Origin of the sequence: Allobacillus halotolerans (assembly GCF_018967645.1) — a bacterium.
Lineage (GTDB): Bacteria > Bacillota > Bacilli > Bacillales > Alkalibacillaceae > Allobacillus > Allobacillus halotolerans.
The window spans coordinates 316-115,658 of the sequence record NZ_JAHLZF010000003.1 but is presented as its reverse complement, the minus strand read 5'-3'; the positions used below and the strand labels follow the sequence as shown (position 1 = coordinate 115,658).

Below are 115,343 nucleotides of genomic sequence, written 5' to 3'. Positions count from 1 at the left end.
AATTTGGATATGAATCGGTTCAATCACTGTATTTTTCGGAATAAGTGGATGAATGGCATTGCCAATCACATCCTTCGTCAAGAGACAACCGGGTATCAGTTGGTCTGGGTGAACTTTCACGCGGATTCACCTCACATTATTTTTCTTCGCCTGAGTGGTCATCATCTTCTTCGACAACTTCCTCAATTTCATCAACAAGCTGTTCTTCTTTTTCTTCTACTGCTTCATCAATTTCTTCTTCCAATTCGTCTTCTACATCTTCTTTCTCTACCAAGGCAACCGTAGCTACGGATTCTTCCTCACCTAAGCGGATCAAACGGACACCTTGTGTATTCCGACTCGTTTGGGAAATTGTTTCCGAGCCCATACGAATGAGTACACCTGTTTCAGTAATGATCATCAAATCTTCTTCGCCAAATACAGGTTTAACGGCTGAAACATGACCGTTTCGATCGCTCAATCTACAAGTGAGTATTCCTCTACCGCCTCGGTTTTGTAGGCGATATTCATCTTCAGGGGTTCGTTTACCGAAACCTTTGGATGTAACGGTCAGTACTTCACTACCTTGATGTAAAATTTCCATTGATACAACTTCATCGTCTTCTCTTAATGTGATTCCTTTCACACCTGTTGCTGTACGGCCCATTGTTCGAACATCGGTTTCGTGGAAACGAATCGCCAATCCGTTTTTCGTTCCGATGATGATATCTTGCTCACCGTCCGTTAATCGTACAGAGATTAATTCATCGTCTTCACGTAAATTAATCGCACGTAGACCGCCTCGACGGATGTTTTTGTATTGATTCAACATTGTCCGTTTAGACAACCCATTTTTCGTTGTAAAGAATAGGGAAGACGCTTCATCATACTCTTGTACCGGAATGACGGCATTGATCCATTCATCTTGTTCAACTTCAAGCACGTTAACAAGAGGAAGTCCTTTGGCTGTCCGACTGAATTCAGGAATTTCATATCCTTTCGCCCGGTATACTTTTCCTTTATTCGTAAAGAACAGCAACGTATCATGTGTGGAAGTAGATAATAAATGCTCCACAAAGTCATCCTCATTCGTGCCCATGCCTTGAATACCGCGTCCGCCACGATTTTGTGAGCGATACGTCGTAAGCGGTAGACGTTTGATATAACCATGGTGGGTGAGTGTAATGACGATTGTCTCTTCAGGAATCAAATCTTCATCCTCGATAAAGTCTGTTCCACCGATAACGATTTCTGTGCGACGTTCGTCGTTAAACTGTTCTTTAATCGCTGTCAGCTCTTCACGGATAATTTCCAAAACTTTTTCATCGTCCGCTAAAATAGCTTTCAATTCTGCGATCAATTCCATGATCTCATTGTATTCATTTTCAATCTTCTCACGCTCAAGGCCGGTTAAACGCTGCAGGCGCATATCCAATATTGCTTGAGCTTGTTTTTCGGATAAGCCGTATTGTTCCATTAATCCTTCTCTGGCGATATCCGCTGTTTGAGATTTCCGGATTAATTCGATGACGGCATCCAGATGGTCCAATGCTACTCGGAGACCTTCTAAAATATGAGCACGTGCTTGCGCTTTATCCAATTCATACTGTGTACGACGTGTAATGATTTCACGCTGGTGTTCCAAATAGTACTCAAGTGTTTGTTTCAGATTCAATACTTTTGGTTCCCCGTTCACAAGAGAGAGCATGTTGATTCCAAAGGTTGTTTGCATAGCGGTTTGCTTGTAAAGATTATTCAATACGACATTGGCATTTGCATCGCGACGTAATTCCATCACAATACGCATACCGTCACGGTCCGACTCATCACGTAAATCGGTAATCCCTTCAAGCTTTTTATCACGAACTAGCTCAGCAATTTTTTCAATCAGTCTTGCTTTGTTCACTTGGAAAGGAATCTCACTGACGATAATTCTCGGCTTGCCGTTAACTTCATCAATATCAGCTTTTGAGCGAATCGTTATTGAACCTTTTCCTGTTTGAAACGCTTGTCGGATTCCGCTTCGACCTAGAATTTCTCCACCTGTTGGAAAGTCTGGTCCATAGATATGGTTCTCCATCAATTCCTCAATGGTGATCTCTGGGTTTCTACTGACTGCCAATACAGCATCGATGACTTCACCTAGCTGGTGAGGCGGGATGTTTGTTGCCATTCCTACTGCGATACCGGATGCTCCATTCACAAGCAGGTTAGGGAAACGAGCTGGCAATACGACTGGCTCTCGTTCAGCGCCATCATAGTTGTCCACATAATCGATGGTATTTTTATTGATATCTCTTAGCAGTTCCATCGAAATTTTGGACATTTTAGCTTCCGTATAACGCATTGCTGCAGCAGCATCGCCATCGACTGAACCAAAGTTACCGTGTCCATTGACCAACGTGTAACGATAGTTAAAGTCTTGGGCCATACGTACCATTGCATCATAAACGGCAGAATCTCCGTGTGGATGGTACTTACCGATCACCTCACCGACGATCCGGGCAGATTTTTTATATGATTTATCTGCATGCATTCCTAAATCGTGCATGGCATATAAAATTCTTCTATGTACAGGTTTTAAACCATCCCGGACATCAGGCAATGCACGTGAGACGATTACACTCATCGCATAATCCAAAAAAGACGTTCTCATCTCTTGACTTAAATTAATTTCTTGAACTCTTGGACGTTCTTGATCCAACGATAACTCCTCCTTGAATGAGTCAAAAGCCAGTCCGAATAAAAGCTTAATCATAATTACATGACCTCGTGTTCGATCATTGAGAGGGAGATCAAGCTCGTAACGCTAGGTGGGTCAATTCATCACTGCCACAAACCTATAGTCACACAGAAATCTCCTTTTGAAAGCTTTTATTCAAACGGCTTTAATCACTCGTTAAATATCCAAATTCTTAACGTATTGAGCATTTTTCTCGATAAAATCTCTTCGTGGTTCAACATGGTCACCCATCAACACATCAAATACTTCATCCGCTTCCATAGCGTCTTCCAATGTGACTTGCAGCATTGTCCGTGTTTCAGGATTCATTGTCGTTTCCCATAGCTGACTAGGATTCATCTCACCTAGACCTTTATACCGTTGTAGACCTGGTTTTGGGCTTTGTGGAAGTTCATCCAATACTTCTTCCATTTCTTTATCTGTATACGTATAATAAACCTTCTTGCCTTGCTGGATTTTATATAACGGTGGCTGGGCAATATAAACATAGCCATGTTCGACTAACGGTCGCATGTAACGATAGAAAAATGTCAGTAATAATGTTCGAATATGTGCACCATCAACGTCCGCATCTGTCATGATGACGACTTTATGATACCTTGCAAGCGAAATATCAAATTCTTCGCCAATGCCTGTCCCTAATGCTGTGATCATCATTCGAATCTCATTGTTGGAGAGGATCTTATCTAACCGCGCTTTTTCTACGTTGATAATCTTTCCTCGTAACGGCAAAATAGCTTGGAAGTGTCGGTCGCGTCCTTGCTTCGCTGAACCACCTGCTGAGTCACCCTCAACAATATACAGCTCACCCTTACTCGGATCTTTCGATGAACAGTCCGCCAATTTCCCTGGTAAACTTGAAACTTCCAAGGCGTTTTTACGGCGAGTGACTTCACGAGCTTTCTTTGCAGCAATACGTGCACGGGATGCCATCAAACCTTTTTCAACAATTTGTTTGGCAACTCTCGGGTTTTCAAACAAAAACTGTGTGAATTTCTCTGAGAAAGCAGAATTGGTAATCTGGCTGACTTCACTGTTTCCAAGTTTTGTCTTCGTTTGTCCTTCAAATTGCGGGTCAGAATGCTTAATCGAAACGATGGCTGTTAACCCTTCTCGGACATCTTCACCAATAAGGTTTGGATCACTTTCTTTATATAAATTATTTTTACGGGCATAATCATTGATCACACGGGTAAGTGCTGTTTTGAAGCCTTGCTCGTGTGTTCCGCCTTCCATGGTATGGATATTGTTCGCAAAGGAGTAAATATTGCTGTTGAAACCATCGTTGTATTGAATGGCAAATTCAACGACGACATTGTCAATCTCATTTTCTCCATAGATAGGCTCATGAAGAGCTTCACGAGTCCGATTTAAATACTCTACGTACTCTCGGATTCCACCTTCGTAATAGAACGAATCTTTTTCTTCATCTGTTCGTTTGTCTTCAATGGAAATCCGCAACTTTTTATTTAAGTAAGCAAGTTCTCTTGTCCGGTTGACTAATGAATCATAAGAGAATTCAAGTGTTTCAAAGATTTCACTGTCTGGTTTGAAGTGAATTTTTGTACCGGTAAGGTCCGTCTCACCAATGACAGACAACTCACTTTGAGGAACACCTCGTTTATAGTCTTGGTAATATAGCTTCCCATCACGATGGACGTAAACTTCCAATGATTCAGACAGAGCGTTAACAACAGAAGCACCTACGCCATGAAGGCCGCCTGAAACTTTATACGTATCGCTATCAAATTTACCGCCTGCGTGAAGTACGGTTAAAATAACTTCTACGGCCGGCTTTCCGACTTTTTCTTGTATATCGACGGGAATACCTCGGCCATTGTCAGTGACGGAAATACTGTTATCTTTTTCAATCGTAATTTCAATATGATCACAATAGCCTGCTAACGCTTCATCGATACTGTTATCGACGATTTCCCACACGAGATGATGCAATCCTCTTTCACTTGTTGAACCGATATACATACCAGGTCTTTTGCGGACGGCTTCCAACCCTTCCAATACCTGAATCTGACTAGCTCCATAATCATTTGGTTTGTTGATTTGATCTTCCATCGACATTATCTCACCTTCATTTTCTATAATTGCTGCTACCTGACTTAATCCGAATCTTCCATTACGTCATCAACACTATCCAAGAAGTCTGCTATTTGAGCTCGCTTAGAGAGCGTCGAAACAGATAGTGAACTGAAATAGATATGATCGACGGTAATGACAATTGATTTTGCTTCTTCATAAGCCGAATCGGTGACATTATTTTCTTTACGCTGGTTATAAATCATTTCTTCAATAATCGTTGATGAGTTGAAGAGGCTGTAATCGACCATTGCAACCACTTCTTCGGTACGGATGACGTTATCATCTCCAATATGAACAAACATAAATAAATTCCCCTCTCAAACTGTCGATCTACTTACCGATCCAGTCCATTGTTCTCGACTAGCTTTCCTTCATGGATTGTAAAAATTTCTGCTTCGCGAATCGTTTCATGGGCAATTCCATCAATATTCGTTGTCGTAACAAATGTCTGGACCTTCCCTTGAATCGCATTGAGTAAGTGGGATTGTCGGTAATCATCCAATTCGCTTAGTACATCATCCAGCAACAGGACTGGATAATCACCAACCTCTTGATAAATCAACTCAATCTCAGCAAGCTTTAACGATAGAGCAGTGGTACGTTGTTGGCCTTGAGAACCAAAGTGTTGGACATTCCGATCATTTACCGTAAAAACCAAATCATCCCGATGTGGTCCGATTAACGTCGTACCACGCTCAATTTCACTTTCTTCTTTACGATTGAATTCCGTTAGATATGTATCTCTCATTTTCTCCATATCCATAGATTCTGATACATCTACCTTCGATAAGTAATCTATTTTAAGATTCTCTTGATCTCTACTAATTTGAAGATGAATCGGCACAGCCCATTCTCGTAATTTTTTCAAGAAACGAAACCGTCGAAATAAGATGGCGGCTCCATGTTCCGCCAATTGCTCTGTATAAATTTGCAGCATCGTCGTATCTTTCGTCCGCCTTCGTTGCAAATCTTTTAATAAAGCATTTCGTTGTTTTAATATTTTTTGATATTGATTTAAGTGATAAATATAAACAGGTTCAATTTGGCCGATTTCCATATCAATGAAACGACGTCTTTCTTGGGGGCTGCCCTTAACAAGATTCAAATCCTCCGGTGCAAACATGACAATATTCAAAGAACCGATATAATCACTCAATCGTTTTTGTTCGATATGGTTGAACTTCGCTTTTTTTCCTTTTGATGAGAATATGACCTCAAGGGGAAGGGAGCGATTCTTCTTAAAAACCCTTCCCTTTATTTTACCATACTCCGCGTCCCATTGGATTAATTCTTTATCCCTTGGCGTTCGATGTGATTTTGTGAATCCAAGAACATAAATGGCTTCCATTAAATTTGTTTTGCCTTGAGCATTTTCACCTAAAATTACATTCACTTTATGGTCGAAGTGAATCGTTAATCGATCGTAATTTCGGTAATTGACTAGAGATAATTCCTCAATGTACATGGTTGAAGCTCCTCGAATTATTCGCTGGACTTGGTGACTTCAAACGATCCAACGCCTTGTATTTCAACCAGGTCACCGGGCTTTAATTTTCTTCCACGGCGCTGATCTTGTTCATCATTGATGTAAACGGCAAATTCCGTTAAAAATAATTTAACCATCCCACCAGATTCAACGATATTGGCCAATTTCAGGAACTGCCCCAATGTAATCTGTTCGGTCGTTATTTCAATTGGTTCAGCCATTGTTTTCACTTCCTTTATTCTGCTACATGCCTATCCCTATATTTTACTAAAAATAAGGTGGAAAAGGAAATTAATCGTACTGTTTTAATTTCCTGATCTCACATCAGTAATTTGATTCGATGTGCAATTTATATTCTCGAGCTACTTTTTCTTCGGATAAAATTGGCTCGATATAAAAACCAGCCAAGAAAAAAGTCTTTCCCAGGCTGGTCGTAATTATTTTTTGCATTGGCTCTATTAAATCTTATTAATGTTATAGAACTGAGTCGTTGAATTGTGAGAAGCGAAGGTGGCGACTCCTGCGGGAAAAGCACGAGCCTCGAGACCCCGCAGGCCATGCTTTTAGGCCGAGGAGGCTCGAGCCGTGCCCGCGGAAAGCGACCACCGATAGCGAATCTCAATATTAACAACGGATTTTAACAGAGATTTGCATTAATACGTTCTAACCGGCGTGATCAATTGCAAGATGGATTCCTCTTCATTTTGTGGGCGAAGGATGAATGGTCGCATCGCTCCTGTAAATGCAATCTCAATTTCTTCAGAGTCAATGGCTCGAAGTGCATCAATCATATACTTTGCATTGAAGGAAATTTTTAAATCTTCTCCTTCAATACTCATCGTATCAACTTTTTCTTCAGCTGTTCCGATCTCCGGTGAATGACTAGTGATTTGCAGTTGATTTGGCATGGTTGCCAACTTCACGATGTTATTCCGATTATCTTGCGCCAACAAGCTTGCACGGTCGATGGTTTGCATTAATTCACGTGATTTTATAGATACCGTCGTTTTGCTTTGCTCAGGGATCAGACGAGACGTTTCTGGGTAGTTTCCATCCAACAGACGAGAGTGGAAGTTAACATTCGCTGTCTTAAATAGAATTTGATTGTCTGAAACACTGACAAAGACTTTTTCTTGGTGATCATCAAGAATCTTATTCAGTTCAGAAAGGCTTTTTCCAGGAACTACGATATTTCTGAAAGAAACGCTTTCTGCATCACTGTTCAAATTAATTTTTCTGGAAGCTAATCGGTGACTATCCGTAGCGACCAATTCAAACACACCATCTTCTAAGATGAAATGCACACCTGTCAAAATAGGTCGTGTTTCTTGAGTCGATACAGCAAAGTTTGTCTGACGGATTAAATTTTTAAGAACGTCTGCTTGGATCTCGAACTGATTGTCTGTGGTCAATATTGCAGGCTGCGGATATTCTTCTGCATCCTGGCCATTCAGTTTAAATTCTGCTGCAGCTGAACGAATCGTAACGTTCAGTTCATCATCTGATTCGATCTCCACTTGGTCACCAGGTAGTTTACGGACGATTTCTGATACAAATTTCGCTTGTAGAATAACGGTACCCGGTTGAACGTCATGAATGTTGATCATTCCGTCTTCTTCGCGAGGAATGGTAGATTCAATTGTAATATCTGAATCACTACCCGTTAATTTTACAAAGTTCTGCTGTGCTTCTAATTTAATACCTGACAAAATCGCAATGGTTGGTCTGGAAGAGATGGCTTTCATGACATGTTGGATACTGTTCATAAGTTGGTTTCGTTCAATAATTAATTTCATAGGAACCTCCTGAGAATGATTTGTCATATTTATTTGTTATAAGAATAAAACAGTAATCATAGTACTAGGGCTTGTGGATTTGTGGATAAGTCAGTGGATACCTTGAAAACGTTAGTTATCCACATGTGCATAACGTGTAAACAAACGTGCAGAGATATTCACACTGTTCACAAGTCAATTTAGGCTTCAGATTTTATGATTTCTGTTAATTCATCAATTTCTTTCTGTAATTGAATATCATCAGCTAACATTTTTGCTATTTTTTCATGCGCATGGATGACGGTCGTATGATCTCGTCCTCCAAACTCTTCACCTATCTTTGGTAATGAAAAATCAGTCATCTCCCTAGATAAATACATAGCGATCTGACGTGGGAACGCTACTGACTTTGTTCGTTTTTTTGCAGCAAAATCCTCGATCGGTACATTGAAACGGCTACCGATAATTTGCTGGATTCCTTTGATCGTAATTTTCTTCGGACGGGAACTAGGAATAATATCTTTGAGTGCATTAGCAGCCAACGAAGCATCGATATCTTCATTCACAAGAGAAGAATAGGCAACGACGCGTATTAACGCACCTTCCAATTCTCTGATGTTTGTATCGATTTGATTCGCTATGTAAAGCATTACTTCATTTGGAATCTCCAATCCATCTGCCTTTGCTTTTTTCCGTAGAATCGCAATCCTTGTCTCTAAATCAGGTGGAGTAATATCTGTAATCAATCCCCATTCGAAACGTGAGCGAAGCCGGTCTTCCAATGTCGGAATTTCTTTCGGTGGTCGATCACTGGAAATGATAATTTGCTTATTTTCCTCATGTAACGCATTAAATGTATGGAAAAATTCCTCTTGTGTTTGTTCTTTTCCTGCCAAGAACTGAATATCATCAATTAATAGAATATCAACGCTTCGGTATTTATTTCTAAAGTCAATTGTCTTATTGTCCCGAATGGAATTAATGAATTCATTCGTAAACTTTTCGCTGGATAGATAGACAACTTTGGCATCTGGATTATGCTCTCTTACATAGTGGCCGATTGCGTGCATTAAGTGTGTTTTACCTAGTCCAACACCACCGTATATGAATAGTGGATTGTATGCCTTGGCTGGTGCTTCAGCTACGGCAAGAGAGGCCGCATGGGCGAAACGGTTCCCTGATCCTATGACAAAAGTTTCAAATGTATATTTGGAATTCAGCATTGTTCTGTCATTCATTTCCGCTGTTTTTTTCGGGAATTTTTTTATTGGTTGTTTATTGTAATCATCCATGTTGTTTCGATTTGGAATAACGAATTTAGGTTCCAAATGAGAGCCTGATACTTGTTTAAATGATTCGGAGATCAAACCGGCATAACTGCTTTCCAACCAGTCGCGTGCAAATTCATTTGGAGCAGCGATCACGAGTTTATCGCCCTCAACAGATTTTGCCTCTGTCGATTTCAACCACGTATCAAAGCTAGGTTTACTCACTTTATTTTCAATTTCAGTTAACGTTTCTTTCCATAATGCCTGTAAATTATCCAAAATTAAGCATCCTTTCATCAATCGGTGGTTCAATTTACCTGTGGATGGATGATTCATTTAACAACGTGGGAAAATGACATCTATCGACAAAATCCACAGCTCTGTAGATATCTTTTCTAACAAGCTGTGGTTAACTATCCACATATTATTCACATACTGTGGAAAACTCATATGGTTGTATTTATTTATTCACAGTTAAAACAATATAATCATATCAAACTCACCTTGATATTTCAATGTAAAATCAACTTATCCACATAGTTCATAGCTGTGTTTAAAAAAATTGTCCACAACTGTTGAATTTGTGGGTAATTTGTCGAATGAGGTTGTGAATAAAAAAATGAAAAAGATAGTTGTTCTACTCACATGTGGATAACTTGATAACGGGGTGCAAAAAGGGATTGTGGATAAAAACAGATTGAAAATGATTGATTCCGTCAAATCGTTTTAAAATTGGCTTAGATAATCGGTTCTGCTAAGAATTCGTTTTGATTTTTAATTGAAATGGATCTGAGTAGTTGAATTGTGGATCGTATTGGTGGCGATTCAGTGGCCAGGAAATAAGGGAACTTTCATTCAAACCGAACACGTCCTGTGGATAAAAGCGTGCCGTCGACAAATGATGCGGAGTCGCTGATAAATGGGGTGAAGCGGCTGATAAATTGCGCGAAGCCGTCGAAAAACTGCGAGAAGCCGTCGAAAAATCATGTGGAGCCGCTGATAAACTGCGCAAAGCCATCGAAAAACCATGCGGAGCCGTCGAAAAACCGCGAGAAGCCATCGAAAAACCATGCGAAGCCGTCGAAAAAATCGAACGCAGCCGCTAATAGGTCGTGGAAAAAACCGATAGTTGATCACCTCCACCAGACGTTAACAAAGCCAAATGATTAAAAATCGGGTAATCAATCATTCGAAAAATGACCATATCCATTGCTTCCAGATGGATATCCGATTAAAATGTAAAGTGAATTTCTTTACTGATCGGAATGTGGATCATAAAATTACCGAATTTAAATGTAGTTCGGCTGTTTTACTATTGACATATGGGGCACAAATTTTATATACTAATTTGGACTGTTTTTAAATGGTAGAGGTTTGATTTCCTTTTAGGAGGTGTAGATAAATGAAAAGAACATACCAACCAAAAAAGAGAAAGCACAGTAAGGTGCACGGATTCCGAGCTAGAATGAAGACGAAAAACGGACGTAAAGTTCTAGCACGCCGTCGTAAAAAAGGAAGAAAAGTACTTTCTGCTTAGACCACTGGAAGATCCACTCAGTGGTCTTTTTTCTAGCAGATAATTCGTATATAAAAAAGAAATTTTGATCAACGCAATAAACGGATGAGTTTATTCGAACATCGAGAGAGATTGGATGATCCTTTTGAAGAAAAAATACCGTGTCAAAAAAAATGAGGAGTTCCAACAAATTTTCAAACAGGGTGAATCATTCGCCAATAAACAGCTTGTCATTTATTATGTACCAAAAAAGGATCAACACCATTTTCGTGTAGGGATTTCGGTAGGAAAAAAACTTGGGAATGCTGTTATGCGTAATCAAATTAAACGATATATACGCGAAAGTTTGCGACAGTTGGAATCGCATATTCAACCAGATGTTGATATCATTATCATTGCCAGAAAGCCAACGACATCTATGAAGGTTGATGAGATCAAAAACAGCTTAAAGCATGTTTTGAAACGAACAAGCTTGTATCGTCAATAAATATTTCACATTTTTTATGGTAAACCTCTTATATATAATGGTAGAATGTATAAAGAATTTCCGCGTTAGCAATGTTAGGAGGAAAACAGGTGTATAAACGATTGTTCGTAGTTGGAGCAATGATTGCAATTGCTCTATTCCTTAGTGGTTGTACACAGATCGATCAACCAATTACCGAAGACAGTGAAGGATTTTGGAATTCATTCTTTGTCTATCCATTATCTTTTTTGATTACTTACATAGCTGAGGATATTTTCAATCACGGCTTTGGTTTGGCAATCATTATTGTAACACTTTTGTTGCGTACATTAATTTTGCCACTAAATATCAAACAGTTGAAGTCTTCTCAAGCGATGCAAATGATCCAGCCTGAGCTACAGGCTTTAAGAGAAAAGTACTCGTCAAAAGATCAGCAAACACAGCAGAAATTACAGCAAGAAACGATGGCACTATTCCAGCGTCATGGGGTCAACCCACTTGCAGGGTGTCTGCCGATTATTGTACAGATGCCGATTTTAATTGCTTTCTATCATGCCATTGTGCGTACAGAAGCAATTGAAAATTATACGTTCTTATGGTTTTCACTTGGGGAGCCAAGTATCATCATGGCAGTAATCACATTCACGACAACATTTATTCAACAGAAATTGATGATGGCAGGTTCACCAGCTGCTGCTAACCCACAAATGCAGGTTATGTTATACTTAATGCCAGTGATGATCGGTGCGTTTGCATTGTTCTTCCCATCAGCCCTTGCGTTATACTGGGTAGTAGGTAACCTCTTTATGATTGCTCAAACATTGTTAGTTCGTCGTCCGATGATGAAACAATTAGAAAAAGACAATGGAGGATCTAAAAAGTGAGAGAAATAACTGCTAGTGGTCGTACGATTGAAGAAGCAAAAGAAAATGCTCTTAGTCAACTTGCCTTAGATGAAAGTCAAGTGAAGGTCGATGTGATTGATGAAGGAAAAAAAGGACTTCTCGGAGTCTTTGGTTCGAAGCGTGCTTATGTAAAAGTAACTGAGATGAAAAGCGCCGTGGATGAAGGGAAACAATTTTTAGTCGATATATCAAGAGATATGAATGTTTCTGTCGATGTTCAAGTGAAGGAAGATCAACATGGGGTTGTGTATGACCTCGTTGGTGAAAAACTGGGGTTGCTAATCGGTAAGCGAGGACAAACAATCAATGCGTTGCAATATTTAACCCATCTTGTTGTCAATAAAAACAAGGATGAGTATGTAACCGTTGTTGTTGATGCAGAGAATTACCGAGCACGAAGAAAAGAGACACTTGAAGATTTGGCAAATAAGCTTGCAAATAAAGCGATGAAGCTAAACAAAGAAGTTCGATTGGAACCAATGCCTTCTTTTGAACGAAAAATCATTCATACAGCATTGCAAGACCACAGCAAAGTTTCTACTTACTCAGACGGAAGAGATCCGAACCGATACGTTGTGATCAAGCCTGAATAACCAGGCGTGAAATAAAGGATATCAAAAAACGACCGATGTAAGGCTTAACTGCTTTATATCGGTTTTTTAATTGGCTTTAGACGTACATAAAGCTTACTTCTTACCAATATGAGGTAAGCTGTATATCTTTCTTTTTATCCCTATTTATGTTAATGTTTTTAGTTGAGAATTTGCTCATCGAAAGGAGTGAGGTTCATGGAGCAAGACACAATTACAGCAATTTCAACACCGATTGGCGAAGGTGCCATTGCGATTGTCCGAATTAGTGGGGAGGAATCGTTTGCCATCGCCAATCGAATTTTTCCAACGAAAGATTTGACGAAAGTAGATTCCCATACGATCCATTATGGGAGTTTGATCGATCCAAAAACAGATGAAAAGGTCGAAGAAGTGATGGTTTCAGTGATGAAAGCTCCTCGAACCTTCACTCGTGAAGATATAATCGAAATTAACTGTCACGGCGGAATGGTTTCAGTCAATCGCGTGCTTCAGTTAATTTTAAGGGAAGGCGCACGGTTGGCTGAACCAGGAGAGTTTACAAAACGTGCATTCCTGAATGGTCGTATTGATTTATCTCAAGCAGAAGCTGTCATGGATTTAATCCGTTCCAAGACAGATAAAGCAATGTCGCAAGCATTAAATCAAATGGATGGTCGATTATCTAACTTAATTCGTTCTTTGCGACAGCAGTTGATCGAAACGGTTGCTCACGTCGAAGTGAATATTGACTATCCGGAATATGATGATGTGGAAGAAATGACACATCAGATGCTTGTTGAACGGGCAACAGCTGTGAAAGAAGAGGTTCAGCGGTTGTTGATGACGGCTAAGCAAGGGAAAATCTTACGAGAAGGAATTGCTACGGCGATTATCGGCAAGCCGAACGTCGGTAAATCGTCTTTACTAAATATATTGGCTCAAGAAAATAAAGCAATCGTTACTGATATTCCAGGTACGACTCGTGACGTCGTTGAGGAATACGTGAATGTGCGTGGTGTTCCACTGCGGTTGATCGATACAGCAGGGATTCGGGAAACTGAAGATATTGTGGAAAGAATCGGTGTTGAACGCTCTCGAAAGGCTCTTAAAGATGCAGATTTGATTCTACTTGTACTAAATGGGAACGAACCATTCACCAAAGAAGATGCAGCACTCTTTGAAGCAGCAAGAGAACATGACATCATTGCTGTCATCAACAAGACAGACCTGGAGCAACAAATCGACTTGGATGAAGTGAAAGCCATAGCAGGTGATGTGCCGATCATTTCGACCTCATTGGTAGAAGAACAAGGAATTGATCAATTAGAGTCGGCAATTGCGGAGACATTTTTTGAAGGCGAATTGGATTCTGGCGACTTGACCTATGTATCCAATGTACGCCACATCCAGTTGCTTGAGCAATCGGAACAAGCATTAGATGATGCACTTCAAGCGGTAGACGACGGTATGCCGCTGGACTTAGTTCAAATAGATATCACACGAACATGGGAGCTTCTTGGCGAAATCATTGGTGATAATATTCATGAATCACTAATCGATCAGTTATTCTCCCAATTCTGTTTAGGAAAATAAAAAAAAGGAGGTCTTTACGTATGTACGATGCAGGACATTATGATGTAATTGTCATCGGCGCAGGACATGCGGGTGTGGAAGCGGGACTCGCTTCAGCGAAACGAGGCGCGAAAACATTGATGTTGACATTGAACCTGGATTTAATCGCCTTTATGCCGTGTAATCCATCCCTCGGTGGTCCCGCTAAAGGTGTCGTTGTTCGGGAAATTGACGCGCTCGGCGGTGCGATGGCAAAAGTGATTGATAAAACGCATATTCAAATGCGACTGTTGAATACGAGTAAAGGACCTGCTGTTCGAGCATTACGTGCGCAAGCAGACAAAGTCCTTTACCAACAAGAAATGAAGCACGTTATTGAAAATCAAGAAAACCTAACCTTAAGACAAGGGATGGTCGATCGACTACTGATCGAAGACAACCAAGTAAAAGGTGTCGTTACAGAAACGAAAGCCTGCTATTACGCAGACCAGGTAATTGTTACGACAGGTACGTTTATGAGAGGTAAGGTATTGATCGGCGATATTGAGTATGAAAGCGGACCAAACAATCAACGTCCGACGATTAAGCTTTCCAAGCAGTTAGAAGAACTTGGAATCGATCTTGTTCGCTTTAAAACAGGAACACCACCACGAGTAAACAGTCATACAATCGATTATTCAAAAACAGAAATTCAACCAGGAGATGAAGAGCCACGCGCCTTCTCTTATGAAACGACAGAATTCATTACCGACCAAATACCTTGCTGGCTGACATATACAGGAGAAGTGACCCATGAGATCATCATGGATAACCTAACAAAATCAGCGATGTACTCAGGAGCGGAAAGAGGAACAGGTCCACGTTATTGTCCTTCCGTAGAAGACAAAATTGTCCGTTTCTCTGATAAACCACGCCACCAAATCTTTTTGGAACCTGAAGGGCGAAATACAGAAGAAGTGTATGTACAAGGATTATCGACTTCTCTTCCTGAAGACGTTCAAAAGAAATTACTGGAAACAATTCCTGGCCTTGAGAAAGCAGAAATGATGCGTGCTGGTTACGCGATTGAATACGATGCTGTCGTACCGACTCAATTGTGGCCTACGTTAGAATTGAAAACAGTGAATGGATTGTTTACTGCAGGCCAAATCAATGGCACATCTGGATATGAAGAAGCTGCAGCCCAAGGAATAATGGCAGGAATTAACGCAGCTGGGAAAGCTTTGAATAAAGAGTCGTTGATTTTAGATCGATCTCAAGCGTATATCGGTGTCTTGATTGATGATTTAGTGACAAAAGGTACCGATGAACCATACCGTTTGTTAACTTCAAGAGCAGAATATCGTCTATTGCTTCGTCATGACAATGCTGATCTACGTTTGACTGATATTGGTTACGAGTACGGATTAATCCCAGAAGAACGTTATGAACGCTTCACTCATAAGAAGCAACAGATTCAGGATGAAATCAAACGAATTGAAAAAATTATTATTAAACCGGATGAAGCCATTCAACAAGTGATTGAAGAACAAAATGGTACGCCACTTAAAGAAGCAGTTCGAGCGACGGATTTATTACGTCGTCCCGAAATGAAATATGAACTGTTGAAACCATTTGTTCCACGTGAAACAAACTTGCCAGCTGAAGTAGAAGAGCAAGTTGAGATTCAAGTGAAATATGAAGGATATATTAAGAAATCCAATCAACAAGTCGAGAAAATGAGAAAGATGGACAACAAATATATTCCTGAGCATATTGATTATGACGATATTTCCGGTATAGCTTCAGAAGCTAGAGAGAAACTGAAACAAGTTCGACCATTGTCAGTTGGACAAGCATCACGAATTTCTGGAGTGAATCCTTCTGATATATCGATCTTACTCGTCTATATTGAACAGGGCGTTCGTTCAAAAGTATCCAATGAATAGAGGGTTAAGTAATGGATGAATCGTTATTTCAAGCAAACTTAATTGAACATGGCATTGAACTGAGTGAGCATCAGCTCGCTCAGTTCAAATTGTATTATGAGCTATTGGTCGAATGGAATGAAAAAATGAATTTAACGGCAATTACGGACCAAGAAGAGGTTTATTTAAAACACTTCTTCGATTCATTGACTGCTTCTTTTCATTTCGATTTCTCACAACCATTAACGGTTTGCGATGTAGGTGCCGGAGCGGGCTTTCCTTCGATTCCTTTAAAAATCGTATACCCGCATCTGCAAATGACCATTGTTGATTCGTTAAAAAAACGTGTCACCTTCTTAAATCATTTAGCGGATGAACTAAACCTTACGGAAATTGCATTTTATCATGATCGTGCTGAAAACTTCGGTAAAAATAAGAAATTCAGAGAGAGTTTCGATGCCGTGCTTTCGCGTGCAGTTGCGAGAAGCTCCGTCTTAAGTGAGTTATGCCTTCCGTTAGTAAAGGTTGGAGGCGACTTAATCATGATGAAAGGCGCAAACTTCCAAGAAGAGAAGAAGGCAAGCGAAGCGGCAGTAGAAGTACTTGGAGGAGACTGGCGCAACATTCATGAATTTCTTTTACCGATAGAAAATAGCGAGAGAAACATTGCGATCATCCATAAGAAACGAAAGACGCCAGCTAAATATCCTCGTAAAGCAGGGCTTCCAAATAAGGAACCAATCGAGTGAAGCACAATTTAAACCTTCTCCAGATAAGTAAATTGTGGTAAGATAGCAGTAAAGGTAGATTTGAAATGTTTCACGTGAAACATAGATTATTTTATAATTAAAATTGACCACTAGATTGTTACACAATTTTTTATGATGTTGTCAAAAGCTCGTCGATTGACGAGTTTTATTTACATAATAGAGTTCGTATTCTTGATAAGGAAGGTGCCATAAAAATGGGTACAATTAGTAAGTTGTTCGGTAAAAATGCTTCCAATTCCGACAAGGATGTTTCATCAGAGGTAAGTAATGAAGTTGTGCAAATTGAAGTGGATAAAATAAGCCCCAATCAATATCAGCCTCGTTCGATTTTTGATGAAGAAAAAATTAATGAACTCGCACAAACGATTCACACACATGGAATGATTCAACCAATCGTTATCCGTAAAATAGAAGAAGAAGAACGATATGAATTAATTGCCGGTGAGAGAAGGTGGCGAGCAGTTCAATCGTTAGAGTGGGAAACAATCCCAGCAATCGTCAAAAATATGACGGATACAGAAACAGCATCCGTTGCATTGATTGAAAACCTTCAACGAGAAGAGCTGACAGTCATTGAAGAAGCGATTGCTTATGAACAATTGCTATCGCAGCACGGATTGACACAAGAAGCGCTAGCTCAACGTCTTGGTAAAAGTCAATCAACCATTGCCAATAAGCTTCGGTTGTTGAAGCTGCCAAGCGTTGTTCAACAAGCCATATTAAATAAAGAGATTACAGAAAGACATGCACGAGCATTAATTTCATTAAAAGACGAGTCACTTCAAGAAGAAGTTTTAGGCTTGGTTATTGAAAATCACCTCAATGTGAAGCAAACGGAAGAACAAATCGATGCGTTACTCCATCCAGAAGATCCATCTGAAGAGAAACCAAAGCAAAAACCGAAAATGAAAGGCGTCAGTAGAGATCTTCGCATTGCTTTAAATACAATTCGTCAATCATTGAGCATGGTCTCCGATTCAGGATTAAACGTGGAATCAGAGGAATCTGAAGAGGAAGATCACTATAAAATTACGATAAAAATCCCGAAAAACAAGTAATTAGATTCATCACCTTCTTTAAGCCTGTCTTTATGAATAAGATGGGCTTTTTTTATTCTTTTTTTCGTAAACACTCTATTAAACTATATATTTAACTAACATAACGGGTTCGTTCATGATAAAATATAATTTATAGCTATCAAATTGTTCATTATAATAGTAAATTGTGAAAGAAGTAGGCAGGTGACATAGATGGGAAAAGTAATTGCCATTGCAAACCAAAAAGGCGGCGTTGGCAAAACAACTACAGCAGTTAATTTGAGTGCATGTTTAGCTGATATGGGGAATAAAGTCCTTCTCATTGATATCGATCCACAAGGGAATGCCACAAGTGGGATTGGAATCAATAAAGGAGAAACATCTACATGTATTTATGATGTATTAATTGAAGAAGAAAATATCAATCATGCACTCATGCCTTCGAACATACCTAATCTTGATGCAGTACCAGCAACGATTCAATTGGCTGGTTCAGAAATAGAATTGGTTCCTACCATTTCTAGAGAGTTAAGATTACGAAAAGCGATAGAAGAAACACGTGACAACTATGATTATATTATTATCGATTGCCCTCCATCGCTTGGATTGTTAACGTTGAATGCTTTGACAGCAGCTGATAGCGTGCTTATACCAGTTCAATGTGAATATTATGCACTTGAGGGATTAAGTCAATTGCTGAACACAATTCGATTGGTCCAGAAAAGATTGAATCATAATTTAGCAATTGAAGGTGTTTTACTGACAATGCTGGATGCAAGAACAAATCTTGGTATTCAAGTCATTGAAGAAGTGAAAAAGTACTTTCAAGAGAAAGTATTTCAATCGATTATTCCTAGAAACGTTCGCTTAGGTGAAGCACCAAGTCACGGGGAACCTATTATTAAATACGATCCTCGCTCAAGAGGTGCTGAAGTGTATAGTGATTTAGCGAAGGAAGTGATGGCAAATGGCCAGAGGGTTGGGTAAAGGTGTGAATGCTTTATTTCAGGATGTTAATTTTGATGAAGAGACGGTACGAGAAGTAGCGATCAATGAAATTCGGGCAAACCCTTATCAACCACGTAAGGTTTTCGAGGCTGATGCAATTGAGGAATTGAAGGACTCCATCTTACAATATGGCGTTTTACAGCCCATCATTGTTCGTCAATCCATCAAAGGATATGAAATCGTCGTAGGCGAGCGTAGATTCCGTGCATCAAAGGAAGCCGGTCTTGAGACCATACCAGCTGTCATTCGTGATTTAGATGACCAAGACATGATGGAATTGGCATTACTTGAAAACTTGCAAAGAGAAGACCTTAATCCGATGGAAGAAGCTGAAGCTTACGACCGATTGATTAATGAGCTGAATATAACACATGATGAATTGGCAAAACGACTTGGGAAAAGTCGTCCACACATCGCAAATATGATTCGTCTGCTTTCCTTGCCGACAAAAGTACGTGCGATGATTAACAGTAAAGAGCTCACGATGGGCCACGGACGGGCATTATTAGCATTGAAAAAAGAAGAAGAAATACTAATGGTTGCAGATAAGATTCGTAAAGAAGGATTGAATGTTAGACAAGTGGAGCAATTAATTACCCGCTTGAATGAAAACAATCAAAAACCAAAAAAGAGACCAGAGAAAAAAGATATCTTCATTGCTTCAAAGGAAACAGAATTAAGAGATCTTTTCGGTACGTCTGTTACCATTCAACAAGGTAAAAGAAAAGGCAAAATCGAAATTGAGTATTTCAGTAAAGAAGATCTTGAGAGAATACTTGATTTGATGAATCAAGGAAAATAATATGCACCAGTGATAAAAGAATGAATAGTAAAGAAATGTCTAACCGGTTGAAATGGCGTTCTCATGGGCGACTTTCATTTCATCTAGGAAGACATTTCTTTTTCTATTGTTTCACGTGAAACAAAAGGGAGTAGGTGGTTGATATAGAATTAGTCGGTGTTATTGTTAATGGATTAGGAATTGCATTAGGAACAGTATTCGGTCTGTTTTTTAATAAAATAAATGAAAGAATTAAAGAAACCATCATGGCGGGAATCGGTCTGACGGTAATCGCGTTGGGGTTTACGATGGGACTGGAATCGGACAGAACCATTGTTATACTCCTTAGTCTGCTATTTGGTGCAGTAATCGGTGAAGGAATTGACTTAGATGAAAAATTGAACAGAGTAGGTGCACACTTAGAAGTGCGTTTTAAAAAAGAGGGTAAAGAGTCCAATATAGCAGAAGGATTTGTGACAGCATCGCTAATCTTTTGCGTCGGAGCACTTGCGGTGATCGGTCCTTTGGATAGTGGGATCCATGGCAACCATGAGATACTTTATACCAAGTCCATACTGGATGGATTTACTGCATTAGTACTTACGACAACATTAGGTTTCGGCGTCATTTTCTCATTGATTCCTGTAGTCATTTACGAAGGTGTCATTGCATTATTTGCTACTCAAATCGATCAGTTTTTCCCCGAGTCTTTCTTTAATTTATTTATTGAAGATATGACTGCAACAGGTGGGTTATTGATTGTTGCTATTGGATTGAATTTATTGAATGTCACTCGAATCCGTGTCGCTAACTTACTTCCGAGTTTAGTAATTGTCGGATTTGTACTGTTTATTTACCTTCAGGTTCCAAATTGGTTTTCGTAATTATAGCTCTTATCATATAAAAAGAGTTGTCGGGGTCTTTTGAAAGACTTTGGACAACTCTTTTTTACGGGATTTTATGCTGTAAAAACCATTTGTTATCCGTTTAAACGCTTTTAGTCATCCGACCATCAAAGATTAATCAATCCCATTAACCGATAATCTTGTATCTGCATATTGGATTGCTTTTGTAATGATTTGAGCCATGCTCATTACATCACTGAGTCGCGTACATTGCAACACCGTATATTCCAAAAATCCACCGACATTGACATAACCTTTAATGTAGAGGTTTCCGATCGAAGAAATTTTCTTCTTCACTGCAGCTCCTGGTTGGAGGGATCCCAGTCCAATATCCATTGTTTTTACCTTTCTGATAGAACCTAATGCAGCGTCAACTGCGATGATATAAGGGTTATGAAAGGTTTCTTCAACTTGCTGAATCGTTTCAGGAAGGTTCTTGGCATGTACGGGTTCATCCAGTGTTCCGAACACATGAATATTTTTGATTAGGGATTCTTTCAAAAACGAACCAACGAGTGGGCCAAGGCTATCACCCGTTGAACGATCGGTACCAATACATAATAGAATGATTGGTTGGTCAGTCGGCAAATGATTCGTTAAAAACCGAGATAGCTTTAAACTAACGAATGAATCATTCATATGATAAGTAGATTTTTTCAATATCATTGATTTAGACATAGTTTTTACTCCTTGTACATATTTCTATTAGTATACGGATTTTACGATTCATTTATACGTTGGAGGCCGACTATGATTAATGGATTCAAATGGATTGGTTTAATAATTGCAACGATGGTAGGTGCTGGTTATGCTTCTGGCAGAGAAATTTGGGAGTTCTTTGGTCTTGGTAGCAGTCTGGCCATTGTTTTATTTACGATTATGTTTATCATTAGTTGTCATGTAATCTTGGAAGTAAGCTATTTAAAAAAATCAGAGCACTATATGCCGGTATTGGAGCAATTTTTAGGTGTCAAATCTGCAAAAGTTTATGATTTATTAGTTATGATTTATTTATTCACGACACTCTTTGTCATGATTGCCGGCAGTGGTGCTACAGTCACGATATTTGAATGGTCAAATGTTGTTGGTATTCTATTAATGGTTCTTTTGCTACTTGTCATTATTCCCAGAGGGATGGACGGCGTACTATCCATTAATCGATTTTTATTGCCGTTACTCATTGTAGGACTGTTTCTCGTACTGATGATTTTCGTTTTTCAAGAACGTGTTTCCTTTTTTTATGGCATTAGCGATCAATCAAATTGGGTACAAGCCATCCCATTTACCTCACTCAATGTGTTACCGTTAATTGCAGTATTAAGTGCAGTTGGAAAAGAAATAAAAAGTAAAAAAGAAATTTATGTTGCTAGTATTGGCAGCGGACTAATTCTAGGATCAATCTCTATGGTTTATAATATGAGTTTGATCTCCGTCGCCGAACAACTTTATTTCTATGAAATACCGTTGTTTGCCATTTTGAATGGTTATCCGTTTGAAATATTTCTGTTGATGGCTGTTTTATTATGGTTTGCCATCTATACAACAGCGTTGACGAGTTTATTTGGAATCATTTCTCGACTTAAAGAATTCTTTAAACAACACTCAACAGGTAGAGTCGGTCTATATGTTTTACTAATTGCACTACCGTTTTCGTTCTTCTCATTTTCTCATCTAATTAGTTACTTATATCCTCTTTATGGAGTGTTGAATTTATATGTCCTTGGTGCGATTCTATTGTTTCCTATCATTAAACGAGCAGCAGCCTATAAAATTTGATAAAATAAACATAGATTGTGCACGTTAAGTGCTTATCTGTTTCCCAGAATAATCTTGAGGTAAACATTTGGCAATGGATATAGAAAGGAAGATGCTCAGATGGCAGATAAGGATTTTGGATTACATGACATCGTCGAAATGAAGAAACAGCACCCATGTGGGACGAATGAATGGAAAATTGTCCGGATGGGCATGGATATCCGTATCAAGTGTCAAGGCTGTGATCACAGTGTCATGATTCCAAGAAAACAGTTTGAAAAGAAGTTGAAAAAGGTGCTCGTTAAATCTGAAGAATAATTGTTTCACGTGAAACAAAAACGAATTTTCTTGAATTAAATGTCTTATTTCAACATCTTGCATACCAAACAAGGGCTATAGTGCTCTTGTTTTTTTATTTTCAGTTACTTGTGTTTTTATCGTTGAATCACTATAATTGTTATGACTAATCTTGAACGTAGGATTCGGTAGTAGATCAATTGAAGGAGTGGACGTCACAATGTCTTTAACAGCAGGAATTGTCGGCTTGCCGAACGTTGGTAAATCGACATTATTTAATGCCATCACACAAGCAGGAGCTTTATCAGCAAACTATCCATTCGCAACCATCGATCCGAATGTGGGAATTGTGGAGGTTCCAGACGATCGTTTGAATAAATTGACTGAATTGGTAAAACCGAAAAAAACGATACCAACAGCATTTGAATTTACAGACATCGCTGGAATTGTTAAGGGTGCCAGCAAAGGAGAAGGACTAGGTAACCAATTTTTATCACACATCCGGCAAGTGGATGCGATTTGTCAGGTCGTTCGTTGTTTTGACGATGAAAATGTAACGCATGTATCTGGAAAAGTCGATCCAATCGAAGACATCGAGACGATCAATTTGGAATTGATTCTTGCAGATTTGGAAACCGTCATGAAACGCTATGACAAAGTGGAGAAAATGGCGAAACAAAAAGATAAAGAATCAATGTTTGAATTTGAAGTGTTAAAGAAACTTCGCGAAGCATTTGAAAATGAAACACCGGCTAGAGCGGTTGAGTTTACAAAAGAACAACAGAAATATGTAAAACAGCTTCATTTACTGACCGTGAAACCAATGTTATACGCAGCAAACGTCGGGGAAGACGAGCTGTTGGATATTGAGCAAAATGAGCATGTCCAGCGCGTAAAAGAATTCGCCGCTGCTGAAGATGCAGAAGTGATTGTCATCTGTGCGAAAGTTGAAGCAGAAATCGCCGAGTTAGAAGGCGAAGAGAAAACTGAATTTTTACAAGAACTGGGTATTGAGGAATCAGGATTAGATCAATTAATCAAAGCTTCTTATAATATGTTAGGCTTAGCAACTTATTTTACGGCAGGAGAACAAGAAGTACGTGCATGGACATTCCGTACCGGTATGACAGCTCCGGAAGCTGCTGGAATTATCCACACAGACTTTCAGAGAGGTTTTATCCGTGCAGAAATCGTTTCTTATGAAGATTTGGCGGATGCTGGGTCCATGGCTGTTGCGAAAGAAAGAGGACAAGTACGTCTAGAGGGTAAAGAATATATCGTCCAAGATGGTGACGTCATTCATTTCCGTTTTAATGTGTAAATCCAATGATTTTTGGTTGTTTCGATGAGATTTGTTTGGTATAATACGTTGATGTGAGTAATTAATCTAATCAAATTACTCCTTGCTCTATTCAATATGCAATAGAGCCGCTAAGTCCAAAAGGAGGTGCAGACGGATGAATAAATACGAAATCATGTACATCATCCGCCCAGATCTAGAAGAAGAAGCACGTAAAGAAGTTGTCGAATACTTCAACAAAGTGCTTACTGACAATGGCGCGGAACTTGAAAACGTTGACGAAATGGGTATGAAACGTTTAGCTTATGAAATCAACGACCATCGTGAAGGTTACTATGTTTTGTTGAATTTCCAAGCTGAACCAGAAGCTATTAACGAATTTGATCGTTTAGCGAAGTTCTCAGACAACATTATTCGTCATATGGCTATTCGTGAAGATGACCAATAAGGAGTGTTGTATGTGTTGAATCGAGTCGTTTTAGTAGGAAGACTTACACGTGACCCAGACTTGCGTTATACCCCAAACGGTGTAGCAGTAGCAAACTTCAATATTGCCGTAAACAGACCGTTTTCGAATCAGCAAGGAGAGCGTGAAGCGGACTTTATTAATTGTGTCGCTTGGCGTAGACAGGCTGAAAACTTAGCAAACTACATGAAAAAAGGTAGTATGATCGGTGTCGATGGTCGAATCCAAACGCGTAATTTTGAAGGACAAGACGGGAAGCGTGTATATATAACAGAAGTTATGGCTGAGAGCATTCAGTTCCTTGAAACAAAAGGAAGCTCCGGTCAAAGTGGGCAAGGTTCAACCATGGCAAACTCATCGAATAACAATCAAAACTTTCAGAGACAGACACAAGAACAGTCTGCTCCGAAAAGTAATAATCCATTTGAAAGAGAAGGCGAACCAGTCGACCTTTCAGATGACGATTTACCATTTTAATGAGGAGGGATTTGCATGGCACGTCGTGGACGTAAGCGTAGAAAGGTGTGTTATTTCAAAGCGAATGGAATTACACACATCGACTATAAAGATGTTGACTTGCTAAGACGTTTCGTTTCCGAACGCGGTAAAATTTTACCTCGTCGTGTAACAGGAACATCTGCAAAATATCAGCGTAAATTGACTAAAGCAATTAAGCGCGCTAGACAAATGGCATTACTACCATTTGTAAGTGGCGAATAATAAAGAAGCGACTTATCTATCGAAAAGGTAAGTCGCTTTTTTCATCTTCTTGAACTTGAGAGGGAACGTGTGACTTTGCCAAGCTTGGATATGGGTCTTTGTTGGAAATATATGAGCCAAGCGAGACACATATGATCCCATTGTCAGAAGATATGCTCCCGAATGACTTTTTTATGCTCCCAAACAGAGATTATATGTTCCCTAAATCAATAAATATGATCCTTTGATGTGAATTGGAGACCGAGTCGGGTAGAAAAGATTCGGAATTCATCTATTGAATTAGTTACCAAGCATGAAGTCTTTCAATGCAATGGATTCCCTGCTAAAATAATGGAAGTAGGTGTTTGTTTTATTCTTGGTGATTATGAAGTCATCAAGCGTTAATAAAAGAGGTGTAGAAGCGTTTATGAATCAATCGGATATATTTAAAGATGGGGCCGTTAATGGCCTTGTATTTTTATTACTTATGCTAATTTCGATTTTCTTTCCTATTGTTAATTTGGTGGCAGTCTTCTTGTTGCCGGTACCATTCGTCTTAATGACGAAAAAGCATGGGTGGAAAGCAGGAGTCGTTCTGTTTGTGATTATCGGCGTCATCTGTGGGCTGTTACTAACCTATATATCTGTTCCACTTGTTCTATTGGTAGCTATCGGGGGCATTGTCATTGGAGCTTCCATAAGAGCAGGAAGCGGTCCTTATGAAACATGGGCGGCAGGAGCAGCAGGTTTTGCTGTTGGATTTGGCTTATTGTTTTTAGTGACGCAGTTTGTTTTCCAAATCAATTGGATGGACACGATCCACCAGGGAATAGAAGATTCTTTCTCAACTTCTGAGAATTTCATGCGTACAATGGAAGTTGACTTAGATGAAGAAACGTTAGAATTAGCAAAGGAACAAGCAAAAAGTCTCGTTTATCTCATCCCAACCTTTATGATGGTTATCTCCATCGTGTTTGCTTTGATTGCACAATGGGTGAGTTATCGATGGATCAATCGGACAGAAAAAACATCTTACCGGTTTCCAAAGCTTCGTTACTTAAGTTTTCCAACATCGTTAATTTGGTATTACTTAATTGCCATTATTTTGACCTGGATTTACACCGATCCAAGTGACATGCTATATTTAGCCGGTGTGAATTTATATTCCATGATCGGTTTGTTATTGGTCGTTCAGGGAATTTCATTTATTGTATTTTATGTCCATCATAAAAAATGGCCAAAATTCGTTCCGTTTGCGGTCGTTGCTGGTTTAGTATTATTTCCATTTTTACTCCTGTATCCTTTACGGATTTTAGGTATAATTGACTTAGGTTTCCAGTTACGCAGTCGCTTATCGAATAACGGAAACCAATAAATAGAGTCTGATGTCAGTCCATTAGGAGATGACGTTATCATGAAAGATATCAAGAAACTGATTATTAATAAATACCTTTGGTCCTTATACATCTTAGCTACAGCGTTAGCTATTGTGACCATTTTTTATGAATGGTTTATTGGAATTGCGTTAACAGCAGTTCTCATCATTATTATCATTCTATCCTTGCGTGCAGAAGACCGGCTCAGAAGACGGACGGAACAATATGTTTCGACGTTGTCTTACCGAGTGAAAAAGGTCGGTGAGGAAGCATTATTGGAAATGCCAGTGGGCATTATTTTATATAGTGAAGATCGGGAAATTGAATGGGCAAATCCGTATTTAAATGACTTCATTGATAAGGATCAATCCATTATTGGTCAATCGCTGTCACATGTGTCCGAAACACTATTATCGATGGCAAACAGTGAAATGGATGAAGAGTGGGTTGCGATTCATGACCGGAAATTCCATTTAATTCACAAAAGAGATCACCGATTGATCTATCTATTCGATCGTACAGAACAAATTGAGATTGAGAAAAAGCATCAAGACGAAGAAACTGTCTTGGCGATTATATACTTGGATAACTACGATGAACTGACACAGGCAATGGATGATACGCTGAAGAGTCAGTTGAACTCACAAGTGACGTCATTGCTGAATAATTGGTCGAAAAACCATGGAATCTTTTTAAAGCGGACTTCTTCCGACCGTTTCCTTGCAGTCATGAACCAAGAAATTTTATCACAACTCGAAAAGACGAAGTTTGAAATTTTGGATGAGGTACGTGAATTGATCTCTGATCAAAATGTGAGCTTGACTTTAAGTATTGGAGTCGGAAAAAACACGGAAAGTTTACCTGAACTCGGCACCTTGGCACAATCGAGTTTAGACCTTGCTCTCGGGCGAGGCGGTGACCAAGTTGCAGTGAAGGATGAATCTGGAAAAGTAAAATTCTTCGGTGGAAAAACGAATCCAATGGAGAAGCGTACACGCGTTCGGGCGCGAGTTATTTCCCATGCATTACGTGAATTGGTGAAAGCAAGTGACCAAGTTCTCGTTATGGGGCATCAAATGCCAGATATGGATTCAATCGGCTCGTGTATTGGGATTTTAAAGCTGGCTCAACAGAATGATAAAAATGGTTATGTCGTGTTCGACCCTGATGGGAATAATACGGGTGTGAATCGATTAATGGACCGAATCAATCAAGACGAAGAACTCTCTAGATGGTTCATTACGCCGGAAGATTCTCTGGAAATGTTGACGAAGGATACACTCGTCATTGTCGTAGATACGCATAAACCATCCATGGTCATGGAAGAGAAATTGTTGAACCGGACGGATCATGTCGTTGTCATCGACCACCACCGTCGTGCACAGGAATTTATCGAGGACCCGACATTGGTTTACATGGAACCATACGCCTCTTCTACGGCTGAATTGGTGACTGAGTTACTTCAATACCAGGACGGTCCATTAAAGTTCAATGTACTGGAAGCTTCTTCACTACTTTCTGGGATCATTGTCGATACAAAATCATTTGCATTACGTACAGGTTCAAGAACATTTGATGCAGCTTCCTATTTAAGATCAAAAGGGGCAGATACCGTATTTGTCCAAGAGCTGTTGAAAGAAGATATCGACGTGTATATCAGGCGTAGTGAGCTGATTAAAAATGCTGAGATTTATAAACAAGGGATTGCCATCTCTCGTGCTGAAGAAGGCGAACCATATAGTGCAGTCATCATTGCTCAAGCAGCAGACACCTTACTGACCATGACAGATGTGCGTGCGGCTTTCGTCGTGTCAGAGCGTTCGGATGGAAAAGTCGGGGTCAGCGCCCGGTCACTTGGTGAAGTGAATGTGCAAGTGATCATGGAAAGTATGAACGGGGGTGGTCACTTGACGAACGCTGCTACTCAATTAGAAGATACAACCATTGAACAAGTGGTTGAGCAACTTCAAGGGATCATCGATGAATATTTAGGGGAGGATGAGAACGAATGAAAGTAATTTTCACAAAAGACGTTAAAGGTAAAGGAAAAAAAGGCGAAGTAAAGGACGTAGCAATCGGATATGCGAATAACTATTTATTGAAAAATAACCTAGCAGTTGAAGCGACACCCGGTAATCTCAAACAGTTGGAAGCGCAAAAAGAGAAACAGAAAGAGAAAGCCAAACAAGAGTTAGAAGAAGCAAAGAAATTAAAAGAAACGGTTGAGAACCTTACCGTTGAGCTATCAGCTAAATCAGGTGATTCAGGCCGCTTATTCGGATCGATTACGAGTAAGCAAATTGCTGAAGAATTGAAAAAGACACATCAAATCAAAGTAGATAAACGGAAGATCGAATTGGACGATCCAATTCGTTCACTTGGTTTTACGAATGTACCGGTGAAACTGCACCAAGATGTGACAGCAACACTTCGAGTGCATGTCGTTGAACAATAACATCATCCAGATGGAAAAGGGGGGAACGAAGTGTCAGACATCTCACAAGACCGAACATTGCCTCATAATATCGAAGCGGAACAAGCTGTACTAGGTGCTATTTTTCTTGTTCCGGATATGATTGTGACAGCAACTGAAATATTAGAGCCAGAGGACTTCTACCGTGTAAGTCATCAACGTATTTTTTCAATGATGATTCGTCTGACCGATAAAGGAGAACCCATCGATCTGGTAACCATAACGACCGAACTAGACGATTTGAAAATGTTGGATGAAGTCGGCGGTGTATCGTATTTAACGGATATCGCTAATTCAGTTCCGACAGCTGCCAATATCGAATACTATGCGCGCATTGTTGAAGAGAAATCAACCTTACGGAAAATTATTCATGCAGCAACCGATATCGTCACCAAGACATATGATGAAGGTGATGAAGTAACCGATTTGCTTGATCACGCTGAGAAAACGATTCTAGATATCTCTCAAAATAAATCATCCGGTCGTTTTCAAAATATCCAGGACGTTTTGGTTGGCGTTTATGATAATATCGAACAGCTGCATAATATGGATGAAGAAGTCACCGGTATCGCCACTGGATTCCGCGATTTAGATTATATTACATCGGGTTTTCAGAAGAACGATCTAATCATTGTCGCTGCACGTCCTTCCGTAGGTAAGACGGCATTCGCATTGAACATCGCACAAAACGTTGCAGTGAACTCAGATGAGAACGTCGCGATCTTCAGTTTGGAGATGGGAGCTGACCAGCTTGTCATGCGTATGCTTTGTGCAGAAGGAAATATCGATGCTCAACGCTTACGTACAGGTAAACTGCAAGAGGAAGATTGGAGAAAGCTAACGATGGCGATGGGTAGCTTATCCAACGCAGGAATCTATATTGATGACACACCAGGTATTAAAGTGAACGAGATTCGCTCCAAGTGCCGTCGTTTAAAACAAGAGAGTGGTCTTGGAATGGTTCTCATTGATTACCTGCAATTAATTCAAGGAAACGCAAATAGCCGGGAAAGCAGGCAACAAGAAGTTTCCGAAATTTCTCGTCAACTAAAAGCATTGGCACGGGAATTGGAAGTGCCTGTCATCGCTCTGTCTCAGCTTTCTCGTGGAGTTGAACAGCGACAAGACAAGCGCCCGATTATGTCTGACATCCGTGAATCCGGAAGTATTGAGCAGGATGCGGATATCGTTGGTTTCTTATATAGGGACGATTATTACGATCAAGAATCAGAAAAAGAAAATATTATCGAAATCATTATCGCGAAGCAAAGAAATGGTCCTGTTGGAACCGTGGAGCTCGCATTTGTGAAAGAATACAACAAATTCGTCGATCTCGATCGCAGGTATTCTGAAGCGGAAATACCACCTGCATAAGTTTTTGAACGAAAATAAATGAACCGCCGGTTATACGGCGGTTTTTTTGATAGTATTATATTATGGTTAATAGATAGAATAATCCGAACAAAAGGGAGGTTGTAAGGTGTCAGATTACACATTAAACTATGAAGCTGCGAAAGATGAAAAACTTCCATCGGTATCTCTCGATCTGAATGAATCAATTACGACAGCAATATACAGCGACACGGATCTGCAAGCAGAGTTAATTGAAGCGATTCTTCGCGAGGGGAAGATGAGCGTTTTCGATCGACAGGAAGGACTTTACGACCGTTTAACCGTAGCTGATAACACTAAATTTTTCCATAAGTGGTTTGGGTGTTCAATGACTTTTCCCGAGATTCTTGTAATGTTTGGCTTACAAACATGTGCTGACAAACCGTTGAGTAAATGTACACCATCGGAACTCGCTCGTGTTTATTATGCAAAATATTTTATGATGGATCATTATCCTGTGGTCTTTCATGAGCCAATCCAAGGTGTCGATTTACATACAATGAATACATTCATGAATATGCTGCAAAAATTGAAAGAGAACAAAACACCAGTGCTCATCCTAGTTTCCAACCTCGAACATGCGCTACTTCTTAGTGATCTGACGTATAAACTAAAAGAAAATGGTCTGCAAGAAATCGAAGTTGCTCAAGAGCAATTGAGTGAAACTACTACCGAAACTGAACAAAATTCAGCTACATTAACGACATCCAAATTATATAAAGTTCCGGCTAAAGTAGAAGACAAAATTATTTTATTCGACCCAACGGAAATCGATTATATTGAAAGTCAGGATGGGAAGGCACAGATTGTTGTAAACCATGAATCTTTTTCATTAGATTCGACGTTAGCTGAAATCGAGAAAAAAATTGAACCATACGGATTTTATCGGTGCCACCGATCTTATATCGTCAACTTGCAAAAAGTACGAGAAATCATAACATGGTCAAAAAATACATACTCACTTCGTATCGATAATAAACCGAAGTCTACCATTCCGTTATCTCGCACAAAAATACAGCATATTCAGGATACATTCGATCTGAAATAGGTACCGTTCATCCCTTTTGGACGGTGTGAACCTCTTTTGGGAATCCAATTCAGTAAGTGAAAGGTACGATTTACGTTTCGTTTGGTACATCTCACCGTGGAACTACTGCATTCATAACGGATGCCATGTACGATATGAGTAGATCGCCAAAGGAGGGGTTCAATTGGAAAACGCAATTCAAGTTTCTGGTCTAAGAAAGGCATTTGACCAACAAGTTGCCATTGAAGACGTAAGTTTCCATGTAAAAAAAGGGGAAATATTCGGTTTGTTGGGACCGAGTGGATCGGGTAAAACAACAACAATTAAAATTTTAACGGGAGAGCTCGAACAAACAACCGGTGATGTCTGTGTACTAGATACAGATGCATCGTCGTTTGACTCAACTCAATTCAAGTCAAAAATCGGGATTTTATCAGATAACAGTGCACTCTATGAACGTTTAACGGTATACGATAATCTGAAATTATTTTGTAAATTATACGGAGCACCATTAGAGCGAATTGATGTCATTTTAGATGATGTAAACTTGAAAAATGACCGCAATAAAGTCGTATCTAAACTATCAAAAGGAATGAAGCAGCGAATATTGCTTGCGAAAGCTTTAGTTCATCAACCAGACCTTGTGTTTTTAGATGAGCCGACATCCGCGTTGGATCCTGGGAATGTCATACACATTCATCGGGGCCTACAAAAGTTGAACGAAGCGGGTACGACAATTTTTCTAACGACGCACGATATGGAAGAAGCAACAAAGTTATGTGATCGTGTAGCCTTCTTGGATAACGGCACAATACAAGAGTTAGGAAATCCAGATGAACTTAGATTTAAATATTCATCACATGATTTTCATATCGAAACAACTACGAATGAAAAGTTCGTCTTAGGAAATGATTCAAAAAATGCTGATCAAATTAGAGATTTAATTGCCGCTGGAAAGGTTAAATCCATACAATCAGATAAACCGACACTCGGAGATGTATTTTTAAAGCTTACCGGAAAGGAGCTCGTCTAATGAATACACAACGGATTGGTGCTATTTTTGAAAAGGATCTGAAGGAATTTAGAAAGAACATGATGTTATTGATGATGCCGGTCATTCCGATTTTTCTTGCCTTTATGTACAGTCGGATGGGTGAAGGGGAGCTACCTATTTTTTTACTATATCTCATTGTCGGGGCAACCTATTCTGCCGTAACGACGAGTGGGATGATGACGATGATGGCTGAAGAAAATGAAAAGAAAACATTACGTGGACTCATCCAGTCACCTGCTTCTCTCGCTGATATTCTCATTGGAAAGAGCTTAGTCGTCGGGCTATTCACCTTAGTTTCGTTAATTATATCTTTGGCTATTTTAGGCAATGACACATTTTTAGCCGTTCAACCGATTATTGGACTAATTCTTTTGTTTCTTTTCTTCCTGCTATTGGGGATTGGCATAGGATTGTTTACGAAGTCAGTAGCCAACACTTCAGCATATATTATGCCGGTTATGTTTTTATTTGGTTTTACACCAATGATCGAATTTTTGAATCTGGGAGAAGATAGTATTGCCATCAAGATTGCCGATTACTTTCCGATTATGCAGATGATTGATATGCATGAAACGAATTCATGGACGGCAATCGGTATCGTTGCCATATGGGTAATCGCTGCTGCCATATTTACATTCATCTGTTTGAAAAAAGTTAGTACAGATAATTAATTTTTTATATGAAAGTCCCTAAAGAAGAATCGTGCTGAATACTGCGATTTTCTTTAGGGGCTTTTTTTAATTATATTATCGCTTTCATAGGTTAAGATATTTTTAGTTACCACTCATGTTTGATAATTATTTTTCTTCGACAAAATTCGTTATTTCCCAGGAAATATATTTTTTAAGGGAAAGTTAACTCATGACAAAAAGTGGCAAAAAGCGTACATTTAAATGATTTTACATAACAATATTCGTATTATCATTGTTTTAATTGATAAATACTGCTAGAATAATCAATGGTTGTTTAATATCTTAACTTTAGGAGGTTGTCTATATGGCAACGACTGTTGTAGTAGGTACTCAATGGGGAGACGAAGGAAAAGGAAAAATTACTGACTTTCTTGCGCAGCAATCTGATGTGGTTGCTCGATTCCAAGGAGGCGACAATGCTGGCCATACCATTCAATTTGCAGGCCAAACATATAAACTACACTTAATTCCTTCAGGGATTTTTAACGATGATAAGATTTGTATTTTAGGAAACGGCATGGTGATTAATCCAAAATCATTACTAAAAGAAATGGATTATGTTAAAAGCCACGGTGCCGACCTTTCACATTTGAAAATTAGTAACCGAGCGCATGTCATATTGCCTTATCATATGGAACTGGATCGCTTGCAAGAAGAGAGCAAAGGTATCGATAAACAAATCGGAACGACGAAAAAAGGAATCGGTCCTGCTTATGCGGATAAAGTTAACCGTATCGGAATCCGTATGGCTGAATTGATTGATCCTGAAACGTTAAAAGAAAAATTAGAAGATATTGTTCAAGAAAAAAATCATTGGATGAAGCATTTTGGTGGAGAGCCGTTAGATATTGATGCGATTTATGAAGAATATAAAGCGTACGGCGAAACGCTTGCTCCTTATGTAACAGACACTTCTATTGTTTTAGAAGAAGAAGTGGAGAAGGGGAATAAAATCTTATTTGAAGGTGCTCAAGGTGTCATGCTAGACATCGATCATGGTACGTACCCGTATGTTACCTCTTCCAGCACGTCAGCTGCAGGGGTTGCAACAGGTAGCGGTATCGGACCGAACATGATTGAAAACGTCATCGGTGTTTCAAAAGCTTACACGACACGCGTAGGAGACGGTCCATTCCCAACAGAACTAAGCGGAGATATCGCTCACCAAATTCGTGAAGTCGGTCGTGAGTACGGTACGACAACAGGACGTCCACGTAGAGTCGGCTGGTTTGATGCTGTCGTTGTTAACCATTCACGAAGAACAAGTGGGATGACGGGGATTTCATTAAATTGCCTTGACGTACTAACAGGTCTCGACACATTGAAGATTTGTGTGGGTTACGACTATGAAGGGGAAAGAATCAACTATTACCCAGCAAACTTACGCCAGCTTGAGAAATGCCAACCCGTTTATGAAGAGCTACCAGGTTGGAAGGAAGATATTACAAACGTGACTTCTTTCGAAGAACTTCCACAAAACGCACAAACATATCTTAAGCGAATTGAACAATTGACGAAAACGAAAGTAGCTATTTTCTCTGTTGGTCCAGATCGTGAACAGACAATTATTAGAGAGACGATTATTTAAAAAGAGCCTGGGAAAAAATCTTTAAAGTTGACTCAGATACGAACAATCTAATTTAGTGTGCCGGAAATACCCGCTTCGGAAATATACTGCGCTTTTCGCGGGCAGCTGTTGAGCCTCCTCGTGCTTCGCACTGCGGGGTCTCACCTAGGCTTTTGCTCCCGCAGAAGTCTCCGTATATTTCCTACGCTAAATTAGATTGTCATTCGTGTTTCTGGGTTTATAACTTAGATTTGTTCCAGCCTCTTGCTTTCTAAATAGAACAATTAATTTTTCGTAACAGCATCTGCTTCCCGGACATTAACAAAGAGATTGATCAAGAAGAGGATTAATCCTAGACCGAACAACCCAGCACCAGTAAAGGTCAGCAAATGAGCTGTTTCTAACATGTTTGGTACTTGAACTAAAAACGTACTTAAAAGGAAAAGTGGCAATCCAATCTGATGCAACCAAAAATGAATCTTGCCTAAACGGTTATTGCCTGCATTTGGGAAAACTGAATAGATCACCCCAATTAAACCCGTTGTTGCCCAACCTGCTAAATTCACGTGGGCATGAGCACTTGCCCAATTTAACGCCAGTGTAGAAGACATGAAAATACCTACCGAGATACCAAAAATTAAATATAGTGCGGCTATACGAATCCACCATGGTCCCATACGAAACCTCCTCATTAAACTATTAATGTAAATTGTACTTTGATTATATGTTGTTGGTTGAATAAAATTGCTTCTATTTAAAAAATTACGTCTAATTAACAACACACTTCCAATTCACAAATTTATGTGCTATGATAAACGCTGTCCGATTCATTAAATATAAATGACGGCTTGGTAGCTCAGTCGGTAGAGCAAAGGACTGAAAATCCTTGTGTCGGCGGTTCGATTCCGTCCCAAGCCATCCCAAAAAGTGACTTCAATTCGTTGAAGTCACTTTTTTGTTTGTTGATGTACAACTAGATTGCGTCTCGACGCCCGAATAAGTTCGTAACGCACTCGGGATGTCATCGATAGCGCGTCTCGATACGTAAACGAGCACGCCATCCACTCAAACTGTCATCGAGAACCCATCCAAACATCCAAAAGAACTTCATAACATCTCATTTCGTCAAATAATTTTTATTTCAACAGGAAAACCATCTTAAAGGTAATTACCAAACGATTTTATTAATGAAGATACCAATGAAATCTCACACATTGAATAGGTAACGATGTAGACGTAATCATGCTCACGACTAAATTACCATATTTTTGTAGGAATGATACAAGTTCGTTACAAATCGATTAAAAGGGTTTATTTTCAAGTAGGACTTATGGTAGATTTGTTATCGTGAGAAATAGATTGCTACCTAACTAGAAAATAGAGAGAGAGAACACAAACTGCTTTTTTATATGGAGGATGTAGATTTTGGGGAATATATTCGATAATTTAAAAAAATTCACAAGGAACGTATCAAACCAAATCATAAATATAAAACGAACCAGTAAGCTTGCTGTCGGTATGACAGTAGCTGTTGCCGGTACGACTACAGGTGTAGCTTTGGCTGCGTCGAATACGAATGCCGAAAGCTTAGGCTTGGATGAAATCTATCATGTTTATTATGGAGAAGATCATATTGGTTCTGTCGAAGATCCAGATGAAATCGATCAATATATAGAAGAAAAGAAAAATGAAGCACAAGCACGTCATAATGACATTGAACTCGTAACGAGTGAAGAGATCAATTATGTCCGTGAACTTGTATTTAATTCAGATGTCGAATCTGAAAAAGTCGTTACGAATTTGGAAGAAAACTTGGCGTTCGCAACGCAAGCGGTTGAGTTGTTAGTCAACGACCAATCCATCGGTTATGTGAAAAACATCGACATGGCCAACAAAGCGTTGAACGGTGTGATCAATGAATCATTGCCTAAAGAACTACAATCTGATTTGTTTACCTTTGTCAAACAAGAAGAAGACGAATTGATCTTACCAAAGCCAATCTTAAAAGATATGAACAAGGAAGAGTTAGAACAATCGGAGCAAGAAGAGGGAACGGTTATCCTTCCTGAGACAGTTTCCGTAGAAAATGACTCAGCGAAAATTGATGTCAGTTTTACAGAGAACGTCGTTGTCACAAAAGAACGCGTCAACCCGACGAAATTATTAGAGGTTGAGCAATTAACGAAATTGATTGAACGAGGAATTTCCATTGCAAAAGAAAAACCAGTCGAAGATGAAAGTGACATCGAAACGATTGCGAAATCAAACAATCTATCAACCGATGAGTTCATTGATTTGAATCCTGGTTTAGATGACGTCGAAATCATCCAAGCAGGTGAGACGGTCAAGGTTAAACAAGAGAAGAAATTTATCGATGTCGTTTATACTGCAGAAAAGACAGAAGAAAAATCAATCGATTATGATACGATTACAAAAAACTCGAATGAGATCTACCAAGGAAATGAGAAAGTTAAACAACAAGGCGAAAAAGGCAAGAAGGTCCTTACGTATAAAGTGACAACGAAAAACGGAAAAGTCATCAATGAAGAAAAAGTGAATGAAGAAGTTGTTAAAGAACCGAAAGACAAAATCATCTTAAAAGGCACAAAGCGAGTTTCCAACCGTGGTTCTGGGCAGCTCGGATGGCCAGCTGTTGGTGGACATATTACAAGTAAGATGGGTTCACGTTGGGGTTCTTACCATAAAGGAATTGACATTGCTGGTGTAGGTAACCGCACGATTAAATCAGCAGACAACGGAACGGTTGTACAGGCTAGCTGGGACGGTGCGTACGGAAACCGTGTCGTCATTAACCATAATAACGGATTCAAGACAACTTATTCTCATCTTAGCAGTATGAGCGTTAGTCCTGGACAAACGGTTAAAAAAGGACAATCCATTGGCCAAATGGGAACGACAGGAAGATCAACCGGCGTACATTTACATTTTGAAGTATACCGAAATGGTGGACTCGTCAACCCACTTAGTTACGTTGGCCGCTAATAAAAGTGAATGGATTTACATGTAAAGTAGTTCAGTTTAGAAGTACAAAGTTATATTTTGTACGCTAATTGAACTACTTTTTTCATATCGATTAGATATTCAGGATTACGACGTCTGATTGAGGGAAGATGTAGAGATAATGCTACTAATATTAATCGGTCAGACCTCATTTTTAGCAAATGAATGAACCGTCAATAATGAATGGTAACTTGTTAGATGATTGTAAAGATGATTCTGTCAATTCTATGAAGAACACTTCTATAATAAGACTTTTCATGCAATGTACGTTAAAATGTAAACAAGTAAATATGAATAGAACAACTAGGTAGCGAATAAAAAAACGAAACGAACCGCACCTCAGATTCTCAACAATGAAAGAAATGAAAGAGGATGGTGTAAAAGCAATGAAAACAAAAATTTTAGTAGTCGATGATGAAAAACCAATTGCAGATATACTTGAATTCAACTTAGATAAAGAAGGTTATGATGTATTCGTCGCTTATGACGGAAATGAAGCAATCGATCTTGTTCGAACGGAAGAACCCGACCTGGTGCTTCTTGATATCATGCTTCCGGAGAAAGATGGAATGGAAGTGTGCCGTGAAATTCGAAAGGACTACCAGATGCCGATCATTATGCTGACGGCGAAGGATTCCGAGATCGATAAAGTATTAGGTCTGGAGCTCGGAGCGGATGACTACGTCACAAAGCCATTCAGTAACCGCGAATTGATTGCGCGAGTGAAAGCGAATTTACGCCGCTCAACAAGCGAAGATAATGGCACAAGCTCTGGCTTGTCCAATATTAAAATTGGTGGCCTTGAAATCAACCGGGAAAACTACTCTGTCACGAGAAACGGTGAACCAGTCGATCTGACACATCGTGAGTTTGAATTGCTACTCTATTTAGCGAAACATATCGAACAGGTAATGACGCGTGAACACTTGTTGGAAACCGTTTGGGGCTATGATTACTTTGGAGATGTCCGAACGGTCGATGTCACTGTCCGACGTCTCCGTGAAAAAATCGAAGAAAATCCAAGTAACCCTAACTGGATTGTGACAAGAAGAGGAGTAGGTTATTACTTGAGAAACCCTGAGCAGGAGTAGATTAGATGAGTAAAGTTTGGGGATTTTTCAAATCAATCCGCCTAAAATTTATTTTAATATATATTTTATTAATCTTAATTGCGATACAGATCATTGGAGCTTACTTCGCAAGGCAGTTGGAAACACAGCTACTCGAAAACTTTACGGAATCCGTGAATGACCGGGTGCAGTTACTGACATTTAACCTTGAACAAGCCTTTGCAGAGGAACGGACGGAGAATGACACGTCGCTTTCCAGTGATATTCGTACAATTATCTATGACTTTGATTCCTTTGATTCCGACGATTTTACGGAAGTTCGTGTCGTGGACAATAATAGCCGTGTGCTTGGAACGACAGCACAATTCGATCGCTCGAATGTCGGTAAACGGACGACCGAGCTGCGGATTCTGCGCGCTTTGTCTGCAGGGAATCTGGAAGAGAACATTTTATTTAACCGGGAAACGGGTCACAGAACTCTGGTGATTTCGAAGCCGATTAAATCGAACACGAACTCGGAGATCGTCGGCGCCCTCTACCTTCAAGCCTCCATTGAAGGTGTATATGATCAAATGGAAGATATTAACCGGATTTTCGCCAATGGAACGATACTAGCGATTACGGTTTCTGCCTTGCTTGGAATTTTGGTGGCACAGACAATCACGAGGCCGATCTCAGAGATGAAAAGACAAGCGCAGGTCATGGCAACCGGAAACTTCTCGCAAAAGGTTAATGTTTACGGAACGGATGAAATCGGTCAGCTTGCTGTCACGTTCAATGACTTGAATGATAAATTAAGACTTTCCTATGCCGCAACCGAAGGCGAACGAAAGAAGCTCTCGTCCGTCTTGCGGAATATGACCGATGGGGTTATCGCGACCGACAAAAAAGGCGATGTCACCTTATTGAACGAACCCGCGATGAAGTTGATGCGAAAAGACTACAGCGAATTGCATGGCAAACCTTTACTGACTGTATTAGGCATGGACGAGCATTATTCCGACCTCTTTGAAATCAAAGACGAAAACAGTCTGATCATTGATTTCTCTGAAGGAGAACAAGATTTATTGTTAAAAGCGAACTTCTCGGTCATTGAAGATGAAAAGGGTGAAATGAACGGTTTCTTAACCGTCTTAAGTGATGTGACGGAACAAGAGAAAATTGAACGGGAGCGGCGAGAGTTTGTCGCAAACGTTTCGCATGAGCTTCGTACACCACTGACGACAATGCGTAGCTACCTTGAAGCATTGAGTGATGAGTCAACATTGAAAAACGAAGAAATCGCACCGAAGTTTCTGAATGTCACACAAAATGAAACCGAGCGAATGATTCGTCTCGTCAATGACTTGCTGCAATTATCAAAAATGGATAATAAGGATTACCATATTCACAAAAAACGGGTAGAATTCATCGAGTTCATTAATGCGATTGTCGACCGATTCGAACTGAATTTAAAAGAAGAATTGGATTTAAAACGCGTCCTGCCGAACAAGCGGCTTGAGGTTTGGATCGATACCGATAAATTAACACAAGTCATTGATAATATTATTTCCAATGCCATTAAGTATTCACCGGAAGGCGGCACGATTAAAGTCGAAGTGCTTCAGGAGAAAAACCAAGTCATCACGAAAATCTCTGACCAAGGTATGGGAATTCCACAGGAAAACTTGGAGCAAATTTTCGATCGTTTCTACCGTGTCGATCGAGCGAGAACGAGAAAATTAGGTGGTACAGGACTTGGTCTGGCCATTTCAAGAGAACTACTGGAAGCACATGATGGGCAAATTTGGGCATCAAGTGTCGAAGGAAAAGGAACGACTATTCATTTTAGTTTGCCGTTAATGAGAAAGAAACGGGGGCGGCAATCATGATTGAAAATATTAAATCAGGAATCTTATTCATTCTGGTTGTATCAAGCTTATTGCTGACACTAGCATTATGGAACTATCAGCCGGCATACGAGGAACTTGGTGAACCAACTTACTTGGATGAAACGCGATTAGTAGAAGGCGATACAAGACAAATCGATGACGTTGTTTATCCGAAGCAAATCCTTTTTCATAATTTCCATGAACATAGCCAGCTTCCGGATTACAAAGGAATGGAGCAATTATTCGAAGAAATCAAAGAGTGGCCATTTACTGAGGTTGAACCTTTTGTGAGTGATGACGTATCGATTTGGTCAAAAAATATGGAAGTCGTTTTTCCTGAGGAAATTCCGCTTGCGTATATCGTTCAGTTAATGAATGTCAATCAAACGGACAATCTCTGGAACCAAACGTTCAACCAGGTTTATTTCCAGCTCTCTCAAAACAATAATGAAGTTGTCCGAGTGACGTTTGCATCTGACGAATATGACGGTTATTTAAATGCGGAGATCCAATCGACATCCGTTTATAATGAAATTAATCAGCTCATTGATAACGAGAACAATGTTTCACTAGGTTCGTATGACATTAACGAAGAGACGACACTCTATCTACCTGTTGAACGTCTCGATGTGCCGGGCTATACGATCTTGACGGAAGAAATTTATGATATCCAACCGTTGATCAATAATCTATTCAGCAATCCGACAACGGTGCGAAGACAGGTGCCAAGTGGAAACTCCAATGAGGAGAGCTATTATACAGATGGTTCACGGGCATTGACCATTAAGCGTGTACTCCAAAATGAAAAAGCGATGGAATTCATAAATCCATTTTCGACAAACGCACCCGAGATGACACGCTATGACATTATGAATCGTAGTATCGGATTTACCAATGACCATTCTGGATGGACGGATACATTCTATTTGGACTCATTAAATGAACATAGTAACGAAATCGCTTTTCGGATGTATTATGAAGGCATGCCGTTATTTGACACAGAAGGATATACGATGATTCAACAAACGTGGCGAGATAACCGCATCTATCAGTTTGAGCGACCATTATTCTATACAAGTACAAATTTTCAAAGTGAAGAACAGGAATCTGTCCGTTCCGGTCTATCCGTTTATCAATTTTTCCAGCAGCACTCCGATCAGTTCTTACCAGAATCCATTTCTGATATGCGGATCGGGTATGAAGTAAACACAATAAGCGATGCATCCAATGCGATGTATTTAAAACCGAGTTGGCATATTAAATATAACGGCAGATGGCAACCGATGAGCTACTTTGAAAACATGTTACAGACAAGGGGTGATGAATAATGAAATGGGGTTCTGTCAAAACGTTATTCATCATCGCCTTCATGATCCTGAATTTCTTTTTGGCTCAGCAACTATTGGAGAAAATAGATGAGACCAATATCGAGACACTGTCACAGACCACCTTTGAGGACGGACTGGCTGCAGAGGACATTACGATCGGTGAACTACCTGAAAGCGGAAAGAAAGCATCGTATGTATCGGCAGAGCGCTATTTGTTGACAGAGGAAGACAAGAAGTCACTTGAGGAGTCGTTAACGAACCAAAATATTGCCATCATCAATAATCAGACAATCATCAGTGAATTCATCGAGCCGGTTTCAGTCGGATTGGATAATGATGAAAGCACAGTGATGGAAACGTTAGCTGAGTTTGTGATTTATGATGATGTGTATGAGCTTTGGAAGTATGATGAAGAAGAAAATGTGTTATTATTTTTTCAGAAGCAAAACGATCGAACCGTTTTATTCAATAAAGCAGGCGTCTTATACGTCAAGCTGAACGAAAATCAAGAAGCGGTTTCTTACTATCAGACCTTGTTGAATGAAGTGAGGGTACAAGGAGATGAACAGACAGTCGTCGATCCAATGAACGCTGTCGAATCCGTTTTTAACTCCAATGAAGTTTTGCGTCCTGAAGATCATATTTCAGACATGAAGCTCGCTTATCATTCTCTCCTAGCGCTTAAAGGCGAAGAACAGGTCTTTACACCGACATGGGTGATTGAAATCAATGATGGCGAGCGTTATGCCTTTGTGAATGCGATGGAAGGACAAACCATTCCAACAGATGAAGAAGTGTATATGGAAGAGATCGAAACAACATTGGAACAACAACTAGAAACACACATACGGAGTGATGAGGAAGAATGAGTTTACATTTTAGTGTACTGGCGTCCGGAAGTACGGGGAATGCTTTTTATATAGGAACCGATCAAACCAAGTTATTGGTCGATGCGGGTTTAAGTGGAAAGAAATTGACGAGCAGCTTGGAAGAAGTCGGTGTTGACCCAACAGAGTTAGATGGAATTCTTGTCACCCATGAGCACAGTGATCACATCAAAGGGCTCGGTATTGCTGCAAGAAAATACGACTTGCCGATTTATGCGAATGAAAAAACATGGAAAGCGATGGAAAACTCCATTGGTAAAATAACACTCGATCAAAAGTTCGACTTTCCAATCCATTCCGTCCGGCAAATTGGTGACCTTGATATCGAAAGCTATGGTGTGTCCCATGATGCGATCGATCCGATGTTCTTCGTCTTTCGTCACGAAGACAACAAAGTGGCGATGATTACCGATACAGGCTATGTATCGGAACGCATGAAAAAAACAATTGAAAATTCAGATGCATTTTTGTTTGAAGCGAACCACGATGTGGGAATGCTACAAATGGGACGGTATCCGTGGAACGTAAAACGACGGATACTAAGCGATCTTGGTCACGTTTCGAATGAAGACGCAGCGATTGCCATGTGTGATGTCATCGGAAATCGTACGAAGCGGATTTATTTAGGACATTTGAGCCAAGATAACAATATGGTTGATTTGGCCCGGATGAGTGTAGAAGAAGTACTGACAAGTCACGGCCATCGGATTGGCGAAGACTTACTATTGAAAGATACCAGTCCGACCAAGCCAACACCAATCGATTATATCGAAAAAGAGGTGAAGACAGATGGGGTATTATAACTCGCATGTAGACAATAAGCAGCGCAAAAAAAGTGTCATCATGCCCACCGCGATCGGGATTATTATCGGTGTTTTGATCGCCTGGCTGGTGCTTGCTGAATTCTCACCACTGGGTGGAAATGACGCCGCAAGCTCTGGTGATGACTCCGAAAACACAAGTGAAGAACAAAATTCAGAAGAAAATAACAGTACAAACGAAAACAGCGAAGGCAAAACCGTCAACGTCGATGTGACATCACAAGTGACCGAAGTTGTAGGTAATGTTCAAAACACAGTCGTAGGTGTCGTCAATATCCAAAATCAAAACATATTCGGCAACCAACGGACGCAAGGCGGTACAGGGTCTGGTGTCATCTACAAAAAAGAAGGTGACCATGCCTATATCGTGACGAACCACCACGTCATCCAAGGTGCCAGTAATGTAGAAATCGTCTTGAACAACGAGGAACAAATCGAAGCGGAACTACTTGGAAGCGACATGTATACAGACCTAGCGGTATTACGTGTTCCGGCAGGAGAAGTACCAAATGCAATCGAATTCGGAAGCTCTGAAAGCCTACAAGTTGGAGAGCCCGTCATTGCCATCGGGAACCCACTCGGTCTGCAATTTGCAGGCTCCGTCACTCAAGGAATCATTAGTGGGAAAGAACGACTCATCCCGGTTGATTTTGACCAAAACGGTGTTGTCGATTGGCAAGCAGAAGCCATTCAAACCGATGCAGCCATCAACCCAGGGAACTCCGGTGGTGCACTCGTCAATTTAGATGGCCAATTAGTCGGAATCAACTCCATGAAAATCTCCAATCCGAACGTAGAAGGATTAGGCTTTGCCATTCCAATTGATCATGCAATCCCGATTATCGAACAATTAGAAGAGGACGGTGCAGTCACTCGTGCCTTCTTAGGAATTTCACCATATTCCTTAAGTGACATTGCGACATATCACTGGCAGAACACACTGAACCTACCGAAAGATGTAGAAGCAGGTGTCGTTGTGGCAAATGTGGATAATGGCACACCAGCAGCACAAGCAGGTCTTGAGCAATATGATGTCATCGTCGAATTCGATGGTGAACCGATCAATAACTCATTAGATTTACGCAAATATCTATACAACGAGACTGAAGCGGGCGAACAAATCGAAATTACTTTCTACCGCGACGGAGAAAAACAGACAACCAAAGCAACACTGACAGCACAAGAGTTTTAATGAAATAGCAGAAGTCCCTGTTGAGGAATAGGTCCTCACAGGGACTTTTTTTCTATAGAAAGACAAACAACGAACGGTGAAAAAGCAATCAATGTTCCGCTTTGAAGCTTATGCACAAAATTGCTCCACTTATCCACAAAGTGTGCATAAGAAAATAAACGATGTGCATATATTGAGCTCATTTTTGTGAAACTAACTAAATAACGTACGAACATATGTTAATATGTTGATAAACCTGTGGATAACTCGACTATTCCACAGACTTATTCAGATAATCACAACCTTATGCACGAGTATCCACAAATCGTTGTGAATAAGTGTGAATAACTAAACTGTCGCCATATACCCAAATCCACATGTGAATAAACCACCAGCTTGAAACGGTGGGAAAATAGGTGATTGTTCGGATTATCAACAAGTTGTAAAATGATAGCAGGATATAGAACACTTTAAGTTATACACATGCCAAAAATAATTTATTAGGTGATTAAAAAATGAAAATAACGATTGTTTCTGTCGGAAAGTTAAAAGAAAAATACTTAAAGCAAGGCATTCAAGAATTCCTGAAGCGGCTGAGCAGCTATGCCAAAGTGGAAATCATTGAAGTCGCTGATGAAAAAGCCCCGGAAAACTTAAGTGAAGCCGAAGAAAAGCAAGTGAAAGATAAAGAAGGAGAGCGGATCTTACAAGCGATTTCACCAGATACATATGTCATTACATTAGAAATTGAAGGAAAGATGCTCTCATCTGAGCAACTCGCAAAGAAAATGGACGAGCTTGCTACGTATGGAAAGAGTAAAGTAGCTTTTGTGATTGGTGGATCATTAGGGATTAGTGAAGCGGTCCAGCAACGAAGTGATTTCGCCATCTCCTTTTCAAAAATGACGTTTCCACACCAGTTAATGCGGTTGGTGTTGTTGGAGCAGGTTTATCGTGGGTTTCGGATTAATCGGGGGGAGCCGTATCATAAGTGATAATAAAGCGGGAATTTAAACTTTAGTAATTGTAACTAGCAGTGAAATATGTTAAAATATATATGCCCTGCTCCGCTCAATCGAGAGATTGAGAAATCAAGACGGTCTACGGACGGACTGAGGGCTAAAAGTCTTTGAACACATGGAAGGGGTGGTGCCTATAATGGGAACTATTGGTGAAATAGCAACTGTTATTGGTTTTGTTAGCCTTATTGTTGTAAAGGTTTTAACTGTCTTTACTACCTCTCAATTGTGCGGGGTAAGGATTAATTAGATATTGTGAAAATTATTGGAGTTTTTAATGTCTATTAATAGAAAAGGTTTTTTTCAAAAGAAAGTAAAAAAACAGAAATATAATAAATTTTTTAGCTATAACAATAAAATAAGAACCGACAGGGAATTTATCTATAAAAACTTCGAAAAAAGTAATTCTTATAATACAAGATTTACTCGCTCGGCTTTTAAATATACTAATTTTTACAAGGTGATAATGAAATATTGTGGATTCAATGGTGCCCTTTTTATTGGTTCTGAATTTAAAAATGCTAACCTAAAAGGAAGCCGTTTTAAAAGTGCGAAATTTAAAGATGTTATATTCTTAAATACCAAACTGGATAAAACTGACTTTACAAGAGCTACTTTTGAAAATGTATTTTTTGTTAACACAAGTTTAAAGTCAGCAAGAGGTATTAATGCAGATACAGTGGGATTAACTTTATTAAATTCGTTGCCTACTCTTGAACTAAGTAATGAGCTAGAAGATTCTATTTTAAAAGCTTTGAATAATGAAAAAATAAAGAATTCTCAAACTTTGATGTTTAATAAGAAAAAACGTTATAACACTCTAAACATTATGAAGCTATTGAACATATTTACTGAAGAGGAAATAATACTAGGCTTAGATATTGCTACAAGAAAAGTTTATAAAAATTTTTATACGTTAAGCTATTTAGTTTCATTTTTAAAAAGGGAATTCCAGACAAAAAATGGATCTAATGAAATTAATACTAAGTATGTAGATAATATATGAAGAGTCACCCTCGATGGGTGGCTTTTTTTGGTTTGCACGGCATGGGTGAATTCTAATGGGTGAAAGTCCCGAATGCGACCTGGTAGCGATAGGCACATAATCAAGGGCAAGGGTATCCACGGTGACGTGGAATCTGAAGTAATGTAACCGTCAAGTAGAAATGTACATTTTCTGCTCATTAATTTTGAACACTTTTCTCTTGAAACAAAGATTGCCTATATTAAACGATGACTGGACCCATTTAAATGAACAACCTCTGAGCGATGGAGGAGGCGATCTAGGATCGCCGTTGTTATTCCTTGGTCACCAAGTAGCTCTCCCCATTCATCAGGTCCTTTATTGGAGGTTAATATGATTGAGCTCCGTTCGTATAGGTGATTGAATAAATGAAAGAATAAGTTTGCCTCATTCTGATCCATTGCCATATACATAAGATCATCAATAATAATCAAATCGGCTTCTCGAATACGCCTCAATTTGAGTTGTGATTTCCGTAGGTAATCTTCCGATTTCAAAATGGAAGTCAAATCGCCCATTGTAATGAATGAAAGACGCTGTCCCTTATGAATAGCGTCTAAACCTAACCCAATAATGTTTCTTACCGCCCCCAGGTGGGCCCAAGAATATTAGATTAAAAGCCTCATTGCATTCCCATTTCAAAAAAACATCAATGAATTCGACATTAAAGAACTGCCATCTCTAAGTGAAAGGCAACTCAAGCAACTGAAGGATTTAAACTGGCTAAAAAGTTCTCGTACAAAAGTGCGAACTGTGTTGTCACCTACATTCCTAAAAGAACATCGTTCTTCTAACCAATCCTGGATTTGAGAAGCAGAAAGATCTGGATGTTCTTTCAGCCAAGCAAGAATATGTTCTCGGTAGGGATCTAACTTTCTTTTTCTTGTCTTCAGAATCTCTATCCAATCAAACACCTCATGTAAATCTTTTTCAAGATACTCATAAACAGTTGTCCTCGATAAATTACACTTTCTTGCAATTGCAGCTACCTTGAAACCCTGCTTCTTCAGTTGATGTACCTCTAAGATCATTTCTAATTTCAACACCTTCATATCCCCCAAACTACTAACTATTTTTCATACTTTTTTAGTTTAGCTGAGTTCGGGTTTATTTGATAGAAAGTGTTCATTTTTATCGAGCAGAAACTGTTCAATTTAGTTTAGCAGTTACAAGGAATTGAGGAATTGTTCAGCTACTGTAGTTATTTGTTTTTATGGATTCAATCTTTGTTGTAATAAAAAAGTTGTATGAAATTTATTTCCTTCTTTAAGAGAAGATAAATAAACAACTTTTCTTGGGTGCTATTAAATTACTGAGGGAGTTCCCTTTTCAATCAATCGAAAGACAAATACAACATTTGTGAAGGAAGAGGAAACGTTTAATATTATTGAATCATAGACGAGGTTACTGTATTGGATAGACTTATTTTGATTTCTAGCTTTAATTGTATCAATAAGTGTAGTCAAATGATAACAAAATAGATTATTGGTATAATAGAATAGTGATATTTCATATGCAAATCTTGTAAATCAATTAGGAATGATTCACTCTTAAAATAACATTGGAGGGTTAATAAATGTCTTCAGAGCTAAAAAAGGTTTTTAATATTTATTATATAAATTTTTCGAAGGTGTATGAAATATCTATGATGATAAATAATGTCATTCTATCATCTATCCAAAGGGAAAACAGTTCCTCCTCTGAGAATACAAATTCAGTTTCGGCAAATTCCTCTATTTCAACCGCATTAGACAATTTAGCATCGATTAAGAGTTATATGGGTACACAGCTAACAGAAAAACAGACAAACTCCTCAAAAATGGTAGAATCTCTTGATGTAAAAACAACAAAGTCCATATTACTAAAACAGATTGATAAAAGAAGCAAAGTAATAGAGGATTTTACTGCATGTTCTGAGGGGGATTTGGTTAAGGTTGATAATGTTAAATTGCGGATATTGAATGAAGAGAATTTAAGAGAACTGAAAATATTCAGAAGCAATGCATTAAAAGATTTTCGGGTAGAAGGTGTAGATGTAAATAACTTAATAACTTCCATGCTAAAAGACTATTCATACTTACTATATGGACAAATGCCAAATTCCTCAGAAATGATAGTAATTAAAATACCTATGGAATTAGAAAATGAATTTGAAAGTAATTATAATATTGATGATATCACTATCGGAAGAGTCTCTATTATTGGAGTCTATAAAGGAATTGTTGAAGAAGAAAAGATCAACACAAATACATTTAACTACTTATATGATATAGGACTCAAACAACAGTCGCAGAAAGATGATCGGCAAGAAGAAAAGGTAATTTCAAGTGCGTATCAAGATAAACCAAATCAGCCTGGACAAAGTAATCAGAATAGAAGTTTTGTTTTTATTGATGTTATTGCTATTATACAGAATGTAAACTTTAGTGAAGAGAAAGAAGAACAAGCACGAAGAAATCCATGGTATAAAAAAATACTAAATTGGTTCAAAAAAAAAGGTGAATAATTTATGCAGAGGTTTACTTTATATACCTATAAGAATAGAGATGAATTTGAATCTTTTTATAAAAAAAAAGAAGATGATGGATATATTATAAATCCATTTATTTTTCAAGAAACAAGGGATTTACTTGAAGAAAATCCTGATTCTATTATAGATGTATCAAATTTAGTTGAATATTTAATTATACATACTGCTGATTTAATGCCAGCTATAAATAATTTTATTCCTGCGAATGAGAAAACACAGTTTATCATAAAGGAATCTTTATCAGAAAAGGCAATGGATATCTTTTATCTGTTATTTAAAGAGAAAGTACCTTTATACCCAATCCGAACCGATGAAGAACAAGAAATTTTTGATTTGATGACAAAGACTGTTCCCTTCAAAAGAATTCATTTATATTCCTACAAAAATTCACATGAATTAGAAAATTTAATTCAATACTTAAACGACAAGGAAATACCTCTGGTTAGTTTTAGTCAAATCAATGATATTCTCTTAAAGGAGATTAAGAAAAGCGAAAAAGATGAAAAACATATTTTCGTTGATATAACATCTCTTGTTTCTGCAATAAAAGACAATTCAAACCTTATATATTATGCAGAGAAAATAATGATTGAAAATCCTAACTTCAAGGTGATTACTCAGATTGATCAAGTAAAAGAAACTTTAGAAGTTTTTAGATTAGTTTTTGATAATGTACACCCTATTGAAGATTTAATTCCAATAGAGACTGATGAAGAAGAAATGTTAGAAGATAAAACAGTGAAAATTGTTGATTTAAATAAAGATAAAGTTAATAAGTTGATAGAAGGGATTTCAAATAATCTTTTTGGACATAAAAAATTTAAAGATCAATTGCCTAATTCTATCAGAAACTTTATTTTGTTAAATCGAATTAAGGAGAAGAAAGTCTTATCTATTTTTCTATTAGGAGACACAGGATTGGGGAAATCAGAATTTGCTTCCATGTTAAAGAATCAATTAAAACCAAACACTTCACTGGTAAAAATTAACTTTGGTAATTATAGTAGTCAAGATGCATTAAACAGTCTCATTGGTAGTCCAAGAGGTTATATAGGATCAGAAGAGGGTGAACTAAGTAGTAAAATAATAAAGAGCAGGGCTGGTGTAATACTATGCGATGAATTTGAAAAGGCAAATAAACAAATATTTAACTTTTTTCTTGAACTACTTGAAGATGGAGTATTTACCGACTCCTTATCAAGAGAACATGACGTTGACGGCTACATTATAATATTCACATCAAATTTAGATAAAACTCAGTTTTATAAGGAAATCCCAGCAGAATTACAATCACGCTTAGATTTAGTATGTGAGTTTAGTCCATTATCCGATATTGAGAAGAAAGAATTTGTTGATTTTTTTGTAGATAACTTTGTAGATAAAGTTAAAAAAGCTGAGGAATCATTAGCTATAGATTTATCCCCTCAGTTCATTGAAAAAGTTAAAAATACAGACGTTAGAGATGTTGGTAATATTCGTGACATTAAACGAGTTTTGATAAGTAAAATTATAAAAGGATACTAAAGATTTTTAACTGTTTTCTACAGTCCAACATGCCTCAGCGAGAGATGCTATCAGTTTAAAAAGACAACAATCATTGTATGGATGTATTTGGTTTGATAAAAGTTAAAAGTTGATGAAGATTAATTAATTGATGGAGAAAAAATTGCCCCATCATGATGCAGGGAGTCAGATTAATCAAAATACATGAAAAGGTTTTTTGATCTTAGAGTATGCTCTTTTTAAATGTAAAAAGTTGAATTATACTTCAGTAGATAACTACCTATTCAAAATATTGTAATTAAGTCACAAAAATATTTTGTGATAATAATTAGGGTTAATACTAAAAGAGGAGGAAAAAAATGCAATACTATATAAAAAGGAAGAAACTACTAAACAATGAATTTAGTTTTGATTTAGATGATCTAAGACGCTATTTTTTTCAAACCTATAAATATTTTGATAACAGAGAGCTTTTTGATGTAGCATTTAAAGGTGTGTGGGGAGTTGAAAGTTTCAGTAATAATCAATATCAAGTTTATCCACCTTCAATGGCTCCAACGCCAGAGGTCTTTTTTATAAATCAATTAGAAAGTGACAATATTTACCCTATACATAAGAATTATATTTATTATAGTGAAGAAGAGTTGTTTACTTTAATAGAGATCTTATATAAGCATATTGGCTTTTATGACTTTGGTAATGACAAATTTGAAAAAAGGGAACATCAAGAAGAGTTTACAACGCTAATTAATAATTTATTGAAACGGTATAAAAATGGGTACTATTTGGATGAAAAGCTGGGTTTTATAATGGAACAATCCAATGAAGCAGTGAATGCCTTGTTGCAAACGGATGTCCCCAAAACGATAAATGAAGGTGTTATGGAACAATTACAAACTTCAGTCAAGATGTTTTATAGATTTAACTCGAATGAAGAGTCTAAAAAGAAAGCTATAAATATTTTAGCTGATATATTAGAACCTCTTAGGGAGAATCTAAAGGAATTATTAAATAATGAATACGAGGTAAATAAAAATTCACATGATAAATTAATTTTCGAGGTAGTGAATCAATTTAATATACGTCATAATAACCAGAAGCAAATTACGGGGTATAGTAGAGAAATATGGTATGACTGGATGATGCAGTATTATACCAGTGTAATTATTACTTATTATAGGTTAATAGAAAACAAGGGTTATATAAGGGGAAGTTAATATGAAACTGTATTTTGAAGATTGGCTGGAAAAACAAAACATTGATTCAGAATCATTGAGTCTATTTAAAGAATCTATAGTTTGCTATAAAGCAGGAGCGTATAGGGCGTCAATATTGACTTCATTTATGGGATTTTTGTCTGTAGTAAGATGGAAAATATTAAATTCTTCAAAGCCAGACAATATTCATGAGAGAGAATGGGAAAGAATAGCTTCCAATTTAAGAAATGATGATAGATGGGATACCGAAACTTTAGAATGTATTAAGAGAACAGATGCAAGAAAAGTAATTTTCTCAATATCAGATGATTTGCGAAGGCAAGTTTCTTACTGGAAAGACAGAAGAAATGATTCTGCTCATTCAAAAAGAAATAAAATAGACTATGCTCATGTTGAAACTTTATGGTTGTTTATCTCTTCTAATATGGGGAAATTTGCTGTAAATGGGAATATGGATTCGATTTTATTAAAGATCAAAAGGCATTATGATATTGCATATAATTCTATAGGTAAACCTACTGATCAATTGATAAGTGAAATAATGCATGGTATTGAAGAAAGTGAAATTGAAACATTTTGTAGTAGGTTACACCAGTTATTTTTAGAAGAAGATAGGCATTATTGCAATGACTTTATCATTATTATTAGCAGTGATGATGATGAATCAACATTTCTACAATTTTGGAATGATCTTATACATATTAATGAAACATGGGAACGATCTGTATTTAACTATATGAAAACGAACGAATATTTATTTGATGGCTTTATTAACGTTTATCCACATAAGGTAGGTCTCTTATATAGTGATTCCGAGTTTATACGAAATTTATGGTATGAGAGAATACCAAGTTATATAAATTGCTATTCGGTCTTATCAGAACTTTTTAGACATAATCTTATTGAAAAATCAGAGCATAAGGAAGTTTTCCAAAGAGTGATTAATCCCAAGTATGATAATCTTACAGAAAAGGATATTAGGTTCTTTGATCAATTTGGATTTTCAAAGGTCTTTGAAAAAAGCGTTTTTACTGAGCGTCTAATTGATGACTTTGGATGGGGGAACGCTAACTATAGGTTAGTAATAACATATATTAAAGAAAAAGGACTTAACGAATTAATAGTTTCGACCTTAAACAGTGTTTTTGATAAATACAAGTATTTCCCTAATACAGCACAAGTTAATCTTCACAGTTTTTTTAATGAAAACCAGGAATACAAAAATAAGTATATCGAAATTTCCACAGAAATAGGTGTTACACCTACAGACTTATTAATAAGCGATTAGAAATAGTAGTTAAGGCGAGGTAAATAATTCTCGCCTTTTTTATATATGCTACCTTTAAATTGATACGGGGAACCGTATCACAAATAGTGGTAAAACAGAGAGTGGAGGTTATGATTAATAAGGAGTGGTTAAGCAAAACTATGTGATGTAGGAACTTTATTAATAATTAATAGAGGTAAAGACAGGATTACGAATAGTAAACGCATTACTTCCACCCTCTAATGTATTGATTACCGCTTCCTTTAAGATATTTTTATATCTATCCTCAATTTCGTGGCGTTTTGCAGGAATTTGTGCCGCTTTTAAATAACTTGATTGCCAAACTGGATATTGTTGGTTTTCAAGAACTCCATTATCTTGTGTTACATGTGCTGCATACCAAAAGCCATCAAATTCTTCAATCTTTTTTGCTATCTGATTAAAACTTAATTTACTAGGTGATATTCCGTCATTTTCGTCAGTTAAATCAAGCGAGCCAAGATAACTTTCTAATTGTATATCACTTGTTCTTTACCAAAAAGGCATACAATATGTATTCTTTCTGAAGTTGAAATTTCAAATCCCGGAAATACAACTATTCCCCTCTCTTGTAGGTATTCCCTAAGTGATCGTGAAGTTTGAACATCACCGTGGTTCGACTAGCCCTACAACTTTAATACCTGTTTTCAAACAGTTTTCGAATATTGCATGGTTGTACTTTGCTTCCTCAAATTGATGTTCTTCCCCTCTATATTTTATGTAGTCGTAAGGATTTACCTGTAGTGCACACTTGTAGAACTCAGCGTATTGATTTGCCATAATCCCCTCCTCGTTTAAGGCAATTATAGCAAAAATCATAGGGGACAGTGATTACGATCATAAGAATGTAGCACTTCTGCCTTATGTTTCTAAATATCTCCCTTCTTTTTAAAGCCTATATATTTGTGAGATTCCATTCCTATAATAGGTGCATATGTAACTCTGGGAATGCTCTCTAAAATGTTGAGTATTTGGTCTATTCTTATTACTTCAATTGAGTGAGGATTACTCAAGATTAGGTATTCAATTTTTTCTTTAAATGTATATATCCACTCTAATAATTTCTTATCTGCACTTATTCTATATGACTTGAAAATTTCTGCTGGCTCATTTTCTCTGCTAATTGCAGTGTGAATATTAATATCTATATAATCTAGTAGAAAAATACCATGTTTAGATGAAGACATTTTTTTCTCATAACTTTTTATATGTTTTAGCCAATTTTTCTTTATTGAATTTACAATATTAAGATGTGTGTGTTGTTCAAATGGGCGAGAAAATGAATTACTTACTAGCGTATCTTCTTCACTATTATCAAGATTACTAAAAAAAGCAGTTTCACTCTTCCTTTTTAAAATCAAAGATTCTTGTTTTTGTTTTGCCCCTTTTCTTCCCTCTGATGATGAAGTAACTGCAAAATGTTCTATAAAGCCATCTTCAAATATAAAATCTGGAAATTCATTACTATTCTGATTAGGCTTAGCAGCCTTTAACCATTTTTGTAATTCAATATGCTGTTGATTTGACATACCAAAACAATCTTTCTTATTTATGTTGTTTATTACTAAATCCAAGCATCTTTGCTCTATGTTATCTTGGTATTCTTGATTCTTACTCATTCTGCACATCCTTTCTATCTTCGTCACGAATTACTAATTTGTTATTTTGTAAACAGTAACTTTATTATCTATACAATGACTCTTAACATTGAGGAATTTAAAAGTCTAGATAATATAGATTTTTTTTAAAGAGAGACATAAAGGAAGATAATGTATCTCTTAGAACCATCTAGTAGGATCTATATTTTTGGTGTTATCGTCACTGATATTTTGCAAACCACTTCTAAGGTAATTATCTAAGGTTAGAAAAGAATTCCCTAATTGATTTAACTCTAGACATAATCTATAAGATGCCACTTCTCCGGAATGTGTAGTATATGGTCTTATTTTAGGCCTATTACTATTCCACTCTTGATACTCTCCAAATACGATATAATCTCCCGCTTCTTTATCCCATACTGCATTTTCAGAAAGGAATTCCGCTTCATCATATTCCTCATAAAAGGCTTCATCTACTGTTATGTGTGCCCATGGAAATAAATTAGGAAATACATCTTCATAACTCTGGAACGGAAAAGATACCATTGGCCATTCTAGGACTGTTTTCTCTTCTTCTGTCCGACTATCAATAATTTTCACAAATATTGACCCTCTACCAGATGTTTTATTAATCCACTCATCTGATTCAATAATCACTTTGTTTCCCTCTCGTAGTTCATCCATCCATCTTCGAGCAAGAACTAATTGATTTAGCCGCCTCCCATATTCGGTTGTATTTTCTGCAATTTCTTTCAATGTACTAACGGCTGCTCTAGTAATTACTTGAATGCTAGGAATAACAACCTTCCAATTTGAGTCAGATGTGAATTGAACGTTATCTTCGCTTATTTTTTCCCAATAACAAATTTCTTTTTCTAAATCGCATAGTATCAATAGAACGGGTAATGAATGATTGCTCCAGTAATGATAATGTTCAATCTTTCCCCTAAAAACATAACCGGAGTTTGATTCTTCATTCAAATAACTATTTCCAGCCTTTATTTGTACAGCAATTAATCTACCTGTTACATATTCATCATCAACAACCTCTATATGTCCATCAATTCCGTAATCTTGTGTAGGCTGTTCTCTGAATATCCAACCCAATTCATCCATGACTTTCTTTTCTACAAGATTAACCCCTTTACTCCCCTTGTTATGATCAAACTTTGGTAAATTCACAACAATACACTCCAAATCTCCAATTTCTTATTATTCTCACATTATATCACTCCTAATTATAAGGAAGACAGTATAAAAAAGTTTATTTACCGATTTAAAAATGATATAATTTAAATAGTAAAATTATAGTGATGCGTTGATGCCTTATTTGGGGTGATAAAATGACTTTAGAGGTTAGAACTAAAGAGATATTAGAAAAGTTTAATTTAACGAGGCAAACCCTATATAACTGGATTAAGTTTGGTGAAATCTCTGAACCGGATAAAGATTGGAGAGGCTGGAGAATGTGGACGGAACAACATATAGAAGAAATTGATTCTAATATAAAAAGAAAAGAAGAACAATTGTCTCTTCCAGTGGAGATTAATCAAAGGCTACAAATAAAGAACAGGCGATATTTGGGAAGCAAATATAAACTTTTAGAATTTATTTGGAAGGTAGTCGAACAAAATTGTGAGGATATTAAATCTGTTGCAGATATCTTTGGAGGAACTGGTGTAGTTGCAGATAGGTTTAATAGAGCGGGGAAAGAAATTATTGTAAATGATATTTTGTATTCTAATTACTTAGCATATTTAACTTGGTTTAGTTCTGAAAGTATTGACCAAGACAAAATAGAAAAGTTAATATCCATGTTTAATAACTCAGAACCACAAGAAGAAAACTATGTATCTAAAAACTTTGGAGGAACTTACTTCAGTGAATATAATGCAATGAAAATTGGTTATATAAGAGAACAAATTGAAATGCTATCTGAGGAAATAAATTATCGTGAAAAGGCTATTCTTATAACCTCATTGCTTTATGCTATGGATAAAGTGGCAAATACGGTTGGTCATTACGATGCTTATCGGAGGAAGTTAGATTCTTTGAGAGAGATTAAACTTTTAGTACCAGATGTAAATGACAAACTAAATAGAGAGAATCGCGTGTTTAATATGGACGCTAATGAGTTGGTCAGAGAAATTAGTGCGGATTTAGTATATATTGATACCCCTTATAATTCACGACAATATGGAGATGCATACCATTTATTGGAGAATATCGCAGAATGGCAAGAACCGGAAGTATCTGGAGTGGCTAAAAAAATGATTAATCGCTCCCATATTAAAAGCGATTATTGTACTATGAAGGCTACTAAGGCATTTGAAGACCTAATTACCAATATTAATGGTAAATATATTCTAGTATCTTATAACAACATGGCACAAAAGGGTGTTGGGCGTTCGAATGCTAAAATATCCGCTGAAGAAATTATTGAGATACTTGAAACAAGAGGTAAGGTAAAAACATTCGATACTGATTTCCAAGTCTACACTACTGGAAAGACAAAAATTGAAGATCATAAGGAAATACTTTATCTTTGTGAAATAAGTAGGTGATAAAAGTGTTACAAACTGAAATGAAGTATTTTAAGTCATGTTTAAATTATACAGGTGGTAAGCATAAATTATTGAATCAAATAGTTCCTCTATTTCCGAACAAAATAAATAATTTTGTTGATTTGTTTTGTGGAGGAGCAAATGTTGCAATAAATGTTAATGCAAAAGGGAAAATGATTGGAATTGATAAGCAAAGGGAAGTATTAAGATTATTCCATACCCTTAAAAACACAGAGAAGGAAGATATATTCAACAGTATCTTTGGTATTATCTCAAAATATGATTTAACGGATACTGAAAAATATGGTTACAATTCTTACAATTGTGAGTCAGGAAAGGGACTTGCAGAATTTAATAAAAACAGATTTTTGAGGTTAAGAGAGGATTACAATAATCGTTTAAAAGATGATGTATATCATGACCTTGTATTTTACCTGTTGACGGTTTACGGATTTAATAATCAAATAAGATTTAATAAAAAGGGCCATTACAATATACCTGTTGGCAAGAGGGATTTTAATCAAAGAATTCAATCAAACTTAAGTAATTTTATTGATGTAATTAAAAATAAAGATATCGAATTTAAGTTAGGCGATTTTCGTGAAATTGATATTGAACTTACTCAAGGAGATTTCTTATACGCAGATCCACCTTACCTAATTTCAACGGCAACCTATAATGAGCAAAATGGTTGGACTGATACGGAAGAACATGAACTGCTAGCATTATTGGATGATTTAGATGTAAAAGGTGTGAAATTTGCCTTGTCGAATGTGCTTGAACATAAAGGAAGAGAAAACAATATTCTAAAAAAATGGGCAAGTAAATATGAAATAAATTACTTAGATTATAACTACAGAAACTCAAATTACCAAATTAAAGAAAAAACCAAAAAAACATCAGAAGTTTTAATAACAAATTATAGTATTAATAGATTACCTTCCTTATGATATTAAGGGAGTTTTTTTGCATATTTTTACTGGAAACTGTTTAACAAATAGGAAATATGGATTATGATGGTAATAGGGTGTTAGATTCTGTAAAGGAAGATGATATATGTTGTACACAATCGACAGGGTTCAGTTTGCTCATACAAATCAAAAGTATTATTTCTTTGAGTTTATGGAAGTAACCGATATCAATATGCTGACTATAGATAATCAGTTACCTACCCAGCAACAATTTTGGGAAAGACTGTTTAACATGATTAGTGAAGTAGAACAGAAAAAGGTAAATTTTCTATTGAGTTTTCAACACGCAATAAGGGTTTTTATCTTTTATCAAAGAGATTTAAATAAATACATAAGAATTGAATTAGACCCATTTGTTAGCAAAACGATTGGAGCCATTCTTAATTTTAGTCAATTACAACAATGGTTTAGAGGATTAAATAATATTGATGGTCAAAGTAATTCAAAGGGCTTAGGTGCGGCTAGAGATGCTAACATTGATAGTTACGTAAATGGATTATTAAAATCTCTGTATAATAACGATCAATTTCAAGATGATAACGGCCTTATACTAACTAAGGATTTACTTAATGGTGACAGTACCAAAGGTTTTGATTTGGATTTGTTTCAGTTTGTACCATCAACAAATGAATATATAGTATATGAATTTTTAAAAAGGGAAAATCAATATATTAACAATATTAAGGCCCATCCGATGAGGTATTCTTGGACTAATAGATGGAATGATAATAAACAAAAGTATATTTCCCTTTGGAATATAAGTCAGCATCTTGGAGGCAGACTTATTTTGGTTAATTACAGTGATAACTTAAATGAAAAAGTCTCTTTAATAGAAGTAAAAGGTTTAGATATAAATAAGGGTATTACTGCTGAGACAAAATACTGCATGAGTAGACATGTATTCCTTGGTTGGTTACATGATATGAATCATTATAGTTCGAAAAATAATGATTATTTTTCAGACTTTAAAAAAGCAGAGTATGATGAAAGTTTTTTCGATAATTTCAGTGAAAATAAGAAACAAAAATATGGCGCTGAGTTTTCTAACATATTTATCTAAAGGGGAGAAATATATGCCGGGCACATGGAGTATTAGTACCACAGTAAGAAACCCAGAACGAATTATATTATTTCTAAGGGTTCTTTCAAGATTTGAAGGGGAAACTTTTGACCCAGATACACAAGCACTGTTCTTTAAGGAATTAATAAAAACAAAACTATATCTGCCTAACGGAATTTCGGATTACTATAAACAAAAATATGAAGATCCAGAAGAGTTTTCTGTGGCCGAAGTTAAAGATATATTAAGTCAAGTATTCTATGAAAACAAGAGTTTTAATAATAATCAAGAAATGGCCTATGCAATGAGAGGTAGAACAGCAGTTAGCAACATCACAAAAATGGGTTTAGCAATTGCTAAAGAATCTATGGGCACAGTGAAGATAACTGAATTAGGGAAAAAGTTCTTAGATGGTGAAATAGATTTAGTGAATGTGTTTTTTAGGTACTTTATGAAATGGCAACTACCAAATCCAATTGATAAAGGATATAAGAATTTTAATATTGTTCCTTTTACTGCAGTCATGCATGTTATAAATAAAGTTAATATAGAGTGGAGAAATCTTGGTAATAATCCGGTCGGTGTATCAAAAGAGGAGTTTTCATTATTTTTAACGACTTTAATTGATTATAGAGATATAAGTGATCGAGTATCTCAAATTATTGAGTTTAGAAAAGAAAAAAGGTCCCGAGATAGAAATGAAGCGCAACGGTATGTTGAAAGAAGGTTCGAAGAAACTGCTATCGAAGTCTTTAAGCTGAATCCAAATGAACAGAAAAAAGTAGAAACCAAGGTCAATAACCTACATGATTACGGAGATTCAGCTATAAGATATTTTAGACAAACAAAGTTATTTTATTATAGAGGTAATGGGAGGTATGTAGATTTAGCTCCCACTCGAACAGTAGAAATTAAAAGAATTCTTGAGAACTTTGATGGACGGGCATTAAGTTTTAAGAGTGCTGAAGATTATTTAACTTACATGGCCAATATCGATGAACCTGCCCTTCCGTGGGAAAACTTAGAGGATTTAAAATCAGTTTATAACAATTTATTAGTTCAGGCAAGGCTCCTACAAAACGATATTAAAAATCAATATCGAAATCAAGCCCTTCATGATTTTGAATTGTCTAAAGTTGAAATGAGTAGTATAAATGATTATAACCAAGAAATAACAAAGTTAAGAGGTATTATTAAAACTCTTAATAATGACTTAGCAATTTTAAAAGAACGTAATTTAGAAAATATTGATTTATATATTGAAAAGTTAACAGAATTGGCCACAAGAAAACGAAAAATTAGTGGACAAGACCCGTTAAACTTAGAATATTATACTACTTTATCTTTAATGGCCATAGATGATGCGAAAGAAATTTCACCTAACTATTCAGTAGGAGATGACAACCTTCCATTGTTTACTGCTGCCGGTAATAATCCAGATATAGAGTGTAGGTATTCCTCATTCGGTATGATTTGTGAAGTTACCCTTCTTAGAGGAAGAGATCAGTGGTTTAATGAGGGACAACCAATTATGAGGCATCTAAGGGAGTTTGAGAATAGAGATCAAAATAAATCCTTGGATAACTACTGCTTATTTTTAGCCCCAAATATTCACCGGGATACATTAAATACATTTTGGATGAGTGTGAAATTGGGATATGAAGGAAGAATTCAAAAGATTGTTCCACTAACAATACAACAATACGTAAATGTATTGAAAAAAGTTAAAGAATTGAATACAAAGGGTATAAGGATAAATCATAAAGACTTACAAAGTCTCTTATCCAATATTTATAACAAAAGTAACGCGGCAGGAAATGATTCAACAGCATGGTTATCAAGTATCGAAGAAGTGATTGAGCAATGGAGTTCATCCTTATCAGCCTAATAAAATTATTTATATCCAAAAAGAGCAGATGATAATTTCTACTCTTTTTGGATACTTAAATAAGACTGAGAAGAATAATTATGGTAAGGTACTATTTTAAATTAAGACGCTTTAAGAAAAAGTCGGTATTAAAAAACATATTTGGTATTTTATCCACTCAAGTTGACATTACAAAAGATTGAGAATCATTATCTAACACTTTTGAATTTATTCTTTTAGAGATAGGGGAAAATTAGAAAAGGTAGAATGCGCAAGGATTAAAAACATCTCTGGAATACACTTTTAATTTAAAGCTGTTTCTACATACACTATAGGCAAATTTGCAGATCCACTTTTTGGGGTTGGCATGTAGTTCGGTCAATACATAGTGAATTAACAAAAGTTCAAAAAATCAATGACTACTTGGACATAATTTTTAAAAGTTCTTCAGAGTTAACACTGAAGGACCTATTTTTAACATTTGTAATTTCCTTTATTTCCTTCAACGCACATACTAATTTTTTAAATTCATCGTTCTGAATAGATTTACAGTGTGCTATATTGTTTCGAATGGATATAGTATTTCTTAATAGAAGAATGCAATCTTCTCGAAATATTTGTTTTAAACAAGGGTAGGACGATAAAAGAGAGATAAGTTCATGATAATAAAAAGAACTGAGTGGTTTCTGATACGGTCGATAACCCATAGAAACAGGTGCTTTAATTAACCAGCCAGGTCCATATTCTTCTGTCATTACTTCGTGAATTAGAATACGTAATGAAATCTCTATTTTGTATAATTCTCCATAAGCTTCCTTCATAAAATCGATCTGTTCCATATTCATTACCTCATAAAAGTTTGTATAGAGTTTATAATGAATTGTTTTCATTTAAAATATTGAATATTTTAAAAACCTAAATTAGTTGGTTCTTAGTTTATTTGGTCTTTTATGACAAATATGTATTACTCTCTTGTGTGATAACTGAATATTTATATTATATCATAACTATACCGTTTCAAACTTCATGCTCAAGAGAATTTTTAAAATTAAACTTAAAATTAGAATCGTAACACTTAATTTGAATCAATAGGGTAGATGTTTCCTCAATTTCAATAACATCAAAACCTCCCTTCATAACGAATCTCCCCATCTTCATCATATAGAATACCGACCTCGTAACTCCTTACGCCATAGAAGAAGCGGGGGTTCTTTTTCTGGGTTCCTTCAAATTTCAAGTCCCCATTCTTAAAATACTCTTTTCCCCACCCGACATACTGCATGTCTTCAAGCTGTCCTTCATAACGAAGTATTCCAGAATAATAATACATTTTCCCATATCCATGTGGCTTATCATCTTTGAACTCACCTTCATACCACAACGTGCCGTCTTGCCAATACGCTTTACCATATCCGTTCTTATAGCCATCTTTCCATTCTCCGTTGTATTTTAATACGCCGTTATCGTAGTATTCTTGGTGAATCCCTTCTTTCCTTGCTTCAAAATCAATTAGCTTCAAGCCATTTTTAAATTCACCTTCGTAAGTCATCTTACCAAGGTCATTAAATAGTTTGCCGTACCCTTCATACAAACCTTGATGCCAATCGCCTTCATAAATCTTTATTCCATTACGTCGATAAAGGGTTCCAAAACCATGCATGATGTCCTGGTGAAAGTAACCTTCGTAACGTAAGGGCTGATTCTCCGGATCATTAACATTCTCCGGGTAGTATAGTTTGCCGTACCCATGCATTTTTTGATCCATTGCTTCTCCTTCGTAAAGCTTGGTTTCGAGTAAGGGTTCATACCACACTACTTTTTCAATCACAGCCATTCCTCCTTAAGTTTGTAGTAAAAATCTAATTCCTGATAGCAATCTTCACAATAATAATAGCCATCAGGCACCCGGTAGGTATTTTCATCACTACTAATCATTTGATTACAGTCAGGGCAATTGATTTCATTGACAATTGAAACTTCGGACTCTAACTCCTCAATAGCAGTTAAATCATCATGCCAATTCAATCGTTGCATCGGATCATTCGTTATCCATTTATTTTTATTTTCTTTATCGCGGTATTTGCGGTGTTTATGGATGAAGTCTCGCAACACTTCAGGTCTTTTTCTTCTCCGCATGATTGAGTCACTGACCACAATTGCAAAGCGTTCATTAGTCTCGGGAAGTTTTTGTTTACATTGTTCCGTTAATTTCTCTAATTTTTCCGCATCGCTCTTTAATATCGTGATCATTCGATTCATTTCTCTTGCGACAGGGCCATCGTCTCCACCGTTCCATAAAACATCTGAATAATCATCGTTGTAAAGAACGTTATGAATATCTCTCACAATGATCATTAGATCCAAATGTGTCTTAAAGTTTTTTGGAAAAGATCCGTTCAAAAAATAAGAATATCTTTCTTTCAATTTTTCAAAATCCCAAAATAAGAACACATAATCATCTGCATAACTATCGTAATGAGAAACTGCCTCGTGATCATCAAAGCAATTCGTATCACAATATTGGTGATGATCGATGTCAATGAGGTAGATAACATCTAATGGAGTGAAACAATAAGTGCAATATCCCCACTTCGGTTTTGTGATCCACGTTTTTTCTTCATAGGAAAGCCACCCTTCACCTCTAATGCTACGTAACAAACGACCGATATACGATTTCATTTTTCGTTTTCCAACCGTTTTTTCAATGGCCCGGAAAAGTGATCGATCGTACTCCTTTAATGCCTGTAAAAACTCAATACTTTTACTTTCTCGATTCTTTTTGAAGTGTTTTTTACAAAAGTCTTTAAAATCGATGAACACATATTTTTCAATTAACATCTGATCCCCTCCTGCTACCAACATACATACGCCTTTTATATTTTTCTACGGCCCAATTCAACAAGAACATTAGTTCTGTTGTTGTTAAGATAATCAACATATAAATGGTGTAATAGAACGAGACCGATTGAGTGACCCAAAAAGCTATCGCAGAATTGTATCAAATTTTAACTCAAGATATTACACTCCATGTGGAAAATCGCCAAAAGTTAGAAAATTCCCACATATCCGTGATATACTATATTAGAATAGGTATATAGCAATAAAAAGGGGGATAAGTACATTGGAGAATATCGGAAATAAGATTCAGTATCAAATTTATTCAACGATGCAAAACCCGGATCCTGACAGATTTCCAGTCATACTTGAGGAGTGGGAAGAACTAGCCCGTAAGAAATTAGCAGATGGTCCTTATTATTATATTGCGGGTGGGGCAGGAAGCGAAAAGACAATGCAGGCAAATTTGAAAGCGTTTACAAATCGAGAAGTTATTCCACGCATGCTAAGAAATGTGGATCAACGTGATCTATCGGTTGACCTTTTTGGTCAGAAGTATCCGTTCCCTATTTTACAAGCACCAATCGGCGTTCAATCGATCATTCATGAAGAAGGGGAAATTGGCTCGGCACTGGCATCCGCTGAAATGGGTGTTCCCTATATCGCAAGTTCAGCCTCTAGTGTGCCGATGGAAAAGATCGCAGAGGCGATGGGAGATGCTCCACGTTGGTTTCAACTATACTGGAGTAGAGACCCTGAGATTGCGGCAAGTTTCCTAAAACGCGCCGAAAATTCTGGATACTCTGCTATTGTGGTGACATTGGACACACCAATGATGGCGTGGCGAGAGTATGATTTAAAAAATGTATACTTACCATTCTTAGCAGGTGAGGGAGTAGGAAATTACTTCACCGATCCGGCTTTTCTGTCTAAGTTAGAAAAATCACCACAAGAGGATCCTCAAGCTGCCGTTATGCATTGGACGAAAGTATTTGGTAATACAAGCTTAACGTGGGATGATATCGACTTTTTGCGTGAACATACAAATCTACCAATCATTCTAAAAGGTATTTTACATGAAAGTGATGCTAAGCTTGCTGTAGAGAAGGGTGTCGATGGCATCATTGTGTCCAACCATGGTGGACGCCAGGTGGATGGTGCGGTCGGAGCACTGGATGCACTTCCTAAGGTAGTAGAAGCTGTGGGAGATAAAGTACCGGTATTAATGGATAGTGGAATCCGGCGCGGGTCGGACATTATAAAAGCAATGGCACTCGGAGCAAAAGCAGTACTTGTCGGAAGGCCATTGATGTATGGTTTAGCGGTTGCTGGTCAAAAAGGCGTAAAAGAAGTCATGCAAAATATGCTTGCTGATTTGGATATTACGTTAGGATTGACAGGTCAAAGTTCGGTAAGTCAGTTGGATCCTTCGTTACTGAGGGAAATGGAGTAGGCAATTGTGGGAGAAGCAGCTTTGTTGGCTGCTTCTTCATTTTAAAAACACGTGATTATGAGTTGGGGAGAACCGTTATATGAAGACAATCCTAAAAATCATTGAAATTACTCTAATTGCAATATTTACTACTGCATTGTTTTTAGATTTCTTTCCGCAACCTAATTTGCCGGACTGGTCCTCCCAAGTATTTTGGTTTGCATTAATATTGCTAATTATCGCAGGGTTTCTAAGTAAAATTGTAGATACAGATGAAAGCTCAAATAAATTTGGTAGGTTCCTAATTTTTTATACGATATCGCTAATTATTATTTTCTCAATAGCTGGAGGGGAGTCACAAGCCGGGATTTCATTAACTGAACCGTATATTTGGATTGTTATTGTTCTAGGTTTTTTTATTGACAATAGAGGAGTTAAAAAACATAAAAATTAAAAAAAGCGAGTGCTCACTATATTTCAGCACCCGCTTCAATCAGTAGCAAACTTTGACTATCGTCTGTTAACTCATAGCTGTATTACCGCATCCATGAGACTTTCCATTCTTTGTTCCTGCTATGGTAAATGCATTTTTTCACGGCTTTAAGATAAGCAACCACGTTTTCAACATTGTAACTGAGTTCGTGAGTTTCCTGATCAATTAAACTTAATCCTTTCATTTAATCAATCACCTATACGAACGGAGCTCAATCATATTAACGTCGAATAAAGGACCTGATGAATGGGGAGAGCTGCTTGGTGACCAAGGAATAACAACGGCGATCCTAGATCGCCTCCTCCATCGCTCAGAGGTTGTTCATTTAAATGGGGCCAGTCATCGAATTAAATATAGGCAACCTTTGTTTCAAGAGAAAAGTGTTCAAAATTAATGAGCAGAAAATGTTCATTTCTACTTGACGGTTACACAACTTCGCATTGTTCAAAATACCTCTAACGACTTTGATAAATTTATTGAAAATAATAATCTGAAGAAATAATTGTATGATCACTTCCGCGTATGTTTCTACTACGAATCAAAATAGAAGCGTACCTACTTTCTCGGTACACTTCTAAATAAATGAGATTTTCTTATTAAAATGCCGGTACAGCTGATTCTCCTTCACGTCCCGTTAGAAACTCTCTTACCTCTTCACTTGTCATTGCTTCCCTTAACTTTTGAATTAATTCAGAATCCGCATTATCTTCGCGGGCTACTAATGTAATCGCAAATTTGTTATCTTCTTTTTCTGTGATAAGTGCATCATCAGCTGGTGTTAAATCTAAATGGCTCGCATGTGTTGGGTTCATAATAACTCCATCCACATCTTCATATAAACGTGATAACGAAGCAATTTCTGTTTGTTCAAAACTGAAGTTGTGTGATTCATCGATAATATCATCTAATCCATATTGCTCTCCGTCAATCTCATTTAGCTCAATCAAACCATGGGATGCTAATAAGCGTAAAGAACGATCCACATTAGATGGGTCATTGGCAATACCAATTGTTATGTCATCTGGTAATTCATCAATACTTTCATATCCATCTGCATAAAGGCCGAAGTTAGCAAAATAAATCGGTTGAACGTCAACTAAGTTACCATCGGCATTTTCATTAAATTGTTGCATGAATGGTACATGTTGTGAAAAGTTTGCATCGATCTCTTTGTTTTTTAGTGCTTCATTTGGCTGTATGTAATCGCCCATCTCAACAACTTCTACCTCAATACCATCTTCGGCGAGAAGTTCTTTTGCAATTTCTACAACATCTGTCATTGGTGACTCAACAGCTGCAACTCTTAATGTTTGTACGTCATTTTCTTCATTTGCATTATTATCTGTTTGATCATCGCCACTACATGCAACTAGAAATGTTACGAGAGCGATCATAATTACTAATAGTGATTTTTTCATAGATTGTTCCCTTCTTTCTACCTTTTATCTATTTTTCTTGCTAAGGTTATCCCTGAATATTGGATAATTTGTACAAATATCACGATAATGATAATGATATAAACCATTAAATCTGTTCGATATTGTAAATAACCATATCGAATGGCAAAGTCCCCAATTCCGCCACCACCGACAACCCCCATAATCGTTGAATAGGAAATAAAACTAATTGTGGATGTCGTCATACTTAAAACGAGGGCAGAACGTGATTCAACATATAAAAACTTAAAAATAATATCTTTAACGGATGCTCCCATCGAGACAGCTGCTTGAATCACCCCCTTTGGTACATCGAGTAGGGATTGCTCCACAAGTCGTGAGTAGTGTGCAATGGCAATCACCATCATAGGAAGTGTTGCGGCAGCTGTACCTATTGCAGTTCCCATAACAAATCGCGTAAATGGGATCATAAAAATTACGAGTAGTAAAAATGGGAATGAACGAATAATGTTCACGAGTAAATTTAAAGATGAAAAAACGAGTCTGTTCTCTAGTAATTGTCCCTTACGACATAGAAATAAAAATGTTCCAATGGGTAGTCCAACTAACAATGCCGCTAATACTGAAAAACCTACCATAATAGATGATTCGACAATCGACTCCCAAATCTCAGATTGATACTCCACTAATACTTCAGGAAGGATTGGAATCACCTCCTGACTTCAGCTGTTCGACAAATGTTGCTGCCCCTTTCTTACTTTTATTTACACCTGTCGGCTCTATTTCTACTACCTCATAAATTTGACCATCTTCCATCACTGTTACTCGCTCAGAGAGGCTTCTAATGACTTCCATCTCATGACTCACAATGATGATGGTTACGTTAAGTTGCTGATTAATTTGCTTTAGTACCTCAAGTATTTCCATTGTCGTTGTTGGATCAAGTGATGATGTTGGCTCGTCACATAACAAAACGCTAGGATTATTAACAATGGCACGTGCAATAGCGACACGCTGTTTTTGTCCCCCACTAAGTTGTCTAGGATACTTATCTTTATAGGCTTCAAGACCGACGAAACGCAAGCTCTCCATCACGCGTTCTGTTCGGTTCTTTTTTGCTATTTTGGCAATTTCTAATGGCACAGCGACATTATCAAAAACCGTTTTGTTGCCGACTAAATGAAATCCTTGAAAAATCATGCCTAACGACTGGCGTATATTTCGAATCTCTTTGCCTTTTAAATGATTGATTTTTTTATTGTTAATAATGACATCGCCCTCATCAGGTTTTTCAAGTAAATTCATCATACGCAATAATGTAGATTTTCCTGCGCCACTCGAGCCAATAATACCGTGGATTTCCCCAGGTTTAATGTTTAATGATATGGATTGAATCGCTTTAAACGCGCCGTATCGTTTGGTAACATTCTGTAAACTAATCATAGAAGCCTCCAATCTTGCAGTCATGTGAAAAGTTCGATCGGTATATTACAATCTCTTTCAAGTTGTTATATATTTAAATTCTATAATGAGTGTAATAGTTACTACATGTCTAATCAATGGTTAAGCTTCTGTTATAGTAAATGTAGGATTAGAACGGGCAACTGTGCACTTTGGTTTAGCCAGTACACGACTCGGCCGCGGAATGAAATTACTTCATCCTCTAGCCCCAATTCACTGATTTAGGATTACGCTTAATTCCGTCATTTAAATTTCTTCAATTATATATATAATCATTCTAAGTAAATAAAAAAACCAAGCCGGCAAGTAGAAGCCGAACGTTCTTCTACTTACACAGTTTAGATTACACTATCTCGTGGTCTCTGGTCTCTTTTCTAATTACGATGAGCTTACACTTTATCTGTATGCGACGGACTATTCGCTGAAATAGAAACGGTCATGACGGTATGACTAGATCCACCTTCAACCGTCGCATTAAATACCTTTTCCAAGCCATTGAATACTTGGATTGCTTCACCTTCTAGGCGCGTTGCTACAGGGGCAGAAGAAACAGTAACAAACGTTTTCATTGCTTCGATTTGTTGAAAAATAAGGTCCATGTAATCTCCGCCACCTAAAGGGTAGAGGGAGAACTTCGCTGCAACGTACTGTTTTGTATCTTCTACTTTTTCTTTGTTCAGCGGGATTTCATCAACCTCAAGGTTAGTGTTTTCACCGGGATCTCCTGGGCATCCACACATATAAGTTGCTTGGAATGCAACATGTTTCCCGGTCTTTGCCGCATGTATAAATAACGCTTTTGTTACGTCGAAAACATGAGTGGACATCCCGCGTACACTGGTTGAAACATCATCTGTTTCCAACCAGACGTTTGATGTATCGACTTCATCTAACGCGCCGAGAATGATGTCCTTAAAATCATCACTCATCGGGTGAATGGAAAAACTCGCGCTAACGGTTTGATTACTACAAGATTGATTTTGCATCATCATTCCTCCTCATTGATCTGTTTAATATTGAATGACATCCATAATCTTTCTTTTCCACTGAAGAAATTCTTCTGAAAGCAATAATTCTTCATCTCGTGGTCTCTTGAATGGGACTTCAATGACTTCTTTAATTTCTGCAGGGTTGACGGATAGGATAATAATTTTATCCGACAGAAATAATGCCTCGTCAATATTATGGGTAATAAAGAGAATCGATTGTTCGTCATCCTCCCAAATGGATAAAAGCCACTTTTGCATATCGGTTCTTGTAAACTCATCAAGAGCCGAGAACGGTTCATCGAGCAGCATCAATGATTGTGGACTTAACAAAGCACGGATGAAAGCGACCCGCTGTTTCATGCCACCGGATAACTCATGAGGATACGCATGAATCACATCACCGAGTCCTGCTCTTTCTAACATGGCTTCAGCTCGTTCGTAATCTTTCTTTCCTTGTAGTTCCTGCCCGACTAACACATTTTCGATAATCGTTCTCCATGGAAACAAGGAAGCTTGCTGTGGCATATAACTAATGAATCCGCGTTTATTGGTTATATTTTCTCCACTTAAATAGATCTCACCAGCATCTGGCTCAAGAAGGCCTCCAATCAGACTAAACATCGTACTTTTTCCACTTCCAGAGGGACCGATTACTGAAACAAACTCTCCATTCGCTACATGAAGTGAAATTTCCTGTAGAACTTGTTTATTTCCAAATGACTTACTCACATGACGTAATTCCAACATCTAATTGTTTTCCCCCTTCTGCTGCCAGCGAATGAAAAACTTCTCCAATAATAGAATCAGTCCATAAAAGGCTAAGCTGATGATCATTGCAACGATAATGGCTACAAATACGCGTGATGTTCGATACGAAGAAGCGGCAAGTGTCATAAATACCCCAATTCCTTTTTGTGCACCTAGCCATTCGGATACGACAGCTGCCATGACGCTGTATGTTCCTGCGATTTTTAATCCTGAAAAAATCGACGGAATGGCATGTGGCAATTCCAATTTCCAGAATAACTGAGCTTTATTCGCACCCATCATTTTCATATAGTGGACCAACTCCCGGTTTGTTTGCGTAAACCCACCTAAGGCGGAAACGGCAATCGGAAAGAAACAGGCTAGCGTTATGATAATTAACTTAGGTAACGCATTGAATCCGAACCAGATTACTAGTAACGGGGCCAGAACGATAATCGGCATGTTCTGAGAAATAATAATAAAAGGAAAAAACGTTTCTCGAACTCTCGGCATGAGATGTAATATCGTCGCCACCCCTAAACCGACTGTCGTCCCGATGAGAAAGCCTGAAACAGATAAGGTTACGGTTGATTGTAGATGCGGTAAAAATGTCGGAATAACACTTCGAGCTTCCATCACAATATCGGAAGGGGCAGGGAGTAGCCATTCCTCAATGGAAAAAAGTCGTGTCGCTACTTCCCATAGCCCGATAAATAATAAGATGGCAAGGAATGGTCTCCAAATTTTTTTCAGGACACTTGTATTCATTCGTATTTCTCCACGAGTTCGTCCATTGTAATCCCTTCTGGCCGGTAAGCAATTTTAACTTGGGAGATGACGCTTGGAACACCTAACGCTGACATTTTTTCATTCATTTTCTTCACGATTTGTAGTAGCTCCGACAGTTCGCCTTCCATCGTTGTTTCCAGTGGATGTACGCTGTATTTCACATTTGCAGCCTCGATTACAGCAATTGCTTCGTCTACATATGAATATAAATCTTGATCATCGACCTTAGGAATTATTTGAATACTTAGCAATGCATTTGCCATAAAACCACTCCTATTTTTCTGTAATCAATGAACCTACTTCTCTGGCAAAAACTCATTCGTAAATGCTTGGTCAATTTCTACTGCTTCATCGATAATGTCGTTTTCTAATAGAAAGTCGGCAAATTTCTGCCATCTTTCTTTTTCTTGGATACCAAATTGTTCGGCATCATCTTTGTACCGAGGTGATAGCCATTCCTGACTGCGTTTCACCAGTTCAGGGTCAAGATCAGGTACTTCATCAATTAATATTTGTGCAGCTTCTTCAGGTTGCTCGATTGCAAACTCATACCCTTTCACAGCTGCATGTGTAAAAGCTTCTACCAATTCTGGGTCATCAGAAATCATTTCTTCATTTGTAGCAAGGATCGGTGTGTAAAAATCAAGTTTATCGGAAAAGTCAGCAAGATAAACCATATTTAAATCTACACCTCTTAGTTCTGCTTCAATTCCAGTCCAACCATAATAGACAAGGGAAAAGTCGACATCTCGTTCAACAGCAACAAAAAAGTCAGAGTCCCCCGTTGTAATGAAATCAACTTCTTCTACATCGGCATTATCATTTTTCATGATTGTTGTCATCATCGCTCTCTCAAGGTCAGAACCGTATGCTCCAAACTTTTTCCCTTCAAAATCTTTTGGCGAAGTAATCCCTTTTTCTACAGGGGAAGCATAACCGGCTGTATTATGCTGCATCACTGCTGTAATGGAGACGAGTGGAAGACCTTCCGAGCGCGCCTGTGTAAGGCCTTCTTGGTAACTAACCCCAAAGTCCGCTTTCCCGGCGGCTAGCAGCTGATTCACGCCAACTTCGCCAGGTAGTAAAATTTCAACATCTAGGCCTTGTTCTTCGAAATAGCCCTTTTCTTTTGCGACATAAATTCCTGTGTGGTTCGTATTCGGTGTCCAATCGAGTGCGAATTTTACAGGTGTTAGGTCAGCATTGCCTTCTTCGTCACTTCCATTACTTTCATCGTTTTGGCCACAAGCTGCTAAAAAAGCGATTCCTACAAACAAAATGATGCTCATCCATTTTTTCACGTAAATACCCCCATTTGTTTTCGTTATATGAGAAGGGTCCCTTTTAGAATAATCAGCATGCTCACACAAAATAAAAAGTGCGCTAAAGGGTGGTCCTTTAGCGCACAGGAATATATCTCATTTATGTGTAAATGATTCTAATGAAATGTTCCCTCCGCTGGTACCAACCAGATCAGGTTCAAAGGGTTAGTATTTCAAGAATACAATCTCAGCTAGCATCACTAGCTCCCCTACATATAACGTATGAAGTTTTTAAATTGCGTTACAATCCACAGTATGCCATAGGTAGAATGCGCTTGCAAATAAATATTTTGAAGAGAGGGAATTCGGGGAAATAATGACTTAGATTACTAGAGTTCTGAATCTGGGGCGTGAACGCCATGACGGTAATAATTTTTGTTTCAGAGATAAGTGAAGTAGACGAATGAATTCAGGAAGAAGCAATACATAAGCGGCTATCATCAGATGATAGCCGCTACTTATATTCTATAACAACGGTACAATTAGTCCTGCAATCAACAAAATGAGTGCTCCGCCAAGACGAGAGGCAATTTGAGCGAAAGGCATTAATTCCATTCGTTTGGAAGCTGATAGCACAGCGACATCGCCTGTTCCTCCCATATTAGCCATACATAAACCTGCAGTTATAGATGCTTCGATTGGATGGAAACCGACTAGTTTACCGAGTATACCAGCTCCAAGGGCTGCTCCAAACACCACGCTAAATACAAGTAAGATGTATTCTAGAGTTAAGGCATTAATCACAGCATTCAAGTCAGTATAAGCGACTCCAATACCAATTAGGAGTGCAAGTGTCCAGTTTTTTGCAACAAACTGATACCATTGGTTTGCCCCGGACTCGATAATCGGTGGTAACCAACCAGCGAGCTTGAATACGGCAACTGAAATGATCATTAGTGCATATGGGTGAAGTGGAATGAAGTTACCAAGCATTTGACCGATGATATAAAACGTTAAAGCTGCTAAGACTCCAATTCCCATTTCTCCAATGTTATACGTTATCTTTTTATTCTCTACATCAAATCCAGCCATTAATTGTCCGTTTCCTGTTAATGAAGGGAATTTATTACCTAACATATTTAATAATCCAGCGAAAATAATAGCTATGACGTTTCCTAGTGCTAATGCAGGCACCAATATCGAGATATAATAAGAAGGGTCATTACCCAAGATTTCTGAGTAAACCTGGGACATAGGGATTGCACCTGCTCCCATACCTCCACCCATGATAGGCATTGCAATTACTAAGATTGCATCTTTAAAACCGAAACCAATTACTAATCCAACAAATCCTGCTAAAATTATGGACCCTGCTACGGCTGCAAGAAGAGGTAGGGCAAACTTTACACCAGCATTTTTCAATGTTTCAGAGTTCATTCCTAGTATACTTCCTGTTATTAGTGCAGCGATATAAAAGTTTAGAAAGCCTCCTGATTTCATAAAGTCAGTAATAAGTGTAACCGTCTGATCAGGGATCAGATTAGCATATACCATAAAAGCGGAACCGAAAATTGCTAGGATTGCACCGCCACCTAGATAGCTCCTTAAGATTGGAGTATGATCACCAATCCAGCCAAACAACTCACCTAATACCATCATGATGAGTAAACCACCTATAATTCCTGTAGGTAAATTATCAGTATACATAGCCACTAATGCCAAAGCAGTTATAACTGCAAACCATACAATGGGAATGTTAAAAATACTTACTCGACTTCTAGTTGGATTTGTGTTCATTTTAAATTGATCATTTTTCTGAGCTGGTTGCGCCATATTTTATCCCCCTAGTTTTTTGATTTAATTAGTTCATATTCATTAAGAATCCTCTCAGCTTTCTCAATAATCGGCTTATCTATCATCTTTCCATCTAATTGAAAGGCCCCTTTTTCTTTAAGAGCCTGGGATACCAATTGTTGTGCAAATTCAAATTCTTCTTTTGAAGGAGAAAACACAGCGTTAGCACCTTTAATTTGGGATGGGTGGATTAATAATTTTCCTGCAAAACCTAACGCTTTAACATATATACAATTTTCAATGAACCCATCATTGTCTTTGAAGTTCGTATAAACAGTATCAATTGGCTGTTTTATATTTGCACAACGAGAAGCAATAACCATTTTTGATCGTGCATATAGTAATTCCATTTCTCCGTCTGTAATTTGAGCGCCGATATCGGTGGTAAAATCAACACCACCGAAAGCTAACATCATAACCCGTTGGTGACTAGATGCAATTTCTATAGAGTTATGCACTCCTAGAGCACTCTCAATCAGAGGAATAATCGATAATTTTGATTGTCTACTTCCTTGATTTTCAATTGTTTCAAGATGTTCTGCAAGCTCTTCAATATTACGTCTTGATGAGGACTTTGGAAGCATTACACCTTGTAATGACACCGCATTGCTTATTTCCAGGATTAATTGCATGTCTACTTGGAATTCACTTGTTTCTATACTGTTGACGCGAATAAATACAGGTTTTTCCCAGTCGCCAATATATTTCCTAATCAAATCTCTCCCGATATGCTTCTCATCAACTCTAACTGCATCTTCTAAGTCTATAATTATTAAATCCGCCTGTAATTCATTTATTTTCCTGAGCATCTTTTCTTTATCTGCCGGTACAAATAACAAAGATCTATTTAACATAATTAATCAGCCCTTTTTATATAACTTGAGAGTCTTTTAATTGTTTTATTGTATCTTGATCCATACCTAGTTCTGTTAATATTTGATTTGTGTGCTCACCTATTTCTGGAATAGGAGATACTTTGATGTCTTCTTTACTATTTGCGGCTGGTGGGAGGAGTGATTTAATCCTTCCTACTGGTGTCTCAACATCTATCCATCTCTTTCTTTCACGAAGTTGAGTATGGTTAGCAAATTGCTTAATGTTTTTTAATTGAGCATTAGCAATTTTATTTTCTTCTAGTTCATTCATAACTTCATGCAGACTTTTAGTGCTTAAAACATCTTCTATTTCACGTTGCAAACTTTCTTTGTTCTCAACTCTTTTCGAATTGTTACAATAACGAGAATCTACAGCCAGGTCAGGGTTATGTAAAATATTTTCACAGAAATTTACCCATTCTCTTTCATTTTGGATGGCAAAGAAAATAGTCTCTTCCCCAGCGGTTTGAAAAGGCCCATAAGGATAAATAGTTGCATGATGAGAGCCTGTACGTTTTGGTTCCTTATCTCCATAAAGCGAGTAATACATTGGGAATCCCATCCACTCACCTAATGCTTCTAACATGGATATATCCAGTACTTCTCCTTTACCGGTTCTAGCTCTCTTGATAATGCTACTTAAGATACCACTATATGCATACATGCCAGCTGCAATATCTGCTACTGAAATTCCTGCTTTAGAAGGTGTTTCTTCAGTTCCCGTGATCGATAAGAAACCAGCCTCACATTGAATGAGCAAATCATAGGCTTTCTTGTTGACGTAAGAGCCATTAGAACCATAGCCAGAAATATTACAAATAATTAACTTGTCATTAATTTTATGAAGTTCTTCATTACTAAAACCTAAACGATTCATCGCCCCTGGAGCTAGGTTTTGAAGCACTACGTCTGCGTCTTTTAGTAAATCTTTAAATATTGATTTACCTGAATCCGCTTTCATATTTAATGTAAGAGATTCTTTGGATCTATTAATCCACACAAAGTGACTAGACATTCCTTTTACAGTTTGATCATAGTTTCTCGCGAAATCACCAGTTTCAGGTCTTTCAATCTTTATAACACGAGCCCCTAAATCAGCGAGTTGCCTGGAGGCAAATGGCGCTGCAACGGCTTGTTCTAATGAAATGATTTTTATACCTTCTAAGGGTAACATTTTAATCCTCCAATTGAATTTTGTATAATGTATTTTGTATCCAAATAATAAAATAATTATATTTGTTAATTTTTAAATTGTCAAAGAGTTATAATGAATATATCAATACAAAATGAGGAAGATAATTATGAAAAAAATAAAAAAGTTATCAACGACGGATCAAGTTCTTCATTCTCTAAGAAGCTCGGTTTATAATGGGAAATTACAGAAGGGACAAGAGATTACGCAAGAAGGTATTGCGAATTTATTAGGAGTTTCGCGAATGCCAGTTAGGGAAGCTTTTCAAGTATTAGACAGAGAAGGGCTTATCAATATTCAGAGTAATCGCAGAGTTGTAGTAATTGGCTTGAGAAAAGAAGATATTGAAGTTCACTATGAAATTCGTGCATTCCTAGAAGGGATGGCTGCAGAACGAGCTTGTGATTCCCCAGAACATTTTGATGAACTTCAACAAATTCATAATAGAATTAAACATTCTGAAGGTAATAGTTATGTAGAATTAAATGAAGCCTTTCATTCGTTTATATGGAAAGCTTCGAAGAGTGCACGGCTATTTTCATTACTCTCAGATTTATGGAATGGATTACAGCCACAATTCCCGGATTTTGTGGATTTCCAAGTGGAAAAATCAATTAAAGAACATGAACAAATTGTACAGGCAATTATAAACCAAAATAAACAAGCCGCTCGCGAACATGCTCAAAATCACGTATTGAGAACAAAAGAAGATTTCTTATCTAATATTAATTCAAATCCGCAAAATTAAATAAAAGAAACTAGAATATATTAATAATATTGCTTTTAGCTACACTAAATCTAAAGCTCATTTCTTTCCCTGCAAAAATAAAAGAGACCGTTCTCAACAAGAGCGGTCTCTTTCCTATTTCATGATTATTTTTACGCCTTAACTGCCCCTGCATCTGGGGCATGAACGCCATGAACATAATAATCTTTATATTCTGGTTCCAACGGTTCATTACCGAGGATAATATCAGCTGCTTTTTCAGCTAACATCAATACTGGAGCGTGGATATTTCCGTTCGTTGTGCGTGGCATGGCGGATGCGTCCACGACACGGATATTTTCTAACCCATGCACTTTCATTGTTTCTGGGTCTACTACTGCCATCGGGTCAGAAGCAGGGCCCATTTTAGCTGTGCATGATGGGTGGAGTGCTGTTTCTCCGTCTTTCTTAACCCACTCGATAATTTCTTCATCTGTTTGGACAGAAGGCCCTGGAGAAATTTCACCAGAACTATATCCTTGTATCGCTGGCTGAGAAAGAATGTCTCGTGCAACACGGATGGCTTCGACCCATTCGCGACGATCTTCTTCGGTAGATAAATAATTACAGACGATGCTTGGATACTCAAATGGATCATTGGAACGAATCTTCAATCTTCCTCTTGAGTTGGAATACATCGGTCCAACGTGAACTTGGAAACCGTGCTTTGTATCTGCTTTTTGTCCATCATACCGTACAGCTAGCGGCAAGAAGTGGAACATTAAGTTCGGATAGTCAACTTCATCATTCGAACGGACAAATCCGCCACCTTCGAAATGGTTGGATGCTGCTGGTCCGGTACGACCAAGTAACCATTGCAAGCCAATCCAAGGCATTTTCAGTTTGTTTAAGCTCGGTTGCATGGAAACGGGCTCAGGAGTAGCGTGCTGAATATATACTTCTAAGTGATCTTCCAGATTTTCTCCAACCCCTGGCAAGTGATGAATCGGTTCAACGCCAACGGAACGCAAATGTTCGGCATCTCCTACACCAGCCAACTGTAATAACTGCGGCGTATTGAATGCACCGCCAGAAAGAATGACTTCTCCTGCGTTGACGTGATGGATTTTTCCATTCTTTTTGTATGTTAATCCTTCTGCTTTCTTACCGTTGAAATTAATGCTTGTCACAAAAGCACGTGTCTCAATTGTAAGGTTTTTGCGATGCATCACTGGGCGTAAATAAGCACGTGACGCCGATACACGTCTACCGTTATGCACTTGGCTGTCGAACGGTCCAAAGCCTTCTTGGCGAAATCCATTGACGTCAGGTGTTCTTGCATAACCCGCTTGAACGCCAGCTTCAAAGAATGCTTGGAATAACGGATTAGTTGCAGGGCCACGTTTTAATTTGATCGGACCATCAAGCCCGCGGTATTCATCGGAAGAATCGGCTCCAAAAGCTTTTTCTAACCGTTTGAAGTACGGAAGGACATGGGCAAAATCCCATTTTTCCATCCCTGGTTCTGAAGCCCACTTCTCATAGTCTAATGGGTTACCTCGTTGATAGATCATCCCGTTGATTGAACTTGATCCACCAAGTACTTTCCCCCTAGCATGAGCGACACGGCGCCCGTCCATATACGGCTCAGGGTCTGTTGAATAGATCCAGTCATAAAAGCGATTGCCGGATGGGAACATTAACGCGGCAGGCATTTGAATAAATAAATCCCAAAAGTAATCACTTCGTCCTGCTTCTAAAATAAGAACACTGTTATTTTTATCTGCGCTGAGGCGGTTACCGAGTACAGAACCTGCACTCCCACCGCCGACAATTACGTAATCATATGTTTGTGTCATGTCATTTACCCCCTTGAAGATTGTTTTATAGAATCTAAAAACTTATCCTCATTGATATTTTATTTAGTTTGTTTTATTTATTAAATAAAAATTTAACAAAATGTGCAAAAGGAAGGCACCATGAGCAATCATGGTACAGCTACCTTTTTAAGAATCTATCAGTACGCCATCGACTTCTTACTTAAACCATTTAATCGGTTTCGGTTGTTTATTGCGGAAAATGTGTTTTAACTCTGTATATTCTTCCATGCCTTCACGTCCAAGTTCACGGCCAATACCTGATTGTTTATAACCGCCCCAAGGTGCTTGCGCAAAGTAAGGGTGGAAGTCATTGATCCAAACTGTTCCCATGCGTAAACGGGCAGCAACAAATTCTGCTTTACTCAAGTCTTGTGTCCAAACGGCACCAGCCAATCCGTAAATCGTATCGTTAGCAAGTTGGACGGCTTCCTCTTTCGTTTGGAATGTTTCGACGGTGAGTACTGGGCCGAACACTTCTTCTTGAACAATGCGCATGTCGCTTGTGCAGTTTGTGAAAATTGTAGGTAAATAGAAAAAACCGTCTTCTAACTCAGGGTCTTCTGGACGTTTACCTCCAACGACGAGTTTGGCACCTTCGTTTTTACCGATTTCTACATAGCTTTCCACTTTTTCGCGGTGTTCAGCTGAAATCATTGGTCCACTTTGTGTGTCTTCATCGAAACCGTTTCCTAATTTAATTCGTTTCGTTCGTTCAACTAACTCTTCTACGAATTCATCATGGATGCTTTCCTCTACTAACAGACGCGCTCCCGCAGAGCACACTTGACCTGCGTGAAAAAATACAGCGTTTAATGCTTGGTCAACAGCTGTTTCAAAGTCAGCATCGGCAAAAACGATGTTCGGATTTTTACCGCCAAGCTCGAAAGCAATTTTTTTCATATTGTCACTCGCTGCTTGCATAATCGTTTTTCCTGTTTCGATGCCACCGGTGAATGAAATTAAGTCGACATCATGGTTGGAAGCTAATTCAGCGCCTACAGATTTTCCGGCTCCGAGTACTAAGTTCGCAACACCTTTTGGTACACCAGCTTCTTCCATGAGTTCAAAAACTTTCACAGTCGTTAATGGTGTAATCTCACTCGGTTTCATGACTAGCGTGTTGCCTGAAGCCAAAGCAGGTGCGAGTTTCCATGCGGCTTGAAGCAGTGGGTAGTTCCATGGTGTAATCTGACCACAGACACCGACAGGTTCACGAACGACTTTACTTTCACTATTCGGGATTGGAGAAGCAATGACTTCGCCACCATCTTTATCAGCGAGACCTGCGAAATAAAAGAATACATTCGCAATGTCGGCCATATCTTCGCGACTTTCTTGAACGGTTTTACCCGTATCTAATGTTTCGAGTTCTGCCAGTTCTTCTAAGTCTCGCTCGATCAATGAACCAATTTTATTGACGATTGCACCACGCTCACTTGCAGGCATTGTACTCCAACTGCCTTCATCAAATGCTACGCGTGCGGCTTGAATCGCTGTTTTTGCATCTTCAGCATTTCCTTCTACTGCTGTAGCGATTACTTCTTGGTTAAAAGGATTAATAATTTCACGAGTCTTTTCGGATTTGGCATGCAGCCATTCTCCATTTATATACATCTTTTGTAACTTCACATCATCACTCCTATACGAATAACGTTAAGTTTGTTAAATAAAAATTTAACGTTTCTAATAAACTAATCCTAACAGTGATTTAATTTCGTTGTCAAATCATAGTTGAGGGAGATTGGTCATTTGCTTGCCATGTACCGCAATGACTACGTTTTTGAATAACCTATTGAAAAACTTAAAATTTGTCTCGTTACTTCTAGAACAACAAGGAAGCAGGAAAAAAACAGAATATTGATTTGACAAAAGAAAATATTTCTTTAACCTATAAGATATGAATAATTTGTTAAGAAAAAATTTAATAAATTTATTTTATTTAACAAAGGGAGGCGATGAAGCGTATCATCTGTTGAAATCAATACACGCTTATAATAAAAGAGTATTCGATCTAGATGTAATTAAAAAACAAAAAGGGAAAGGTGTTTGTAATTAATGAATGTTAAACGTATAAGTCTATTCACTTTAATGGCGACAATATTTTTAGTACTGGCGGCATGTGGTTCAACGAGCTCGGATGCAGAATCAGATGAAGACTCGAATGGGTCAGAGGAAGACAAAGGAACAATTACGATCGGACAAATTAATTGGCCTGAAAATATTGCCGTTACAAATCTATGGAAAGCTCTATTAGAAGATGAAGGGTATACAGTGGATTTGAAGTTGCTTGAAATGGGGCCACAAATGGCTGCGTTAGGAGCAGGAGAATTAGATATCGCACCTGAGATCTGGTTGCCTGTCCAAGACAAGAGTTACTATGAAGAGTTTAAAGATCAAGCCAATTTCTTTGAAGAACCATGGTATGATAATGGTAGAGTTGGGTTGGTTGTTCCAACATATATGGAAGATATCAATAGTATTGAAGATTTGAATGCAAATAAAGACAAGTTCAATGGGGAAATCATTGGCTTTGAATCTGGAGCAGGTACGATGATTGTTGCACAGGAAGTTATTGATGAATATGGTCTTGATTACAATTTATCAGCAAGCAGTACAGCGGCAATGATTTCATCAATTAGACTCGCAGTCGAAGATGAAGAACCGATTGTTGCGCCACTATGGAAGCCACATTACATTTTCTCTGAAGTAGATCTAAAATTCTTAGACGATCCGAAAAAGACCTTTGGTGAAGTAGAGAAAATTTATATGGCAACTCGTGATGGTTTCGACTCAGATCATGAAGATGTCAGCAAATGGTTGATGAACTTTAAGCTGAATGATGATCAGTTGGGTGATTTAATGATCCAAACGAAAGAAAACGAAGACAATCCACTAAAAGGTGCTGAAAAATGGATAGAAGAAAATCAGGATGTCGTTGATGAGTGGATGAAATAAATAGAGGTAAAGAGACGGTTCTCACTAAGAGGATCGTCTCTTTTATGAAGTGCTGATTTTAGCTTGCTTCTTTGCCATACTAATTATAAAATAAAAGAAACATTCAATTTGTACTTAACAAACTAAATAAACATACTAACATATGCAATATTCTATATAGGCTTCCTTACTCGCGTGAATAACTCAAGTGCAATATACAAAAAAGAGGTGCCACCATGGAAGAAAAACGGAATGACTCACACAATGGAAATGCTCAAGAAAAGATTGAACAGGTTGAACGGATGATGATTAATACGATATCAGAAACGATGGACTTGTATGGTGTTACTCCTGCAGTAGGGCGTTTGTACGCAACCATGTATTTTAAACACGAACCGATTACATTAGATGAAATGAAAGACGCACTCGGTATGAGTAAACCGAGCATGAGCACTTCCGTCCGCAAGCTGCAAGATATTAATATCGTTAAAAAGGTATGGCAGAAGGGATCGAGAAAGGATTCATTCATTGCTGAAAAGAATTTTTTCAATTATTTTTCTCATTTCTATGGCATGAAGTGGGAACGTGAAGTGAATATGTATTTGGTTAGCTTGAAAAAAGCCCAGGAACAACTGAAAGAAGTAATCGAGGACCCTGAGACAGATGAAGCATTAAGAGAAAAGGCTGAATTGGATTATCAACAACTTGAAGATGCTAGAGTCTATTACCGATGGTTGGAAAAGCTCACGAAGCTGACGAAATCAGGTGAAATCTTTGATTATATCCCTGTAGATGAAGAATAGAAAAGATCGTATGGAAAGAGACTCTTTGGAAGTCTCTTTCTTTTTACTTATTGTACTCTTCCGCTAAACTACTAAGTACTAGGTCTATAAGCAAAGAGGAGGGAAGAGTGTGAAAATATTACTACTCGGTGCAACAGGGCGAGTTGGAACTGCCTTACTCGAAAAAATGTTGCAAGATGGGCATGAAGTGGTGACTCTTGTTCGATCGCCTGAGAAGATAATGCTAGACCATCCGCATTTATATATCGTGCAAGGCGATGTGCTCGATGCAGAAGCATTGGAAAAAGCGATGACTATAATACCTGTCGAAGCGGTTGTAAGTGCGCTAAACACAGATAAAAACAACGTGCTCTCTCGCTACACACCAATGATCATTCAACTCATGAATGATTATCATGTGAAAAGATATATTACGATTGGAACGGCGGGGATTTTAAATAGCAGAGTAAACCCTAGCATTTACCGGTTTCAATCGAGTGAGTCGAAGCGGAAAACAACGACTGCAGCCGAGGATCATGCTGCAGCATATGAGCTTTTGAAAGAATCAGACCTTGATTGGACAGTTGTTTGTCCGACGTATTTGCCTGAAGGAGAAGAAGTAGGGGATTATCGTGTGGAAGCAGAGACGCTGCCCGTAGACGGAAGGAAAATTTCGGTTCAGGACACAGCAGCCTTTGCTTATAGCCAGCTTTCAGACGATACATTTATTCGCAAACGTGTAGGAATTGCTTATTAAAGATTTGTTTTGTGAGCATTCTTATCGAAATAAGCAATAAAAATAACTCGTCTGCTAGGTAAGTATACTGTTAATACCATTGTTATTTGTATTACAAAAATCCCTGGGAAAACAGTGCGATTTTAATGCTATTTGCATTAGTAGTTCACTATTTCTCCACCAAAAGTGAAGTATGACTTTAGAACGAAAAAAATCGCTCATATCAATTGAGCGACTTTTTAATATATTAATGCTGTTATGCAACAATCGCGCCCGATTGCTTAACTAGACTCCTCACTTTTATTTGTTAACTGTCTCACCAATTCGATTAGGACAAGTAAAGAAATAATAGCCATAAACATGCCATTAAAAAAGTCGTGTTCCGAAAAATTTAAAATTGCTACAAAAATGCACAGAATAAATGATAAAATCAATGGTATTTGTTTCAAACTTACACCTCTCCTTTATAGACACAAAAATATTTATATAGAAAATAGGCGCAATTCTTATTAAAGAAACGCGCCCTTTTGCTTAATAACTTTCTGCGTATTTATTTACTATACTTTCTTTAAGTTTAGGTAGATTTAGTAATAGAATAAGTGTTGGTAACATAATCACGGCTATATAACCTAAAATTCTATAATCAAAGTTAATCAATTCAAACCCTAACATAGATACTGGGAACATTATGGCAATCATCAATAAATACGGAAAAACCATTATAGAATATAAGCCTTTTCCTTTTCTGTATTTAAAAAGTGCGCTCCATTTTTCTTCGTTCATATTAAATATTTTTTTCATTGTACTAAAAAGCAACAGCAATAATCCGACATAAAGTAATGAACTAATTACATCTAACACAACATAAGAAACAACGAATAAAAATATTCTCAATGATTATCACCTCTGCTCTATAACCTGCCCCGTTAGAGGCGCACTTCTTATTCTACAACTGCGCCCGTTCGTATTGAGGAATAGATAAGGCTCAACCGAGATAAGTAATTTCACCTTCATTTTCTTTTGCTCTAATGGTGATTTTTGCAGTTAGTTGTTCAGGTTGTTGTCCATAATCATCCTTTACCTCTCTAAAGATGGAAGATATGTAATTTTCAAGTTCCCCCAATGTTATTTCTTTTGATAACACCTTATTTCTTGCAACCTCATATCCCTTAAATGAATTATTATAATTATCTATTTCTTCTTCTCCGAATGCTTTTATTTCGAATTCGACTTTAATATCATTAGACACTTTTTTCGCTCCTTTGCGTTACTTATCAAGACTAAGTTACGACCCTGCAGGGACGCACTGTTAAATTAGCGCGCCCTTTATATGAATATCATTCCTTACATTAAATTCGCTTTTTGAGGTTTTTACAGAAAACTAAATACCGTAAGAATGAATGAAATAACAAACGTTAATATAACTAAGATAACTATTATGGGAGCTATCATCTTTAAAAACCCTTTTTCTTTCTTTTTAAAACTTATAAAACTAAAAATTAAACCAAGTATTCCTGAGACAATGGAAGTGAAGAATAATATCTGTATAAGAACAACCATCATACCTTCGGGTTGCTTTGGAGCAACTGCATAAGAGGAAAAAATAGTTAATGCACAAATAACTCCCAATATCGCAGACCATTTACCGTAATTCAAATTAAACCCTACTTTTCTAAAGTGATTATGCAATAAATCATTTCAGTATTATTAAGTTATTTCAGTATTTATGTTATTTTCCTGCATTTTAACATATGGAATCAAAAAATGATTACAGATGACAGAAAAATTTTTATAAATAAAAAAATCAGTGGATAAATAAATCACATACGAATTCACATAGTAATTCACAGTTGTTTAACATAGTAAATAAATGACAAAATAACACGATTACAATAAATATTATCATTATGATAAAATCAATGCGAATTTATATGTCAAAGCGGGTGCGATTATAGTTAAAGCATTGGTATGACAATAAAAGAAAGCATACCAATTGATATGCTAAATATATTGTTATTTTAGATTTTCTCCACGGTAAGTGAACTATTTATCTGTTAGGCGAGTTTTTAAAAACATAATACAATGACTTTGTAAGGTGTAGTTTGTGCAGGAATGCTAAAGGTTGCAGGTCCATAAATGACAATTAAATCTCGATTTTTCGGTGGTTGTGTAAATGTCTGACCATTGGTTAACACAATTTGTGTATATGGAGAGATATTCAGTGCTAGCTGTCCGTTGCTACTCACCAACTGGCTATTAAAATAATCAACTTTTACATGTTGGTTTTGGTTCTCTTTAACCATGACAAGTGCCTCGTATTGTGGAGGGTATATGAGGATGGTTGGTGCATCACCGTCATAATACCCGGTTACACGATCTCCCACTTTCACCGCTACGTGATCTACAAAATAAGTTGAAGGTGTTACAACGAAATTAACTAACTCACCTGAATTATTTTCGACAGACATCATCTTATAGCAGCCTGCTTCCTCATCATCTTGACCTATTGGAAAATCACTGATCATCGTAATTGTTCCATAAAATGAATGAAAATTTATCATACAGTACCTCCGTAACTTTAGAAATAAGCATAAGTAGAGAGCAATTTACTTCGTTCCAAGGATTACTGTTATTAAACGATTGGATACAAATTGTGCATTTACAATGACTTGAAGTATCTTATGTAAGTCGATAGCTAAGTGACATCATCAATCATTGACATTAAACCTGCTGTGTAATTATGTATTGTATGTTTTAATAAAAATAATTAATACGATTATATAAGCTTTGAAAAGGAGAGGTTATTTGAAGAAAAAAGTTCTGGTTACTTCATTTGTTGTCGTGTTAGGGGTAGCGTGGTTTATGATCGAACAGAGTAAACAAACTACTTATGAATCAGTAATATCATCTGAACTATCAAACGATACGGTTGTAGAGAAAGTTAGAATTGAAGATATGCTTAACCACAAATGGACTGAATCAACTTCCGATGAAGTAATTCAAAACATTATAAAGAAACCTAGAAGCATGGAGATGAAAGAAACAAATAAAACCCCCTCGGTCGAGTATATTATCACGCTTAAAACTGAGGAAAGTAGCTATCATATTTTGTTAGGTAAAGAGTGTGTTGACCTTGACGACGGTATATATCAAGTAAAGGGGAAAAATGAATTATATGATTTTATAAAAAGCGCTGAGTTTAATTGGGAGAATAAACAGTAGTCTTCAAACAAAAATAAAAAGAAGTGTTTCGCCTATTGTTATGAAACACTTCTTTTTATTTCATCTACTATTAAAATTTACGTAGTAGGCTCGTATGCTTTTTCTTGATAAAAGTAATTCGGCGTGACGATGTCATTCTTATACGGTTTATGGTAGATATGCGTTGTTGCTGACGATAGCGGTGGAAGGAGCCATGCCCGATTCCCTGTAACTGGACGATTATGCTTCATTTCTTTCTTCTCAAAAGCTTTAAATTGTTTTGCCGCCGTATGATGGTCGACAAGCGTGACACCAGCTTTTTCAAAAGAATAGATTACAGCGATATTTAATTCCACTAGAGCTTTATCAATCCAAAGGGAACGGTCTGAATTTGTGTTGAGCCCCATTATTTCAGCTATTTTAGGAAGTGCATTATACCGATCTTCATCAGCGAGGTTTCTCGCTCCTATTTCCGTCCCCATATACCAACCGTTAAATGGTGCCATTGGGTAATCAATACCACCTATTTCTAATCGCATATCAGATATAATCGGCACAGCATACCATTTTAAATTTAACGACTTAAATTCCTCGAATTGAGGATGGATAATTTCAACTTCTTTCACGATCTTTTTAGGTATTTCAAATAGTTTAGGTGTCTGTCCCAGCTCTTGAATAACTAATGGGAGAATATCGTAATTTGTTTGCTCTCCTGACCACCCTAAACGTTCGCATTCTTTCGTAAAAGCAATCGATGTGGAATCACCAATTACTTCACCATTGGATTCATATCCGGCATAACGTAGCAGTTGGTGATTCCAAATTCTCATTGGATCTTTTCCATCGAATCTTGGTGGGAAAATGGTAATTGTAGATCGTATATTCCCATCATTTGTTGCAAAGTTAATGTGTTCGATAAGTTTGTCATATGCATCTTCTGCTGTATGAATATGTCGTGCATCAATAATGTGTAATGTATCCCAAAGCAATCGGCCAATGCATCGATTATTATTGCGCCAAGCCATCTTTGCTCCATGTGTTAATTCCAAGCTTGTATGAACATAAGTACCTGTCCGATGTATTTCATCTTCTATATCAGAAATTCTTTTATTTTGCTCTTCCTCAGGAATTCCAAGCTCGGTGTAGCATGTATGAATAAAGTTAGTAGCTTCTTGTAATAAATAATCAGATTGATTCATGTTTATCAACTCCATATTTTGATACTAGCATAGTCGTTATAAGCTATGAGCCTTAAAATATGGAGAAAAAATCACGATTTTTGTTTAGGTATTTCCTTGAAGTTATGATCGTTCATTCATATGACAACCGAATACCCTTCTCAAGTAAGTTATTTTTACATTCCTTTAAGTAGGCGGTGTCATGTTCTGGATAAATAGGATTAGTTAATCTCTCGACCTTCATATCGGCTAGATCATATGGAGGACAAGCTTTACCGCGATAGGTTGGATCCTCCCATAACGGGTCATTTTTATAACCGCGACGCTGCATCTCTTCGATGACTAACATATGATACTGATACAATTTATAAGGGGAATGGGTGAAAACATAATCTACGGTAGCGTGTTTCTTTTTCCATCCTAATCCACGTAATGCGCAACATTCACGATGTTGACCTAACAGCTGAGGCCTTGGTAGATCTGGGATTAGTTGTTCGTGCCATAAACGCATCAAATCACCTTTTTCTCTTTAATTGTTAAATGTTAAATAGTCGCCATACCATAATAACTCGTTTGCTTCGTAAGTAACGTTATGATGTTTAAGTGCAACCGGAACGAGATTAAACGGCTTCTCTCTGTCTTGAGGCCAAAAACGCGAATGCAATAAATAATGCACTTGATATTTTTGCGTATTTTCTTCAAGCAATGTTAGCGCTTGGGAAAAGTTTGTTTGGATGGAATTACTCATCTTTTGTCTTTCTTCACTGGATACTAATTTTTTGAAATAACCCGCCATATGGTACAGTGCATTCGAAAGTTGAGGGAGCTCTTCTGTTGGTACTTGACCATATGTTGTTTCGATATTTCTTAAAATTCTATAAGCCGCAGTTAAATCACGATCATTCGCTTTTAAATACGTGCGCACCTTCTGATAATCTTGTTGGTTACAAGCGAGTACAAGGTATTTATTCATCGCCCATATAGCTTGTGCAGCTTGGAGGACTAGCTTTTCATCGGTTATTATATTTTCTTGTCGCATTAGTTTCACCCCATATTATTATACTATGAATGCGAAATCCTCTTGAATGAGGGTGGCTCAGCTTTATAAAAAAAACACAACTTCCTCCAATGTAAGGAAGTTATGTTTATCTGAGTTTGATCATTATAATTTAGTTGATCCACCGTCGGACATAATTGTCTGGCCGGTAATGTAGTCAGAATCTTCGCTAGCTAAGAATACAGCGATGCGACCAATATCTTTTTCTGGGTCACCCATACGTTTCATAGGGATTTTATTGATTGTTTCATCATATAATTCTGGGAAGTTTTCACTCCATTGTTTCACACCTTCAGTTAACGCAATTGGAGAGATAAGGTTTACGTTAATTTCGTCTGCGCCCCACTCATTCGCAGCTACACGCGTAATTCCGCGAATCGCTTCTTTTGCTGCAGCGTATGAAGCTTGTGTCGGTTGTCCGTTAATTCCAGCGCCTGAAGCAAAGTTAATGACTTTACCTTTTGCCTTTTTAAGCTCTGGATATGCCACTTGCATAAAGTTAAATGTTGGATAGAATCCAGTGTTAAAGGATAAGTCAAACATATCCATTGTTGTCTCAGCGAATGGTGCTTGTTTAGATGCGTGAGCGTTATTGACTAAGATATCAAGTCTACCGAACTTTTCTACAACTTTTTCGACGATCTCTTCAACGTTTTCTCTTTTCGAAATGTCTTTGATGAAAAGCATGCCCTCTGTGTGGCCATTAATATCTTCGAGAACTTTTTCACCGTTCTCTTCATTGATATCTACAATCGCAATATGGGCGCCTTCTTTGGCCATTGCAAGTGCTATGCCACGGCCAATTCCACCCGCGCCTCCTGTAACAATTCCGACTTTATCTTTTAGTCTCATGAGAATCACCTTTCGTTTCTGTTATTTCTACCTCTTCAACTACATTACTGCTGTAACTTTCCGGCTGTATAACCACCGTCAACCGGTATCGTCACACCACTAATTTGTCTTGCTAAATCAGAGCATAAGAACATCACAACATTCCCTTGATCTTCCGGTGTAGACATTTCTCCGGCAGGTAATGACTCCAATACACCGTTATATTGTTCAGGATGGTTTTTTGCCCAACCTTCAATGGCAGGTGTAATCGTTGCACCAGGTGCAATGGCGTTGATGCGAATATTTTGTTTTCCGTATTCTAGAGCCACTGATTTTGTTAGGCCTACAATGCCATGCTTTGATGCGGTGTATGGTGTCATATTCGGTGAACCTTCTAATCCAGCACCTGAAGCGGTGTTAACAATCGAACCGCCACCGGATTGAAGCATTGCGTTCACTTGGTGTTTGACACTATAGAAAGTACCATATAGATTGATTTTCATTGTTTTGTCCCAGTCATTTGCGTCCATTTCGCCAATCTTTACTTGTCCAGCGTTAATGCCTGCATTATTGTGCGCAAAATCGAGTTTACCGAACACGGTTACCGTTTCATCAACTAACGCTTTCACTTGCTCTTCATCACTGACGTCACATTTGAAAAACTGTGCCTCTCCTCCATTTTCTTTAATAATATTAACCGTTTCTTGTCCGCCTTCTTCACTTATATCAGAGACCATTACTTTCGCTCCAGCGTTTGCTAAAGCGACCGCACTTGCTCGTCCGATTCCTGAACCAGCTGCAGTGACTAAGCCAGCTTTACCTTTTAATAAGTTTGTCATCATGAGAAATTCCTTTCTAGATTTTATTTATAAAATGTTTTCTCTTAATCGTTAGAAGTTAAACACTTCAGAATCCTATCGGTGTAAGACATAGTTTGTAACATGTTCAAAGATATCATGACGAAAATTTCATATCGAACATATGGTTTCATCCTCACAAAAAATAGGATTGGATTTTTTGTATTCAGTGACGGTGATTTATGTAGGTAGAAAAGGGAAAAGGCAGCAATGATAAAGGGAGTTTTCGTTTACAGAGTATGCTAAAATGCATGCAAGAATATGCATGGATGGTCCGTCTGAAAGGATGATCATATGTCGAATGCAAAAGATGAAATCATTTTACGTGGTTTGAAAGCAAACAACTTAAAAAATATCGACCTTAACATTAAAAAGGAACAAATTACGGTGTTTACCGGTATTTCCGGTTCAGGAAAGAGTTCAGTCGTCTTCGATACGCTTGCAACAGAAAGTAGAAGGCAAATGACGATGAATTATCCGATGTATGTTCGTTACCAAATGCCTCGGTATGAACGGCCTGAAGCGGATTTACTGAAGCATTTAAGTCCAGTGGTTGTTATTGAACAGCGACCGGTGAGTGGAAATTCCCGTTCGACGGTTGGTACGTATATGGATGTCGATCCATTGATCCGGTTGCTTTTTTCACGCATTGGCGATCCGCCGATAGAGACGGCAACGGACTTTTCCAGCCAAAGTTCATTTGGACAGTGCCCGTCTTGCAATGGCTTTGGTGAAATTGTCGCACCTGATGTAAACAAGTTAGTTGATGAAGATAAGTCATTAAGGGAGTACGCGGTACAATTTAAACCATTGTCACCATCAGGCTGGCAAGGTAGGTGGATGATTACGGGCGGTTTGTTTAACCCGGATATACCGATTAAGGACTTCTCGGAGGAAGATTATCAGTTATTTATCTATGGGCCTCCTGAAGGTGAGCGGGTGTTTGCACCGTTTCATACGAAGCATGGTCCGCAGCCTCATGAATGGGACGGGCTATTGCCACGTTTTACTCGTCTTTATATTAACCGGGATGTCTCCAAGCTTGCTCAAACAACTCTTGATGACGTGCTGGCGATGACGACGCGTACATCTTGTCCGACTTGCCAAGGGTCTGGACTGAATCCACAAGTGCTTGAATCAAAAATTAATGGATTCAATATTGCTGATTATGATGCGCTCGAGCTCACGGATTTATTAGTAGAGCTTGAAAAAATCAATGATCCAATTGGGCATGCGATTGCTTTACAAACTATTCCATCCGTAAAACAGCTCGTAGATTTAGGATTGGGCTATTTAAGCTTATCCCGAAAGATGGAATCACTATCGGGCGGGGAAGCCCAGCGTGTAAAAATTGCACGTCATTTAGGGAGTAGTTTGAACAACATGACGTTTATTTTTGATGAACCGACTGCTGGTCTACACCCTGAAGAGGTTGATTTGCTCATTCAAATGTTGAAACGAATCAAAGAGGAACACAACACAGTTATTGTGATTGAACATAATCTATCGGTCATCAAGGTTGCCGATGAGATCATTGAAATGGGGCCTAGTGCAGGTGTGCATGGTGGGGAAGTGATTTTTCAAGGAAGCAAGGAAGGATTGGAAGAATCAGGAGCTGCAACGACGCTTCAGAAAACACTTGAGATCAATTCAAAACCACGTCGGTTTCAAGAGACTTTCACGATCAAACATGCGTCGATGAATAACTTAAGAAATCTCACAGTTGATATTCCGAAAAATGTCTTCGTTTCGGTTTGTGGCGTGTCTGGTTCTGGAAAAAGTTCGTTAATGCTTGAAGCATTTCCTGAGAAATATCCGGATGCGATTATGGTGAGTCAAGCTCCGATTGGCATCTCCAGTCGCTCAACACTTGCCACGTACATGGGAATCATGGATGATATTCGGGCAATTTTTGCGCGCGAAACGGGCGAACCTGCTGGATTATTTAGTTTTAATTCGTTAGGTGCCTGTCCAGTTTGTGATGGTAAAGGGATTACGAAGCCGGATGTAGCCTTCGCCGATCCCGTCTCAGTGACTTGTGAAGCGTGTGGTGGAACGAGGTATTCAGATGAAGCTCTTTCACATACGTACAAAGGGAAAAATATCGTAGACATATTGCAGCTAACGATTGAAGAAGCAAAAGACTTTTTCGATCGGCCAAAAATCAACCATCTCGTCAATACGTTAAGAGAAGTCGGGCTAGAGTATTTAACCCTAGGACAGACGACGAGTTCGTTAAGTGGTGGCGAAGTACAACGATTGAAACTGGCGAGCCATCTAAAAAAAGAAGGACAAATTTATATTTTAGATGAACCATCGTTAGGATTACACGCACAAGACAACGACAAACTGTTCGCCGTGTTTCAACAACTCGTAGAACGTGGAAACTCGGTCATTGTTATCGAGCACAATGTCGACTTTATTGCTGCAAGTGACTGGGTCATTGAACTCGGACCAGGTGGAGGAAAACATGGGGGAGAAATCATATTTGAAGGCAACCCAGAACAGATGACAACAGCTGATACAGTGACGGCAAAGTGGTTGAGGGATTGAGAAGTTATTTTTATAGAATGGATCAAAAGAGTATTGGAGTATTCTAATCGCGGGTAGCGCGCGAAAATAACGCTCTATCCGTGAATAGGAGTGTTCTAATCAAAGATAGCACGCGAAAATCCTGTCCTATCCTTGAATAGAAGCGTTCTAATCAAAGATAGCGTACAAAAATCACGCTCTTTCTTCGAATAGAGATGTTCTAATCAAGGGTAGCGTGCAAAAATCGTGCTCTATCTTTGAATAGAGGTGCACACTAACCAAAGGGGAGCTAAAAAATAGCGTCCCCCTCATGATAAACGTTCAAATTATTTCCATAATTGATAGAAAGTATATCAGGAATATATATGTAGGAAAATTGCGGTTCCCAATTGACTGCACAAAAATAAACCCCGTATGACCGTTAAACGGCACGGGATTTGTCTTTATACTTCAAATGCTACATATCATGATCTGTTTTTTGTTTTTGACCTGAATGATTTTGCTGTTTTACTTTATGTGAACCTTTCATAGGTTCTCCATATGGCTGCTTTGGGCTTTTCGGTAAATTTGGTTCTTTCTGTTGTTTTGGTCCTTTCGGTTTTCCGCTCATATTTATCCTCCTTCACTTAGTTATGGATAGCTTTTGATAAAGAGTGCAATCTATACGCTGTAAAACCAAGATTTCGGCTCGTGATTCAGCTAGACCCATGTTTACCAATCCTCCATAACGGATAAATAAAAAATGTAAGCTTTAAAAGCTTTTACTGATTATGATTGCAACCTGAACATTGCACAACAAGGAGGATTTAATATGTCAGATAAAGGTTTTGAAGAAAACGTAAAAGGTTCAATGGACAAGGCGAAAGGTAAAGCAAAAGAGGGATATGGTGAATTGACAGACGATACTTCGAAAGAAATCGAAGGTAAAAAAGATCAAGTAAAAGGTGAAGCCAAAAAGAAATATGGCGATTTGAAAGATAAGTTCAGCGATGATGATGAAAAATAATAAAGTTAAGTTATGAAAAGCAATCTGTTGATAATTCAGCAGGTTGCTTTTTTATGTAAAAAATTATTTTTATGCACTTTTTCCAAACACGACACCCAACAACCGATTTTTATTTACAAAGTCATTTCTCTCCAGTACAATATCCTATGTACCAATCATCCTACAACTTTTATGGAGGAACGAAATGATCCAGAAAATAAATCGTTTGTCATTGGTGGAACAGGTTGCTGAACAGATGGAGCAATTAATTGAACAAGGACAATGGAAGGTAGGAGAAAAACTTCCGCCTGAAATGGAATTAATGGATAAGTTCGGCGTGAGTCGCAACACATTAAGAGAAGCGATTCGGGCATTAGTGCATGCTGGTTTATTGGAAACAAAACAAGGGAGTGGCACACTTGTTCGGTCAACGAGTGTTCTAGGAGCCGCATTAAAGCGTCATGTGAAAAAATCAACAATGATGGAGACGCTTGAAGTACGGTTTGCGCTTGAGAAACAAGCCGCTAAAATGGCTGCCGAACGTCGAACGGAAGGAGACTTGGCTAAGCTTGAAGCGAGTGTTTCCGAAACTAAAGTTGCTTCTGAAAAAGAAGACATAGATCAATTTATCACTTCTGATATTGAATTTCATAAAGCGATCGTTCAAGCTTCTGGCAATCAGTTGCTGATTGATTTATATGAGCATATGACCGACTTATTATATTCATTTGTCCATGATTTCTTGGCGATGCAGCCTTCTTTTCAGTTGGAGCAAGGACTTCACCTGAATTTATTGGATGCGATTCAAAAGCAGGATCAAGCGTCTGCTGCAATGTATGTCGAGAATGATATGGAGGTATTAAAAGATTACATATTGAAGATGACGGAGGAGTAGTTTTGAGTAAGCAAACAGGAATACAAACAGACAACAACACTACAAAAGCCAGTTGGCTATTATTAATTGGTGTTATTTTAATTGGATCAAATTTAAGGGTACCTATTACTTCAGTCGGGGCATTGATTACATTTATCCGCGATGATCTCGGAATTAGTAACTCTGTCGCAGGTTTAATTACAACATTACCGTTGTTAGCTTTTGCGGTATTTTCACCATTTACACCGAAGATCGCAAGAAAAATCGGTATGGAATGGACAATCGGCTTGTCGATGATGTTGCTGATCGTTGGGATTGCGATCCGCTCTATTACAGGCATTGGCTTTTTATTTATCGGAACTTTGTTTATCGGCTTGGCGATTGCCGTCGGTAACGTTTTAATACCAGCAATTATTAAAATGAGTTTTCCTTTTAGAATTGGGCTCATGACGGGTATCTATGCTGTATTTATGAATATTTTTGGCGCATTAGGTTCTGGATTGAGTGTACCAGCTTCCTCGATTGGCAATATGGGGTGGCAAGGTGCGCTAGGTGTATGGGGATTGCTTGCTGTCATCGCGTTGCTCATCTGGCTTCCTCAACTACGCAAAAAGGATGATTCGAACGCGGAAGTGAATGTACATACTCAGCCAAAAACGAATTTATGGCGTTCTCCGTTAGCGTGGGCTGTGACGGTATTTATGGGCGGACAGTCTTTAGCCTTTTATACATTAATTACGTGGATGCCGGACGTATTGAACTCAATTGGTTATGACGCTAGTACAGCGGGATGGATGGTCTTTCTATTACAAGCAGCCATCATTCCGACGACACTTGTCATGCCAATGGTTGCCGAGAAAATGAAGAATCAGGTCGGTTTGGCTATTGGAGCTGCTGTCCTGTTTATTATCGGGTTTTCTGGATTGTTGCTCGGTAGTATGGCGTTCGTTCCAATATCAGCCATTTTACTCGGGGTTGCTGGAGGAAGTTGCTTCAGCCTATCCATGATGTTCTTTACGTTGAGAACGAGAGACGGGAAAGAAGCGGCTGAATTATCAGGAATGGCGCAATCATTTGGCTACTTGTTAGCTGCAGTCGGTCCTGTCTTTGTCGGTACATTGTATGACATAAGCGGTAGCTGGACGATGCCAATCGCATTTTTAATCGTAATTTCAATCATCATTCTAATCGCAGGTGTTATTTCTGGTAAGGAAGGATTAGTCTCCGATCGATCTAAACAACAACATAAAAGAGATTTAGCTGGAGTTAATTAATCTAAAACAACGCTTGGGTATCGATTGCCTAAGCGTTGTTTTGTATAATCTTCTTTAGTTAAAGCTAACTTTATCGGAAGAAAACAGCATAGACGATAAAGCCTAATATCATGACAAGAAGAAGTATTCCAGTGCCTTTCCAACTTAGAGCGCCAACTAAATCAACGAGACTTCCATGTCTTCCTCTCTCCCAAGAATCTTTTGAAACGCCTTGAGGATTATCTTTCCATTCTTGTTGTCTTAATCGTTCTCTTCTTTTTTCAGGTGTTCCATGTTCACTTCCCACTTGATCCCACCTAATCTTCATATAATATATTTCATAATATTTAGAAACAATTTTAACATACAAAGGCTGCTATATTCTGACTTTTACCCTCTTTATTTATGATTAAGGAGTACCGCGTGAAGGAAAAATATGGGATTCAAAAATATGTTAGACTAGTAATAGATGTGTATGTAAAAATACACGAGCTAGAATCATATTCAATCAATGCCATTCAGTTAACTCACGCTAGAAACAAGCTAGTGACAACAAGAAAAGGAAGCTGGAAACAAAATTGTTTAAGACAAAACTATTCAACACATTTAATCTTGCATTTTTGATTCTTATCGTTTTGACATTGTTTGTTGCAGGTTGCCAATCTGAAGATGTGGCTACAGAGGAAGAAGACCAGGATATTAATTACAGTGAAGAAGTAAACCATACAATTATTGGCATAGAGCCAGGTGCAGGCATTACTGTGACAACTGAAAAAGCCATTGATGAATATGAAAATTTAGAAGGTTGGAAGCTTGAGCAATCATCAACCACTGCTATGACAGCAGCACTTGATGATGCTATAGAAAAGGAAGAACCAATTATTATTACAGGCTGGAATCCGCATTGGATTTTTGCGAAGTATCCAGACATGAAGTATTTAGAAGACCCTGATAATGTTTATGGTGACGAAGAAGTGATTAAAACCCTTGCACGTAAGGGACTAAAAGAAGATATGCCTAATGCATATAAACTAATTGATCAATTTCAATGGGACATCGAAGATATGGAAGGGATTATGTATGAGACTCACCAAACGGGCGATGATTTGAAGGATGTCGCCAAGCGTTGGGTAAAAGATAATCCAGACAAAGTAGCGAAGTGGACAGAAGGTGTTGAGAAAACAGATGGAAAATCGATAGAATTGACATCAACACAATGGGATTCTGAACTATCAGCGACTTATGTTGTGGCAGAAGTACTAGAAGAATATGGCTATGATGTTACCGTAACACCTGTTGATTTGGCAATTGTTTATGAATCGGTTGCAAGCGGCGATGCCGATGCAACATTAGCGGTTTGGATGCCTATTACAACGAAAGCATTCTATGATAAACACGAAGGTAACTTTGACGACTTAGGTGAAAACCTTACCGGAGCTAAAATCGGTTTAGTCGTTCCCGAATATATGGATATTAACTCGATTGAAGATCTAGAGCCAGCAAAATAATGAGCATTTAAATAAAACGACTTGAACTCTCTAATGAGTTCGAGTCGTTTTTCATAATTCATCGTAATAATTCTTAAGAGACGGCTTTTAATCCTGTTACGCCAATAATTATAATGATTAAACTGATGATTCGTCCTAAGCTCTTTGATTCATTAAAGAAAATCATGTTTACAATTACTGCAGCCGCGGTTCCTATGCCGATCCAAACGGCGTAAGCTACACTGACCTGAAGATAATTAAAGGATGTATAGAGAAATAGAAATGCGCCGCCGAAACCACCGAAAAAGAGTAATGTGTTAAAAAGTGTTTTCCGTTCGCTGAATTTATTTAACCCAATAACGCCAACTAATTCGAGTATGGCTGCAAAAGATACGTAAACCCAACCCATATTAAGCACCTCCTTGTTCAGGTTCTAATTTTGATTCAGGTTTTTGATCTGCTAGGTTTAAAGCAATAACGCCGATGACAAGGATACTGATAAATAATCCTTTTTCCGCACTGAACGATTCTCCAAAAATAAAGACATCCATTAGCGAAGTACCAACTGCGCCGGCAGCTGCGAAAACAGCATACACCGTTCCTGTCGGTAATGACTCACATGCTTTTGAGAGAATAATAAAGTCTAAGACTATGATAGGAATAATAATTGCCCAATGCCACCAAGCAGAAGCGACGTTGAATCCGAAAATCCAAAATAATTCTAATAAACTTGTTAAGCTGACATAAAACCAAGCTCTTTTCATAAAAATTTCCTTCCTCATATGTGATTAGATTTAATTTAAATTTTTAGTGAATGAACGTCAGTCATTTTCAGATAAAATAAAAGGACGCTACGTGTGAGCGCCTAAAGCTTTGATCAAAAAGTAATATAATTCTTTTTGGTGTTCTTTGACAGCCTCTGTCTCTTGCTGATCATAAAGATATGCTTGCTCTGCCGCTGATTCAATCGTTCCGACTATAATTTTAGCAGTATATTTCACATTTAGTTCGGAATCAATTACCTGGTCTTTCATCCCGTTTCGCAATAGCTCTTCTATCCATTCGTATAAAGGGGCATAGATAATTTCCCAATTACCTACATACTGCGTTTGTGTTAATCCGGTGTATAGCAGTTTCGTAAGCTCTTTATATGTTTCTGTTAAATCGAAAATGACATGAATGATATCATTGATCTGCTGCTGAATAGGGCCACCGCTTACTTTTTTATTAAGACCTTCTAGTATTTTGTTGACCATCACTTCAGCAATCGCAGGCATAACTGCTAATTTAGAAGAAAAGTATAAATAAAAAGTCCCTTGAGCAATACCCGCTTTCTTTACAATCTCTGAAATTGTTGCTTTTTCAATTCCTTTTTCGGAGAAAACATCAATTGCCGATTGAATGATTCGTTCTTTTTTATCGATGCGACTCACGCCCTTCTTTCCGAAATGACTGACTGTCATTCATTTCAATTATATACCGATTTTTAGGAAAATCAACTGATAAGATCGATATGTTTCCACTTCATAATAAAGACGAGCGGATTTGCTACTGCATTCATGTGAATCCTTCAGTGTTAATTAGCGCATCTTCAGTGTTGATCCGTAAACCTTCCGTGTTAACTCACGGAGTTTCAGTGTTAATTCTCGAACCTTCAGTGTTAACCCGCTACTTTTCAGTGTTAAGCAACCTAACTATAAAAAAAGGCACCGACCGAAGTCTAAGTAGTTCACTTACCGTGGAGAAAAATGCAAATCACATATTAAATGGGGTTGTGTTTATATAAAGAAAACACAAGGTAATTGAATAACACACAAAAACGCAGGGTAATTCTTCAAGAATTCTTACTGCGTTTATTTTATACCTACTTATTACACTAAAGCCCTCGATAATTGAATAGTGTTATCCTTGCTCGTACTCAATTGTCTCCTTTATATAGGCAGCGTCACCTTTATCAATATTATAAAAATTCATATAGCCCCAATCTGGTCCAATGCGGCGACCTATAATTGCTCCTTCATCTGTGAACCATAATTTTGAGTCAATTAAACCTACCGAAGCCTTTGGATTGTTTACTTCAATATATATATCTGGATTATCTTCATCTACATTTACATTTTCTGTTTTCTCTTTGTTTATATAAATCATAAGAAACCTTTCAATTATTGATGGGTTTTCTACATCTGTGAAAATATTGTAATAATCAACTCGATTGAGGTGGTTACTGTTCTGATAACCAATTCTTATTTCCTTCGTCACTTCGTTTGTGTTTATACTACCTGTTAAATAACCGACAATAAATATCATGATAGCAACAAGAACAACACCCATTATTTTTAATAGTTTATTCACACACGTCTTCTCCCCCCAAAAATTTCTTATTCCACATAACTGCCCTGTTAGTTAAAAAACATAATTTTCTAAATATTACACTTATATTACCAAAAAAAGCCTATAATATAAACTAGGTGCTAAATATTATGCTAATTTTCTTGTTAAATTGTATAAAATCCTTTTATCAATAAAAAATAGCAAACCAATTTGAATGTTAATTAGCTTGCTATTTACGCTTCTAATTTAAATTTTCTACCGCAAGGGAACTACTTAGACCGAAGTCAGTGACCGTATTATTGATCGTTCACAGCTTACAATTGTGTTTACTGTGCAGTCAATCCGCCATCGATTACAAATTCTGAACCTGTTGAATAGCTAGATTCATCAGATGCTAAGAATAGCACCATGTTGGATACTTCTTCAGGCTGTGCGACACGCTTCAATGGAATGCTTTTCGAGAACTCTTCCACCGCTGCTTTTGTATCTTCTTGAACAACCATTGGTGTAGCGATGACACCTGGGTGTACAGAGTTTACGCGAATGCCCATTGGCGACAAGTTAAGAGCAGCTGCTTTTGTCATACCGCGAACGGCGAACTTCGTATCTGTATAGCCGATTGCTCCTCCAACTAGGCCGTTCATTGAAGAGATGTTAACGATTGAACCGCTACCTGCTTTTTTCATAGATGGTGCTACTGCTTTCATTCCTAGGAATACAGATACTTGGTTTATTTCAACCGTACGCTTGTATTCTTCCAATGTAAGGTCGAACAGGCTTTTTGCCATTGTAATTCCAGCGTATTCACTAGTATGTTGGCTGGGCCAAATGTTTCTTCTGTTTTCTCAATGACAGTCGCCCAATCTTCTTCAGACGTTACATTTTGTTTCACGAAAAGAGCATTTTCGCCCAGTTCAGTTGCTAATGCCTCGCCTTTTTCTTCGTTCAAGTCTGTTAGTACGACTTTTGCTCCTTGTTCAATGAATAACTTTGTGTGGGATGCACCCATACCTTGTGCTGCCCAGTAATGATTGCTACTTTATTTGCTAAACGACTCATAGTTAATCCTCCTTGAATAATAGTGTGCAAGATTTCTTCGATGTCTTTACACTTTCATTTAAAACGAATATGGAAGCTCGTTCAATTATTTTGCTCTGCTTAGGTAAAGTGTTTTTAATCGAAAAATTCGGAATGTACTACAAGGAGATAATCGTTTTAAAGTTATTAAAAAGTCGTTAAAAATTCATTGACTTATCAATTTAAACATAAGATAATAATATTTGAGATTGAGAATGATTATCATTACCAACAAGCATTCTAGGAGGGAACGATATACCATGTACAAAAAAGTATTGCTTTATAGCTTTCTGTTCTTATCAATGATTACATTAGCTGCTTGTGGTGGAGAATCCACTGACGGTGGAGATGAGTCAGAGAAGGAAAAAGAAATTAACCTTTATACGAGTCGTCATTATGATATTGATGATGAGCTTTATAAACAGTTTGAAGATGAGACGGGAATTAAAGTGAACGTCATTGAAGGTAGTGCTGATGAGCTAATTGAACGTATGAAACGTGAAGGCGAGCAAACAGCTGACTTATTCTACACAGCAGATGCTGGGCGTTTACATCGTGCGAAAGAGCAAGACTTGTTGCAGAGCGTTGAAAGCGATGTTTTAAGTGAAAATATTCCTGAAAAACTAACTGACGAGGACAACACATGGTTTGGATTGACGAAACGTGCACGCGTGATCGTTTATCATAAAGACCGTGTTGACCCAAGTGAACTATCTACTTATGAAGATTTAACAGATTCAAAATGGGAAGATCGTATTTTGATTCGTTCTTCTGAAAACATTTACAACCAGTCTCTTGTTGCTTCATTTATTGAGTTGGACAGCCGTGAAGATGCGAAGCAATGGGCTGAAGGTATTGTCAAAAACATGGCTCGTGAACCACAAGGTGGCGACCGTGACCAAGCTAAAGGCGTAGCAGCAGGTGAAGGTGACATTGCTGTCATGAACACTTACTATCTTGGCGGAATGTTAAATTCAGATGATCAAGAAGAAGTGAAAGTCGCTGAACAATTAGGCGTGTTCTTCCCGAACCAAGATACGACTGGAACGCACGTGAACGTTAGTGGTATCGGGGTAACGAAACATGCTAAAAACAAAGAAAATGCTGTTAAACTAGTTGAATTCCTTTCTTCTAAAGAAGTACAGGAACAATTTGCGAGTGCAAACTATGAATATCCTGCAAACCCTGAGGTAGAACCTGCCGACACATTAAAAGAGTGGGGCGAGTTTAAAGAACAGGATATCAACTTATCCAAACTCGGTGAAAACAATGCAGAAGCAGTGAAGATTTTCAACGAAGTAAATTGGAAATAAGACAGTTGGTCAGGTTGTTTATAAATTAAGCAGCCTGATTTAACTATTTTTCCTTACAAAATTGTGCAGTAAATTGTATGATGGGTGATGTGGTTGTTGAAAGGCGTGAATGTGTTGAATTGGTTTAGAAATATAAAAAGCAATTGGAACACTTGGACAATATTAAGTATTTTATTTATCGTCATTATACTATTGCCGAGTTTATCCATCATCCTACAATTTGCTGCAGAAACAAATGAAAACTGGCTTCACATAAAAGAATATATGCTGAATACGTATATTGTTAATTCAGTCATACTTGTATTATTTGTTGGATTATTCACAGCAATTATCGGTTCGAGCTTAGCTTGGATCATTTCTGCTTACGACTTTCCACTACGCGGATTTTTTCAATGGGGACTGATTCTACCCTTGGCAATCCCGCCGTATATCGGTGCTTATACGTATCATGGAATTTTGAACTATACAGGCGTGATTCAAACGACGTTACGAAATCAGTGGGATATCACGGTGAACCAGCAATACTTTAATATTATGAACATGCCTGGCGCAATTTTTATCTTTGTGATTTTTTTATTTCCATATGTATTCACAATAACAAAGGCTTTTCTCGCCAGACAGTCTACAGCGCTAATTGAAAATGCCCGAATACTGGGAACGAGTTCGTGGCGTATATATTACCGAACGGTATTGCCTATTGCGAGAGCATCGATAGTAGCCGGTGTAAGCTTGGTAATCTTGGAAGTGCTCAATGATTATGGGGTCGTTAAATATTACGGCATCCAAACATTTACAACGGCTATTTTCCAAACGTGGTTTGGGCTAGGCGATCTTGATTCCGCCATTAAATTATCGGGTACATTAATGCTTCTTATTTTAGGCTTGCTCGTTCTCGAAAGAGTATTACGTGGTCGTAAGCGGTTTAGTTTTACGACGACGAAAGTAAGGTTACTGCAACCTGTTAAACTACAAGGTAAACGGAAATGGCTCGCTTTCGGTTATTGTATGTTTGTTTTTGGTATTGCGTTCATCATTCCTTTTATTCAATTGATCTATTGGGCGATGTTAACGTATGATCAAAGCTTTTCAGTAGAATTTTTACAAGTAATTGGTAATACTATAGGTGTTGCGTTCGTAGCAGCGGCGATCATTACGATTATGGCTGTTGTCATCAGTAACGTCTCCAGACTCAATCGAGGTTTATTCTCAAAAGTATTTCCGAAGGTTACGATATTGGGTTATTCGATTCCAGGGGCAGTCATTGCTGTAGGAGTTGTTTCTCTTTTCATCGGTTTAGATAAACAAATTTATGAATGGGGATTTACTTCTTCGTATATATTGAGTACAAGTATCGTTATGTTAATCTTCGCTTATATCGTGCGGTATTTAGCTGTCGCTTACAATTCTGTTGAATCCGGTTTTGAGCGCATTGGCACTCAGTTTACAGATGCATCACGAATACTTGGAAACAACGTGACGAAATCCTTTTTCAAAGTGGACATCAAGCTAATTAGAGGCGCCATTTTCGGCGGATTTATTTTAGCTTTTATTGATATTCTGAAGGAATTACCGTTAACATTGATTTTGAGACCATTTAACTTTGAAACACTTGCGACGAACGCTTTTAATTATGCGACGAATGAAATGATTCACGAAGCGGCGTTGCCGTCCATCTTAATTATATGTATCAGTGCGATTTCAATTTATGCATTCCATCATGTGTTAGAAAGGGAGTAATTCGATGTTTGTAAACATAAAAGACTTGTCTTTTAAATATCCAAATGCAACTACTCATTGTCTTGAATCGTTTAATTTAACGATTCAAAAAGGTGATATCACGACGATTTTGGGAGAATCCGGCAGTGGAAAAAGCTCGTTGTTACGCTTAGTTGCTGGACTCGAAATGCCTGAAAAGGGAAGTATATCTGTAGATGATCAGTTGATGGCCGGTCCGTCGACATTTGTACAGCCTGAAAAAAGAGGCATCGGCATGGTTTTTCAAGATTATGCATTGTTCCCTCACTTAAAAGTAGAAGATAATATCACATTTGGTTTGCATAAATGGACTCGCAAAGAGAAAAAACAGCGCTTGAATGAAGTCATTGAGTTAGTGAACTTAAAAGGTTATGAAAAGCGGTACCCTTATGAATTAAGTGGAGGACAGCAACAGCGAGTGGCATTAGCACGAGCTCTTGCGCCAAAACCGAAATTGCTACTCTTTGATGAACCATTCAGTAACTTAGATGCTGACTTACAGCTTAAGATCAGAGAAGAACTACGTCGAATCTTAAAAGCGACAGGTGTCACATCGATCTTTGTAACCCATGATCAAGACGACGCACAAGCGTTGGCGGATCAAATTGTCGTTTTAAGAGATGGTAAAATCATTGATTTAGGTACACCACGCGATATCTTTGGTACAGATTGTGATTTCTCCGATCGCATAGCTGTTAAACCAAGAGTTTTATCGAAGGTTTAATAACACTGCATAAAAAATAACGTTAGCGAGAAAATGATGAGCCACCTGTCTAAGATCAAAGTTCAAAAGTTCAGTTGGTCGATGTCGAGCAAGAGAGATTTATTGAGCAAGAAGAAATTCTAATCGATAACAAAGAAAATAGAAATAAAATCTACCGCTTATTACTCGAAAGATTTCAACAACAAGAGGATTCCTATTTATTTGAATATTTTTTAAAGGAATGGACAGAAAACGAAGAGAATCAATTTACAAATATGTTCTTTAAAGATCAGTCTGTTATCTTTAAGTTTGATAAATATGAGGTGACTTCAGGTGCTGCCGGGTCTCCTGAAATCTCAATTCCTTTTCATAAAATGGAAGAAATATTTACGGACGAATGGAAAGAAAAAATTGATTTTAATCTTACGGAAGATCCGGAGCCAAGCAGAGAAGATGAATCGGAAACACCGAAGCCAAGTAAAAAGGATGATCCGGGTAAAGAATCAAAAGAAGATACAAATTCGAATAAAAAGAAAGTCGCGTTAACATTCGATGACGGTCCACATCCGACGAACACATTGGAGATTCTTGAGTTATTGGATAAACATGATGCGAAAGCTACGTTCTTCATGTTAGGAAACAGGGTTGATTTCTATCCAGATATTGCGAAAGTCATTGCGGAAAAAGGTCATGAGCTGGGCAATCATACGTGGACACACAAAGACTTAACGACACTCGGGCAAGAAGAAATCAGTGAGGAAGTTGCAGTGACGAATGAAGTGATACGAAACGCGACAGGAGAAGAACCGACTGTTTTCCGTCCGCCATATGGAGCGGTTGATGACCATGTCAGAGAAGTTCTTGGGCTCCCTCCGACGTTATGGACAATTGACACATTGGATTGGAAATCTCGTGATCCTAATCAAATCGTTAAAATCGTTGAAGACAACGTGAGAGATGGCTCCGTGATTCTTATGCACGATATTCACGAAACAACTGTAACAGCAGTAGAGAGAATTTTAAGCTCATTAGAAAAAGAAGGATATGAATTTGTGACGGTTTCTGAAATAGAATCCAATTGACAAATGACATTTGATTAAAAAATCCGAACGACGATTCTTGAAATAAACGAATCGGTTCGGATTTTTTTAGATGACATTAGGCTTAGTTTCTTCCTTAGATTAATAAAATAACTTTGGACCATGCGTATGGGTATTTGATAAGTGTTGTTTCTTTTTTCTTTTTGGATTGGACTTTTTGGCTACTAACGAATCGCAGGAGTCATCGAATTGAAAAGGGATGACTTGTTCATAAGGTGGTGGCGTGAGTTTAACATTTAAAGAGTTACGATAAGGTGTATCGATGCTTCGGTTTTCCGTATCTCGATTTCTTTGCAATTGTCTTGTCACAAGCTCACCGACTTGACTGCCAAGCCGTAATCCTTGCTCATTATCAATCGGGAAATGCACGCCAGCATATAACCTCGATTGTGCCGCTTCTTCTGCTAATTGTTGAAGCTGTCTTCTTTCAGCCGGAAAGTAATAAGACAAAATAACTGCAGCTGCACCAGCAACTGCTGCGTGCCCAGATGGATAAGTAGGATGTCTTGGTGTGCAAAGGAACGTAGCCAATTCATCATCTAACTGATTTGGACGGGCAACTAGCCATTTAAATTTGTAAAACCATGTCACAACAAACGCATCGTTTAATCCAGCGTGCAAAGCAGCTAAAATTCTTGCGCCTCTAGGGGCTTCGACGCCATAAGCATCGATGAGTTGATCTGCTATTGGCGTCCACTGCTTTGTGGCCACGCCCGTTCCCCAGTATGTCGCAATGGCCTTCTGTTCTCTTGTTAAATTTCGTAACGTTCTTTGTACAATCGGTAATTCTCGATACCAATTGATCGTATTTGGATGGCGTACTTGAAAAGGGATCGTTTCACCAGTAAAGGTAGATACCTATTTTTCATCTTCCAACCGAATGAAATATGTCGTCCAGCTTCCTGCAAAAGGAGCTTCGGGATTTTCAACAGGTCTTGATTCCCCCGCGTAAGGGAGTTCATCCTAACGAGGGTAATTCGTCGTTCTGGATTTGCTCAATGTGATGCACCTCTCTTTTAAAAACCTTTATAGTTATCATATGTCGTTATATCACTGTGGTATAGACTGATAAAGGTGGAATTCTTTATAGTTAAAATAAAAGAGAGGAGGGGTTATAAAAGATTTCCGTACACTTACTGAGTAGTTTTCTTTATATTAATCTTGTAATTCATTTTTGAGTATGATAGTCTTAACACAATATATTGATTTATTTTCAGTTAATTTGAACTATATATAGTAATTTGAAGTTACGGTGACATATTTGTCTTAAAAGGGAATCCAGTGAAATGCTGGAACTGCCCCCGCAACTGTAAGTGTGTCCGGTTAGACGTCCACTGTATTGCTCGTTTCACGATGACAATATGGGAAGGGCTCTAATAAATGTTAAGCGCACGAGTCAGGAGACCTGCCATAACTTGAAAGTTTCATTTCTCCGGGGTGAGGGATTATGAAACGATAGAAAAGTATGCATACGTGGATATTTCTGTCGTTTTATAGTCGTTCAACTCGTTGAGAGGAACGGCTATTTTTTGTTGGAATTAAAGAGGAGGGACGATGGATGATTACGGAACTAACAGTAAATGAGGAATCCATACGACAAACGATTGATGAAGCGGCGGACGGACTACCGATCGAAACAGGTCCATATAAAGAGAAGTCATTAAAAAGTATTCAACCAGACATGGATCATGAAAAAATAACAGATCTATTGATTAAGAATGCCCTTGAAAATATCGATGAAGCAACTCCGGATTGGAAGTATGTTGCAGCAAGGCTTTATTTACGTGAGCTTTATAAAAAGGCAGGAGAAAACCGGAGCGTCGATCCACATATCGGCTACGGGTCTTTTTATCATCTCATCCAAACGTTAACGGAAAAAGGGATTTACTCGGAAGCGATATTAACGAAATATACAAAGGATGAAATTGATCATTTTCAAACGATCATTGATCCTAAAAAAGACATGTTATTTGATTACTTAGCGTTATATACATTGGCTACACGCTATACGGCGACAGATCATAATAAAAATGTATATGAATTGCCTCAAGAACGTTGGATGATGATCGCGATGTATTTAATGCAAGATGAGCATCTTGAGAAGCGAAAAAAGCTTGTTTCTGAGGCGTATTGGGCATTAAGTAATTTATACATGACGGTCGCCACGCCAACGCTGAATAATGCAGGAAAAACACATGGCCAACTATCCAGTTGTTTTATCGATACAGTGGAAGATAGTTTGCAGGGCATCTACGACAGCAATACAGACATTGCCAATCTATCGAAAAATGGTGGTGGTATTGGTGTATACATGGGGAAAGTAAGAGCCCGTGGAAGTTCAATTAAAGGATTTAGTGGAATGTCCAGTGGCATCGTGCCGTGGGTGAAGCAGCTGAATAATACAGCAGTGAGCGTGGATCAGTTGGGTACGCGAAAAGGAGCAATTGCTGTTTATTTGGACATTTGGCATCAAGATATTGAATTGTTTCTTGATTTGAAATTAAACAATGGTGATGAGCGCATGAGAGCACATGATATTTTCCCAGGTGTGACGCTTCCAGATTTATTTATGGAAACCGTGGAAGAGCGTGGTGATTGGTATTTATTTGATCCACATGAAGTGAAACAAGTCATGGGCTTTTCATTGGAAGATTTTTATGATGAAGAAGAGGGAAGCGGATCATTCAGACAGAAATACAATGAATGTGTTCAAAATGACCAATTGAGTAAGAAAAAAGTGAAAGCGATCGATTTGATGAAGCGAATCATGCGCTCACAATTGGAATCAGGTACACCGTTTATGTTTTACCGAGATGAAGTGAATAGGCAAAACGTCAATTCACATACAGGAATAATTTATTGTTCTAATTTATGTACGGAGATTACACAAAATCAATCTCCGACTGAACTAGTGGAAGAATATATTGAAGAAGAAAATACGATTGTTAAAAAATACAAAGCAGGCGATTTCGTTGTTTGTAACCTTAGTTCAATCAACCTCGGTCGTGCAGTGCCTGACAATGTCATTGAGCGGTTGATCACGATTCAAGTCCGTATGCTTGATAACGTTATTGATTTAAATAATCTGCCGGTCAAGCAGGCAGTCGTGACCAATCATAAGTATCGCGCCATCGGACTTGGAACATTTGGTTGGCATCACTTACTGGCACAGAAAAATATCGAATGGGAAACAGAGGAAGCTGTTCAATACGCCGATGAACTATACGAAAAAATAGCTTACTACACGATTAAAACAAGTGCAGATTTGGCAAAGGAAAAAGGAAGTTATCCATATTTTGAAGGCAGTAAATGGAGTACTGGAGAATATTTTGACCAAAAGGGTTATTCAAACGAGCAGTGGACGGAATTAAAAGAAGCCATTCAAAAGCATGGGATTCGAAATAGTTATCTAATGGCTGTTGCACCGAATTCTTCTACATCAATGATTGCGGGCTCAACAGCAAGTATCGATCCCGTCTTTAAACCGTTTTACAGTGAAGAGAAAAAAGACTTTCGTATACCTGTGACAGCACCTGATCTTGACCATCATACGTATCACATTTATCGTCGTTCGGCTTATATTCTAGACCAGCGTTGGTCTGTGACACAGAATGCAGCTCGTCAACGACATGTCGATCAAAGTATTTCGTTTAACTTTTATGTGCCTCATACAATAAGAGCGTCCATCTTGCTTAATCTTCATTTACAAGCATGGAGGGAAGGGTTGAAAACGACTTATTATGTTCGTTCGACAGCGAATGACGTCGAAGAGTGTGAGTGGTGTGAAAGTTGAGGGTCATCATTCCTTATTTATCTTACAGCGGAAACACGAAAGAAGTAGCCGAGTTAATCGAGGAACGATTAAAGAAGCAAAATGTTTTTGTAGACATGCACTCGATCGGAATTAGTCCTCCGTTTGACCCGATGGATTACGATTTAATATTTCTCGGTACATTTACATGGGATTACGGAGGTGTACCTGAGGAAGTGAAAGATTTTATTTTGGAAATTGGATATAAATCTGATCATATTGCTGTCTTTGGTACGGGGGATACTCAATTCGGTGGCGAGGAATTGTTCTGTAATGCCGTAAACAAGCTGACGAAGTTTTATCACAGTAAATGGCCGGGATTAAAGATCGAACAATCGCCTAGAGGAAGTCAGGAAGAAAAAGTACACAAATGGGTTGAAGGAGTGTTACAGCATGGAAAAATCTTTGCTTGAAAGAGCGAAAACACTTGAACCGCAAAACCCGAATAAATCAACAGGATTATTTGGTGGGCAATCAAGTGGGATTTTAAATTGGAATGATATCGCTTATCCACATTGGTATAAAATGTACAAGCGACTATTGGGGAACTACTGGCAAGCGGATGAAGTGAATATGTCTGGTGACGTCAAACAGTTCTCAAACTTAACGGCTGCTGAACAAGAGGCCTACTTAAAAATCATCGGACTACTGTCGACGCTTGATGCACCACAAACGAGAACGGCATTGCTCATCTCTTTATATGCAACAGACGCTTCTGTGCAGTCCATTATGGCGGTTATTGCCCAGCAGGAAGCTGTTCATAATGAAAGCTATTCATACGTGCTTTCTTCCGTAGTTTCATTGGACGAGCAAAATGAATCATTTCAACACGGAAGAAAAGATCCTGTTCTTCTGAAGCGGAATGAGCAGATCATGCATCAATACAATCAATTTGTTGAAGAGCCGACGATTGAAAACATCTTGAAAACATTAGTTTATACGTCATTATTGGAAGGCATGTTTTTCTATTCCGGTTTTGCCTTCTTCTATAACTTAGCACGGAAAAACAAAATGGTCGGTACATCCACGATGATCAGCTATATTAACCGCGACGAGCTTGAACATGGTCGTTTTATTGCCGAACTGTTCCGGGCAACTTTAGCTGAAAATCCTGAACAGAATACGAGTGAACTGACAGAGTGGGTATACACGCATTTTCAACAATCCGTCGAGCTCGAGATTGAATGGTCACATTATGTTCTTCAAGATGTGGAAGGAATTGATCTCGACGAAATGGCAGGCTACATCAAATACCGTGCCAATAAAATGTTGCGGATGATGGGACTTCATGAAATTTATCCTGAACATGTCGAAAACCCAATGAAGTGGATTCGTGCCTATGTCGATAATTTTGATGGTACGAAAACAGACTTCTTCGAACAAAAATCCAGACAGTATACGAAAACAAGTGACTTGAATGGGTTTGATGATTTGTAATTGAATGCAATATCTAAGAAAAAACAATTGAAGCGCCGAACGTAATCAGATGTTCGGTGCTTTTTTTATTCAAAAAAAATAACTTGTATACAAAATACTTGTATACAAAATACTTGTATACATGATATACTGTAAAAAATAAAACATTCAGAAAATTAAAAAGGTTGGTGGTGGTAATGGAGAAATTCGATTGCTTACATTTTATTCTCGGAAAGGCACTACAACAAGTAAAGCAGCTCAGTAAAGAAAAGTTGTCCTCATACGGAATAACATCCGTCCAGTTTGGAGTACTTTATTTCCTTTGGAAAAAGGATGGTCAACTTGGTTCGGAATTAGGAGAGCGCCTACAAATGGACAGCGCAACTGTAACTGGAATTATTGATCGATTGGAACAAGGTGGTTTTATTGAGCGTAGACTCGATTCTAGTGATCGTCGCAATCGTTTTGTGTTTTTAACAGAAAAAGGTCGTCTTCTAGAAGAACCACTAAGTCACAAAATGGATGAATTAGATTCGGAGTTACTGTCACAGTATGATGAAGAAAAAGTTCAAGAATTTAAGCAAATGTTATTTGATATTGGTCTAGGTCTAAAAAAAGGAACAAAAGCAGGTATGTTTTATTGAAATAGTCGTTATAGAAGTGAATTGTACATTTGATAGCAGAAAAATGAATGCGGTTTCATATTGAAAAGTATATCAAGGTGGAGGGGATTCAGTGAAAAACAAAGTAGTAATTGTAACGGGTGGCAGTAGCGGCATGGGGAAAGCCATGGCTAAAAATTTTGCGCAAGAAGGTGCGAAAGTCGTCATCACTGGGCGTTCGATGGAGCGTTTACAGGCCGCTCAAGAAGAACTTGAACAAGTCGAAGGGCAAGTTCTTTGTGTGGAGATGGATGTTCGCGATCCGGACAAGGTGCAATATACCATCGAGGAGACGAAAAAAAGGTTCGGTGAAATTGATTTTTTAGTGAATAACGCAGCAGGAAACTTTATGTGCGCGGCTGAGGATTTATCGATCAATGGTTGGAACTCAGTCGTAGACATCGTATTAAATGGAAGCTGGTATTGCAGCCAAGCTGTCGGAAAAGAGTGGATCAAAACCGGAAAGAAAGGCCGTATTTTAAATATAGTCACCACTTATTCATGGACAGGGGGCGCCGGTGTCATACATTCCGCCAGTGCCAAAGCAGGTGTCTTGGCAATGACACGAACACTAGCCGTCGAATGGGGAACGAAGTATGGCATCTGTGTAAATGCTATTGCTCCTGGACCGATTGAAGATACGGGTGGAGCTGCTAAACTTTTACAATCAGAAGAGGCTCGAAAACAAGTACTTAAAGGAGTGCCTCTTGGCAGACCAGGTAGACCCGATGAGATTGCAGGTCTAGCGAAGTTTTTATTTTCAGCTGAGGCAGACTACATCAATGGAGAATGTATCACGATGGATGGAGGAGCTTGGCTCAATCGTAGTCCATTTTAATTAGGTGTATTTCTTAAAAATACTTAAGCGATGAAAGGAATGTTTATTAAATGGAACATATGTTGTTCAGTGATCCAATTGTGTTGAATGCTAAGCGTTATGGAGAGAAAGAGGCCATTTCGTTTAAAGGTAAAAGATTTACGTACGCGCAATTTAATCAGCGGATCAATCAATTGGCACATGCTTTACAAAGTGAAGGGATTCAAAAAGGCGATAAAGTAGCATTTCAATTGATGAATTGTAACCAACTATATGAGGTGATATTTGCTTGTGGAAAAATCGGTGCAGCTTACGTTCCGGTTAACTCGCGTTTTGTATCACAGGAAATTAAGCATGTTTTGGACGATTCCGAATCCACTGCTCTGATTTTCGACAGTCGATTTTCCGATGAAGTGAAAGCTATACAAGACCAAGCAAATTATACTCATCACTATATAAGTGTCGGTGAATCCGAAGTGTCTTCATTTGAATATGAACAGTGGATTTCGCAATTTCCTACTGACGAGCCAGTCCCTTCAGAACCATTGAACGAGTTGGACATCTTCTGCATCATGTATACGGGCGGAACGACAGGGCGTCCCAAAGGTGCTGTCCGTTCTCACCGGAGTTTATATTTGGTTGCATTGCTTTTCAGTATCGAATTTTCAATTGGGAGAGGTGGCAAAGGATTAGTTGCGGGACCTGCATATGGTGCTGCTGCACTTTCCATATCAATACCAAATTTCTTTGTCGGTAACCCGGTTCATATTATAGAAAAGTTTCATCCGGTGGAAGTTTTGGAAGCCATCGAGCAAGAAAAACCAACGACTACGTTCTTGGCACCTCCAATGTTTGATGCTATTTTTGCCTTACCAAAAGATGTACGGGATAAGTACGATGTTTCATCTATGAAAAGTCTAATATCTGTAGGAGCTCCGTTACACACGAGTACGAAAGAAAAGGTTCTATCTTTCTTTGAATCTTCGGAGTTAAACGAATTTTACGGGGCAACCGAACTCGGTGGTGCTGCAAACTTGTTTCCAGAAGATCAAAAAAGGAAAAATCGTTCTGTAGGATTGCCGATGCTTGGAATGGATATAAAACTGCTTGATGATGATGGCGAAGAGGTCAAGCAAGGTGACGCGGGAGCTTTTTATGTGAAAGGTATAACTTTATGTGATGAATATTATAAGCGTCCAGAAGCTACAGAAGAAGCCTTTAAAGATGAGTGGCTCGGACTAGGTGACATGGGCATCCAAGATGAAGAAGGCTATTATTATATCGTCGATCGAAAGCAAGATATGATTCTATCAGGTGCGATTAATGTTTATCCAGCTGAAATTGAAGAAGTGTTACATGAGCATCCGAATATTGCGGATGTTGCAGTGATCGGTGTCCCTCATGAAAAATGGGGCGAGGTAGCGAAAGCCATTGTAGTTCCACGTGAAGAAGAAAAAGCAGATGCTGAAGATATTCTGGAATTTTGTAACGGAAAGCTTGCGAAATTCAAAATACCTCATTCAGTGGAATTTACAGATGAATTACCTCGTAGTCTTCAAGGTAAGTTATTAAAATATCAAATACGAGAAAAATTCATGGAAGAAAAAGCCAAATGATGAATAAGAAAACCTTGCACGCATAAAAAGCGGCAAGGTTTTCTTATTCATTTAGACGTTTTTTAACTCGGTTAATTTCTTTCTGAATTAACATTTCTTTGCGGTATTTCTTCTTCGCTTGCTCAATCGATTTGTTCATTAACGTTTCTTTATCCAATACAGGTTGGTTTTTATTTAAATGATCCACCACTCTTTTCTTCAGTTCTTTGAAAGATTGATCATCCACTGAATCACCTCTTTTTTATCGATTTAGGCGAGAAGACTCCATCCTCAGGCGAAGCCAGGGTGGAGATGAATCGCCTTCGGACAAAAGATGACAATCGTCATCTTCCTTGTCCGAAAATAAGGTTATTACTTCCCAAAACACAAGCTGGTAGTGTATAATGAGAACATACGTTTTCTTGTTAGGA

General features: G+C 38.0%; 112 protein-coding genes, 1 tRNA gene, 3 pseudogenes and 2 riboswitches (1 of these 118 running past the window's edge). Of the genes and pseudogenes, 67 read left to right on the top strand and 49 right to left on the bottom strand.

The features are described 5' to 3' along the window. From KQ486_RS14595 to dnaA, 8 genes are all read right to left on the bottom strand, one after another. A protein-coding gene (locus KQ486_RS14595; protein ID WP_216686810.1) for an HD-GYP domain-containing protein crosses the window boundary here: on the bottom strand, positions 1 to 120 show its start. The gene continues 987 nt to the left of window position 1, outside the view; only the first 120 of its 1,107 coding nucleotides appear in the window; the start codon lies at positions 118 to 120; the stop codon falls past the left edge of the window. Between the two features lie 16 nt (positions 121 to 136). Next, the gene (gyrA, locus tag KQ486_RS03495; RefSeq protein WP_246569182.1) at positions 137 to 2,635 is read right to left on the bottom strand and encodes a DNA gyrase subunit A; all 2,499 of its coding nucleotides are present in this window, start codon (positions 2,633 to 2,635) and stop codon (positions 137 to 139) included. A gap of 243 nt (positions 2,636 to 2,878) precedes the next feature. Next, on the bottom strand, positions 2,879 to 4,801 hold the full coding sequence (gene gyrB, locus KQ486_RS03490; RefSeq protein WP_186278632.1) for a DNA topoisomerase (ATP-hydrolyzing) subunit B: 1,923 nt from the start codon (positions 4,799 to 4,801) through the stop codon (positions 2,879 to 2,881). 38 nt (positions 4,802 to 4,839) lie between these two features. Then, a complete protein-coding gene (gene remB / locus KQ486_RS03485) occupies positions 4,840 to 5,121 on the bottom strand; it encodes an extracellular matrix regulator RemB (protein ID WP_144163234.1) in 282 nt (93 codons plus the stop codon). 32 nt (positions 5,122 to 5,153) lie between these two features. Beyond that, positions 5,154 to 6,284: a DNA replication/repair protein RecF gene (gene recF, locus KQ486_RS03480; RefSeq protein WP_144163235.1), complete on the bottom strand. Its 1,131-nt coding sequence runs from the start codon at positions 6,282 to 6,284 to the stop codon at positions 5,154 to 5,156. A gap of 17 nt (positions 6,285 to 6,301) precedes the next feature. After that, positions 6,302 to 6,526, bottom strand: coding sequence for a S4 domain-containing protein YaaA (gene yaaA / locus KQ486_RS03475; RefSeq protein WP_144163236.1), 225 nt, complete (start codon positions 6,524 to 6,526; stop codon positions 6,302 to 6,304). Between the two features lie 432 nt (positions 6,527 to 6,958). Next, positions 6,959 to 8,101 (bottom strand): DNA polymerase III subunit beta, encoded by a 1,143-nt coding sequence (gene dnaN / locus KQ486_RS03470; protein ID WP_216686809.1) that lies wholly within the window; start codon positions 8,099 to 8,101, stop codon positions 6,959 to 6,961. A 179-nt stretch (positions 8,102 to 8,280) separates the two neighbouring features. Then, on the bottom strand, positions 8,281 to 9,627 hold the full coding sequence (dnaA, locus tag KQ486_RS03465) for a chromosomal replication initiator protein DnaA (protein WP_216686808.1): 1,347 nt from the start codon (positions 9,625 to 9,627) through the stop codon (positions 8,281 to 8,283). 662 nt (positions 9,628 to 10,289) lie between these two features. Between dnaA and KQ486_RS03460 the strand changes: the two genes are divergently transcribed. From KQ486_RS03460 to KQ486_RS03405, 12 genes are all read left to right on the top strand, one after another. Continuing rightward, positions 10,290 to 10,454 carry a hypothetical protein gene (locus tag KQ486_RS03460; RefSeq protein WP_216686807.1) on the top strand — a complete coding sequence of 55 codons (165 nt, stop codon included), beginning with the start codon at positions 10,290 to 10,292 and terminating at the stop codon, positions 10,452 to 10,454. A 296-nt stretch (positions 10,455 to 10,750) separates the two neighbouring features. After that, positions 10,751 to 10,885, top strand: coding sequence for a 50S ribosomal protein L34 (gene rpmH, locus KQ486_RS03455; RefSeq protein WP_144163239.1), 135 nt, complete (start codon positions 10,751 to 10,753; stop codon positions 10,883 to 10,885). A 124-nt stretch (positions 10,886 to 11,009) separates the two neighbouring features. Further along, on the top strand, positions 11,010 to 11,351 hold the full coding sequence (rnpA, locus tag KQ486_RS03450; RefSeq protein WP_144163240.1) for a ribonuclease P protein component: 342 nt from the start codon (positions 11,010 to 11,012) through the stop codon (positions 11,349 to 11,351). A gap of 89 nt (positions 11,352 to 11,440) precedes the next feature. Next, positions 11,441 to 12,214, top strand: a complete 774-nt coding sequence (gene spoIIIJ, locus KQ486_RS03445) for a YidC family membrane integrase SpoIIIJ (protein WP_186278633.1) — start codon at positions 11,441 to 11,443, stop codon at positions 12,212 to 12,214. Beyond that, positions 12,211 to 12,828, top strand: a complete 618-nt coding sequence (gene jag, locus KQ486_RS03440) for an RNA-binding cell elongation regulator Jag/EloR (RefSeq protein WP_144163242.1) — start codon at positions 12,211 to 12,213, stop codon at positions 12,826 to 12,828. The genes spoIIIJ and jag overlap by 4 nt, the downstream gene beginning before the upstream one ends. A gap of 195 nt (positions 12,829 to 13,023) precedes the next feature. Beyond that, on the top strand, positions 13,024 to 14,400 hold the full coding sequence (mnmE, locus tag KQ486_RS03435; RefSeq protein WP_216686806.1) for a tRNA uridine-5-carboxymethylaminomethyl(34) synthesis GTPase MnmE: 1,377 nt from the start codon (positions 13,024 to 13,026) through the stop codon (positions 14,398 to 14,400). Positions 14,401 to 14,420: 20 nt separating this feature from the next. Continuing rightward, the gene (mnmG, locus tag KQ486_RS03430; RefSeq protein ID WP_144163244.1) at positions 14,421 to 16,307 is read left to right on the top strand and encodes a tRNA uridine-5-carboxymethylaminomethyl(34) synthesis enzyme MnmG; all 1,887 of its coding nucleotides are present in this window, start codon (positions 14,421 to 14,423) and stop codon (positions 16,305 to 16,307) included. 11 nt (positions 16,308 to 16,318) lie between these two features. Continuing rightward, positions 16,319 to 17,035: a 16S rRNA (guanine(527)-N(7))-methyltransferase RsmG gene (rsmG, locus tag KQ486_RS03425; RefSeq protein ID WP_216686805.1), complete on the top strand. Its 717-nt coding sequence runs from the start codon at positions 16,319 to 16,321 to the stop codon at positions 17,033 to 17,035. A 215-nt stretch (positions 17,036 to 17,250) separates the two neighbouring features. Beyond that, positions 17,251 to 18,114 (top strand): nucleoid occlusion protein, encoded by an 864-nt coding sequence (noc, locus tag KQ486_RS03420; protein ID WP_144163246.1) that lies wholly within the window; start codon positions 17,251 to 17,253, stop codon positions 18,112 to 18,114. A 192-nt stretch (positions 18,115 to 18,306) separates the two neighbouring features. After that, the gene (locus tag KQ486_RS03415) at positions 18,307 to 19,080 is read left to right on the top strand and encodes a ParA family protein (protein ID WP_144163247.1); all 774 of its coding nucleotides are present in this window, start codon (positions 18,307 to 18,309) and stop codon (positions 19,078 to 19,080) included. Continuing rightward, entirely contained in the window at positions 19,061 to 19,903 is an 843-nt protein-coding gene (locus tag KQ486_RS03410; protein ID WP_216686804.1) for a ParB/RepB/Spo0J family partition protein, read from the top strand. The genes KQ486_RS03415 and KQ486_RS03410 overlap by 20 nt, the downstream gene beginning before the upstream one ends. Positions 19,904 to 20,046: 143 nt before the next feature. Beyond that, positions 20,047 to 20,766: a DUF554 domain-containing protein gene (locus tag KQ486_RS03405; protein WP_144163279.1), complete on the top strand. Its 720-nt coding sequence runs from the start codon at positions 20,047 to 20,049 to the stop codon at positions 20,764 to 20,766. Between the two features lie 135 nt (positions 20,767 to 20,901). Here KQ486_RS03405 and yyaC read toward each other — a convergent pair whose 3' ends face one another. Next, the gene (gene yyaC, locus KQ486_RS03400; protein ID WP_144163249.1) at positions 20,902 to 21,465 is read right to left on the bottom strand and encodes a spore protease YyaC; all 564 of its coding nucleotides are present in this window, start codon (positions 21,463 to 21,465) and stop codon (positions 20,902 to 20,904) included. Positions 21,466 to 21,537: 72 nt separating this feature from the next. Here yyaC and KQ486_RS03395 point away from each other — a divergent pair, with 72 nt between their 5' ends. From KQ486_RS03395 to KQ486_RS03330, 14 genes are all read left to right on the top strand, one after another. Beyond that, entirely contained in the window at positions 21,538 to 22,563 is a 1,026-nt protein-coding gene (locus KQ486_RS03395) for a YkvI family membrane protein (RefSeq protein WP_216686803.1), read from the top strand. 99 nt (positions 22,564 to 22,662) lie between these two features. Then, on the top strand, positions 22,663 to 22,860 hold the full coding sequence (locus KQ486_RS03390) for a DUF951 domain-containing protein (RefSeq protein ID WP_216686802.1): 198 nt from the start codon (positions 22,663 to 22,665) through the stop codon (positions 22,858 to 22,860). Positions 22,861 to 23,059: 199 nt separating this feature from the next. Beyond that, a complete protein-coding gene (gene ychF / locus KQ486_RS03385; protein WP_144163252.1) occupies positions 23,060 to 24,160 on the top strand; it encodes a redox-regulated ATPase YchF in 1,101 nt (366 codons plus the stop codon). Between the two features lie 136 nt (positions 24,161 to 24,296). After that, positions 24,297 to 24,587, top strand: a complete 291-nt coding sequence (gene rpsF, locus KQ486_RS03380) for a 30S ribosomal protein S6 (protein ID WP_144163253.1) — start codon at positions 24,297 to 24,299, stop codon at positions 24,585 to 24,587. A gap of 12 nt (positions 24,588 to 24,599) precedes the next feature. Beyond that, positions 24,600 to 25,082, top strand: coding sequence for a single-stranded DNA-binding protein (gene ssb / locus KQ486_RS03375; RefSeq protein ID WP_144163254.1), 483 nt, complete (start codon positions 24,600 to 24,602; stop codon positions 25,080 to 25,082). Positions 25,083 to 25,097: 15 nt separating this feature from the next. Next, positions 25,098 to 25,325, top strand: coding sequence for a 30S ribosomal protein S18 (gene rpsR, locus KQ486_RS03370; RefSeq protein WP_236782619.1), 228 nt, complete (start codon positions 25,098 to 25,100; stop codon positions 25,323 to 25,325). Positions 25,326 to 25,731: 406 nt separating this feature from the next. Next, a complete protein-coding gene (locus tag KQ486_RS03365; RefSeq protein WP_216686801.1) occupies positions 25,732 to 26,679 on the top strand; it encodes a YybS family protein in 948 nt (315 codons plus the stop codon). A 39-nt stretch (positions 26,680 to 26,718) separates the two neighbouring features. Further along, positions 26,719 to 28,692 carry a DHH family phosphoesterase gene (locus KQ486_RS03360; protein ID WP_216686800.1) on the top strand — a complete coding sequence of 658 codons (1,974 nt, stop codon included), beginning with the start codon at positions 26,719 to 26,721 and terminating at the stop codon, positions 28,690 to 28,692. Continuing rightward, positions 28,689 to 29,135 carry a 50S ribosomal protein L9 gene (gene rplI / locus KQ486_RS03355; RefSeq protein WP_144163258.1) on the top strand — a complete coding sequence of 149 codons (447 nt, stop codon included), beginning with the start codon at positions 28,689 to 28,691 and terminating at the stop codon, positions 29,133 to 29,135. Before KQ486_RS03360 ends, rplI begins: the two co-directional genes overlap by 4 nt. A 30-nt stretch (positions 29,136 to 29,165) precedes the next feature. Then, positions 29,166 to 30,527: a replicative DNA helicase gene (gene dnaB / locus KQ486_RS03350; RefSeq protein WP_144163259.1), complete on the top strand. Its 1,362-nt coding sequence runs from the start codon at positions 29,166 to 29,168 to the stop codon at positions 30,525 to 30,527. A 106-nt stretch (positions 30,528 to 30,633) separates the two neighbouring features. Continuing rightward, positions 30,634 to 31,593, top strand: coding sequence for a LytTR family transcriptional regulator DNA-binding domain-containing protein (locus KQ486_RS14590; protein WP_216686799.1), 960 nt, complete (start codon positions 30,634 to 30,636; stop codon positions 31,591 to 31,593). 163 nt (positions 31,594 to 31,756) lie between these two features. After that, positions 31,757 to 32,605 (top strand): ABC transporter ATP-binding protein, encoded by an 849-nt coding sequence (locus KQ486_RS03340; protein ID WP_216686798.1) that lies wholly within the window; start codon positions 31,757 to 31,759, stop codon positions 32,603 to 32,605. Next, on the top strand, positions 32,605 to 33,297 hold the full coding sequence (locus KQ486_RS03335) for an ABC transporter permease (RefSeq protein WP_216686797.1): 693 nt from the start codon (positions 32,605 to 32,607) through the stop codon (positions 33,295 to 33,297). The genes KQ486_RS03340 and KQ486_RS03335 overlap by 1 nt, the downstream gene beginning before the upstream one ends. 325 nt (positions 33,298 to 33,622) lie before the next feature. Continuing rightward, positions 33,623 to 34,906, top strand: coding sequence for an adenylosuccinate synthase (locus KQ486_RS03330; RefSeq protein WP_216686796.1), 1,284 nt, complete (start codon positions 33,623 to 33,625; stop codon positions 34,904 to 34,906). 263 nt (positions 34,907 to 35,169) lie between these two features. Here KQ486_RS03330 and KQ486_RS03325 read toward each other — a convergent pair whose 3' ends face one another. Then, positions 35,170 to 35,562, bottom strand: a complete 393-nt coding sequence (locus KQ486_RS03325) for a cbb3-type cytochrome c oxidase subunit I (RefSeq protein WP_144163264.1) — start codon at positions 35,560 to 35,562, stop codon at positions 35,170 to 35,172. 168 nt (positions 35,563 to 35,730) lie between these two features. On the opposite strand from KQ486_RS03325, the gene KQ486_RS03320 reads away from it, so the two are divergent. The 10 genes from KQ486_RS03320 to KQ486_RS03275 all read left to right on the top strand — a co-directional run bounded on the left by KQ486_RS03320 (position 35,731) and on the right by KQ486_RS03275 (position 47,079). Beyond that, a tRNA-Phe gene (locus tag KQ486_RS03320) sits at positions 35,731 to 35,803 on the top strand. 507 nt (positions 35,804 to 36,310) lie between these two features. Beyond that, positions 36,311 to 37,888: a M23 family metallopeptidase gene (locus KQ486_RS03315; protein ID WP_216686795.1), complete on the top strand. Its 1,578-nt coding sequence runs from the start codon at positions 36,311 to 36,313 to the stop codon at positions 37,886 to 37,888. Between the two features lie 404 nt (positions 37,889 to 38,292). Further along, positions 38,293 to 38,997 carry a response regulator YycF gene (yycF, locus tag KQ486_RS03310; protein WP_144089081.1) on the top strand — a complete coding sequence of 235 codons (705 nt, stop codon included), beginning with the start codon at positions 38,293 to 38,295 and terminating at the stop codon, positions 38,995 to 38,997. 5 nt (positions 38,998 to 39,002) lie between these two features. Continuing rightward, positions 39,003 to 40,847: a cell wall metabolism sensor histidine kinase WalK gene (gene walK / locus KQ486_RS03305; protein ID WP_216686794.1), complete on the top strand. Its 1,845-nt coding sequence runs from the start codon at positions 39,003 to 39,005 to the stop codon at positions 40,845 to 40,847. Next, on the top strand, positions 40,844 to 42,175 hold the full coding sequence (locus tag KQ486_RS03300; RefSeq protein ID WP_216686793.1) for a YycH family regulatory protein: 1,332 nt from the start codon (positions 40,844 to 40,846) through the stop codon (positions 42,173 to 42,175). Before walK ends, KQ486_RS03300 begins: the two co-directional genes overlap by 4 nt. Further along, positions 42,175 to 43,044, top strand: coding sequence for a two-component system regulatory protein YycI (locus KQ486_RS03295; protein WP_216686792.1), 870 nt, complete (start codon positions 42,175 to 42,177; stop codon positions 43,042 to 43,044). The genes KQ486_RS03300 and KQ486_RS03295 overlap by 1 nt, the downstream gene beginning before the upstream one ends. Then, positions 43,041 to 43,865, top strand: coding sequence for an MBL fold metallo-hydrolase (locus tag KQ486_RS03290; RefSeq protein ID WP_216686791.1), 825 nt, complete (start codon positions 43,041 to 43,043; stop codon positions 43,863 to 43,865). The genes KQ486_RS03295 and KQ486_RS03290 overlap by 4 nt, the downstream gene beginning before the upstream one ends. After that, positions 43,852 to 45,075 (top strand): S1C family serine protease, encoded by a 1,224-nt coding sequence (locus tag KQ486_RS03285; protein WP_216686790.1) that lies wholly within the window; start codon positions 43,852 to 43,854, stop codon positions 45,073 to 45,075. Before KQ486_RS03290 ends, KQ486_RS03285 begins: the two co-directional genes overlap by 14 nt. 494 nt (positions 45,076 to 45,569) lie before the next feature. After that, positions 45,570 to 46,049 carry a 23S rRNA (pseudouridine(1915)-N(3))-methyltransferase RlmH gene (rlmH, locus tag KQ486_RS03280; protein ID WP_216686789.1) on the top strand — a complete coding sequence of 160 codons (480 nt, stop codon included), beginning with the start codon at positions 45,570 to 45,572 and terminating at the stop codon, positions 46,047 to 46,049. 301 nt (positions 46,050 to 46,350) lie between these two features. Continuing rightward, entirely contained in the window at positions 46,351 to 47,079 is a 729-nt protein-coding gene (locus tag KQ486_RS03275) for a pentapeptide repeat-containing protein (protein WP_216686788.1), read from the top strand. A gap of 178 nt (positions 47,080 to 47,257) precedes the next feature. On the opposite strand, the pseudogene KQ486_RS03270 reads toward KQ486_RS03275, so the two are convergent. Beyond that, a pseudogene (locus tag KQ486_RS03270) lies at positions 47,258 to 47,724 on the bottom strand (ATP-binding protein); the annotation flags it as partial. A gap of 11 nt (positions 47,725 to 47,735) precedes the next feature. Continuing rightward, a complete protein-coding gene (locus tag KQ486_RS03265; protein WP_274236465.1) occupies positions 47,736 to 48,143 on the bottom strand; it encodes a helix-turn-helix domain-containing protein in 408 nt (135 codons plus the stop codon). Positions 48,144 to 48,673: 530 nt separating this feature from the next. Between KQ486_RS03265 and KQ486_RS03260 the strand changes: the two genes are divergently transcribed. From KQ486_RS03260 to KQ486_RS03245, 4 genes are all read left to right on the top strand, one after another. Beyond that, positions 48,674 to 49,603 carry a hypothetical protein gene (locus tag KQ486_RS03260; RefSeq protein WP_216686787.1) on the top strand — a complete coding sequence of 310 codons (930 nt, stop codon included), beginning with the start codon at positions 48,674 to 48,676 and terminating at the stop codon, positions 49,601 to 49,603. A gap of 3 nt (positions 49,604 to 49,606) precedes the next feature. Beyond that, positions 49,607 to 51,151, top strand: coding sequence for an AAA family ATPase (locus KQ486_RS03255; protein ID WP_216686786.1), 1,545 nt, complete (start codon positions 49,607 to 49,609; stop codon positions 51,149 to 51,151). Positions 51,152 to 51,489: 338 nt separating this feature from the next. Beyond that, complete coding sequence (locus KQ486_RS03250; RefSeq protein WP_216686785.1) at positions 51,490 to 52,347, top strand: hypothetical protein; 858 nt, start codon at positions 51,490 to 51,492, stop codon at positions 52,345 to 52,347. Between the two features lies 1 nt (position 52,348). After that, positions 52,349 to 53,635 (top strand): hypothetical protein, encoded by a 1,287-nt coding sequence (locus KQ486_RS03245; protein WP_216686784.1) that lies wholly within the window; start codon positions 52,349 to 52,351, stop codon positions 53,633 to 53,635. Between the two features lie 624 nt (positions 53,636 to 54,259). On the opposite strand, the gene KQ486_RS03240 is transcribed toward KQ486_RS03245, so the two are convergent. The 3 genes from KQ486_RS03240 to KQ486_RS03230 all read right to left on the bottom strand — a co-directional run bounded on the left by KQ486_RS03240 (position 54,260) and on the right by KQ486_RS03230 (position 56,433). After that, positions 54,260 to 54,433, bottom strand: a complete 174-nt coding sequence (locus KQ486_RS03240; protein WP_216686783.1) for a hypothetical protein — start codon at positions 54,431 to 54,433, stop codon at positions 54,260 to 54,262. Positions 54,434 to 54,522: 89 nt separating this feature from the next. Further along, the gene (locus KQ486_RS03235) at positions 54,523 to 55,272 is read right to left on the bottom strand and encodes a hypothetical protein (RefSeq protein ID WP_216686782.1); all 750 of its coding nucleotides are present in this window, start codon (positions 55,270 to 55,272) and stop codon (positions 54,523 to 54,525) included. Positions 55,273 to 55,431: 159 nt separating this feature from the next. Then, positions 55,432 to 56,433, bottom strand: coding sequence for a DUF4365 domain-containing protein (locus KQ486_RS03230; RefSeq protein ID WP_216686781.1), 1,002 nt, complete (start codon positions 56,431 to 56,433; stop codon positions 55,432 to 55,434). Positions 56,434 to 56,594: 161 nt separating this feature from the next. Here KQ486_RS03230 and KQ486_RS03225 point away from each other — a divergent pair, with 161 nt between their 5' ends. The 4 genes from KQ486_RS03225 to KQ486_RS03210 all read left to right on the top strand — a co-directional run bounded on the left by KQ486_RS03225 (position 56,595) and on the right by KQ486_RS03210 (position 61,734). Further along, entirely contained in the window at positions 56,595 to 57,815 is a 1,221-nt protein-coding gene (locus KQ486_RS03225) for a DNA adenine methylase (protein WP_246569168.1), read from the top strand. 5 nt (positions 57,816 to 57,820) lie between these two features. Then, positions 57,821 to 58,765, top strand: a complete 945-nt coding sequence (locus KQ486_RS03220; RefSeq protein WP_216686780.1) for a Dam family site-specific DNA-(adenine-N6)-methyltransferase — start codon at positions 57,821 to 57,823, stop codon at positions 58,763 to 58,765. Between the two features lie 106 nt (positions 58,766 to 58,871). Further along, on the top strand, positions 58,872 to 59,846 hold the full coding sequence (locus KQ486_RS03215) for a hypothetical protein (protein ID WP_216686779.1): 975 nt from the start codon (positions 58,872 to 58,874) through the stop codon (positions 59,844 to 59,846). Between the two features lie 13 nt (positions 59,847 to 59,859). Then, positions 59,860 to 61,734, top strand: coding sequence for an AlwI family type II restriction endonuclease (locus KQ486_RS03210; protein WP_216686778.1), 1,875 nt, complete (start codon positions 59,860 to 59,862; stop codon positions 61,732 to 61,734). Between the two features lie 398 nt (positions 61,735 to 62,132). Here KQ486_RS03210 and KQ486_RS03205 read toward each other — a convergent pair whose 3' ends face one another. The 3 genes from KQ486_RS03205 to KQ486_RS03195 form a co-directional block, all read right to left on the bottom strand. Then, on the bottom strand, positions 62,133 to 62,552 hold the full coding sequence (locus KQ486_RS03205) for a hypothetical protein (RefSeq protein ID WP_216686777.1): 420 nt from the start codon (positions 62,550 to 62,552) through the stop codon (positions 62,133 to 62,135). 281 nt (positions 62,553 to 62,833) lie between these two features. Next, positions 62,834 to 63,541 carry an MORN repeat-containing protein gene (locus KQ486_RS03200; RefSeq protein WP_216686776.1) on the bottom strand — a complete coding sequence of 236 codons (708 nt, stop codon included), beginning with the start codon at positions 63,539 to 63,541 and terminating at the stop codon, positions 62,834 to 62,836. Then, positions 63,538 to 64,551 carry a hypothetical protein gene (locus KQ486_RS03195; RefSeq protein WP_216686775.1) on the bottom strand — a complete coding sequence of 338 codons (1,014 nt, stop codon included), beginning with the start codon at positions 64,549 to 64,551 and terminating at the stop codon, positions 63,538 to 63,540. Before KQ486_RS03195 ends, KQ486_RS03200 begins: the two co-directional genes overlap by 4 nt. Before the next feature lie 283 nt (positions 64,552 to 64,834). On the opposite strand from KQ486_RS03195, the gene KQ486_RS03190 reads away from it, so the two are divergent. The 3 genes and pseudogenes from KQ486_RS03190 to KQ486_RS03180 all read left to right on the top strand — a co-directional run. Next, complete coding sequence (locus tag KQ486_RS03190; RefSeq protein WP_216686774.1) at positions 64,835 to 66,001, top strand: lactate 2-monooxygenase; 1,167 nt, start codon at positions 64,835 to 64,837, stop codon at positions 65,999 to 66,001. A gap of 79 nt (positions 66,002 to 66,080) precedes the next feature. Continuing rightward, complete coding sequence (locus KQ486_RS03185) at positions 66,081 to 66,434, top strand: hypothetical protein (protein WP_216686773.1); 354 nt, start codon at positions 66,081 to 66,083, stop codon at positions 66,432 to 66,434. Between the two features lie 217 nt (positions 66,435 to 66,651). Then, positions 66,652 to 66,867, top strand: a pseudogene (locus KQ486_RS03180) (ATP-binding protein); the annotation flags it as partial. A gap of 202 nt (positions 66,868 to 67,069) precedes the next feature. Here KQ486_RS03180 and KQ486_RS03175 read toward each other — a convergent pair. The 11 genes from KQ486_RS03175 to KQ486_RS03125 form a co-directional block, all read right to left on the bottom strand. After that, positions 67,070 to 67,891, bottom strand: coding sequence for a MetQ/NlpA family ABC transporter substrate-binding protein (locus KQ486_RS03175; RefSeq protein ID WP_144162863.1), 822 nt, complete (start codon positions 67,889 to 67,891; stop codon positions 67,070 to 67,072). Between the two features lie 17 nt (positions 67,892 to 67,908). Then, positions 67,909 to 68,574: a methionine ABC transporter permease gene (locus KQ486_RS03170; RefSeq protein WP_144089672.1), complete on the bottom strand. Its 666-nt coding sequence runs from the start codon at positions 68,572 to 68,574 to the stop codon at positions 67,909 to 67,911. Beyond that, entirely contained in the window at positions 68,564 to 69,313 is a 750-nt protein-coding gene (locus KQ486_RS03165; RefSeq protein ID WP_144162861.1) for a methionine ABC transporter ATP-binding protein, read from the bottom strand. Before KQ486_RS03165 ends, KQ486_RS03170 begins: the two co-directional genes overlap by 11 nt. A gap of 407 nt (positions 69,314 to 69,720) precedes the next feature. Next, the gene (locus KQ486_RS03160; protein WP_144162859.1) at positions 69,721 to 70,317 is read right to left on the bottom strand and encodes a YkoF family thiamine/hydroxymethylpyrimidine-binding protein; all 597 of its coding nucleotides are present in this window, start codon (positions 70,315 to 70,317) and stop codon (positions 69,721 to 69,723) included. A 24-nt stretch (positions 70,318 to 70,341) separates the two neighbouring features. Beyond that, positions 70,342 to 71,067, bottom strand: a complete 726-nt coding sequence (locus KQ486_RS03155; RefSeq protein WP_216686772.1) for an ABC transporter ATP-binding protein — start codon at positions 71,065 to 71,067, stop codon at positions 70,342 to 70,344. Further along, positions 71,068 to 71,835, bottom strand: a complete 768-nt coding sequence (locus tag KQ486_RS03150) for an ABC transporter permease (RefSeq protein ID WP_216686771.1) — start codon at positions 71,833 to 71,835, stop codon at positions 71,068 to 71,070. Beyond that, positions 71,832 to 72,119 (bottom strand): thiamine-binding protein, encoded by a 288-nt coding sequence (locus tag KQ486_RS03145; RefSeq protein WP_216686770.1) that lies wholly within the window; start codon positions 72,117 to 72,119, stop codon positions 71,832 to 71,834. The genes KQ486_RS03150 and KQ486_RS03145 overlap by 4 nt, the downstream gene beginning before the upstream one ends. Positions 72,120 to 72,152: 33 nt before the next feature. Then, complete coding sequence (locus KQ486_RS03140) at positions 72,153 to 73,157, bottom strand: ABC transporter substrate-binding protein (RefSeq protein WP_274236450.1); 1,005 nt, start codon at positions 73,155 to 73,157, stop codon at positions 72,153 to 72,155. 132 nt (positions 73,158 to 73,289) lie between these two features. Next, positions 73,290 to 73,399, bottom strand: a riboswitch (TPP riboswitch). A 244-nt stretch (positions 73,400 to 73,643) separates the two neighbouring features. Continuing rightward, on the bottom strand, positions 73,644 to 74,951 hold the full coding sequence (locus KQ486_RS03135) for a 2-hydroxycarboxylate transporter family protein (RefSeq protein ID WP_144162851.1): 1,308 nt from the start codon (positions 74,949 to 74,951) through the stop codon (positions 73,644 to 73,646). 11 nt (positions 74,952 to 74,962) lie between these two features. Next, the gene (locus KQ486_RS03130) at positions 74,963 to 75,826 is read right to left on the bottom strand and encodes an HpcH/HpaI aldolase/citrate lyase family protein (protein WP_144162849.1); all 864 of its coding nucleotides are present in this window, start codon (positions 75,824 to 75,826) and stop codon (positions 74,963 to 74,965) included. Positions 75,827 to 75,842: 16 nt separating this feature from the next. Further along, positions 75,843 to 77,021 (bottom strand): CaiB/BaiF CoA transferase family protein, encoded by a 1,179-nt coding sequence (locus KQ486_RS03125; RefSeq protein WP_216686769.1) that lies wholly within the window; start codon positions 77,019 to 77,021, stop codon positions 75,843 to 75,845. A gap of 127 nt (positions 77,022 to 77,148) precedes the next feature. Here KQ486_RS03125 and KQ486_RS03120 point away from each other — a divergent pair, with 127 nt between their 5' ends. Continuing rightward, complete coding sequence (locus KQ486_RS03120; RefSeq protein WP_186278613.1) at positions 77,149 to 77,787, top strand: GntR family transcriptional regulator; 639 nt, start codon at positions 77,149 to 77,151, stop codon at positions 77,785 to 77,787. A 131-nt stretch (positions 77,788 to 77,918) separates the two neighbouring features. On the opposite strand, the gene betA is transcribed toward KQ486_RS03120, so the two are convergent. After that, positions 77,919 to 79,604: a choline dehydrogenase gene (betA, locus tag KQ486_RS03115; RefSeq protein WP_144162843.1), complete on the bottom strand. Its 1,686-nt coding sequence runs from the start codon at positions 79,602 to 79,604 to the stop codon at positions 77,919 to 77,921. Between the two features lie 177 nt (positions 79,605 to 79,781). Continuing rightward, a complete protein-coding gene (gene betB, locus KQ486_RS03110) occupies positions 79,782 to 81,239 on the bottom strand; it encodes a betaine-aldehyde dehydrogenase (RefSeq protein ID WP_144162899.1) in 1,458 nt (485 codons plus the stop codon). A 441-nt stretch (positions 81,240 to 81,680) separates the two neighbouring features. Between betB and KQ486_RS03105 the strand changes: the two genes are divergently transcribed. The 3 genes from KQ486_RS03105 to KQ486_RS03095 all read left to right on the top strand — a co-directional run bounded on the left by KQ486_RS03105 (position 81,681) and on the right by KQ486_RS03095 (position 84,098). Beyond that, a complete protein-coding gene (locus KQ486_RS03105; RefSeq protein WP_144162841.1) occupies positions 81,681 to 82,580 on the top strand; it encodes a glycine betaine ABC transporter substrate-binding protein in 900 nt (299 codons plus the stop codon). Between the two features lie 215 nt (positions 82,581 to 82,795). Further along, positions 82,796 to 83,362: a choline uptake/conversion transcriptional regulator CudC gene (gene cudC, locus KQ486_RS03100; RefSeq protein WP_144162838.1), complete on the top strand. Its 567-nt coding sequence runs from the start codon at positions 82,796 to 82,798 to the stop codon at positions 83,360 to 83,362. Between the two features lie 109 nt (positions 83,363 to 83,471). Then, positions 83,472 to 84,098, top strand: a complete 627-nt coding sequence (locus KQ486_RS03095) for an NAD(P)-dependent oxidoreductase (protein ID WP_144162836.1) — start codon at positions 83,472 to 83,474, stop codon at positions 84,096 to 84,098. A 510-nt stretch (positions 84,099 to 84,608) separates the two neighbouring features. Here the strand turns inward: KQ486_RS03095 and KQ486_RS03090 are convergent. The 4 genes from KQ486_RS03090 to KQ486_RS03075 form a co-directional block, all read right to left on the bottom strand. Beyond that, positions 84,609 to 84,971, bottom strand: a complete 363-nt coding sequence (locus KQ486_RS03090; protein WP_186278612.1) for a hypothetical protein — start codon at positions 84,969 to 84,971, stop codon at positions 84,609 to 84,611. 91 nt (positions 84,972 to 85,062) lie between these two features. Next, entirely contained in the window at positions 85,063 to 85,326 is a 264-nt protein-coding gene (locus KQ486_RS03085) for a hypothetical protein (protein WP_246569167.1), read from the bottom strand. A gap of 122 nt (positions 85,327 to 85,448) precedes the next feature. Then, positions 85,449 to 85,733 carry a hypothetical protein gene (locus tag KQ486_RS03080; protein WP_144162834.1) on the bottom strand — a complete coding sequence of 95 codons (285 nt, stop codon included), beginning with the start codon at positions 85,731 to 85,733 and terminating at the stop codon, positions 85,449 to 85,451. A 410-nt stretch (positions 85,734 to 86,143) separates the two neighbouring features. Next, positions 86,144 to 86,638: a hypothetical protein gene (locus KQ486_RS03075; RefSeq protein ID WP_144162832.1), complete on the bottom strand. Its 495-nt coding sequence runs from the start codon at positions 86,636 to 86,638 to the stop codon at positions 86,144 to 86,146. A 244-nt stretch (positions 86,639 to 86,882) separates the two neighbouring features. Here KQ486_RS03075 and KQ486_RS03070 point away from each other — a divergent pair, with 244 nt between their 5' ends. Beyond that, a complete protein-coding gene (locus KQ486_RS03070; protein ID WP_144162830.1) occupies positions 86,883 to 87,299 on the top strand; it encodes a hypothetical protein in 417 nt (138 codons plus the stop codon). Between the two features lie 77 nt (positions 87,300 to 87,376). On the opposite strand, the gene KQ486_RS03065 is transcribed toward KQ486_RS03070, so the two are convergent. The 5 genes from KQ486_RS03065 to KQ486_RS03045 form a co-directional block, all read right to left on the bottom strand. Next, the gene (locus tag KQ486_RS03065) at positions 87,377 to 88,477 is read right to left on the bottom strand and encodes a nitric oxide synthase oxygenase (RefSeq protein WP_216686768.1); all 1,101 of its coding nucleotides are present in this window, start codon (positions 88,475 to 88,477) and stop codon (positions 87,377 to 87,379) included. Between the two features lie 112 nt (positions 88,478 to 88,589). Beyond that, positions 88,590 to 88,967, bottom strand: coding sequence for a TIGR02328 family protein (locus KQ486_RS03060; RefSeq protein ID WP_144162895.1), 378 nt, complete (start codon positions 88,965 to 88,967; stop codon positions 88,590 to 88,592). 18 nt (positions 88,968 to 88,985) lie between these two features. Next, entirely contained in the window at positions 88,986 to 89,495 is a 510-nt protein-coding gene (locus KQ486_RS03055; RefSeq protein ID WP_144162826.1) for a DUF1722 domain-containing protein, read from the bottom strand. Positions 89,496 to 89,618: 123 nt separating this feature from the next. Further along, entirely contained in the window at positions 89,619 to 90,365 is a 747-nt protein-coding gene (locus KQ486_RS03050; RefSeq protein ID WP_216686767.1) for an SDR family NAD(P)-dependent oxidoreductase, read from the bottom strand. 44 nt (positions 90,366 to 90,409) lie between these two features. After that, on the bottom strand, positions 90,410 to 91,183 hold the full coding sequence (locus KQ486_RS03045; protein WP_216686766.1) for an SDR family NAD(P)-dependent oxidoreductase: 774 nt from the start codon (positions 91,181 to 91,183) through the stop codon (positions 90,410 to 90,412). 312 nt (positions 91,184 to 91,495) lie between these two features. Here KQ486_RS03045 and KQ486_RS03040 point away from each other — a divergent pair, with 312 nt between their 5' ends. Next, positions 91,496 to 93,754, top strand: a complete 2,259-nt coding sequence (locus KQ486_RS03040) for an ATP-binding cassette domain-containing protein (protein WP_216686765.1) — start codon at positions 91,496 to 91,498, stop codon at positions 93,752 to 93,754. Positions 93,755 to 94,190: 436 nt separating this feature from the next. Here the strand turns inward: KQ486_RS03040 and KQ486_RS03035 are convergent, their stop codons facing one another. Then, on the bottom strand, positions 94,191 to 94,343 hold the full coding sequence (locus KQ486_RS03035; RefSeq protein WP_212371294.1) for a small acid-soluble spore protein P: 153 nt from the start codon (positions 94,341 to 94,343) through the stop codon (positions 94,191 to 94,193). A 201-nt stretch (positions 94,344 to 94,544) separates the two neighbouring features. Here KQ486_RS03035 and KQ486_RS03030 point away from each other — a divergent pair, with 201 nt between their 5' ends. The 3 genes from KQ486_RS03030 to KQ486_RS03020 all read left to right on the top strand — a co-directional run bounded on the left by KQ486_RS03030 (position 94,545) and on the right by KQ486_RS03020 (position 96,866). Then, the gene (locus tag KQ486_RS03030; RefSeq protein ID WP_216686764.1) at positions 94,545 to 94,739 is read left to right on the top strand and encodes a CsbD family protein; all 195 of its coding nucleotides are present in this window, start codon (positions 94,545 to 94,547) and stop codon (positions 94,737 to 94,739) included. A 184-nt stretch (positions 94,740 to 94,923) separates the two neighbouring features. Next, positions 94,924 to 95,613: a FadR/GntR family transcriptional regulator gene (locus tag KQ486_RS03025; protein ID WP_216686763.1), complete on the top strand. Its 690-nt coding sequence runs from the start codon at positions 94,924 to 94,926 to the stop codon at positions 95,611 to 95,613. Positions 95,614 to 95,615: 2 nt separating this feature from the next. Beyond that, positions 95,616 to 96,866, top strand: a complete 1,251-nt coding sequence (locus tag KQ486_RS03020) for a CynX/NimT family MFS transporter (RefSeq protein ID WP_216686762.1) — start codon at positions 95,616 to 95,618, stop codon at positions 96,864 to 96,866. A gap of 70 nt (positions 96,867 to 96,936) precedes the next feature. Here the strand turns inward: KQ486_RS03020 and KQ486_RS03015 are convergent, their stop codons facing one another. Beyond that, positions 96,937 to 97,152 carry a DUF6366 family protein gene (locus KQ486_RS03015; protein WP_375713313.1) on the bottom strand — a complete coding sequence of 72 codons (216 nt, stop codon included), beginning with the start codon at positions 97,150 to 97,152 and terminating at the stop codon, positions 96,937 to 96,939. Between the two features lie 271 nt (positions 97,153 to 97,423). Here KQ486_RS03015 and KQ486_RS03010 point away from each other — a divergent pair, with 271 nt between their 5' ends. Beyond that, positions 97,424 to 98,353, top strand: a complete 930-nt coding sequence (locus KQ486_RS03010; RefSeq protein ID WP_216686760.1) for a glycine betaine ABC transporter substrate-binding protein — start codon at positions 97,424 to 97,426, stop codon at positions 98,351 to 98,353. A gap of 73 nt (positions 98,354 to 98,426) precedes the next feature. On the opposite strand, the gene KQ486_RS03005 is transcribed toward KQ486_RS03010, so the two are convergent. The 5 genes and pseudogenes from KQ486_RS03005 to KQ486_RS02985 all read right to left on the bottom strand — a co-directional run bounded on the left by KQ486_RS03005 (position 98,427) and on the right by KQ486_RS02985 (position 101,722). After that, the gene (locus KQ486_RS03005; protein ID WP_212370563.1) at positions 98,427 to 98,741 is read right to left on the bottom strand and encodes a DMT family transporter; all 315 of its coding nucleotides are present in this window, start codon (positions 98,739 to 98,741) and stop codon (positions 98,427 to 98,429) included. A 1-nt stretch (position 98,742) separates the two neighbouring features. Next, complete coding sequence (locus KQ486_RS03000; protein WP_212370561.1) at positions 98,743 to 99,096, bottom strand: DMT family transporter; 354 nt, start codon at positions 99,094 to 99,096, stop codon at positions 98,743 to 98,745. 87 nt (positions 99,097 to 99,183) lie between these two features. Continuing rightward, positions 99,184 to 99,765 (bottom strand): TetR/AcrR family transcriptional regulator, encoded by a 582-nt coding sequence (locus tag KQ486_RS02995; RefSeq protein WP_274236430.1) that lies wholly within the window; start codon positions 99,763 to 99,765, stop codon positions 99,184 to 99,186. 469 nt (positions 99,766 to 100,234) lie between these two features. Further along, on the bottom strand, positions 100,235 to 100,684 hold the full coding sequence (locus KQ486_RS02990) for a hypothetical protein (protein WP_216686759.1): 450 nt from the start codon (positions 100,682 to 100,684) through the stop codon (positions 100,235 to 100,237). A gap of 305 nt (positions 100,685 to 100,989) precedes the next feature. Next, positions 100,990 to 101,722: pseudogene (locus tag KQ486_RS02985) on the bottom strand (glucose 1-dehydrogenase). Positions 101,723 to 102,000: 278 nt separating this feature from the next. Between KQ486_RS02985 and KQ486_RS02980 the strand changes: the two are divergent. The 4 genes from KQ486_RS02980 to KQ486_RS02965 all read left to right on the top strand — a co-directional run bounded on the left by KQ486_RS02980 (position 102,001) and on the right by KQ486_RS02965 (position 106,593). Beyond that, positions 102,001 to 103,053, top strand: a complete 1,053-nt coding sequence (locus KQ486_RS02980; RefSeq protein ID WP_216686758.1) for a Fe(3+) ABC transporter substrate-binding protein — start codon at positions 102,001 to 102,003, stop codon at positions 103,051 to 103,053. 105 nt (positions 103,054 to 103,158) lie between these two features. Further along, positions 103,159 to 104,790 (top strand): ABC transporter permease, encoded by a 1,632-nt coding sequence (locus tag KQ486_RS02975; RefSeq protein ID WP_274237437.1) that lies wholly within the window; start codon positions 103,159 to 103,161, stop codon positions 104,788 to 104,790. Between the two features lie 4 nt (positions 104,791 to 104,794). Beyond that, a complete protein-coding gene (locus KQ486_RS02970) occupies positions 104,795 to 105,532 on the top strand; it encodes an ABC transporter ATP-binding protein (protein WP_216686756.1) in 738 nt (245 codons plus the stop codon). A 74-nt stretch (positions 105,533 to 105,606) separates the two neighbouring features. Further along, on the top strand, positions 105,607 to 106,593 hold the full coding sequence (locus KQ486_RS02965) for a polysaccharide deacetylase family protein (protein WP_216686755.1): 987 nt from the start codon (positions 105,607 to 105,609) through the stop codon (positions 106,591 to 106,593). Positions 106,594 to 106,692: 99 nt separating this feature from the next. Here KQ486_RS02965 and KQ486_RS02960 read toward each other — a convergent pair whose 3' ends face one another. Continuing rightward, positions 106,693 to 107,322 (bottom strand): vanadium-dependent haloperoxidase, encoded by a 630-nt coding sequence (locus tag KQ486_RS02960; protein ID WP_216686754.1) that lies wholly within the window; start codon positions 107,320 to 107,322, stop codon positions 106,693 to 106,695. A gap of 522 nt (positions 107,323 to 107,844) precedes the next feature. Next, positions 107,845 to 108,038: riboswitch (cobalamin riboswitch) on the top strand. 131 nt (positions 108,039 to 108,169) lie between these two features. Between KQ486_RS02960 and KQ486_RS02955 the strand changes: the two genes are divergently transcribed. The 6 genes from KQ486_RS02955 (at position 108,170) to KQ486_RS02930 (ending at position 114,933) form a co-directional block, all read left to right on the top strand. Beyond that, complete coding sequence (locus tag KQ486_RS02955; RefSeq protein ID WP_216686753.1) at positions 108,170 to 110,404, top strand: ribonucleoside-diphosphate reductase subunit alpha; 2,235 nt, start codon at positions 108,170 to 108,172, stop codon at positions 110,402 to 110,404. Further along, positions 110,401 to 110,835 carry a flavodoxin gene (locus KQ486_RS02950; protein ID WP_216686752.1) on the top strand — a complete coding sequence of 145 codons (435 nt, stop codon included), beginning with the start codon at positions 110,401 to 110,403 and terminating at the stop codon, positions 110,833 to 110,835. The genes KQ486_RS02955 and KQ486_RS02950 overlap by 4 nt, the downstream gene beginning before the upstream one ends. Continuing rightward, positions 110,816 to 111,859 carry a ribonucleotide-diphosphate reductase subunit beta gene (locus KQ486_RS02945; RefSeq protein ID WP_144088392.1) on the top strand — a complete coding sequence of 348 codons (1,044 nt, stop codon included), beginning with the start codon at positions 110,816 to 110,818 and terminating at the stop codon, positions 111,857 to 111,859. Before KQ486_RS02950 ends, KQ486_RS02945 begins: the two co-directional genes overlap by 20 nt. Before the next feature lie 176 nt (positions 111,860 to 112,035). Continuing rightward, the gene (locus KQ486_RS02940; protein WP_144088391.1) at positions 112,036 to 112,482 is read left to right on the top strand and encodes a MarR family winged helix-turn-helix transcriptional regulator; all 447 of its coding nucleotides are present in this window, start codon (positions 112,036 to 112,038) and stop codon (positions 112,480 to 112,482) included. A 91-nt stretch (positions 112,483 to 112,573) separates the two neighbouring features. Continuing rightward, complete coding sequence (fadH, locus tag KQ486_RS02935) at positions 112,574 to 113,338, top strand: 2,4-dienoyl-CoA reductase (RefSeq protein ID WP_216686751.1); 765 nt, start codon at positions 112,574 to 112,576, stop codon at positions 113,336 to 113,338. 50 nt (positions 113,339 to 113,388) lie between these two features. Then, a complete protein-coding gene (locus tag KQ486_RS02930; protein ID WP_216686750.1) occupies positions 113,389 to 114,933 on the top strand; it encodes a class I adenylate-forming enzyme family protein in 1,545 nt (514 codons plus the stop codon). 43 nt (positions 114,934 to 114,976) lie between these two features. On the opposite strand, the gene KQ486_RS02925 is transcribed toward KQ486_RS02930, so the two are convergent. Continuing rightward, complete coding sequence (locus KQ486_RS02925) at positions 114,977 to 115,159, bottom strand: hypothetical protein (RefSeq protein WP_216686749.1); 183 nt, start codon at positions 115,157 to 115,159, stop codon at positions 114,977 to 114,979. Between the last annotated feature and the right edge of the window lie 184 nt (positions 115,160 to 115,343).

Excerpts from the sequence above, each read along its gene's own strand:
- gyrA (WP_246569182.1), bottom strand. The coding sequence starts at position 2,635 with ATGAGAACGTCTTTTTTGGATTATGCGATGAGTGTAATCGTCTCACGT.
- gyrB (WP_186278632.1), bottom strand. The coding sequence starts at position 4,801 with ATGTCGATGGAAGATCAAATCAACAAACCAAATGATTATGGAGCTAGT.
- remB (WP_144163234.1), bottom strand. The coding sequence starts at position 5,121 with ATGTTTGTTCATATTGGAGATGATAACGTCATCCGTACCGAAGAAGTG.
- recF (WP_144163235.1), bottom strand. The coding sequence starts at position 6,284 with ATGTACATTGAGGAATTATCTCTAGTCAATTACCGAAATTACGATCGA.
- yaaA (WP_144163236.1), bottom strand. The coding sequence starts at position 6,526 with ATGGCTGAACCAATTGAAATAACGACCGAACAGATTACATTGGGGCAG.
- dnaN (WP_216686809.1), bottom strand. The coding sequence starts at position 8,101 with ATGAAATTAATTATTGAACGAAACCAACTTATGAACAGTATCCAACAT.
- rpmH (WP_144163239.1), top strand. The coding sequence starts at position 10,751 with ATGAAAAGAACATACCAACCAAAAAAGAGAAAGCACAGTAAGGTGCAC.
- mnmE (WP_216686806.1), top strand. The coding sequence starts at position 13,024 with ATGGAGCAAGACACAATTACAGCAATTTCAACACCGATTGGCGAAGGT.
- mnmG (WP_144163244.1), top strand. The coding sequence starts at position 14,421 with ATGTACGATGCAGGACATTATGATGTAATTGTCATCGGCGCAGGACAT.
- rsmG (WP_216686805.1), top strand. The coding sequence starts at position 16,319 with ATGGATGAATCGTTATTTCAAGCAAACTTAATTGAACATGGCATTGAA.
- noc (WP_144163246.1), top strand. The coding sequence starts at position 17,251 with ATGGGTACAATTAGTAAGTTGTTCGGTAAAAATGCTTCCAATTCCGAC.
- KQ486_RS03415 (WP_144163247.1), top strand. The coding sequence starts at position 18,307 with ATGGGAAAAGTAATTGCCATTGCAAACCAAAAAGGCGGCGTTGGCAAA.
- KQ486_RS03410 (WP_216686804.1), top strand. The coding sequence starts at position 19,061 with ATGGCCAGAGGGTTGGGTAAAGGTGTGAATGCTTTATTTCAGGATGTT.
- yyaC (WP_144163249.1), bottom strand. The coding sequence starts at position 21,465 with ATGTCTAAATCAATGATATTGAAAAAATCTACTTATCATATGAATGAT.
- KQ486_RS03395 (WP_216686803.1), top strand. The coding sequence starts at position 21,538 with ATGATTAATGGATTCAAATGGATTGGTTTAATAATTGCAACGATGGTA.
- KQ486_RS03390 (WP_216686802.1), top strand. The coding sequence starts at position 22,663 with ATGGCAGATAAGGATTTTGGATTACATGACATCGTCGAAATGAAGAAA.
- ychF (WP_144163252.1), top strand. The coding sequence starts at position 23,060 with ATGTCTTTAACAGCAGGAATTGTCGGCTTGCCGAACGTTGGTAAATCG.
- rpsF (WP_144163253.1), top strand. The coding sequence starts at position 24,297 with ATGAATAAATACGAAATCATGTACATCATCCGCCCAGATCTAGAAGAA.
- rpsR (WP_236782619.1), top strand. The coding sequence starts at position 25,098 with ATGGCACGTCGTGGACGTAAGCGTAGAAAGGTGTGTTATTTCAAAGCG.
- KQ486_RS03365 (WP_216686801.1), top strand. The coding sequence starts at position 25,732 with ATGAATCAATCGGATATATTTAAAGATGGGGCCGTTAATGGCCTTGTA.
- KQ486_RS03360 (WP_216686800.1), top strand. The coding sequence starts at position 26,719 with ATGAAAGATATCAAGAAACTGATTATTAATAAATACCTTTGGTCCTTA.
- rplI (WP_144163258.1), top strand. The coding sequence starts at position 28,689 with ATGAAAGTAATTTTCACAAAAGACGTTAAAGGTAAAGGAAAAAAAGGC.
- KQ486_RS03335 (WP_216686797.1), top strand. The coding sequence starts at position 32,605 with ATGAATACACAACGGATTGGTGCTATTTTTGAAAAGGATCTGAAGGAA.
- KQ486_RS03330 (WP_216686796.1), top strand. The coding sequence starts at position 33,623 with ATGGCAACGACTGTTGTAGTAGGTACTCAATGGGGAGACGAAGGAAAA.
- KQ486_RS03325 (WP_144163264.1), bottom strand. The coding sequence starts at position 35,562 with ATGGGACCATGGTGGATTCGTATAGCCGCACTATATTTAATTTTTGGT.
- yycF (WP_144089081.1), top strand. The coding sequence starts at position 38,293 with ATGAAAACAAAAATTTTAGTAGTCGATGATGAAAAACCAATTGCAGAT.
- walK (WP_216686794.1), top strand. The coding sequence starts at position 39,003 with ATGAGTAAAGTTTGGGGATTTTTCAAATCAATCCGCCTAAAATTTATT.
- KQ486_RS03300 (WP_216686793.1), top strand. The coding sequence starts at position 40,844 with ATGATTGAAAATATTAAATCAGGAATCTTATTCATTCTGGTTGTATCA.
- KQ486_RS03295 (WP_216686792.1), top strand. The coding sequence starts at position 42,175 with ATGAAATGGGGTTCTGTCAAAACGTTATTCATCATCGCCTTCATGATC.
- KQ486_RS03290 (WP_216686791.1), top strand. The coding sequence starts at position 43,041 with ATGAGTTTACATTTTAGTGTACTGGCGTCCGGAAGTACGGGGAATGCT.
- KQ486_RS03285 (WP_216686790.1), top strand. The coding sequence starts at position 43,852 with ATGGGGTATTATAACTCGCATGTAGACAATAAGCAGCGCAAAAAAAGT.
- rlmH (WP_216686789.1), top strand. The coding sequence starts at position 45,570 with ATGAAAATAACGATTGTTTCTGTCGGAAAGTTAAAAGAAAAATACTTA.
- KQ486_RS03275 (WP_216686788.1), top strand. The coding sequence starts at position 46,351 with ATGTCTATTAATAGAAAAGGTTTTTTTCAAAAGAAAGTAAAAAAACAG.
- KQ486_RS03260 (WP_216686787.1), top strand. The coding sequence starts at position 48,674 with ATGTCTTCAGAGCTAAAAAAGGTTTTTAATATTTATTATATAAATTTT.
- KQ486_RS03255 (WP_216686786.1), top strand. The coding sequence starts at position 49,607 with ATGCAGAGGTTTACTTTATATACCTATAAGAATAGAGATGAATTTGAA.
- KQ486_RS03250 (WP_216686785.1), top strand. The coding sequence starts at position 51,490 with ATGCAATACTATATAAAAAGGAAGAAACTACTAAACAATGAATTTAGT.
- KQ486_RS03245 (WP_216686784.1), top strand. The coding sequence starts at position 52,349 with ATGAAACTGTATTTTGAAGATTGGCTGGAAAAACAAAACATTGATTCA.
- KQ486_RS03240 (WP_216686783.1), bottom strand. The coding sequence starts at position 54,433 with ATGGCAAATCAATACGCTGAGTTCTACAAGTGTGCACTACAGGTAAAT.
- KQ486_RS03235 (WP_216686782.1), bottom strand. The coding sequence starts at position 55,272 with ATGAGTAAGAATCAAGAATACCAAGATAACATAGAGCAAAGATGCTTG.
- KQ486_RS03225 (WP_246569168.1), top strand. The coding sequence starts at position 56,595 with ATGACTTTAGAGGTTAGAACTAAAGAGATATTAGAAAAGTTTAATTTA.
- KQ486_RS03215 (WP_216686779.1), top strand. The coding sequence starts at position 58,872 with ATGTTGTACACAATCGACAGGGTTCAGTTTGCTCATACAAATCAAAAG.
- KQ486_RS03210 (WP_216686778.1), top strand. The coding sequence starts at position 59,860 with ATGCCGGGCACATGGAGTATTAGTACCACAGTAAGAAACCCAGAACGA.
- KQ486_RS03205 (WP_216686777.1), bottom strand. The coding sequence starts at position 62,552 with ATGGAACAGATCGATTTTATGAAGGAAGCTTATGGAGAATTATACAAA.
- KQ486_RS03195 (WP_216686775.1), bottom strand. The coding sequence starts at position 64,551 with ATGTTAATTGAAAAATATGTGTTCATCGATTTTAAAGACTTTTGTAAA.
- KQ486_RS03185 (WP_216686773.1), top strand. The coding sequence starts at position 66,081 with ATGAAGACAATCCTAAAAATCATTGAAATTACTCTAATTGCAATATTT.
- KQ486_RS03175 (WP_144162863.1), bottom strand. The coding sequence starts at position 67,891 with ATGAAAAAATCACTATTAGTAATTATGATCGCTCTCGTAACATTTCTA.
- KQ486_RS03165 (WP_144162861.1), bottom strand. The coding sequence starts at position 69,313 with ATGATTAGTTTACAGAATGTTACCAAACGATACGGCGCGTTTAAAGCG.
- KQ486_RS03160 (WP_144162859.1), bottom strand. The coding sequence starts at position 70,317 with ATGCAAAATCAATCTTGTAGTAATCAAACCGTTAGCGCGAGTTTTTCC.
- KQ486_RS03155 (WP_216686772.1), bottom strand. The coding sequence starts at position 71,067 with ATGTTGGAATTACGTCATGTGAGTAAGTCATTTGGAAATAAACAAGTT.
- KQ486_RS03150 (WP_216686771.1), bottom strand. The coding sequence starts at position 71,835 with ATGAATACAAGTGTCCTGAAAAAAATTTGGAGACCATTCCTTGCCATC.
- KQ486_RS03145 (WP_216686770.1), bottom strand. The coding sequence starts at position 72,119 with ATGGCAAATGCATTGCTAAGTATTCAAATAATTCCTAAGGTCGATGAT.
- KQ486_RS03135 (WP_144162851.1), bottom strand. The coding sequence starts at position 74,951 with ATGGCGCAACCAGCTCAGAAAAATGATCAATTTAAAATGAACACAAAT.
- KQ486_RS03130 (WP_144162849.1), bottom strand. The coding sequence starts at position 75,826 with ATGTTAAATAGATCTTTGTTATTTGTACCGGCAGATAAAGAAAAGATG.
- KQ486_RS03125 (WP_216686769.1), bottom strand. The coding sequence starts at position 77,021 with ATGTTACCCTTAGAAGGTATAAAAATCATTTCATTAGAACAAGCCGTT.
- KQ486_RS03120 (WP_186278613.1), top strand. The coding sequence starts at position 77,149 with ATGAAAAAAATAAAAAAGTTATCAACGACGGATCAAGTTCTTCATTCT.
- betA (WP_144162843.1), bottom strand. The coding sequence starts at position 79,604 with ATGACACAAACATATGATTACGTAATTGTCGGCGGTGGGAGTGCAGGT.
- betB (WP_144162899.1), bottom strand. The coding sequence starts at position 81,239 with ATGTATATAAATGGAGAATGGCTGCATGCCAAATCCGAAAAGACTCGT.
- KQ486_RS03105 (WP_144162841.1), top strand. The coding sequence starts at position 81,681 with ATGAATGTTAAACGTATAAGTCTATTCACTTTAATGGCGACAATATTT.
- cudC (WP_144162838.1), top strand. The coding sequence starts at position 82,796 with ATGGAAGAAAAACGGAATGACTCACACAATGGAAATGCTCAAGAAAAG.
- KQ486_RS03075 (WP_144162832.1), bottom strand. The coding sequence starts at position 86,638 with ATGATAAATTTTCATTCATTTTATGGAACAATTACGATGATCAGTGAT.
- KQ486_RS03065 (WP_216686768.1), bottom strand. The coding sequence starts at position 88,477 with ATGAATCAATCTGATTATTTATTACAAGAAGCTACTAACTTTATTCAT.
- KQ486_RS03060 (WP_144162895.1), bottom strand. The coding sequence starts at position 88,967 with ATGCGTTTATGGCACGAACAACTAATCCCAGATCTACCAAGGCCTCAG.
- KQ486_RS03055 (WP_144162826.1), bottom strand. The coding sequence starts at position 89,495 with ATGCGACAAGAAAATATAATAACCGATGAAAAGCTAGTCCTCCAAGCT.
- KQ486_RS03050 (WP_216686767.1), bottom strand. The coding sequence starts at position 90,365 with ATGAGACTAAAAGATAAAGTCGGAATTGTTACAGGAGGCGCGGGTGGA.
- KQ486_RS03045 (WP_216686766.1), bottom strand. The coding sequence starts at position 91,183 with ATGACAAACTTATTAAAAGGTAAAGCTGGCTTAGTCACTGCAGCTGGT.
- KQ486_RS03040 (WP_216686765.1), top strand. The coding sequence starts at position 91,496 with ATGTCGAATGCAAAAGATGAAATCATTTTACGTGGTTTGAAAGCAAAC.
- KQ486_RS03035 (WP_212371294.1), bottom strand. The coding sequence starts at position 94,343 with ATGAGCGGAAAACCGAAAGGACCAAAACAACAGAAAGAACCAAATTTA.
- KQ486_RS03030 (WP_216686764.1), top strand. The coding sequence starts at position 94,545 with ATGTCAGATAAAGGTTTTGAAGAAAACGTAAAAGGTTCAATGGACAAG.
- KQ486_RS03025 (WP_216686763.1), top strand. The coding sequence starts at position 94,924 with ATGATCCAGAAAATAAATCGTTTGTCATTGGTGGAACAGGTTGCTGAA.
- KQ486_RS03005 (WP_212370563.1), bottom strand. The coding sequence starts at position 98,741 with ATGGGTTGGGTTTACGTATCTTTTGCAGCCATACTCGAATTAGTTGGC.
- KQ486_RS03000 (WP_212370561.1), bottom strand. The coding sequence starts at position 99,096 with ATGAAAAGAGCTTGGTTTTATGTCAGCTTAACAAGTTTATTAGAATTA.
- KQ486_RS02980 (WP_216686758.1), top strand. The coding sequence starts at position 102,001 with ATGTACAAAAAAGTATTGCTTTATAGCTTTCTGTTCTTATCAATGATT.
- KQ486_RS02970 (WP_216686756.1), top strand. The coding sequence starts at position 104,795 with ATGTTTGTAAACATAAAAGACTTGTCTTTTAAATATCCAAATGCAACT.
- KQ486_RS02955 (WP_216686753.1), top strand. The coding sequence starts at position 108,170 with ATGATTACGGAACTAACAGTAAATGAGGAATCCATACGACAAACGATT.
- KQ486_RS02945 (WP_144088392.1), top strand. The coding sequence starts at position 110,816 with ATGGAAAAATCTTTGCTTGAAAGAGCGAAAACACTTGAACCGCAAAAC.
- KQ486_RS02940 (WP_144088391.1), top strand. The coding sequence starts at position 112,036 with ATGGAGAAATTCGATTGCTTACATTTTATTCTCGGAAAGGCACTACAA.
- KQ486_RS02930 (WP_216686750.1), top strand. The coding sequence starts at position 113,389 with ATGGAACATATGTTGTTCAGTGATCCAATTGTGTTGAATGCTAAGCGT.